Annotated in this window: 91 protein-coding genes and 1 pseudogene (2 of these 92 cut by a window edge); 37 read left to right on the top strand and 55 right to left on the bottom strand. The window is 56.8% G+C overall.

Annotated features, from left to right (window positions below; all coding sequences use genetic code 11):
• The 4 genes from ACRC4F_RS19910 to ACRC4F_RS19925 form a co-directional block, all read right to left on the bottom strand.
• On the bottom strand, positions 1–22 hold the start of the coding sequence (locus ACRC4F_RS19910) for a TetR/AcrR family transcriptional regulator (RefSeq protein WP_438660871.1). It extends 644 nt beyond the left edge of the window; only the first 22 of its 666 coding nucleotides appear in the window; the start codon lies at positions 20–22; the stop codon falls past the left edge of the window.
• A gap of 85 nt (positions 23–107) precedes the next feature.
• The gene (locus ACRC4F_RS19915) at positions 108–1,649 is read right to left on the bottom strand and encodes a DHA2 family efflux MFS transporter permease subunit (protein WP_438660872.1); all 1,542 of its coding nucleotides are present in this window, start codon (positions 1,647–1,649) and stop codon (positions 108–110) included.
• Entirely contained in the window at positions 1,642–2,826 is a 1,185-nt protein-coding gene (locus ACRC4F_RS19920) for an HlyD family secretion protein (protein WP_438660873.1), read from the bottom strand. Before ACRC4F_RS19920 ends, ACRC4F_RS19915 begins: the two co-directional genes overlap by 8 nt.
• Complete coding sequence (locus tag ACRC4F_RS19925; RefSeq protein ID WP_438660874.1) at positions 2,816–3,316, bottom strand: MarR family winged helix-turn-helix transcriptional regulator; 501 nt, start codon at positions 3,314–3,316, stop codon at positions 2,816–2,818. The genes ACRC4F_RS19920 and ACRC4F_RS19925 overlap by 11 nt, the downstream gene beginning before the upstream one ends.
• 1,294 nt (positions 3,317–4,610) lie before the next feature.
• Between ACRC4F_RS19925 and ACRC4F_RS19930 the strand changes: the two are divergent.
• Positions 4,611–4,736: pseudogene (locus tag ACRC4F_RS19930) on the top strand (HAMP domain-containing protein); the annotation flags it as partial.
• Positions 4,737–4,883: 147 nt separating this feature from the next.
• The gene (locus ACRC4F_RS19935) at positions 4,884–5,597 is read left to right on the top strand and encodes a methyl-accepting chemotaxis protein (RefSeq protein ID WP_438660983.1); all 714 of its coding nucleotides are present in this window, start codon (positions 4,884–4,886) and stop codon (positions 5,595–5,597) included.
• A gap of 51 nt (positions 5,598–5,648) precedes the next feature.
• On the opposite strand, the gene ACRC4F_RS19940 is transcribed toward ACRC4F_RS19935, so the two are convergent.
• Positions 5,649–6,683, bottom strand: coding sequence for a helix-turn-helix domain-containing protein (locus tag ACRC4F_RS19940; protein WP_438660875.1), 1,035 nt, complete (start codon positions 6,681–6,683; stop codon positions 5,649–5,651).
• Positions 6,684–6,793: 110 nt separating this feature from the next.
• Here ACRC4F_RS19940 and ACRC4F_RS19945 point away from each other — a divergent pair, with 110 nt between their 5' ends.
• Entirely contained in the window at positions 6,794–7,963 is a 1,170-nt protein-coding gene (locus tag ACRC4F_RS19945; RefSeq protein ID WP_438660876.1) for an acyl-CoA dehydrogenase family protein, read from the top strand.
• Positions 7,964–7,972: 9 nt separating this feature from the next.
• Complete coding sequence (locus tag ACRC4F_RS19950; RefSeq protein ID WP_438660877.1) at positions 7,973–9,085, top strand: acyl-CoA dehydrogenase family protein; 1,113 nt, start codon at positions 7,973–7,975, stop codon at positions 9,083–9,085.
• Between the two features lie 164 nt (positions 9,086–9,249).
• Here ACRC4F_RS19950 and ACRC4F_RS19955 read toward each other — a convergent pair whose 3' ends face one another.
• The 8 genes from ACRC4F_RS19955 to ACRC4F_RS19990 form a co-directional block, all read right to left on the bottom strand.
• Entirely contained in the window at positions 9,250–11,631 is a 2,382-nt protein-coding gene (locus ACRC4F_RS19955; protein WP_438660878.1) for an enoyl-CoA hydratase-related protein, read from the bottom strand.
• A 26-nt stretch (positions 11,632–11,657) separates the two neighbouring features.
• Positions 11,658–14,111, bottom strand: coding sequence for a CaiB/BaiF CoA transferase family protein (locus ACRC4F_RS19960; RefSeq protein WP_438660879.1), 2,454 nt, complete (start codon positions 14,109–14,111; stop codon positions 11,658–11,660).
• Between the two features lie 109 nt (positions 14,112–14,220).
• A complete protein-coding gene (locus tag ACRC4F_RS19965) occupies positions 14,221–15,357 on the bottom strand; it encodes an amidohydrolase family protein (protein WP_438660880.1) in 1,137 nt (378 codons plus the stop codon).
• Positions 15,358–15,404: 47 nt separating this feature from the next.
• The gene (locus ACRC4F_RS19970) at positions 15,405–16,481 is read right to left on the bottom strand and encodes an acyl-CoA dehydrogenase family protein (protein ID WP_438660881.1); all 1,077 of its coding nucleotides are present in this window, start codon (positions 16,479–16,481) and stop codon (positions 15,405–15,407) included.
• Positions 16,482–16,495: 14 nt separating this feature from the next.
• Positions 16,496–17,680 (bottom strand): acyl-CoA dehydrogenase family protein, encoded by a 1,185-nt coding sequence (locus tag ACRC4F_RS19975; RefSeq protein WP_438660882.1) that lies wholly within the window; start codon positions 17,678–17,680, stop codon positions 16,496–16,498.
• Positions 17,677–18,963: an FAS1-like dehydratase domain-containing protein gene (locus ACRC4F_RS19980; protein WP_438660883.1), complete on the bottom strand. Its 1,287-nt coding sequence runs from the start codon at positions 18,961–18,963 to the stop codon at positions 17,677–17,679. The genes ACRC4F_RS19975 and ACRC4F_RS19980 overlap by 4 nt, the downstream gene beginning before the upstream one ends.
• Positions 18,964–18,999: 36 nt before the next feature.
• A complete protein-coding gene (locus ACRC4F_RS19985; RefSeq protein WP_438660884.1) occupies positions 19,000–19,830 on the bottom strand; it encodes an enoyl-CoA hydratase in 831 nt (276 codons plus the stop codon).
• 23 nt (positions 19,831–19,853) lie between these two features.
• A complete protein-coding gene (locus tag ACRC4F_RS19990) occupies positions 19,854–21,392 on the bottom strand; it encodes a class I adenylate-forming enzyme family protein (RefSeq protein ID WP_438660885.1) in 1,539 nt (512 codons plus the stop codon).
• A 400-nt stretch (positions 21,393–21,792) separates the two neighbouring features.
• Here ACRC4F_RS19990 and ACRC4F_RS19995 point away from each other — a divergent pair, with 400 nt between their 5' ends.
• The 6 genes from ACRC4F_RS19995 to ACRC4F_RS20020 all read left to right on the top strand — a co-directional run bounded on the left by ACRC4F_RS19995 (position 21,793) and on the right by ACRC4F_RS20020 (position 29,837).
• Positions 21,793–22,878, top strand: a complete 1,086-nt coding sequence (locus ACRC4F_RS19995; RefSeq protein WP_438660886.1) for an amidohydrolase family protein — start codon at positions 21,793–21,795, stop codon at positions 22,876–22,878.
• Positions 22,879–22,926: 48 nt separating this feature from the next.
• Complete coding sequence (locus ACRC4F_RS20000) at positions 22,927–24,240, top strand: phenylacetate--CoA ligase family protein (RefSeq protein ID WP_438660887.1); 1,314 nt, start codon at positions 22,927–22,929, stop codon at positions 24,238–24,240.
• Complete coding sequence (locus ACRC4F_RS20005; protein ID WP_438660888.1) at positions 24,237–24,926, top strand: hypothetical protein; 690 nt, start codon at positions 24,237–24,239, stop codon at positions 24,924–24,926. The genes ACRC4F_RS20000 and ACRC4F_RS20005 overlap by 4 nt, the downstream gene beginning before the upstream one ends.
• A 15-nt stretch (positions 24,927–24,941) precedes the next feature.
• Positions 24,942–26,498: an AMP-binding protein gene (locus tag ACRC4F_RS20010; protein ID WP_438660889.1), complete on the top strand. Its 1,557-nt coding sequence runs from the start codon at positions 24,942–24,944 to the stop codon at positions 26,496–26,498.
• A 306-nt stretch (positions 26,499–26,804) separates the two neighbouring features.
• Positions 26,805–28,508, top strand: a complete 1,704-nt coding sequence (locus ACRC4F_RS20015) for a DUF1302 domain-containing protein (protein ID WP_438660890.1) — start codon at positions 26,805–26,807, stop codon at positions 28,506–28,508.
• Positions 28,509–29,018: 510 nt separating this feature from the next.
• A complete protein-coding gene (locus tag ACRC4F_RS20020) occupies positions 29,019–29,837 on the top strand; it encodes a DUF2889 domain-containing protein (RefSeq protein ID WP_438660891.1) in 819 nt (272 codons plus the stop codon).
• Positions 29,838–29,900: 63 nt separating this feature from the next.
• On the opposite strand, the gene ACRC4F_RS20025 is transcribed toward ACRC4F_RS20020, so the two are convergent.
• From ACRC4F_RS20025 to ACRC4F_RS20035, 3 genes are all read right to left on the bottom strand, one after another.
• The gene (locus ACRC4F_RS20025; RefSeq protein ID WP_438660892.1) at positions 29,901–31,193 is read right to left on the bottom strand and encodes an MFS transporter; all 1,293 of its coding nucleotides are present in this window, start codon (positions 31,191–31,193) and stop codon (positions 29,901–29,903) included.
• A 53-nt stretch (positions 31,194–31,246) separates the two neighbouring features.
• Positions 31,247–32,425 (bottom strand): M20 aminoacylase family protein, encoded by a 1,179-nt coding sequence (locus ACRC4F_RS20030; RefSeq protein WP_438660893.1) that lies wholly within the window; start codon positions 32,423–32,425, stop codon positions 31,247–31,249.
• A gap of 113 nt (positions 32,426–32,538) precedes the next feature.
• Complete coding sequence (locus ACRC4F_RS20035) at positions 32,539–33,444, bottom strand: LysR family transcriptional regulator (protein WP_438660894.1); 906 nt, start codon at positions 33,442–33,444, stop codon at positions 32,539–32,541.
• 285 nt (positions 33,445–33,729) lie between these two features.
• On the opposite strand from ACRC4F_RS20035, the gene ACRC4F_RS20040 reads away from it, so the two are divergent.
• Together ACRC4F_RS20040 and ACRC4F_RS20045 are read left to right on the top strand one after the other, a co-directional pair.
• A complete protein-coding gene (locus tag ACRC4F_RS20040) occupies positions 33,730–34,701 on the top strand; it encodes an NAD(P)H-dependent flavin oxidoreductase (protein ID WP_438660895.1) in 972 nt (323 codons plus the stop codon).
• Positions 34,698–35,471: an enoyl-CoA hydratase/isomerase family protein gene (locus ACRC4F_RS20045; RefSeq protein WP_438660896.1), complete on the top strand. Its 774-nt coding sequence runs from the start codon at positions 34,698–34,700 to the stop codon at positions 35,469–35,471. The genes ACRC4F_RS20040 and ACRC4F_RS20045 overlap by 4 nt, the downstream gene beginning before the upstream one ends.
• Positions 35,472–35,589: 118 nt before the next feature.
• Here ACRC4F_RS20045 and ACRC4F_RS20050 read toward each other — a convergent pair whose 3' ends face one another.
• The 4 genes from ACRC4F_RS20050 to ACRC4F_RS20065 are packed head-to-tail and all read right to left on the bottom strand — an operon-like array spanning position 35,590 to position 38,434.
• Entirely contained in the window at positions 35,590–35,937 is a 348-nt protein-coding gene (locus ACRC4F_RS20050; protein ID WP_438660897.1) for a 2Fe-2S iron-sulfur cluster-binding protein, read from the bottom strand.
• 13 nt (positions 35,938–35,950) lie between these two features.
• Positions 35,951–36,706, bottom strand: a complete 756-nt coding sequence (locus ACRC4F_RS20055) for a TetR/AcrR family transcriptional regulator (RefSeq protein ID WP_438660898.1) — start codon at positions 36,704–36,706, stop codon at positions 35,951–35,953.
• Positions 36,707–36,712: 6 nt separating this feature from the next.
• Positions 36,713–37,135, bottom strand: coding sequence for a DUF3237 domain-containing protein (locus ACRC4F_RS20060; RefSeq protein ID WP_157711475.1), 423 nt, complete (start codon positions 37,133–37,135; stop codon positions 36,713–36,715).
• A gap of 24 nt (positions 37,136–37,159) precedes the next feature.
• Positions 37,160–38,434 carry a cytochrome P450 gene (locus ACRC4F_RS20065; RefSeq protein WP_438660899.1) on the bottom strand — a complete coding sequence of 425 codons (1,275 nt, stop codon included), beginning with the start codon at positions 38,432–38,434 and terminating at the stop codon, positions 37,160–37,162.
• A gap of 202 nt (positions 38,435–38,636) precedes the next feature.
• Here ACRC4F_RS20065 and ACRC4F_RS20070 point away from each other — a divergent pair, with 202 nt between their 5' ends.
• Positions 38,637–39,887 carry an NAD(P)/FAD-dependent oxidoreductase gene (locus ACRC4F_RS20070; RefSeq protein WP_438660900.1) on the top strand — a complete coding sequence of 417 codons (1,251 nt, stop codon included), beginning with the start codon at positions 38,637–38,639 and terminating at the stop codon, positions 39,885–39,887.
• A 57-nt stretch (positions 39,888–39,944) separates the two neighbouring features.
• Here the strand turns inward: ACRC4F_RS20070 and ACRC4F_RS20075 are convergent, their stop codons facing one another.
• Together ACRC4F_RS20075 and ACRC4F_RS20080 are read right to left on the bottom strand one after the other, a co-directional pair.
• Positions 39,945–41,294, bottom strand: a complete 1,350-nt coding sequence (locus ACRC4F_RS20075) for an aldehyde dehydrogenase family protein (RefSeq protein ID WP_438660901.1) — start codon at positions 41,292–41,294, stop codon at positions 39,945–39,947.
• 13 nt (positions 41,295–41,307) lie between these two features.
• Positions 41,308–42,414 (bottom strand): NAD(P)-dependent alcohol dehydrogenase, encoded by a 1,107-nt coding sequence (locus ACRC4F_RS20080; RefSeq protein ID WP_438660902.1) that lies wholly within the window; start codon positions 42,412–42,414, stop codon positions 41,308–41,310.
• 268 nt (positions 42,415–42,682) lie between these two features.
• Here ACRC4F_RS20080 and ACRC4F_RS20085 point away from each other — a divergent pair, with 268 nt between their 5' ends.
• The 4 genes from ACRC4F_RS20085 to ACRC4F_RS20100 all read left to right on the top strand — a co-directional run bounded on the left by ACRC4F_RS20085 (position 42,683) and on the right by ACRC4F_RS20100 (position 49,503).
• Positions 42,683–44,116 (top strand): DUF1329 domain-containing protein, encoded by a 1,434-nt coding sequence (locus ACRC4F_RS20085; RefSeq protein ID WP_157711480.1) that lies wholly within the window; start codon positions 42,683–42,685, stop codon positions 44,114–44,116.
• 206 nt (positions 44,117–44,322) lie between these two features.
• Positions 44,323–45,486 carry a YCF48-related protein gene (locus ACRC4F_RS20090; protein ID WP_438660903.1) on the top strand — a complete coding sequence of 388 codons (1,164 nt, stop codon included), beginning with the start codon at positions 44,323–44,325 and terminating at the stop codon, positions 45,484–45,486.
• A 30-nt stretch (positions 45,487–45,516) separates the two neighbouring features.
• Positions 45,517–48,021: an efflux RND transporter permease subunit gene (locus ACRC4F_RS20095; protein ID WP_438660904.1), complete on the top strand. Its 2,505-nt coding sequence runs from the start codon at positions 45,517–45,519 to the stop codon at positions 48,019–48,021.
• Between the two features lie 39 nt (positions 48,022–48,060).
• Positions 48,061–49,503 (top strand): MFS transporter, encoded by a 1,443-nt coding sequence (locus tag ACRC4F_RS20100; RefSeq protein WP_438660905.1) that lies wholly within the window; start codon positions 48,061–48,063, stop codon positions 49,501–49,503.
• Between the two features lie 68 nt (positions 49,504–49,571).
• Here ACRC4F_RS20100 and ACRC4F_RS20105 read toward each other — a convergent pair whose 3' ends face one another.
• A complete protein-coding gene (locus tag ACRC4F_RS20105; protein ID WP_438660906.1) occupies positions 49,572–50,693 on the bottom strand; it encodes a nitronate monooxygenase in 1,122 nt (373 codons plus the stop codon).
• A 143-nt stretch (positions 50,694–50,836) separates the two neighbouring features.
• Here ACRC4F_RS20105 and ACRC4F_RS20110 point away from each other — a divergent pair, with 143 nt between their 5' ends.
• Positions 50,837–51,784 (top strand): flavin reductase, encoded by a 948-nt coding sequence (locus tag ACRC4F_RS20110; RefSeq protein ID WP_438660907.1) that lies wholly within the window; start codon positions 50,837–50,839, stop codon positions 51,782–51,784.
• A gap of 48 nt (positions 51,785–51,832) precedes the next feature.
• On the opposite strand, the gene ACRC4F_RS20115 is transcribed toward ACRC4F_RS20110, so the two are convergent.
• Positions 51,833–52,711, bottom strand: coding sequence for an acyl-CoA thioesterase (locus ACRC4F_RS20115; protein WP_438660908.1), 879 nt, complete (start codon positions 52,709–52,711; stop codon positions 51,833–51,835).
• 186 nt (positions 52,712–52,897) lie between these two features.
• On the opposite strand from ACRC4F_RS20115, the gene ACRC4F_RS20120 reads away from it, so the two are divergent.
• From ACRC4F_RS20120 to ACRC4F_RS20130, 3 genes are read left to right on the top strand one after another with little or no spacing between them, the layout of a single operon-like run.
• Complete coding sequence (locus ACRC4F_RS20120) at positions 52,898–53,671, top strand: SDR family NAD(P)-dependent oxidoreductase (protein ID WP_438660909.1); 774 nt, start codon at positions 52,898–52,900, stop codon at positions 53,669–53,671.
• Positions 53,672–53,681: 10 nt separating this feature from the next.
• Positions 53,682–54,698 carry a phosphotransferase family protein gene (locus ACRC4F_RS20125; RefSeq protein ID WP_438660910.1) on the top strand — a complete coding sequence of 339 codons (1,017 nt, stop codon included), beginning with the start codon at positions 53,682–53,684 and terminating at the stop codon, positions 54,696–54,698.
• Positions 54,698–55,063, top strand: coding sequence for a DUF6285 domain-containing protein (locus tag ACRC4F_RS20130; RefSeq protein ID WP_438660911.1), 366 nt, complete (start codon positions 54,698–54,700; stop codon positions 55,061–55,063). The genes ACRC4F_RS20125 and ACRC4F_RS20130 overlap by 1 nt, the downstream gene beginning before the upstream one ends.
• 37 nt (positions 55,064–55,100) lie before the next feature.
• Here the strand turns inward: ACRC4F_RS20130 and ACRC4F_RS20135 are convergent, their stop codons facing one another.
• From ACRC4F_RS20135 to ACRC4F_RS20160, 6 genes are all read right to left on the bottom strand, one after another.
• Positions 55,101–55,895, bottom strand: coding sequence for an enoyl-CoA hydratase/isomerase family protein (locus ACRC4F_RS20135; RefSeq protein ID WP_157711489.1), 795 nt, complete (start codon positions 55,893–55,895; stop codon positions 55,101–55,103).
• 38 nt (positions 55,896–55,933) lie between these two features.
• Positions 55,934–56,725, bottom strand: a complete 792-nt coding sequence (locus ACRC4F_RS20140) for an enoyl-CoA hydratase-related protein (protein ID WP_438660912.1) — start codon at positions 56,723–56,725, stop codon at positions 55,934–55,936.
• A gap of 60 nt (positions 56,726–56,785) precedes the next feature.
• Complete coding sequence (locus ACRC4F_RS20145; protein WP_438660913.1) at positions 56,786–57,217, bottom strand: Zn-ribbon domain-containing OB-fold protein; 432 nt, start codon at positions 57,215–57,217, stop codon at positions 56,786–56,788.
• Positions 57,214–58,407, bottom strand: coding sequence for a thiolase C-terminal domain-containing protein (locus tag ACRC4F_RS20150; RefSeq protein ID WP_157711492.1), 1,194 nt, complete (start codon positions 58,405–58,407; stop codon positions 57,214–57,216). The genes ACRC4F_RS20145 and ACRC4F_RS20150 overlap by 4 nt, the downstream gene beginning before the upstream one ends.
• A 116-nt stretch (positions 58,408–58,523) precedes the next feature.
• On the bottom strand, positions 58,524–59,369 hold the full coding sequence (locus tag ACRC4F_RS20155; protein ID WP_438660914.1) for an alpha/beta fold hydrolase: 846 nt from the start codon (positions 59,367–59,369) through the stop codon (positions 58,524–58,526).
• Positions 59,370–59,409: 40 nt separating this feature from the next.
• On the bottom strand, positions 59,410–60,048 hold the full coding sequence (locus ACRC4F_RS20160) for a TetR/AcrR family transcriptional regulator (protein WP_438660915.1): 639 nt from the start codon (positions 60,046–60,048) through the stop codon (positions 59,410–59,412).
• A 130-nt stretch (positions 60,049–60,178) separates the two neighbouring features.
• Here ACRC4F_RS20160 and ACRC4F_RS20165 point away from each other — a divergent pair, with 130 nt between their 5' ends.
• Complete coding sequence (locus tag ACRC4F_RS20165; RefSeq protein WP_438660916.1) at positions 60,179–61,186, top strand: NADPH:quinone oxidoreductase family protein; 1,008 nt, start codon at positions 60,179–60,181, stop codon at positions 61,184–61,186.
• A 200-nt stretch (positions 61,187–61,386) separates the two neighbouring features.
• A complete protein-coding gene (locus ACRC4F_RS20170; RefSeq protein ID WP_438660917.1) occupies positions 61,387–62,193 on the top strand; it encodes a FadR/GntR family transcriptional regulator in 807 nt (268 codons plus the stop codon).
• 14 nt (positions 62,194–62,207) lie between these two features.
• Here the strand turns inward: ACRC4F_RS20170 and ACRC4F_RS20175 are convergent, their stop codons facing one another.
• From ACRC4F_RS20175 to ACRC4F_RS20190, 4 genes are all read right to left on the bottom strand, one after another.
• The gene (locus ACRC4F_RS20175) at positions 62,208–63,167 is read right to left on the bottom strand and encodes a cache domain-containing protein (protein WP_438660918.1); all 960 of its coding nucleotides are present in this window, start codon (positions 63,165–63,167) and stop codon (positions 62,208–62,210) included.
• Positions 63,168–63,387: 220 nt separating this feature from the next.
• The gene (locus ACRC4F_RS20180) at positions 63,388–64,140 is read right to left on the bottom strand and encodes an enoyl-CoA hydratase-related protein (RefSeq protein WP_438660919.1); all 753 of its coding nucleotides are present in this window, start codon (positions 64,138–64,140) and stop codon (positions 63,388–63,390) included.
• Between the two features lie 19 nt (positions 64,141–64,159).
• Positions 64,160–65,356, bottom strand: coding sequence for an acyl-CoA dehydrogenase family protein (locus tag ACRC4F_RS20185; RefSeq protein ID WP_438660920.1), 1,197 nt, complete (start codon positions 65,354–65,356; stop codon positions 64,160–64,162).
• A gap of 10 nt (positions 65,357–65,366) precedes the next feature.
• A complete protein-coding gene (locus ACRC4F_RS20190) occupies positions 65,367–66,479 on the bottom strand; it encodes an acyl-CoA dehydrogenase family protein (protein ID WP_438660921.1) in 1,113 nt (370 codons plus the stop codon).
• Positions 66,480–66,724: 245 nt separating this feature from the next.
• On the opposite strand from ACRC4F_RS20190, the gene ACRC4F_RS20195 reads away from it, so the two are divergent.
• The gene (locus tag ACRC4F_RS20195) at positions 66,725–67,537 is read left to right on the top strand and encodes a FadR/GntR family transcriptional regulator (protein WP_438660922.1); all 813 of its coding nucleotides are present in this window, start codon (positions 66,725–66,727) and stop codon (positions 67,535–67,537) included.
• Between the two features lie 39 nt (positions 67,538–67,576).
• Here the strand turns inward: ACRC4F_RS20195 and ACRC4F_RS20200 are convergent, their stop codons facing one another.
• Both ACRC4F_RS20200 and ACRC4F_RS20205 read right to left on the bottom strand, forming a co-directional pair.
• Positions 67,577–68,356: a DUF2889 domain-containing protein gene (locus tag ACRC4F_RS20200; RefSeq protein ID WP_438660923.1), complete on the bottom strand. Its 780-nt coding sequence runs from the start codon at positions 68,354–68,356 to the stop codon at positions 67,577–67,579.
• A gap of 18 nt (positions 68,357–68,374) precedes the next feature.
• On the bottom strand, positions 68,375–69,100 hold the full coding sequence (locus tag ACRC4F_RS20205; RefSeq protein WP_438660924.1) for a 2-phosphosulfolactate phosphatase: 726 nt from the start codon (positions 69,098–69,100) through the stop codon (positions 68,375–68,377).
• 260 nt (positions 69,101–69,360) lie between these two features.
• Here ACRC4F_RS20205 and ACRC4F_RS20210 point away from each other — a divergent pair, with 260 nt between their 5' ends.
• From ACRC4F_RS20210 to ACRC4F_RS20225, 4 genes are read left to right on the top strand one after another with little or no spacing between them, the layout of a single operon-like run.
• Positions 69,361–70,569, top strand: coding sequence for an acetyl-CoA C-acetyltransferase (locus ACRC4F_RS20210; protein WP_438660925.1), 1,209 nt, complete (start codon positions 69,361–69,363; stop codon positions 70,567–70,569).
• A 39-nt stretch (positions 70,570–70,608) separates the two neighbouring features.
• Positions 70,609–72,759, top strand: a complete 2,151-nt coding sequence (locus ACRC4F_RS20215; protein ID WP_438660926.1) for a 3-hydroxyacyl-CoA dehydrogenase NAD-binding domain-containing protein — start codon at positions 70,609–70,611, stop codon at positions 72,757–72,759.
• 35 nt (positions 72,760–72,794) lie between these two features.
• Entirely contained in the window at positions 72,795–73,907 is a 1,113-nt protein-coding gene (locus tag ACRC4F_RS20220) for an acyl-CoA dehydrogenase family protein (RefSeq protein ID WP_438660927.1), read from the top strand.
• A gap of 21 nt (positions 73,908–73,928) precedes the next feature.
• Positions 73,929–75,101 (top strand): acyl-CoA dehydrogenase family protein, encoded by a 1,173-nt coding sequence (locus tag ACRC4F_RS20225; protein ID WP_438660928.1) that lies wholly within the window; start codon positions 73,929–73,931, stop codon positions 75,099–75,101.
• Between the two features lie 282 nt (positions 75,102–75,383).
• Here ACRC4F_RS20225 and ACRC4F_RS20230 read toward each other — a convergent pair whose 3' ends face one another.
• From ACRC4F_RS20230 to ACRC4F_RS20275, 10 genes are all read right to left on the bottom strand, one after another.
• Complete coding sequence (locus ACRC4F_RS20230) at positions 75,384–75,569, bottom strand: hypothetical protein (protein ID WP_438660929.1); 186 nt, start codon at positions 75,567–75,569, stop codon at positions 75,384–75,386.
• A 106-nt stretch (positions 75,570–75,675) separates the two neighbouring features.
• Positions 75,676–76,581, bottom strand: coding sequence for an acyl-CoA thioesterase (locus ACRC4F_RS20235; RefSeq protein ID WP_438660930.1), 906 nt, complete (start codon positions 76,579–76,581; stop codon positions 75,676–75,678).
• Positions 76,571–77,338, bottom strand: coding sequence for an enoyl-CoA hydratase/isomerase family protein (locus ACRC4F_RS20240; RefSeq protein ID WP_438660931.1), 768 nt, complete (start codon positions 77,336–77,338; stop codon positions 76,571–76,573). The genes ACRC4F_RS20235 and ACRC4F_RS20240 overlap by 11 nt, the downstream gene beginning before the upstream one ends.
• 25 nt (positions 77,339–77,363) lie before the next feature.
• Positions 77,364–78,512 (bottom strand): acetyl-CoA C-acetyltransferase, encoded by a 1,149-nt coding sequence (locus ACRC4F_RS20245; protein WP_438660932.1) that lies wholly within the window; start codon positions 78,510–78,512, stop codon positions 77,364–77,366.
• 29 nt (positions 78,513–78,541) lie between these two features.
• On the bottom strand, positions 78,542–79,714 hold the full coding sequence (locus ACRC4F_RS20250; protein ID WP_438660933.1) for an acyl-CoA dehydrogenase family protein: 1,173 nt from the start codon (positions 79,712–79,714) through the stop codon (positions 78,542–78,544).
• A 54-nt stretch (positions 79,715–79,768) separates the two neighbouring features.
• Complete coding sequence (gene fadB, locus ACRC4F_RS20255; RefSeq protein WP_438660934.1) at positions 79,769–81,901, bottom strand: fatty acid oxidation complex subunit alpha FadB; 2,133 nt, start codon at positions 81,899–81,901, stop codon at positions 79,769–79,771.
• Positions 81,902–81,944: 43 nt separating this feature from the next.
• On the bottom strand, positions 81,945–82,919 hold the full coding sequence (locus ACRC4F_RS20260; RefSeq protein WP_157711510.1) for an NAD(P)H-dependent flavin oxidoreductase: 975 nt from the start codon (positions 82,917–82,919) through the stop codon (positions 81,945–81,947).
• Positions 82,920–82,933: 14 nt separating this feature from the next.
• Positions 82,934–84,091 (bottom strand): acyl-CoA dehydrogenase family protein, encoded by a 1,158-nt coding sequence (locus ACRC4F_RS20265; RefSeq protein ID WP_438660935.1) that lies wholly within the window; start codon positions 84,089–84,091, stop codon positions 82,934–82,936.
• Positions 84,092–84,102: 11 nt separating this feature from the next.
• The gene (locus ACRC4F_RS20270; RefSeq protein WP_438660936.1) at positions 84,103–86,259 is read right to left on the bottom strand and encodes a 3-hydroxyacyl-CoA dehydrogenase NAD-binding domain-containing protein; all 2,157 of its coding nucleotides are present in this window, start codon (positions 86,257–86,259) and stop codon (positions 84,103–84,105) included.
• Positions 86,260–86,276: 17 nt separating this feature from the next.
• Positions 86,277–87,485 (bottom strand): acetyl-CoA C-acetyltransferase, encoded by a 1,209-nt coding sequence (locus ACRC4F_RS20275; protein WP_438660937.1) that lies wholly within the window; start codon positions 87,483–87,485, stop codon positions 86,277–86,279.
• 169 nt (positions 87,486–87,654) lie between these two features.
• On the opposite strand from ACRC4F_RS20275, the gene ACRC4F_RS20280 reads away from it, so the two are divergent.
• The 3 genes from ACRC4F_RS20280 to ACRC4F_RS20290 are packed head-to-tail and all read left to right on the top strand — an operon-like array spanning position 87,655 to position 90,803.
• Positions 87,655–88,737 (top strand): phosphotransferase family protein, encoded by a 1,083-nt coding sequence (locus ACRC4F_RS20280; RefSeq protein ID WP_438660938.1) that lies wholly within the window; start codon positions 87,655–87,657, stop codon positions 88,735–88,737.
• 23 nt (positions 88,738–88,760) lie between these two features.
• Positions 88,761–90,047, top strand: coding sequence for an acyl-CoA dehydrogenase family protein (locus tag ACRC4F_RS20285; RefSeq protein ID WP_438660939.1), 1,287 nt, complete (start codon positions 88,761–88,763; stop codon positions 90,045–90,047).
• 6 nt (positions 90,048–90,053) lie between these two features.
• Positions 90,054–90,803 (top strand): SDR family NAD(P)-dependent oxidoreductase, encoded by a 750-nt coding sequence (locus ACRC4F_RS20290; protein ID WP_438660940.1) that lies wholly within the window; start codon positions 90,054–90,056, stop codon positions 90,801–90,803.
• A 1,126-nt stretch (positions 90,804–91,929) separates the two neighbouring features.
• On the opposite strand, the gene ACRC4F_RS20295 is transcribed toward ACRC4F_RS20290, so the two are convergent.
• The 4 genes from ACRC4F_RS20295 to ACRC4F_RS20310 all read right to left on the bottom strand — a co-directional run bounded on the left by ACRC4F_RS20295 (position 91,930) and on the right by ACRC4F_RS20310 (position 98,359).
• The gene (locus tag ACRC4F_RS20295; RefSeq protein ID WP_438660941.1) at positions 91,930–93,216 is read right to left on the bottom strand and encodes a tyrosine-type recombinase/integrase; all 1,287 of its coding nucleotides are present in this window, start codon (positions 93,214–93,216) and stop codon (positions 91,930–91,932) included.
• 151 nt (positions 93,217–93,367) lie between these two features.
• A complete protein-coding gene (locus ACRC4F_RS20300; protein WP_438660942.1) occupies positions 93,368–93,982 on the bottom strand; it encodes a hypothetical protein in 615 nt (204 codons plus the stop codon).
• A gap of 8 nt (positions 93,983–93,990) precedes the next feature.
• Positions 93,991–96,069 (bottom strand): integrase, encoded by a 2,079-nt coding sequence (locus tag ACRC4F_RS20305; RefSeq protein WP_438660943.1) that lies wholly within the window; start codon positions 96,067–96,069, stop codon positions 93,991–93,993.
• Positions 96,035–98,359, bottom strand: coding sequence for a hypothetical protein (locus ACRC4F_RS20310; RefSeq protein ID WP_438660944.1), 2,325 nt, complete (start codon positions 98,357–98,359; stop codon positions 96,035–96,037). Before ACRC4F_RS20310 ends, ACRC4F_RS20305 begins: the two co-directional genes overlap by 35 nt.
• 74 nt (positions 98,360–98,433) lie before the next feature.
• Here ACRC4F_RS20310 and ACRC4F_RS20315 point away from each other — a divergent pair, with 74 nt between their 5' ends.
• Positions 98,434–98,736: a 50S ribosome-binding protein YggL gene (locus ACRC4F_RS20315; protein ID WP_438660984.1), complete on the top strand. Its 303-nt coding sequence runs from the start codon at positions 98,434–98,436 to the stop codon at positions 98,734–98,736.
• Between the two features lie 111 nt (positions 98,737–98,847).
• Here ACRC4F_RS20315 and ACRC4F_RS20320 read toward each other — a convergent pair whose 3' ends face one another.
• On the bottom strand, positions 98,848–100,038 hold the full coding sequence (locus ACRC4F_RS20320; RefSeq protein WP_438660945.1) for a benzoate/H(+) symporter BenE family transporter: 1,191 nt from the start codon (positions 100,036–100,038) through the stop codon (positions 98,848–98,850).
• 289 nt (positions 100,039–100,327) lie between these two features.
• On the opposite strand from ACRC4F_RS20320, the gene ACRC4F_RS20325 reads away from it, so the two are divergent.
• Positions 100,328–101,092 (top strand): GntR family transcriptional regulator, encoded by a 765-nt coding sequence (locus ACRC4F_RS20325; RefSeq protein WP_123403281.1) that lies wholly within the window; start codon positions 100,328–100,330, stop codon positions 101,090–101,092.
• Positions 101,093–101,270: 178 nt separating this feature from the next.
• Here ACRC4F_RS20325 and guaD read toward each other — a convergent pair whose 3' ends face one another.
• From guaD to xdhA, 4 genes are all read right to left on the bottom strand, one after another.
• The gene (guaD, locus tag ACRC4F_RS20330; RefSeq protein ID WP_438660946.1) at positions 101,271–102,575 is read right to left on the bottom strand and encodes a guanine deaminase; all 1,305 of its coding nucleotides are present in this window, start codon (positions 102,573–102,575) and stop codon (positions 101,271–101,273) included.
• A gap of 8 nt (positions 102,576–102,583) precedes the next feature.
• The gene (gene xdhC / locus ACRC4F_RS20335; RefSeq protein ID WP_438660947.1) at positions 102,584–103,429 is read right to left on the bottom strand and encodes a xanthine dehydrogenase accessory protein XdhC; all 846 of its coding nucleotides are present in this window, start codon (positions 103,427–103,429) and stop codon (positions 102,584–102,586) included.
• Positions 103,430–103,547: 118 nt separating this feature from the next.
• Positions 103,548–105,947: a xanthine dehydrogenase molybdopterin binding subunit gene (xdhB, locus tag ACRC4F_RS20340; RefSeq protein ID WP_438660948.1), complete on the bottom strand. Its 2,400-nt coding sequence runs from the start codon at positions 105,945–105,947 to the stop codon at positions 103,548–103,550.
• Positions 105,940–107,394 carry a xanthine dehydrogenase small subunit gene (gene xdhA, locus ACRC4F_RS20345; protein WP_438660949.1) on the bottom strand — a complete coding sequence of 485 codons (1,455 nt, stop codon included), beginning with the start codon at positions 107,392–107,394 and terminating at the stop codon, positions 105,940–105,942. Before xdhA ends, xdhB begins: the two co-directional genes overlap by 8 nt.
• A 266-nt stretch (positions 107,395–107,660) precedes the next feature.
• Between xdhA and ACRC4F_RS20350 the strand changes: the two genes are divergently transcribed.
• The 4 genes from ACRC4F_RS20350 to ligA form a co-directional block, all read left to right on the top strand.
• The gene (locus ACRC4F_RS20350; protein WP_438660950.1) at positions 107,661–108,320 is read left to right on the top strand and encodes a GntR family transcriptional regulator; all 660 of its coding nucleotides are present in this window, start codon (positions 107,661–107,663) and stop codon (positions 108,318–108,320) included.
• 2 nt (positions 108,321–108,322) lie between these two features.
• Positions 108,323–111,811: a chromosome segregation protein SMC gene (smc, locus tag ACRC4F_RS20355; RefSeq protein ID WP_438660951.1), complete on the top strand. Its 3,489-nt coding sequence runs from the start codon at positions 108,323–108,325 to the stop codon at positions 111,809–111,811.
• A 258-nt stretch (positions 111,812–112,069) separates the two neighbouring features.
• Positions 112,070–112,924, top strand: a complete 855-nt coding sequence (zipA, locus tag ACRC4F_RS20360; protein WP_438660952.1) for a cell division protein ZipA — start codon at positions 112,070–112,072, stop codon at positions 112,922–112,924.
• Between the two features lie 125 nt (positions 112,925–113,049).
• Positions 113,050–115,343 carry the 5' portion of an NAD-dependent DNA ligase LigA gene (gene ligA / locus ACRC4F_RS20365; RefSeq protein WP_438660953.1) on the top strand. Its footprint extends 64 nt past the window's final position, so 2,294 of the gene's 2,358 nt are visible here — the first part of the coding sequence; the start codon lies at positions 113,050–113,052; the stop codon falls past the right edge of the window.

Consider the following 115,343-nt stretch of genomic DNA (forward strand, 5'->3'; position numbering starts at 1 on the left):
CTTGGGTAGAGGCTCGGTGCATGATGGCGATCCAGAATTTGTGAGCCTTGCGGACTCGATCCTTGGGCGATTTCAGATTTTTACATATATATCATATGTATGATTAGTTATTCCAGCACCGGTCCGTGATCATCGCGCGCGATCACTTCAGGTGGCTTGATCACCAACAACAGCGGCATGACCGCCAGAGAAAGCAGCATCAGCAGCTTGAAATCGTCCAGATAGGCAATCCAGACAGCTTGAGTGCTGATCATGCCGTCGAGCATGGCGCGGCCGCTGACCGTTACCGGGTCGAGGACATTGTTGAGTGGCCAGGCGTGGAGCAGGCGATTGAACCCTGTGATATGTGCGCCGATCAGCTCGTGGTTGATCTGGGTGTTTTGCACCAACAGCACGGTGACGATGGAAATCCCTACACTGGAACCGACGTTGCGCGACAGGCTGTAGAGCCCGGTGCCGTCGGCTCGGAGCGAAGCGGGCAATGTGGCGAAGGCAATGGTGGACAAGGGTACGAATAACAGGCCCAGGCTCGCTCCCTGGATGAAGCCGACATAGATGATGGTTTGCATCGACACCTGCGGTGTCCAGCCTGTCATCAGCCACATGGAACCTGCGGACAATGCCAGTCCGCAGAACAGCAGCCAACGGGTGTCGACCTTACCGATCAACCGCCCCGTGATGTACATCGTTGCCATCGTGCCCAAACCACGCGGACCCATTGCCATGCCGGCCTTGAGCACCGGATAACCCATCAGGTTTTGCAGGTAGGGCGTCATCAGCGCCAGCGACGCAAGGTAGGTAATGCCAATAATGAAAATGAACACCACGCTGAGGCTGAAGTTTCGATCCTTGAACAGAGCGAGGCTTATAAAAGGGTCTTTGGCGGTGAAGGTGTGCACCAGAAAAATATACAGGGCCGACAGGGCTATCACGGCTTCGAGCACGATCTCCGTGGAAGCAAACCAGCCCAGTTGCTCGCCTCGATCGAGGAATAACTGGGTGGCCATGATCGTGACGCTGAGCGAGCCAAAACCCAGCCAGTCCAGGCGAGACCCCTTGTCCGCCGGGGTCTCGACGACATAGCGCAAGATCCCCGCCAAAGCCAGGAGGCCGATAGGCAGATTGATGAAAAACACCCAGCGCCAGCTAAGATTTTCGGTCAGCCATCCGCCCAACATCGGCCCCAATACCGGACCGACCATGACTGAGACGCCAAACAGCGCCATGGCTGAGCCGCGTTCTTTAAGCGAATAGATATCCAACAAGATACCCTGGGACAGAGGCACCAATGCGGCACCCGCAAGCCCTTGCAACAGCCTAAAGGCAATGATTTCCCCCAGCGACTGGGCGATACCGCAGAGTATCGACGCCAGGACGAAACCGATAATAGCCCATAGCAGCACGGTCTTGCGCCCGAAGCGCCGGGCGAGGAAGGCCGAGGGGGGTGTCATGATTGCAGCGGCGACGATATAGGAGGTCAGCACCCAATTGATTTGATCGGCACTGGCCGAGACGCTGCCTTGCATATAGGGCAACGCGACATTGGCGATGGTGGTGTCCAGCGCCTGCATGATGACCGCCAGGACCACGCAGACGGTAATCATTGTCCGTTGCGTGGAGGGCGCCATGGCCGTACCACTGTCATTCATGAGGCGTTCTCTTGGTGGCCAGTGCGTTGGCCATGAATTCCGGCAGGCCGCGGGAACGACCGGTATCGATATCGGCCTCGACGCTCATGCCATGACGCAAAAGTGGTTTGCCGGCCGTGTCTTCGATACGAATACGTACGGGAATGCGCTGGACCACTTTCACCCAGTTACCCGTGGTGTTCTGTGCAGGCAAGAGGGCAAAGCTCGAGCCTGAAGCGGGGCTAATGCTTTCGACTCGGCCATGCCAAATGACACCCGGGTAGCTGTCCACCGTGATGGTCACCGGTTGGCCTTCCTGCATGTGGGTCAGCTCAGTTTCTTTGGGCGATGCCGCGACCCACAGGCGATCGCTCGCGACCAGGCTGAAACCCGATTGCGGTGGTTGCAGGTATGCTCCTGGAGACAGCGAATCGACATTAGTGACAATGCCGTCGAACGGAGCGGTCACTGTCGCGCTCTTCTGGTTGCGCGCGGCCTCATCGATCCGCGCCTGGGCTTGGAGGTAGGCGGGTTGCTGCTCTAGCGGCGAATCAATGCGTCCACCGAGTTGGGCCAGAATGGTCTGTGCCTGAGCCTTGGCTACCGCAACTTTCTGCTGCGTGGTTTCCAGATTGTGATGGGCATCGTCGTAGAGGGTCTTTGAAACGGCGGAGACACTGACCAATTGTTCCAGGCGTGCCAGGTTTTTCTGGTAATAGGGGATTTCCGCCTGGGCCTGAGCGATCTCTGCCTGTGCTTGGGCGTAGCTGGCTTTGAGATTCATGATCTGGTTACGCACATCGGCCAATTGTGCCTTGGCACTTTGCAAAGCAATTTCGAAGGGTTCAGGGCGTAAGCGGAACAACACCTGACCTTTGGTTACGCTTTGATTGTCAGTGACCTCAACCGACTCGACGATGCCGGCGACGTCGGTGGAAACACCCACGCGATCCGCCTGGATATAAGCATTATCGGTGCTAATGACTTGGCCCCCGGTGACATACAGCCAGGCGGAGCCGGCAAGCACCGCTGGCAACAATAGAAACAGTCCGAGGCGCACTCTTTGGCGTGAGGGTGGCAAAGCGCTGTCCTGAACTGGCTGAGCAAAGGCTTGCGGCTGTGACTGCTGGGAGCCGGACGGTGTGGAAGGTGACCTTTCAGCCTCGACGGGCTGCAATCGAGTGGCATTACTGGTCATTTACGGGCTCCTCATCTTCAACCGGCCTTGCGCAGGCTTCGATCAAGTTCTCACGCATGCGAGCTAGAAACTGCTGCAGCAGTTGGTGCTCCTGTTCGGAAAAATCAGACATCGTTTCATGGCGCGTTTTTTCGCCAAGCTGACGCATCAACTGCAGTAGTGGATGTGCCGCTTCAGTCAGAAACAGCAAGCTCATGCGCCGATCGGTTGGGTGAGGCCGACGCTCGATCAAACCGCGTTCCTGCATTTTGTCGAGCAATCGCACCAAGGTGATGGACTCGATTTCCAGCAAATCGGCCAGACCTTTCTGGTGAATGCCTTCGTTATGCGAAAGCTTGGACAGCACCTGCCACTGAGATCGCGTGAGTCCTGCCTGTCGGGCACGCTGTTCGAATCGCTTGCGCATCAACCGCGCCACATCGTGCAAGACAAAACCGATCGTCTGTTGAGTCGTCATCAAAATCACCGAAAAATACATAAGCATGCTCATGATAGTTTGCCTTATCAGATGCACGCTATCTATTTTTCAGTGGTGATTTTTCAGGGGGCATACCCATTGAATGAAAATGGAAATGTTGGAAAAAGCTACTGGGTATCAAGCCTAATCATATGTATGATACTGATGATTTTTATCGAGTGGACCGAGTGGCGTTATCAACCGTCAGCACCGCGCGTACTCAACACAAAATCAACAGCAAGCCACGGCCTACGGCAACAACCATAATAATTAGAGGCGTTCCGTGAAAACTCTCCTGTATCCCGCTATTTCGCTTATGAATCGCCTGAGTTTCGGCCTGAAATTCAGCCTGATCAGCATCTTGTTTTTTTTGCCCATGTTGGCGACTAACGCCTATCTGATTCGAGATGCCTACGCCCAATTCGTTGGTACCAGGACGGAATTAACTGGATTGGAGCTCCTTAAGGACACACTGCAAATTCGTTACGACATGCAAAGCCTGGAGAACCTCATTCGACTCCAGAACCAGGTCGGCTTGGCCAACCAAAGTGAAGAGTTGAACAATCGCATTGGCCACCAGATGTCGAAACTGATTGAGGCCCTGCAAAAGCTCAAAGCCATAGCGCTGACTGGCAGCCAAGTTGAAGATATCAATGCCAAGCGTGATACTTTGGTGGACTGGTTGCGCGCTGCACAGGCAGATACCACGCAAGCCAAGCAGCAGCACGAGATCAAGCAGCAGCTGGCGAATGTCCAAATCCTGGTGATGTCGGTGGTTTCCGGTACCGGGATATCCCTGGATCCCAACCCGAGCGAACGCAAACTGTTCAACCTGATTGTGGACAGCTCCGACGACGTCACGCTTGGATTGGGGGATGTCCGTGCGCTGGGTGCGTATTTGTTGGCCAGCGGTTCCAGGAGCTCGGGCACCCTCACCAAGGTGGAGGCTGCGTTACAGCAGTTGGAGAAGCTGCAGGCTGAATATGGACAACATATCGAGGGTGCGCTGGTTGGGAATACCAAGGCCCAAACTGCCTTGCAGGCGAAGGCCGCTATCAGTCGCGACTCATTGACAGTCGGTGGCGGCTTGTTGGACGGCGAATCGTTAAAGGAGTCTGCCGAAAACGTGGCATGGCCGACATTTTATGACTCATTGAGCGCTGAAATTGAGAAAACCAGCCAGTTCACTGATGCGGTGCTGTCCTACCTGGATGGGGAGCTTCAGCGGCGACTGGCCGATGATCAACAACGAATGGTCCTGTTAGTCAGCGCGCTGCTGCTGGTATTTCTTCTCATTGGTTATCTTTATGGCGGCTTTTACGTGTCGATGTGCAGCACGTTAAAAAGTTTCAGTCTTGTCATGGACGACGTGGCGGCTGGCAACATGACGGCCAATGTAAAGATCCAGAGTCAGGATGAGCTGGGAGAGTTGGGGAAGGTTATCAATGGGACCATTGGCAAGATCAATCAATTGATTCAGCGAGTGGGACAGACGGTCGTCAAAGTGAAGGGGCAGGCAGATCGTGTCGAGCTGGTTTCCAATGAAAGCAGTCAGGCTGTCTCCGACCAGCGTCAGCAGATCGAGCAGATTGCAACGGCAATGAATGAGTTGTCCGCCACTGCTCAAGAGGTGGCACGCAATGCGACTGCGGCAGTGGTCAGCGCGCAGGGGGTCAATAAAGAGGTTGTTTCTGGCCGTACTCTGGTCGAGTCCCAGGTCGAAAGTATTCAACAACTGGCCGGCGAAATTGACCAGTCCGTGGTGGTAATCAATCAACTGGCCAGTGATAGTAGTAGCATCAGCCAGGTTCTTGATGTGATCAAAGCAATTGCAGAGCAAACTAATTTGCTGGCGCTCAACGCCGCCATTGAGGCGGCCCGGGCCGGGGAGCAGGGGCGCGGTTTTGCCGTTGTTGCCGATGAGGTGCGCAATCTGGCCAAGCGCACACAAGTGTCCACCGAAGAAATCGAACAAACGATCAGCAAATTGCAGAGTGGTGTCAGTGCCGCGGTCAAAGTGATGAATGCCAGTCACAGGATGGCCAGCAGCACGGCCAATCAATCCACGCTGGTGCAGCAGGCTTTGGAGAACATCTTTAACGCGGTAGGTACGATCGTTGACCAGAACCAGCAGATCGCCGCAGCCGCGTCAGAACAAACGGCAGTCACTCAAGACATTGATCGCAATATCGTGCAAATCAACCAGGCCGGTGATCGCACGGCTGGCGGTGCTTGCCAGACAGAGCAGGCGAGCCGCGAGCTTTCCCTGCTGGTGGGTCAACTCAAGGAGCTGATCGGTGCCTTCCGGGTTTGACGGAGACTGATGCGCGGGTTGAACCGGTCAGTGCGTTACATGCTTACAAGTTCAATTGTTGCCTTCGCGGCGTAGCACCGAAGGATTGATTCCCGTCCATTGCTTGAACGCACGGCTGAAAGACCGGGTTTCTGAAAAACCAAGCTGCTCGGCGGCATCAGCGAGGCTTAGATGCTGATTTGCTAGCAGCTCGATGGCCTGATCGCGGCGTAGATCGTCGAGGATCCGTTGAAAACTCGTGCCTTCCTGCTGCAGGTTCCGGTGCAAGGTTTGTGTACTCAGGCACAGTTGGCTGGCAATGGCTTGAAGGCGAGGCAGGCCCATCCGCAATTTGAGTGCATCAGCCAGCAGCGCGCGAACCTGGTTTGAACAGTTTTCCTTGGCATCGGGCCAGCCGAGAATGCCTTGTCCCATCAGCCGGTCAACGTTGGCGTGCCATTCGGCGCGCGTACGACTGATTGGCGTTGTCCAGTACCTGGTGTTGAGTGTCATTGTGTTGGTCGCCTGACGAGGGAGCCAGTCTCTGCGTATGTAGTGCAGCAGACGACTGGCGTCGGGAGCGTCAGGACGGGTAGAGGACAATTGCCGAACGGGCAGCAGCGCACCGATGCTCCAACTGAAAAAACGATGCAGGTACAACATGTAGTAGTCGCAGAGAAAACCCATCGGGTCCAACTCAGGCTCCGTCACCATGACGCTCAGTTCGATCTGTTCGTCCGAGAGAGTGCAACGTACTTCGATGTCATCCGTCACGATTCGGAAGAAGTTTGCGACTTGCTCCATGGCCGCGCCCATGGTGCTGCAACCCAACGCCAGATCGACCATCATCGCGCAGGTTCCGCGCTTGGCGCGGTGCCGCGTGAGGCCGTACAACTCGTCGTCGAGTACTTCGGTGGTCGCCCTCAGCAGCCTGGCAAACTGATGCGCTTTGAGCGGGGCTTTACTGGAGGCAAACTCCTGCAATCCAGCGGCTTCCCAGATGTGCTCCAAGGGCATCTGGTGACGGCGTGCCCCCATTAGCAACTGGTTGGTGGCGTAGCGATAGTTACCGCGCAGCGACCATGATTCATTCAAGTTTTCGGCCATGGGGTTCGCATTCAAATATCGGTGATGCAAAAAGTCGTTTTTTGTCCTTCATACCAAGCCTCGCATTATCGATAGTGTCGTATCAATGTCCATAACAAGAGAACAATAGGATGATTACGGATCTTAGCGATCAGCACCTGCGCTTTCGCGACCGTGTGCGGACCTACATGGTCGAGCAGATGATGACGGCCGATTTCGAAGCCGAACTCAAAGACCCCCTCTGGAGTCATGGAGGTGGCCCGATCTACTGGCAAAAGCTTGAGCAACTGGGGCGCGACGGCTGGATCAAGATGTCCTGGCCGAAGGAACTGGGCGGCGAGGGCGCTGATCCGATCGAGCAGTACATTCTGGTCGAAGAGTCCAAGCGGGTGGGCTTCCCCTGGCCGGCACTCTCGGCAAACTCCATCGGCCCCATGGTTGCCCGCTACGCCCAAGGCGAAGTTCGCGAAAAGGTCGTGGGTGAAATCCTGTCGGGTTCCGCCTATCTAGCCATTGGCTATTCTGAGCCTGGTGCAGGCAGCGATCTGGCCAATCTGCGTACTCGCGCGGTGCGTGATGGCGATGATTGGGTCATCAATGGGCAGAAAATATGGACCAGTTGCGCCCCTTTCAGCCAGTACATCTGGTTGGCGGCACGGACCGACCCTGATCCAGCCAAGCGTCACAAAGGTATTACGATCTTTCTGGTACCGACCAATACTCCGGGCTATTCCTGCACAACAATCCATACGATGGGTGTTGATACCGCGGCGACCTACTATCAGGACGTACGTGTTCCCGACAGCTATCGTGTCGGTGAGCTCAATGGCGGTTGGTCGCTGATCACCGCACAGCTCAATCTCGAGCGTCTGGCGCTGGTCAACTACGGTTACGTGGCCATGCTCTACGACCACACCTTAAACCTGCTCAAGACCCATGAAGATTTTAAGCACCTGCTGCAACTGCCTTGGGTACAGCGCAATCTGGCGCTAGCCAAGGTCAAGCTCGAAGGTCTGAAAATGATGTGCCTGAAAGCGCTGTGGGTGATGAACAACGGCGGCAGCGGGATGGTTGAGGCTTCCTCAACCAAGGTTTACGGCTCGCAGGTGTATGTCGAGTTGGGCCGACTGATGGGCGAAATCATCGGTTCGCAAGGTTTGCTACGCGAAGGCTCGGACGTGATTGTCAGCGGTCTGATGGAGAAGCTGTATCGCAAGGGCAGCGTGCTCACTTTTGGCGGTGGCGCCAATGAAATTCAACGGAACATTATCGCGCAGGCCGGCCTGAAACTGCCTCGTTAGGAGATTTGTATGGATTTTTCCCTGAGCGCCACCCAGCAACAGCTGACAGAGTTGGCGACGCGATTGTTTACAGACCAGGCGACTCAGCCACGCCTGCGAGCGGTGGACGCCACCGGATACCATGACACTGAACTCTGGGCTCAATTGGCCGAGACGGGTTTGCTAGGCATACAACTCACCGAAGCCCAAGGGGGCGTTGGCGAGGATTTTGAAACCCTCTGCGTTTTTCTTGAACGAGCGGCGCAGGCGGTGGCACCGGTGCCTATGTTGGAGGTTTTGGTTGGCGGTGCTTTGCCGTTGCTGGTACTGGGCAACGCGTCTGTACTCGATGTGTTGTGGCCGAAGCTGGCGGCGGGTGAGGTTGTATTCACCAGCGCTACAGCGGAAACCCGGCAAAGTGAGTTGCTGGACGTCAACACCCAGGCGCAATTGGTAGACGGTCAATGGCAGCTCTCAGGTTGCAAGCATCGTGTGGCGGTGGCCGACCGACCTGGCGTGTGCTGGACTCTGGCTCGCTATCCCGATGGCGTTGGTGTGTTTCTGTTTGACTTGCAATCGGCGGGTATCGAGCGTCAACAGCAGACCACGACTACCGGCGAGCATGTCTTCACTCTTACGCTGCAAAACGTGTCGGCCAACCTTTTGGTGAGCGCTGCGGCGACGCCGGCATTTGTCGATAATGCGCAATTGCATCTGTACGCTGCAGCCACCGCGATGGCAGTGGGTGTTTGCAGTGCGATGACTCGCATGGGGGCTGAGTACACGTCCGAGCGCGAGCAGTTCGGCCGTCCTATTGCCACGTTCCAGGCAGTGGCTCATGCACTTGCTGATTGCCATATCGATACCGAATGTCTGCGAGGATTGATGGAGCAAGCGGTCAGCCGTTTGAGCCGTCCAGGTGACGTCGCATTGGCAACCGAAGCGGTGCTGGCGGCAAGTGCCTACGCTTGTGAAGCCTTGCACCGTGTCAGCCATGCAGTGCAACAAGTGCACGGTGGTACGGGCGTGGATCGGGACTATCCGTTGTTTCGTTACTGCCTGCTCGCCAAGAAGCTCGAATTGGTGCTGGGCGGACAATCGGCGCTGCTGGCCCGGCTGGGTGGTCTCATCGCTAATGGATGACGTATAGCCGGAAAGAGACATGGCTTGACCGCGAGTAGCACTGCTTCGCTGTCAAGCCATGTGCTGGTAGTTGAGCAAAGATGTAGTGATTTATGTTTTCGCTAAACAAGAAGGGGGCACGGATGTAGATCCGCGCCCCCTTCTTGTTATCTGAATGTGTTACCTCAGCGGTTTTTCCACAGCGGTTTGCGTTTTTGTGCGAAGGCCATGGTTCCTTCGATGCGGTCTTCGCTGTTTACGACCCGATCAATTGCTTTATAGGTAGTACGCACAGCGTCGTTCTCGCTGGCAAACTGCGCTTGCTCGTTGAGCAATTGCTTACTCAGGCGAATCGAGTTGGGTGACGCTTCCAGCAGCACTTCGGCCAGCTCTCGGGCCGCTTGCAGTGCTTGCCCGGCTGGAGCAATACGGTTAATGAAACCCAGGCTTCGCGCTTCCTCGGCACCCACCCGGCGTCCGGTCAGGATCATGTCCATCGCCTGCTTGTAAGGAATCTGGCGGGTCAGGCGTTGCAGTCCACCCGCACCGGCCAGTAAGCCGACTCGCACTTCAGTCAGGGCAAATTGCGCTTCACTGTCGGCCACCACCAGGTCACACGCCAGCGCAATTTCAAAACCACCGCCCATGGCGTAGCCATTCACCGCACAGATCACCGGTTTTTCCCGGTTCTGCCGCGCCGTCAAACCGGCAAAACCGTTGCGTGGCATCCACATGCGTCGGCCAGTCGAGGCCGCCTTCAGATCATTACCGGTGCAAAAGGCTTTTTGTCCCGCACCGGTGATAATCGCAACCCACAAGCTGTCGTCAGCTTCATAAGCGTTGAAGATCTGATCGAGTTCGTCGTTGGCTTCCGGGATCAACGCGTTGTTGACGTCCGGGCGATTGATGGTGATTTCCAGCACCTGCCCGCGACGTTCAACCAGTACATGTTCATAGCTGGCCTGCAGTTTGTTTGACGGGACCGGAACGCCTGCATCCAGTGCTTGCTGACTGAGGGCGAAACGGTTGGTGCCCTGATGCAGGCGCATGCAGACCCGCTGGTTCAAACCATCATGCTCGACAAAAGCGAGCAGGGTCTCGGTGTCGCCTTTGACGCTGTTGGCAACAAAGCGCTCACCGGTGCTTTCCAGATGGCCAATGACGATGACCTCCTGCGGGCCGGTTTTATCGTGCAGGACCGTGTAGCTTTCCACCCGGCCCCAGCCCTTGGGGTCGAGGGTGAACGCGGGAGCAGGCAGGGCGTTGATTTGAGCCTGGCGCAGGCTGCTGTCACAGCTGTGCCATTCACGCGGGGTGGTCGAGTAAACCCCCACTGCATGGGTCGAAAGAAAGCCTCCATTAGCACCGACCATGCCCAGTGAGCCCGGATCGGCGCGCAAGCGCTGTACCAGCTCCACCAATGCATGGCTGGAGTAATTATTGCCGGGGCCACCAAAATACGGGAGTCCGCCGGTCAGGGTCAGGCCACGTGGATCATCGGAGGCCAGTCCCAAGGCATCCAGTGCGGCGAACACGGCAATGGGGAAGCAGCTGTAGATATCCAGATAACGTATCTGGTCCAACGTTACTTCTGCTTCCTGCAAAGCTTGTTCATACGCTTGCGCCATGGCCTGGGAGGCACCGAGGTCTTGGCGCTCAAGCACATGACGTTCGTCCAGTGCACTGTAACCATGTAGATAGACCCATTTGTCCTCGCTGATGCCCAATGCACGCGCTGTACCAACGGTGGTCAGCAGTAGTGCCGAGCCCAAGTTGACCTGATCGCGCGCCACCACCGAAATTGGATGAGGGTCGGCGATCATGCGATTGTCCGGGCCGACACTGGCGATGGCTTCTGCACTCCACGGCTTTTTGCTGGAAGCGTGGGGATTGCTTTGCGCAACTCGCGAGAATGGCGCCATCAGCTCGCCCATCTTCGCTGCATAAGCCTCTCGCGAAAGACCCAGGCGCTTGCGGCGTGCTTGCTCCAGCAGTGGATAGACCGTGGTGGGCATGATCAGGTTCTGATCGCTCATGTGCTTGGTCCGCATGCCGCCGACATTCCAGTGGCGATCATCCAGCGGCTGCCCGTGTTCTTCAGCCCAGCTCAGCTTTTGCTGACTGGCCTGTGCAGCACGTTGGGTCGAGGCAGCTTCACCGCCGCAGAGCAGCGCCAAACGAAACTCACCCGCATACAGCCGCTCACAGATCTCCCCCACCATTTTCTGCGGTTCATCGCCACAGGCGGGTGAATAGACCGCTACGCTCGGCTGCGCACCCAGTCGTTCAGCTACCGCTGCAGGTACGTTGTTCGGGCTGCCGAAGGGCGCGCGTTGGGGACGAAGCGGGGCGGGGGTGGAATCGGCCACGGTACGAATGGCATAAATCGCATCGATCTTGCCAGCCAGTTGTTCAACACTCAGCGCGTCAGCACAGGCGACCTTCGCCGCTTGAGCTGCCAGATCGGTGGGCGACCACTGGTGATAGTCGGCATCGTCCAGACGTTCCGACACCTGGCCCACGCCAATCAAAATGGGAGTCTGGTCGCTGACAGAATTAAGGCTCATCGAATAGTCCTTTTTATTAATTGAGTTCAGGCCTTGAGGGCTGATTCAGCCAAGGGCGTCATGTCTTCCAGATGGCCGTCTGCAATCAGCGTCTCGATGTCCGCGCGACGCAAGCCGAGCAAGCGGGTCGCGAGTTCGCGTGTGTGCTCGGCCTGGTAGGGCGCCGGACGAATCGTGGGCGCAGGCATATGGAGTGACTGCACCACGCGGTTCTCAGTAGGCAGGGGTATCGGCAAGCCAGGGTGTTGCAAATTGGCGATAAACTCGCGCGCAGCGAAATGCGGATCTTCACGGTAGTCGCTCAAGCGCTGCATGAAGCCTGCACTGAGTCCTGCCGATTGAAGCCGTTCGGTGACTTCACGAGGCGTAAGTCTCGAAGTCCAGTCAGTCACCAGCGCATTGAGTGTTACCAGGTTGGCTAACCGACCGTCGCGTGTCGCGAGGGTTTTATCCTCGAGCAGATCCCGGCGCTGGATAACGGCGAGAAACTGCAGCCATTCGGTGTCGCTGGTGATGGATATCGCGCACCACTGGTCTTCACCGAGGCACGGGAAAATGCCTTCTGGCGCATTGTGCCGCGAGGTATTGCCTTGGGCCACGAACGATCCGGGTTGCAGCGACTCCTCGAGGAATTGCTCGGAATTGGCATTAAGGAAAATTTCCGCCTGCGACAGGCTGACATTGCCGCCCAGTCCCGTGCGCTCGCGACGGATCAGCAAGGCGAGGACACCGGTTACACCTACACGTGCCGCCAGGTGATCCGGATAAGTAGTGACGCCATCGGCGAAATAGTCCGGTAGTTCCGGGTCACGCCACAGGGAGGCGAGGCCAGTGCTGGCTCGCACCAGAGGGCCATAACCAAGCGTGCGGCTTTGTGGGCCAGTGTTGCCCATGGCGCTGCTTTCAAGCATGACCAGGCGAGGGTTGACCTCTTTCAGAACGTCATAACCCAGGCTGAGGGACTCAAGTGTGCCCGGTTTGAAATTTGAGAGCAGTACGTCGGACTTCTCCACCAACTGTTTAAACAGTAGGCGACCAGCCTCGCTGCGCAGGTTGACGCCCATGCTGAGCTTGTTGCGATGACCCTGGGCAATGGATGGCGTGATAGGTTCGCCGGTCATTGATTGGCGGCCGCCATCAGGAAACGCACGGTTTTCCACCTTGATGACTTCCGCACCCTGGTCGGCCATCAGCCGTCCAGCCTCGGCACCCGCGATAATCACACCCAGATCGAGGACTCGAATCCCTTCCAGTGGGCGACGCTTGAAGGTTGAGGCGAACGAGCGTACGGGATCACCGCAGGTATGGCCTGCCAGTGCTTTCCAGACGCTATCGTGATGCTCTCCCAAGCCGGGTGCCGGTTTGCGGATACCCGCGCGCTGGCCGTCGAATTCCAGATAACCCGACGGCACACGCCCGGTTCGTCCCGGTGCTACCTGGAGGTCATCGAAGGCGCCACGGACTGCGAAATGCTCATCCTCCAGCACTTGGGCTGGCGTGGCGACGATGGCCAGTGGAACACCTCGGCGCTGGCCTTCAGCCAGCAACTCGACTGCCGTTGATTGGCTGAACAGCTTGCCAATCAGTGCATTGATCTCTTGAGCCACGGCCATACGCTTGGCGATGTTGGCATACATCGGGTCGCGGAAGGGGTGGTCATCGCCCAACCAGTCGCACATACCTTGCCATTGGCGGGGATTGAGCACGCAAAGGCGCATGTATCCATCCCGACAGGCGACAATCGGATAAAGCGGCACGGCGGGTGGTCGACCATGGGGAGTGGAGTCCAGGGCCGACTTCCCGGCAGCGGCACTACCGGTCACACCCATCCCCGGGTCCATCAGCTGTGCAATGGCCTCATGAATTGAAAAATCCAGATGGTCGCCAACACCGGCCTGCAAACGTTGCCAGTGGCCCAACAAGGCAACCCAACTTGCCTGAATGGCCGCGGACTCCCAGCACAGTTTGCCCGGCGGCAACAACGGCGAGTGACCGGGCTTACCCGAACGGCAGAGAACGCCGCCCATGGCGGTGTGCACGGCGTGTGAGGCTTTGAAATCGCGGTAAGGGCCAGTGAGGCCGAAATCGCTGATCGACAGTTGCAGCAAGTCAGGTTTGTGCTCGCGCAATGCTTCGAAGCCCAAACCCAGAGCCTCCATTACTCCCGGTCCCTTGCCGTCGATCAGCAGATCGGCATGTTCGAGCAGGCGCTTGAAGGCTTCACGCCCTGCATTGTCCTGTAGGTCAATGACCACACTTTGCTTGTTGGCGTGGTGGGTGACGAAGTAAAGGCTGACATCATCGAGCAGTGGTTCGCAGACGCGAGAGGCGTCACCTTGGGGCGGTTCGACCAGAATCACCTGGGCACCGAAGTCGGCGAGCACACGCGCAGCCATATCGGTTTTGCCATTGGCCAGTTCGATAACTCGCATGCCGTCCAGGGGCAGCGCTGAAAGGGCGATTGTCTCGTCTTGGCGCATGGGTTCGATCCTCTTGGGTTAAACCGTTATTATTGTGGTAGAGCGGTAATCATATATATCATTGCAATAGCTGTGCGGCAATGCTGTGTTAGCCATTGCCGCGCAAGTATCAGGCGCTCAAAACCCGTCGGGTTTCTTCGGCCACTTGTTGGGGAGTGATGCCGAACATCCGGGCGGCGTTCAATCCGAGCAGGGCTGCCTTGTCTTCCTCACTTAACTCGGGCACTTGCTCGAACATTCCGGCCACCAGTTCGCGCGAGTAAGGGAAGGTCCCCTCGCTGTGCGGATAGTCGGTGGCGAACAGGAAGTTGCTTATACCCAGGCCTTTGATGGTGAGCAGGCACCCCAGGTCGTTCTGGAATGAGCAGTGCACTTGGTCGCGGACAATCTGGCTAGGTTTGCGGCTCAGCTTGGGATGAATTGACGGCGCATGGCCTTCATAGACCTCGTCCATCCGCTCCGCTAGCCCCAGCAGCCAGCCGGCACCGGCTTCGACGAACAGAATGTGCGCGTCAGGGTTACGGTCCAGAATACCGCCGCCGATCAGTGCGGCAATCACGTCGACTGCATCGTTCATCTGCCGGGCATAGTTGAACAGGGCAGCGCCCGGGCCGCGGATGGCGCGCAGATTGACGTTACCAGTGCCGGTATGGAACACCATCGGCACTTTGGCTTCAGCGCATAGCGCAACGAATGTATCCCAGGCCGGATCGTTGTAACGGGGGGCGGAGTCCAGCCCGGCAGGGGGCATCATGACTGCACGGAAACCTTTGGCGATCACCCGTTTGAGCTCTTCGATACCGTCTTCGATGTTCACCAGCGGGATAATCGCTGCAGGTATGAGCTTGGAGCGAATACCTTCGAGGTAATCCCAGGCCCAGTCGTTGTAGAGACGGCAGGCTTCTCGTGAGGCATCACGGTCAGGAATGCGTGAGACCAGCAACCCCAGGCTTGGGAAAACGAGCTCTGCATCGACACCATCGCGCTCCATGTCGGCAAAACGCAGCTTGAGATCACGTGCGCCGAGGCGACGTACATCCAGATCGTCAGAGTCGCCGACCTTATGGGTGTGGAAGTCCACCGGGATCTTGAAAACAACGTTGTTGCCGAGCTTGTTCAAACGCATGCGTTTGTCGTCGATTTCGACGTTGGGAGCCCAGTGCTGGAGGTTGGCTGGCAGGCCCTTGGTGAACAGATCGGGCGGCTCAACGATATGGGCATCGCAGCTAAAAACAAAAGGACGCATCTTTAAATTCCTCGTGAAAGTTTAAAAGGCTTTCGTTATTTGCACGATCAGGCCAATTCGCGTCTTAGTTGTGCGGCACTGCCTAACCAGGCGGAGCCGAACATCGCGCGTTTGAGGTAAAGGTGAAGGTCGGCTTCCCAGGTGTAACCAAAGCCACCATGCAATTCGATGGTGCGTCTGGCGGTGCGCAGATAAGCGTCGCTCAGATGTGCCTTGGCCAATGCGGCATGACGGCTGAAGCCAGGGTCCTGGTTGGCTGTCGTTTGTGCGGCATGCCAGCACAATGGTCGATTGGGTTCGCCTTCGAGGGCGATGTCGGCAATCTGATGTTTGACCGCCTGGAACTGGCCTATCTGAACGCCAAACTGCTCGCGAACTTGCGCGTATTCAACCGCCAACTCGACACAGCGAATGGTCCCGCCGCACGCATCTGCAGCCACAAGCGCGCGGCCAGCGGCCAGCAGGTCGGCGGCGTGTTCGATACCACCGGGTAACGGCTCGACCTGCGCTTGATCAATGTCAATTTCCGCCAAAAAAGCGGTGGGATCGATACAGGAGGAGTCTCGGCGGAGCATGCCGTCGGCGTCCGGTGCAATAAGACCGAGCCCACCACCCGCGGTGCCGACCACAATCAGTGTCGGGGCGTTATGTCCGGGAACAGGTACAAAGCGCAGGGTGTGTTGCCCAGCGGTCTGAGGATCTACTTGCCAGCCAGTCGGTTGCCAGGCTGGCGTTTCCGCGTGCAGGGCCACGGTGCCAATCAACGAACCATCAGCCAGGCCGGATAACCATTTCGCTTTTTGTTCAGGGCTGCCGGCGCGGGCAATAGCCAAACAAGCCAGTTGATGGCCGATGAAGGGCAGGGGGGCTGCAGCAGCACCCAAGGTTTCCCCAATCAGTGCCGCATCGAACAGGTCCAGACCGATGCCACCGTACTCTTCGGGCACCAGCAAACCGGCAAAGCCCAACTCGGCAAAACCCTGCCAGAGGTTCGCAAGAGACTCCTGCCATCCATCGCTACGATCAGCGATGCGGTGCAACAAAGCAGAGTCCGCCTGGGTGGCGAGAAATTTCTGTGCGGTTTCTTGAAAAGCGAGTTGATCTTCGTTGAGCAGATAATTCATGGCGAGGGCTGCCTTCAAGAAGTCGCGACGTTGTCTCGGGGTAACCCCAGACCGCGTTCGGCAATGACGTTGCGCTGAATGTTGGAGGTGCCACCAGCGATGGCCATACCCAGTGAGCCCAGGTATTGGTTGAGCCACTTTTCCGGGCCTGCTTCGGCTTCGCGGCCAAAGGGCGACAGCATGAAATCGTTGCCGAGTATGTCTCGGGCGATATCCGCCACCTCGGCAGCAATGCGCGTGACGATTAGCTTGTTCATCAGGGCCACGTTGCCGGGCTCTTTCTTGGCCAGACGTAACGCGAACTGACGCTGCATGTTGTGAAAGTGCGCGCTCACCATCCCCTCCAGTTGAATCAAACGATCGCGTACTCGCGGATCATCAATGGCCGGGCGCCCATCAAGCTGACAACGCTGGGCAAGTTCGACGAGTTTGCGATGCAGGGTGACGGAAGTCTCGGCAGCACCCATGAATCCCGAACGTTCGGCCGACAGAGTGGTCTTGGAAACCTTCCAGCCTTCCCCGCGGGCACCTACAATCCAGGTAGCGGGCGTGCGTGCGCCGTCGAAAAAGACTTCGCTGAACTCTTCACTACCATTGATCTGTCGCAGCGGACGGATTGTGATCCCCGGCTGGCGCAAGTCCACCAGCAGATAGGAAATACCGGCGTGCTTGGATGCTTGAGGCTCGGTGCGAACCAGCATGAACATGAAGTGCGCCTTGTCCGCACCCGAGCTCCAGATCTTTTGCCCGTCGATGATCCATTCGTCACCTTCCAGGCGCGCCCGGGTTCGGATGGACGCCAGATCCGAGCCTGAGTTGGGTTCGCTGTAGCCTTGAGCCCAGCGAATTTCACCGCTCAGGGTCGGCGCAATGAACCGCTCTTTCTGCCAGGGTTCGGCGCAACCGAGTAAGGTTGGCACCAGCATGCCGTAGCCGACACCAGGCACTTCCATGGGGGCCCGAACACGATTGAACTCTTCCTGGATAATCTGTGCCCGAGCCAGATCCGGCGCTTGCTCCGATCCGCCATAGGCCTTGGGCACGTTGCGGTACAGGTAGCCACGTTCAACAGCTGCTTGTCGAAACAGTCCTTTGTCGGATGTTTTAGGCTGCCAGTTTGCGCCGAGGAAGTCGGCGACTTCCTGGCGAAAGGCACTCAGGGCCTCGACATTCGCGAAGTGCTCGCTGGCGCTGCTCATTTGTTCTGTTTCCCGGCAGACAACTCCCAATGCCGCGCCATCATCCGTGCTGCACGAACTTTAAGGTCGGTAGGTGGCTCAGGCAGCACAAGCGCGCCCTGGGTACGAGAAGGCAGGGCCACCACGGCGTCACAAAGCACAGTGTCCTCACCGCGCTGGTTCACCATTTTCAGCTTGACGTCCACCAGGAAAAGACCGTTTTCCTCGCGCTTGCCAACGACTTCGCCCGAGATGAACTGGGTATCGCCCATGTAGTTGAACTTGCGGATCTCATCGTATTGCTTGTAGACCCAGCCGCCGTCACCCACCCAGTCGGTCAGATAGCGGAACAGGTAATTTTCACGCATGACGCCATAGTCGTACGCCATCGGGTTGCCAATGGCTTTGGCCCAGTCGCTGTCCCAATGCAGGCGCTGAGCGACATCCGGAATACCCTGGGCATTTTTCACGTAGAACGGTGCGATACGCTTGCGGTTTTGATTCCACATACGACCGGTACGCAGCCCGTAAGGCACCCAACCGTAGCCGCCGCCATGGAAGTTTACGACGTCGGTCACAGTCAAAGGACCGCTTGCGCCGCCGGGCAGTGCATCACCGACATTCAGGTCATCAAAGTACAACGGCGTGGCACCGCGGGATGTTTCGGCGCTATAGATCTCGTCGATACGCGCCAGATCTTCGTCGCTGTACTGCGCCGGACTGATGTCTTTGTATTTGCCGGTCTCGCGCGCTTTTTTACGTTCGGTAAGGATTGCCCGATAGCGATACACCGAGACCACTTCACCGCGCTGGTTAACCTTGATCTGGCTGTTGAATCGAGTCACCGAACGCCCGGCGAACTCTGATTGCTTGACCTCAAGACCGTCTTCACCACCAAAGCTATAGAGGGTGTCACCCGGGAAAATAGGTCGGTAGAACGTCCATTCGCCACCGGAAATAAACATGTGAATGCCACGGAACAGGCTTTTGGTGTTGGCCTTCAACTCGGCATTCATCGGGTCACCCAGCATTGGGCGGTTGATAACGCCGGCCATCATCGACGGCGCAATGACCGAGCCCCAACGGGTGCCCGCGGCATATTCAGGGTTGCAGAACAGCGGGTTGTCGCTGCCGCAGGCGTAGGCGAAAGAGCGAATATTGTCGACTGTGGCGGTGCCAATCTGTTCCTGATCACGGCTGGCCATGTCTACGTCGAGCAACAGGTGGGCGCGTTCGATGTCGTGGTCGGTCAGCTCGTAGGCAGTGGCTTTCTTGAAATCTTCAGTCAGGGCTTGATCGGTCATGATGTCTCCGTGACAAACGAATAATGAGTTAAGGGCTTAGCTGCCGGTGAACTGCGGGTCGCGACGTTCCATGAACGCCTTGACCGCCTCTTTGTGGTCGTTGGTTTGCGCCGAAAGCACGTTCAGCGTGGCTTCCAGATCGAGTGAAGCCGGCAAGGGCATTTCCAGCGCGGCGTTCAGGTTTTGTTTCATGTAGCGTTGAATGATCGGCGAGCCGCTCGCCAGGCGTGCAGCGAGGTCTGCGGTGGCTGCTTCCAGGTGATCGTCGGCGACCACCTGGCTCGCCAGGCCTATGCGCAACGCCTCTTCGGCCTTCAGTCGGTCACCAAGAAACATCAGCTCGCGGGTCTTGGCAGTCCCCAACAAGCGAGTGAGGAAATAACTGACGCCGTAGTCACCCGACAGACCCGCCTTGGCAAACCCCGTCATGAAGCTGGCGTTATCCGAGACCACGCGGAAGTCGCAGGCGGCAGCAATAGCCATTCCCACCGAAACGGTTGCACCACGAATCATGGCGATGGTTGGCTTGGGCATTTCGAACAACAAACGGGTGGCGTCCATGTTGCGCCGCAACCAGTCAATACGCGTAGCCAGACTGTCTGGGGCGCGCGGGCGTGCCGGCGCTACGGCCGCTTCCGGGCTTTTCTCTGCCGACTTGCCGCCAGCCAGGTCTCCACCCGCACAGAACCCTCGGCCCGCTCCGGTGATCACGACAACGCGTGCTTCGGGATTGGCCGCAGCGTCCTTGATGGCATCAGCGAATGCTCGCATCAACGCTGGATTGAAAGCATTCAAGCGCTCGGGACGATTGAACGTCAGCGTTAGAACGCCGTTGTCCAGATGGCTCAGTAACACTGATTCAGACATGCGAGGCTCCTGTTCCAGACTGTTCATTGCGCCACCGAGGTGGAAGGAGTTTCGGCTTGCGCATCGAACAGCTGTCGAACTTCGTACTGGCTGATTTTCAGTGACGGAGTGCGAGGCAGCCTGTCGACGGCCTGCCATTTGACGGGCACCTGATAGGCCACCAACTTGTTGCGTGCGAAAGCAACGAGATCTTTTTCGTCCAGGGTGGCACCTGGCTCCAATTCAAAGGCAGCAACGGGTACGGCGCCGAGGCGTTGGTCGGGCATACCAACGATGCATATTTCCTTGATTGCCGGATGCTCGCGCAGGATCTGCTCGACATCGCGGGGCAGTACTTTGAAACCGCCACGAATAATGGCGGAATCCACCCTGCCGCGAATAAAGAGAAAACCGTCGTCGTCTATCTCGGCGAGGTCTGTGGTGCGAACCCACTGTCCCGTCCCTACCTGTGCGGAGCGCACTTCCAGCAGGCCGACGATGTTATTTCCCAACGGCGTACTGGTCTCAGGATCGATGACTCGCAGCTCGCAACCTGGCTGTGGTCGGCCAACCGATCCACGTTTATCAGCGGAATAGCGTTGATGGTCGCGCAAGCTCCAGCCGGCTACGGCACCCGCAAACTCGGTAGCTCCATAGGCATCGAGCAAGGGAATGTCATAGATGGCTTCAAAGGCTTGCTGCAACTCGGGATCAAGCGGTGCGCTTCCGGTGCGTATGGCCAGCAGACTATCGATTGATTCCTTGGGGACTTGTGCATCAAGAATCATGCGAATGGCAGTCGGTGGTAGCGACACCAGTTTAGGGCGATATTTCGATACAGCTCGCGTCCACTCTATGACCGAGAACTTCTCAAGAATGACGATTGAGCGACCGGCGATGATGGCTGCAACGGCTGCATACATGCCGCCAATGTGCACCAGGGGAATGCAAAGCATCGCGGGCGATGTCTTCAGCTCTGCTTTTCCGGATGCGTTTTTCTTATTTTCATAATGGGCAGCATCAAGCAATGAATGCTCGAAATTGGAATAAGGCAGTGCGATGCGCTTGGCAGGACCTGTGGTGCCGCTGGACAACATCATGATGGCGATCCCTGTCTGAGAGGGGGCGCTGATCCGTTCAGGGGCAACAACAATCTCCGGCAAGGCCTGCACCGTCAGTTCGGCTCGGGAGCTAATGCTCAAGGCCAGGCAGCCCTTGTCCGCCACCGCTTGGCGAATCGCAGACGACTCCCAGTCCTGTTCGTCGGCGATGACGGCATCTACCTGCACCGCCGCCAGATCGCTGGCAATTTTATCGGCCGACTGGAAAGGGTTGAGGGTTACTACGCATCGGTGGGTAGCCAATACCTGCAACAGCATGGCCACTGCAGCCGGCTGGTTGCGCAACAAGATACCGACCGAAGCCCCTTCACCGAGACCGGCAGTGGCCAGCAGGGTTTCGCCCCGCTGCATGATCGAAGCCACGTCGCCCCAGCTGTACCACCGCTCCTGATACTCCAGGGCAGATTGGTCAGGGGCTAGCGCGAGGACACTGCGAATGCTTGATGCGAGGTCTAACGTCATGGTGGGCTCTCGTCACTGATTTCCATTGCTTGCCGGATTGAGGGCAAGATGTCGCGATGAAATTATCGTATCAATGAGCTGTATGATTAAGCAAATTATTTCTTTTTGATACAGAGTGCATGATTTGCGCCTGGCTCGGATAAGCCAAGGCCGGCAACGGTTTGGTGGCAGGGAGGGAGCCTTTGGCTGGAGGTTTTGTGAGGGCGGGGTTGGCAAAATCAGAGCGGTGATGGGCGTGACCATATAGACAGCCAAAAAAACGCATGCAATGATAATCAGCATAATGATTTATAGTTTTATTCGTTCAATCCTGTTGAGCGGGCGCTGTGAGACGGCGTGGTAAATCGTCGTTATATAAGGTGCTCGATCCGTACTGCTATAAGCGATGGAGGTTTCACCCATGCCAGGCCATTTCATCTTCAGTGCGGACTCGCACGTACGTGAACCTAACGATCTCTTTCGCGATGGTTTGCCAGCATCTCTGCGTCAGCACGCTATTCATGCTGTGCGTGAAGGCGAATCCCTTATCACCCGCACCGATGAGGAAGTGATCTTCAAAATGCGACTTAACGTAGTGGACCTGGAGGGGGTCAAACGCGTCGGGTTGCACGATCTCAATGGCCGTATCCTGGATATGGAAAAAGACGGAATCGACGCTGAAATCTGTTTCCCGAGCCTGGGTTTATGGGCTTATGCCATCAAGAATATTGACGCTGAATATGCGACGGCGCAGGTGTACAACGACTGGAACAATGGGTTCTTCGCCGGCCATCTGGATCGTTTCGTACGGTGTGCGATTCTGCCGATTCGTGATCTGCGCCACACCGTTGAAGAGCTCAAGCGCGTTGCGCGTCTGGGCTTTACCGCCGCCATGCTGCCTTCTGTTACGCCGACGGGCGTTCCTCGCTACAACGACCCTGCATGGGATCCTGTATTCCGTGAAGCCGGTGCCTTGGGCGTGGTTATTGTGATGCACACGGGGACCGGGCTTGAGACGGTGATCCATGAGCGCGGCCCTGGCGCTGCCGTGGTGAACTACACCCGACAAATGAACGACGGTATTGATGCCGTGACCTACCTGGTTTCGGGTGGGGTGCTGGATCGCAACCCTCAGTGTCAGGTCGCGATCATCGAGTGCGGTGCCAGTTGGTTGGGGGCTCTGGCCGAGCGTATGGACGAGGTTTATCACGCACACGCTGCTTTTGTTCAACCGAAGTTGTCGGTCAAGCCGAGCGAAGTCATTCGTCGGCAGATCAAGGCTTCCTTCCAGCATGACCGCGCCTGTATCGCCGCGCGTGCCGTCACCGGGCATGAAGCTTTGATGTGGGCCTCGGACTACCCGCATGCCGAAGGCACTTTCCCGCATTCGCGTGAGATCGTCGCCAGCCTGTTCGACGGGATAGAGATCAGTGAAAAGGAAAAAGCCGATATTCTGGGCGGCAACGCAGCCCGACTGTTCCGCTTGCCGCGCCCGGAGTTTCAGTAACGCTTCCGAGCGTCGTTGATAGCAGCACAACAATAATAAGGACTTGCCATGAGCAGACTAGATGACGACAGGTTCTTCGACCCGGTGATCGAAACGATGCCGCGCGAAGAAATCGAGCAACTGCAGGAGGCCCGCATCCTGCAATTGTTACCTTACGCCTATAGCCAGTCGGCGCTGGTGCGCGAGGTGTGGGATGCGGCCGGCGTCAAGCCCGAAGACATCCGCTCCCTGGCCGACTTTCGAGAGAAAGTGCCCTTTATCGACAAGGACACCATCCGCAGTTTTCGTGACCGTCACGGCGACCCCTACGGTGGATTGGCCTGTGTAGGTCCACCCCATCTGCGTGGAGTCGGTTTCACTTCCGGGACAACCGGCGACCCAACGCCATTGCCGCGCTCGGATTACCACGTTGCGCTTGCAGGTCTCAAGCGAGAACTCTGGCACATGGGTGTGCGTCCAACGGATTATTTCACCTATGCCCTGTTCACTTTCCGCGAAGGCCTGAACACTGATAAGTGGCTGGACTCGGGCATGCGCCCGATTGCAATCCAACACTTGCCGGACCAGATGCCACATTTGGTTCAGGTTTCCCGGCAGTTCCGGCCCAAGGCACTCTTCATGCTTTCAACGCCCTTGATCATGGCGCTGGAGCAGTATCAAAAGAACACCGGTGATGATCTGAGTGAAGCTTTTTCTTCGTACGGTGGTGCCGTGTTCGGCGGTGAACCGATGAGCCCGCATTTCCGTCAGGTTGTCGAGTCGTGGGGGCTTGAGATCTTCGAACTAAGTTCGCTGGGCGACATCACCACCACCATGGACTGCAAGGCCCATGACGGCATGCATACCTGGGAAGACCTCGCGATGATCGAGCATCTGGATCCGTCCGGCTCGGCCCCGGTCGCTGACGGCGAACGGGGAGAGCTGGTGGTCACCGCATTGCTGGACGATGTGGCTCCGCTGATCCGTTATCGCACTGATGACCTGGTGCAGTTCACTCGAAAACCTTGTACCTGCGGACGCACTCACGGACGTTTGAAGCCGATTGGACGCAAGGGCGACGAGATGCTGATCCAGGGGCGCTCGATTCTGCCGATGGATATTTTCCCGCTGATGGAACAGTTTCCAGAAACCTGTACGGGCTTGTTCCAGATGGTGCGACCGCAGCGCGAGATGGACGTCCTGACGTTGCGTGTTGGGTATGACGAAAATGCATTGACCGATGGTGTCGAGGCGTTGGGCGCGAGAGTTGCCGACACGTTGTCGTCAACCCTGCAGGTGCAGGTCAATGTCGAGCTGGTCAGCAACGATTCGCTGCTGAAAAACGGTCCGCCAAACAAGATCCCTCGGGTGGTGAAATCATGAACAGTGAACAACCGTCGTTTACCGTAGCTCCGATGGCGGTCGGTCGTTACCGGGATGCGGCTGGCGTACGCCAGGCATTGGCTTATTCGGCACTTGAAACCGAGCGTTCGACTCGCGCCATGAGCAGGATTCTCGGTACGTTCCACTTCCGTACCGGTGAGAATCTGATGGTGACCGCCTTGATTGACGAGTCAGTTCAGGCGCTCGGCATGGAACGGTCGATCATGCAGTACAACATGGTTGCGGTGTCCGCTGACTCATCGCTTTACGATGCCAAGCGAGTGGAATCGATTATCCGTCGTTTCAAACTGGTGGGTGCGTTTGGTATTACTCAGGCAACTCTGACCGGACTGCAAGGACTTGGCCATGACCCGGAACAACTCTTCCAGGGCATGGTGATCTGGGCTTGGCCTGGGGCTTATGAAGCCCTGGTTGGCAAGCCTGGCCTCAATGTTTATCGCTGTCTGGAGCTAGGGCCGGCAGTCGCCGTTGAGTGCAATGTTGGTGCCGGGGCGCATGTTGACCGCTTCGAATGGCAAGTCGAGGAGCAGGACGGTGAAGTGACCCTGAGTAGCCGACTGGAGCGCTGTGAGGTGTTCCAGCACTACCGAACGGGCATCAAAGGAAAGGTTGTTCATAGCGTATGCCGTTGTGGGAATCCTGACCCACGTATCGTTCCGGTTTGAAGGAGGGTCGATTTCATGTCACAGCAGTTAACGTCACTGGCCTCTTTCACGCAGATTCGTCAGCACGGTCTCGCCGATGTACTGAGTGAACATCGCCGCTCTCGGCCACAGCTAGACGCCGTCGTGGATGGCGATCTGCGCTTGACCTGGCCGCAGCTCGATGCCCGGGTCAATCGCTTGGCCAATGCACTGGAGGCGTCAGGGCTGGGGCAGGGCAGTCGGTTGCTGTGGCTCGGGCAGAACTCGTTCAGGGTGCTTGAGTGCCTGCTGGCCGCCGCGCGTATCGGGGCTATTTTTTGTCCGGCCAACTGGCGCCAGAGCGAGCATGAACTGGCGTTCGTGATCGATGATTTCACCCCGGGAGTTGTCTTCTGGCAGGACGCGGAAGTTGGAGAAACGGTGAAGGGGGCCCGAAGACTTTGCCAGCATGATTGTAAGTGGGTGCAATCTGATCTGGGAGGTTTCGACGGTTATGAGGACTGGCTGGCGGGGTTCCCCGAGCACCGTGAAGCGTCGCGAATTGATGAGCAGCTTCCGGTGCTCGCGATTTACACGGCCGCTTTCGCAGGCAATCCAAACGCCGCATTACTCAGTCACGCCACTATCCTCTATCAAGGCCTGATGGTGGCTTACGCTGAAAGCGTCAGCGAGTCTTCTGTGTTCCTAAATTCGGGGCCACTGTTTCATTTGGGCACACTGGTCACCACGCTCTCCACCTTTATGTTCGGTGGCAAGAATGTGTTCATTCCTCGAGTCGACGCCGAACAAATGTTGGCGTTGATCGAGAGCGAAGGGGTTACTCATGCCTTCGTCGCCCAGCCGACGATTGAACAGATACGCAAGATCAACGCCGAAGGTCAGTACGACACATCCAGTCTGTGGAGCTCACCATTGGCGCCGGAGTGGACCAACCCTCTAGTCATGCCAATGTCGGCGCCCCTCAATCGCAAGCCAGTGCTGTACGGCCAGACTGAGATCATGGGGTTTGCAGTCATGGGCTGGTTGGGCGGGGAGGGCGCGGGGCGACCGTCACCACTGGTGCAGGTTCGCATCGTCGACGACGAGGGTCATGAGGTGCCTGCCGGGGAAGCTGGCGAAATTGAAGTGCGCGGCTTGCAAGTCATGAACGGGTACTTCAATCGACTTGAGGAGAATGATCAGCGTACTTGGGATGGTTGGTATCGCACCCGCGATTTGGGCAAGCGATTGCCAGACGGTTCTGTGGCGTTCGTCGGCCCGAAAACCACGATGATCAAGTCGGGGGTAGAGAATATCTATCCAGCGGAAATCGAAGGTTGTCTGCGGCTATTGCCACAGGTTCAGGAAGCCTGCGTGATTGGTGTCCCGGATCCAACCTGGTCGCAAAACGTCAAGGCGATTGTGGTACTGCGACCTGGACAAACCCTCGCCGAGGCTGCGTTGGTCGATCACTGCCGGCAGCGTCTGGCCTCTTATAAAAAACCCAAGCAGGTGGAGTTTGTTGAAGCCTTACCCAAAGGCCGAGACGGGCAGATCGATAGAGGGGCGGTAGATCGCATGTACGGTGGTGGAGGCTATCCGTCCATGGGTTAAAGATTTTTACACGCGCATTTTGACGCGCACGCATCGTTGGTTGCACAAACGGTGGGTGCGCGTTTTTTTTTTGCCCTCAACCAGGTAGCGCATTCCGTCCCGCGACTGTTTCAAGCTTGAAAAGCGACTGCAAATCCTCGCATCTATTCCGGCAATCAAAAAACCTAACGGTATTTTCAGGTTAATCATATTGACGATTAATCACATACAGGATTAGTATGATTGCTATGTTAATTGAGTGGCGAACTGATACTGAAAATCGCCCCTCAGTGGTGCATGAGGCTGGGGATAGCCTGGAAGATATCGATGCTCGACATGAAGAAAAACACTCCGCATAACAAATTCAAAAAAGGTTTGGAGGTTCAAATGTTTGAAGGCAGGTTTTTGCGTAGAAGTCGTTGCAGCCGCGTTTCGATGCATGCAATTGGAGTCTGTCTCGCGGCGGGTGTCGTACTGCCGGCGGGGGCCATGGAAATCGATACTGGCATCGAAGGTTTTACTGGCCGTTTCGATAACACCCTGCGTTACAACCTTGGAACGCGCATCGATGGTCGTGATAAGCGAATTGGTAATAACGCTAACTCGGACGAGGGCGATTACAAGTTCGACAAGGGGGATATAGTCACCAATCGCATCGACCTGCTTTCCGAGTTGGAGCTGGACTGGCAAGAAAAGGTTGGTATGAGGTTGTCTGGTTCGGCGTGGTATGACCAGGCCTATGACGATGACGACGTCAAGAAAAACCCCGCTATTGCCGGGCCGACCAGTTACGATAACAACAAATACTCCAACTATACAAAACGCTACTACAACGGCCTTTCCGGCGAGATTCTCGATGCGTTTGCCTACACGAACTTTACCGTTGCGGAACGTCCGGTAAACGTGAAGGCGGGCCGTCACGTTGTGTACTGGGGTACCTCCATTTTCTCCCAGGCAGGCATTTCCTATAGCCAGCACCCGATTGACGGTCAGAAGAGTGCGGCTTCACCGGGTATCGAAACCCGCGAAACATTCATGCCGCTCACTCAGATCTCCATGCAAAGTCAGGTGACTGATACGCTCTCGCTGGCGGCTCAGTATTACCTTGATTGGGATCATATTCGCGTTCCACAAGGTGGCACCTTCCTTGGTTCCACCGACTTCCTGATGGAAGGTCCGGATCGCTTTGGCGGGAATACCCCGCTGGCAAATTTCCGTGCTGATGACCCGCTGGGACCCAACCACAAATCGGGTAACTGGGGGGTGGCGGCGAAACTGACTGTTCCGCAACTCAATGCCACGACCTTCGGTCTCTACTACCGGGAGTTCGATGAGAAAAACGGTTTCTGGGTGTTCCGCGAGCCGGAGAACCCTAGAGAATTTCGTGCCGTGTTCCCACGCGATACCAAGCTGATCGGCGTGAGCATGGACACCAGCATTGGCCCGTATGCTGTTGGTGCGGAACTGATGACGCGGCGTAATGCGGGTTTGAGTTCGCTTGGTTTGAGCACGGCTAATGAAGGTGCTCGAGGCAATACCTGGCACGCGCTGGTCAACACCATTTTCTCCCTGCCGAATACGCCTCTGTATGACACGGCCACGATGGTTGCGGAAGTGTCGTATGACTACCTTGAAAAGGTTACTGAAAACGAATCGCTGTTCAATGGCGAAGACACGGTAGGCTGTCCTCTGGGCAAAGAGTCTGGCTGCGCGACGCGCAACGCAGTGGGTTTCAACATGTCGCTCACGCCGCAATACCTGCAGGTATTCCCTGGTGTAGATCTCTCGGTGCCAATGACGCTGGGTGGCGGTATCAGTGGTAACACGGCTGACTTTGGCGGTACCAGTGAAGGTCTTTATACCTATTCGGCTGGCTTGCAAGCGGACTTCCGCAAGCAAATGACGGCGTCTTTGATTTTCGCCGATTCCTCTGCCGAAATCCGACGCAACGGGTCGACCTACTATGGTGCCGGCACATGGCAAACCACTGACCGTGGCCGGGTAACATTGACCCTCAAAACCACGTTCTAACAGTAGTTTCACTCGGCAAAGTGATGCCCCGGCGTATCAAGTTCTATTCGATCAACGAAGCCTTTGCGTGGCTTCGTAGTGAGCTTGGACGTTGGGGCATTTCCTTGACCAGAAAAGACCTTTTGCCTGCGCAGTGTTGCCTTTGATGGCGATAACGTCAGTCTCGATTGCATTCCATTGCTGACGACCGGATTCCTATACGAAGCATCGGTCTCATTCGTTCGTGCAATTGCACCACTCAACCCCCCAATTCTCACGCCTACGATTTACCGTTCGCCCGAACGCCCTTTCAGCGAGGAGAGTGAAATGGTTGAAACCGCAAAGGCAATGTTTCTCGCCCGTACACTTGGTCCGTCCGGCCATGCCCCCTTACGTCGATCGGCCTCTGTCAGGCGCACGTCATCTATTGACGTACTTTGGCCAGGTGGTTACGGCAGCGCCGGGCATTTCTGTGGGATTGCCCGAGACATCTATAGTGACAGGCCAGATAGCGCACCGCGGACCCTGACCTTGCAGCGCTTCGAGGCAGTGGTGAGTCGGGAGCGCGAGATCACCCGACTGAGTACAGTGCCAGCCCGGCCGTCGAGCACTTCACTGGTTGGGCTCAATGCCGGCAGCCAATTGCGCAAGGCCCTCGAAAGTGCACTGGCGGAGGATCTGGCCAACAGTGCCCCACTATACCTGCTGCTCGACGACCTGGCGGGCGCAAGTCTGGTGGCCAATTGGGCATGGTCGCGTTGGGAAGATGGCTGGCTGAGCCAATTCATACCGAGTTTCGATGCTTTGGCGCTGGAGCAGCGCCGTAGTCGCATGACCGGTGTTTGCACCGGTTTTGCCGAGGGTTCCTCGGCCATTTCGGATATTCGTGGTGAGTTGCATGATGCCAGGCCGGTCTCCGCGCTTGCGCACCCGGATGACCCGGCGGGCTGGCATAAGCTGCCGGCGAGCAACGGCGTGAACATGCGCCGTGCGCGTCGTATCGATGTGTGGTGTGAAGATGACCGTCTACAGATCGAGGCCATGTTTCAGGACAGTGCCAGTAGCCCCAGCGGTGAGCGTATGGCGGTGCACGAATATGGCCTGCAAGCCACTGCCGATGCCCACAGCGGAGAGATTCTGAGCCTGGTGGCGCAGCCAAGAGTCCTGCCATACCAGGAATGCCCAGCGGCGGCTGGCAATGTCGCACGCCTGATCGGCCTGCCGCTGGCCGGGTTGCGCCAGCAAGTGCTGGTGACGCTGCGACGGGAACTGGGGTGTACCCATCTCAATGATGCCTTGCGAGCACTGGCTGAGGTTCCTGCGCTGGCCGCGTACATCCAGTCTCGATGACGGGTAGCCAGTAGGGTTAATCATTCTTCAGCGTTAGCGTGACTACGCTCGTCACCCACTCAATCAATGCGCACGAATCCAGCGCAAGTGAGGTTCCACGACCATCGCCTGGAGCTCAATCCGGGTCGACTCCGGAGTCACGATCCGAAATCCAATCAATGCGCAGATTAAAGTCGCCATCCCGAAGCCGCAAACTGCGCATTCAAACCCCTGTGCAATTTCATTTCCTTTCCAGGCGATCAACTGTCCGACAATAGAGGGAACGAGCATACCGGCAGAAGTCTGCAGCGCATTGTGGATTGCCAGCATTGAACCTCGTTGCTGCACGGGAGTGAAATGCGAGGTGATGGTCATACTGAAGCTGGGCAACACATTGACCAAGGCTGTTCCAAGTCCCATCAATGCCGTGATCAGCACGGGTTGATCAGTTGAAATGCCGATCAGTGCAAAAAGTAGTCCGCCCAAGGCGCTGCATATCAATGGAGGGGCAACCATTGTCCAAAAAAGGCTTGCCCCGCGTTTTAACGCTTTCTGCGCAAGGCTGGAAACCGTCAGTCCAGTTATCATGGCCAGAACGGTTACCGTCAGCATGTAATAGCCGGCCTGCAGGGTACTCAGGTTCAGTCCTTTTTTGAGGTAAACAACGGTCCAGCTGACACCTAGGGCGCTGGGTACGTAGCAGAAGAAGGCTAGCAAGGTAATACAGACAAATGTGCGGTTGAGCAGCAGCGCCTTATAGGGGATTTTGGTTTCGGCACCTTTCTCGGCATGGTCGCCGTGAAGTTGCTGACTGCCTTCTCGACCAAAGGCCAGCCACAAACAGAGCCAGATCAAACCAGCCACTGCCAGGCAAAAATAGGCCAGGCGCCAGCCCAAGTGCTCAATAGCGTATGGAAGGATGGCTGCGCCAATTAATCCACCGAGCATGATCGAACTGTAAATGAGCGACGAAGGCAACATGCGTTCTTCAGGATTGAACCATTTGAAGCAGGCATGTTGGGTGACCGCCGTTGCAGGCCCTGTGCCGATGCCCAGCAATAGCCGACTGGCGACCAGTGCTGAAATGCCGCTGCTGAACGTCACCAGCAATTGCGCCGCCATCCACACGAGCGACATGCCCGCGAGTATCCAGCGCGTCGGCAAACGGTTGGCCATGAAGCCGACCAGCACGCCTGACAATGAGTAGCAAAAGAAGAATGAGCTACCGACTATCCCGAACTGTTCGGGGGTTAGCGCCAATTCATCAATGATCTGCACGCCCGCGAATGCGAAGATGGTCTTATCCAGTGCACTGATGATCATCACGACCAACAGCAAGGCGATAACAACCTTTCTCCTCTTGATATTTTCCGACATGTTCTTCTCTCTCTCAAACGAGATACTCGACGGCACAGGGGATGGTGTTCGGGTTAGACGAGATAGGCTTGAACCAGCCTGGCCCAGTAGCTTGCGCCGTAAGGAATGGCCAAATCGTTGAAGTCATACCCAGGGTTGTGTACAGAGCAACCGGTAGGACCGCTGTTGCCATTGCCGAGCGCCACATAACAACCGGGGACGCGCTCAAGCATCCATGCAAAGTCTTCGCTGCCTAACCCGCCTTTGCTTGCACCTTTGATGTTGTTCGGACCGACCAGGTCGCTGATCACCTGTCTGGCGAGGGCGGTTTCTGCTGCACTGTTGAAGAGCGTGGATACCTTGGGGCGGTAGTCGACCTCAACTTGCATGTCGTGAGTCATCGCAACGCCCCGGACAACTTCACCAATACGTTTCTGCAGGAGCGCACGCACTTCAGGCGTTGTCGCGCGCACGCTCAATTGCAAGGTTGCATGAGCAGGAATGACATTAGGCGCTTCCCCGGCATTCACCATGCCCACAGTAATGACCGCAGTTTCAGCGGCGGGTACATTACGAGCCACGATGGTTTGCAAGGCTAAAATGGCTTCGGCAGCCGCGACTACGGGGTCCTTGGCCAGATGCGGCATGGCACCATGACCGCCTTGGCCCAGCAGGCGGATGGTCACCTCATCGGAGGACGCCAGCATCGTGCCGGGCTGGACAACAAAGTACCCGACAGGCAATCCGGGGGCGTTGTGCAAGGCGTAAACCGCGTCGCACGGGAATCGCTCGAACAAACCGTCATTGATCATGCTCAATGCGCCACCCAGAGTCTCTTCCGCCGGCTGGAAAATGAGATTCAGAGTGCCATTAAAACATTTGCTTTCTGCCAGATACCTGGCCGCGCACAGGAGAATCGCGGTATGCCCATCGTGGCCGCAAGCGTGCATCTTTCCCGCATGCCTGCTCTGATGCGCCAGGTTGTTGTCTTCCTTGATAGGAAGTGCATCCATGTCCGCGCGTATGCCAATGGCGCGCTTTCCATCACCCAGTTCCAGCACGCCGACAACACCGGTGCCACCGATGCCCTCATGGACTTCGTAGCCCCACTGACGCAGATACCCCGCTACGAGTTTGCTGGTTTCAACTTCTTCAAAGCCAAGTTCTGGATGTTGATGGATGTGTTGGCGGATCTGCATGAACTCTGCTTGAAGCGCTTCGATTTCCGGCACAAGACTGGGTAGTGAATGCATGGGTTTCTCGCGAGGGTTTGTCCGATGAAGTCGAGCATGCCAGAGCGTTTTTCCCAATGAGTAATCGTCTTTGCGTATGCCTATAGCTTTTCTGGTGACCCGCTGACTTTGCGCTAAAGCGGATTGGCGCAAGGGTTACCCTGGAATTCGTAAACGATGTCCTCTGCCAGAATGCTGGCCGCTTGAGTGAGCAGTTCCGCTTCGCGGCTGATGAGCGAAAAAACGAATCCAGGCACTTGTTCGCAAACCTCCAGCACATCGAGTCTTTCGCTGAGATTGCTCAAGGTCATATGGCGCATCGACCAGAAGCTGACCGAATCTGTGCGTAACGCCAGCTCCAGATACATGACGAGAGAGGAGCAGACCATGACGTTTTCGGGCGGGGCGAGTCCGCAGTCACTGAATAGCTTACTGACAGGTGAGTCCTCGAACGTGTCGGGAAGGATCCACATCAACTCGCGCAGTTCGGCAAGGGAGTTCAAATTCCGTTGAGGATGGCCTTTGCGCACTGCCAGCACACCGGGTTGCAAATACAGCTCTACCGCTCGAAATCCTTCCAGTTGACGCACTCCACCATGGGAAGTCAGGACCAGGTCCAGGCGTCCTTCGCGTAATCCTTCGATGAGCTTGTTAGGCCTCAACTCTTCAATCTGTATCGAAACCTTTGGGTGGCGAGCACTGAATCGGGCCAGGCAATTGACGAACTGAGAACTCGGGGTGACGGGCGATACCCCAATGGTGATGTGGCCGCTCGTTCGGCCTTTGAGTGTTTCGATTTCATCCTTGGCTCGTCTGACCTCTTCAAGAATCAGGCGAGCACGGCTCAGTAGATGTTCTCCATAAACCGTCAGGGTGATTCCTCGATTGGAACGCACCAGGAGATGCACGCCTAGCTCTGACTCGAGGTCCTTGATGCTCCGGGATAAGGAAGGTTGGGAGATATGCAGGATTCTCGACGCTTCCTGGATGCTGCCGCTTTCGCAGATCGCAAGCAAGGCGCGCAGTTGGTGAAGTTTCATTGCGGCTCCAATGCAGTGGTCACAGGCGCCTGCACAAGGCGTTGTCTGAACGGCGAGCAGGTTAACAACAATGTCCGCCGCTCGGTAACGTGGTTGCGGTCATGGTGAGGGCTGCCTGGCCACGAGTTGCGGGTAAATTTGTCATAGGCAGTGCATCGGAGCCGAGAAAGTCCGGCTCCGAAAAGTCGCTTGTTTGTACGGTCGTGAATAATTAGTTGGCGACGTTTTTGTTAGTCATTATTATCATATAGATTATTATCCTAATTAGAGTAACGGGTGCCTATTATGACGATGCCTTCCGCCCTCCACGGCCGCCTGCGTTTGCCAGTCATTGGCGCCCCGATGTTTCTGGTCTCCAATCCGAAGCTTGTCGCTGCCCAGTGTCGTGCCGGTATCGTGGGTTCCATGCCGGCCCTGAATGCACGTACCAGCGAGCAACTCGACGACTGGCTCGCGGAGCTGACGCATCAGCTTGCCCAGCCGCGCATCGATGATTGGGTGGGTGGTCCAGCACCGTTCGCCATCAACCAGATCGTGGCGCGCAACAATACCCGTCAGGCAGCCGATCTGGCCCTGCTGGTAAAGCATAAGGTGCCAATAGTGATCACCAGCGTCGGATCGCCCGGCGAGGTAGTGGAGGCTGTGCATGGCTACGGCGGGCTGGTGTTTCACGACGTGGTCAGTGTGCGCCATGCGCAAAAGGCTGCCGAAGTCGGTGTCGATGGCATTGTTGCCGTTTGCGCCGGTGCGGGCGGGCATGGTGGCACCATGAACCCCTTTGCATTGATCAACGACATTCGCAGCTTCTTCTCCGGCACTTTGCTGCTGTCAGGGAGCCTTGGCTCTGGCAAGGACATCCTTGCCGCACAGGTGATGGGGGCAGACCTGGCTTACATGGGAACCCGGTTTCTCGGCACCGCCGAATGTGAGATCGACGACCTGTACAAGCAGATGATCCTCGCTTCCAATTCCGACGATATTGTTTACACCGATCTGTTCAGTGGCCTGAGTGGTAATTACCTGAAGAAGAGTATCGCTCGTACCGGACTCGATCCGAATGCACTGCCGCCCTTACCAGAGAGTGGGATAGGCACCGGTGGCCATGGCGAATTCAAACTGTGGAAGGACATTTGGGCCGCAGGGCAGGGCGTCGGTGCAATCACTGACCTGCCTCCAGTTGATGTCCTGATAGCTCGACTGGAAGACGAATACCGTAGCGCATTGAGTCGCTGCCAGGCACTGGGGGTTCGCCCATGACGACGATGCAGCAGGTGGTTACGCGGGAGGATCACGGCGCCTGTGTCGTGCTGACACTGAACCGCCCTGAGGCGTTGAACACTGTCACCGATGGGCTGCTGGAGTCGCTCGAGCAACACCTCGATGTTATCGAAAAGGATGCCTCGCGAGCATTGGTCATTACCGGACAGGGCCGTGCGTTTTGCGCCGGCTCCGATCTCAATGAACGCGATGGCGATCCAGCAGTGCGTATGGCCCGAGTGCATCGATTGGTCGAGCGACTGGCCACTTTTCCCAAGATCAGTGTGGCCGCACTCAATGGTTTCGCGCTAGGTGGCGGCTTGGAGATTGCCATGGCGTGCACATTCCGGGTGGCTGTAGCGACGGCGAAGCTCGGTCTGCCGGAAATCAAGCTGGGCCTGATTCCGGTCTACGGGGGTACCCAGTTGTTGCCCCGCCTTATCGGTCAGAGTGGAGCGTTGCAGATGATGCTCAGCGGCGAGCCGGTAAGTGCAGAGCATGGTGAGCGCATAGGCCTGGTCGATCGATTGGTCAGCGACGGCGACGATGTACTGCAGCAAGCGTGTGCCATGGCGCTCGCGCACGGCCAATACAGCCTGCCTGCGCAACAAGCGATTCGCCGAGCCGTTCGCGAGGGTGCGGATCTTCTGCTCAGCGATGCGCTGCGGCTCGAGCGTGAGCTGGGGCAGGTCGTTTCTTCCAGCGAGGATGCCCATGAAGGCCTCCTGGCGTTCGTGGAAAAGCGCAAACCGGTATTCAAGGGTCGCTGACGTGGGATCACGTCGATCGCTTTTGCCCTGATCGTCTGAATGAAACCGACAACCCGGGTTACGCCTACCCAAAAAAACGCCGGCGATTGCGCCGACTTTTTTATCTGACTCCACAAGCTCAATACTGACGTTGCGGTAAATGCACGACGATGCCATCTAACGTCGAATCGAGTTTGATCTGACAGCACAATCGGCTGTTCTCGCGTACGTCCAATGCCCCTTCGAGCACACCCAGTTCGTCGTCAGTTGCAGCGTCGATCCTGGCAACCCAGGCGCTGTCGACATAAGTGTGGCAGGTGGCACAACTGCAGGTCCCACCGCAGTCGCCAAGGATGCCGGGCACCAGGTTTTGAGTGGCGACTTCCATGATGGATTGGCCTTCTCGGCCTTCCACTTCGTGCGCGGTTCCGTTGTATTCGATGTAGGTGATCTTGAGCATGTTGAGTACCGTGAATGGCAATGTCATTGAATGACGATGGCTAGCAGGTGCGGATGCTCTGTACCTGTATGTCTTGACGAACCTGGCCTAGCAACTGATGGACTTCGACCAGGCGCTGCTCCAGATTGATAAGGCGTTTGTGCATGTCTTCCATGCTCGGCGCGACGTCGCTCGTGGCAGCTGGCATGTCCGGAGCGGCGACCAACACGGGTTTGATGAAGTGGTGAATGTGCTTGCGCAGATCGGCTTCTTGCCAGGGTGCTGCCATTTTGATCATCAGCAATTCACGGATGATCCAGTCAACCAGGAACTCAGGGTCGAGATCTTCGCGCAATTCGCCATTGGTCTTTGCCGCATCGACCACTGGAAGCAGGATGGTACTGACCTTTTTGCGAAAAACCTGGTTGAAGATCTGCACGCCCGCCTGTGTTGTTTCATTGCCGAGCAGCCGTTTGAGCAGGACGTTCTCCGGCGTTTCAATCACCGCCCAGACCAGCAGGCGCTCGACTCGCTCGCACAGATTGCCAGGACCGTTCAGGATTGCGGTTGCCTCGCTCTCGAATGGGCGAGACTGCCTTTGCAATGCAGCACCAAATATTGCTTCCTTGCTGCCAAAACGACGGTACAGGGTTGCCCGCGATATTTCAGCTTCGCGGGCGATGTCATCCACTGTGGTCTTGTCCAGGCCCAGCTTGTCCAGACAGCGTTCGGCAGCTTCTATGACCCGCTGGGTCAACTGAGCATCACGATCTTCGGGCGCACCGGGCATTGTCTGTTCTCTGAGCTTGGTGGTCATGGATGCTTACTGCGCCTCGTAGATTTCATAGATCAGGCGGCCCTGCTCATCGCGGGAGCCTTTGCCAATGGCTTGAACGGTGTTCAGCCACTTGTAACGCTCGTCACCGGTCTCAAAGCGAGGCGTGGCAATCAGCGGTGTAGCGCCGGTCTGGGTCATCTGCGCACGCCCCTCGTAGGAGACGAAGATTATAGCGCCATCGTCGGTCTCCAAGGTCAGGCGTACATCGATGGACAGGGTGCCATCTGCACCGATCAGTGCCCAGTCGGCTGCGGCGCGGCCCTTGAGTTTTGCGTTCAGGCGCTCGCCTTCCCAGCGAGATGCCAGTACGTCGACAATCACGCGGGTCCCGCGTGGGGTGTTCGGGATATAGACCGGTGTTTCCAATTCCAGAGTGGCAGTGGCCAACGGGATCAGAGTGATGGACATGTTGAATTCCTCTTCTTGTCGTTGTCAGGCGTGGGAGTAGGATTTGTCGGCATTGGCGGCATAGAAGGAAATCTTCTGCGCACGGTTGGCCTTGCCGGGGGTAAAGCGCACAGGCATATGGTTGATGCCATTGGTGAAGTTGGAATGCAGTCGCTCTATGTCTCCGTCCAGCCGGATATCCGGCAGGCGGGTGACGACCTCTTTGATAAAAGCCATCAGTTCGGAGCGTGCCAGCATGGCACCGAGGCAGCGATGGATACCCGTCTTGGAACCGAAAGCCATGTGATCTCGGGCGTTTTTGCGATGGATATCGAACTCGTCGGGATTGGAGAAAATTTCTTCATCCCGGCTGCCTGAGCAATACCACATCACGACCTGATCACCTGCCTTGATGGTTTGTCCACCCAACTGATAATCCTGGGTAGCCTTGCGCGCAAAGGCCAGGGCCGGGGAGGTGAGACGCAGCATTTCCTCGACGGCATTGGGCAGCAGTGACAATTCGCTGCGCAGCATTTGCATAGCTTCGGGGTTTTCGATGAGTAACTTGGTGCCATGCAGAATCTGCGTACGCGTGGTTTCATTGCCCGCGGTGGCGAGAATCAGAAAGAAGCAGCCCAGATCGAATTCGGACAGATGTTCCCCTTCCATTTCAGCCATGGCGATCTGGCTGAATACATCATCACCAGGTTGTACGCGACGTTGATGGGCCAGTTTCATGGCGTACCCAAACATCTCCCGTCGTGCTCGCTCCATGCCGGCGTTGCTGGAAACTCGCGTATCACCGGCGCCGAACATGGCATTGGCCCAGTTGAAAAGATTCTGCCGATCTTCGGCGGGCACGCCCAACAGATCGGCCACCACTTCAATGGGCATATGGGCGCCCACATCATGGAAATCGCAGACGCCGTCTTCGATCACAGCATCAATGGAATCCACCGCCAGTTGGCGGATGTGCTCCTCGATTCTGGAAATGGCCTTGGGGGTGAAGCCACTCATGATCAGCTTGCGCAGGGCGCCGTGTCGGGGTGGGTCGCTGAGGATGATCATACGGTCGACGGTGGCGGCAAGCGTTTCCTCGGGTACTTCGGCCGGGGTGACATTGGTCCGGCTGGAGAAGACTTCGGGATTGGCCTCCACTTCCGTAATGTCCTTGTAGCGCGTTACCGACCAAAAGCCGGTACCGTTTGGACGCGCTGTCCAACTGACAGGATGTTCGCTGCGCAGGAAGGCAAAGTAGTCATAGGGGACACCCTGTTCGAACACGTGCACATCAGATAAGTCGATATCACCAAGCTTCATGGTCTTGCGCCTCTATTGGTCTTGTTTGAGACGATCAAAACATAAAGTATCTTCTGGTGATACGCAAACATTGATTTGTCTCATCGGTCCGTTTAGCTTGTATCCCACAACAACAATGCCGCTGTGTGCAGCTCTGAGACGATGTGAGTTGAACGTCTCAACAGCAAACCTGGCGGATGAGGGCAAGCGAGGAGGTGGTGTCATGCGAGATGGGGAACAGGTAGAGGTGTTGATAGTCGGGGCAGGTCAGGCCGCAGGTGAACTCGCGGTGGTTCTGCGTCAGGAAGGCCATGCGGGGCGGATACTGATCGTTGGAGAGGAGAGTTGCTTGCCGTATCAGCGTCCCCCTCTCTCCAAGGCATACCTTGCCGGCATGATCGACCTGCAAGGTTTGTTGATTCGACCGCAGACAGCTTACGAGCGCGCCGCTATCGACTTCCTGCTCGATACTCGGGTCGAGTCCATTGACCGCACGACCAAGCAAGTTCGTCTGGCCGATGGTCGATGCATCCGTTATGAGCGCCTGGCATTGGCCACGGGGGGCCATGCCCGGCGACTGAGTCTGCCTGGCAGCGATTTGCGAGGGATTCACTATCTGCGCAATCTCGCAGATGTTGACGACATTCGCCCCCAGTTCCGCCCCGGACGTAAGTTAGTGGTAATAGGCGGCGGCTATGTCGGACTGGAAGTGGCCGCTGTTGCTGTTCGTGCTGGTCTGCAGGTGACCGTTCTGGAGACCGCCTCCAGAGTATTGGCACGTGTCACGGCACCTCAGCTTTCAGCTTTTTACGAGTCTTTGCACCGCGAGAATGGCGTGCGGATATTGACAGGTATAGAGGTGCAAGGCTTTGCCCCTGGTGAATGTCCAGTGGGTGTCGGTGAAGTGTTGTGCAAGAGTGGAGAGCGGATCCAGGCGGATTTTGTCATCGTCGGGATCGGTCTCGTACCCAACGTTGAGCTGGCCCAGGCGGCAGGTTTGCTGGTCGACAATGGCATCGTTACCGATGTGACCGGACTTACTCAGGACCCGAATATTGTCGCAATAGGCGATTGTGCCAATCAACCGAGTCTCTTCTATGGAAGACGTTTGCGTCTGGAGTCAGTGCCCAGTGCAGTAGAGCAGGCGCGATGCGCGGCCGCGACGCTCTGCGGCAAACCGAGGCGTAACGAGTCGCTACCCTGGTTTTGGTCGGATCAGTATGACCTCAAGTTGCAGATGGCTGGCTTGTCTCAAGGTTATGAGCGTGTCGTGATACGTGGTTCGTTCGAGCTGCGTTCGTTCGCCGTCTTCTATTTGCAAGGAGCCAGGATCATTGCTGCGGATGTGGTAGGTCGTCCAGCAGACTTCATGGCAGCCAAGCGCCTGATCGCGGAACGACTGGTAGTGGAGGACGAGAGGCTGGCCGACGATTCTCAGCCACTCAAAGTGCTATTTGCCAATTCGGTTAATTGAGGTGAGCCACCAGGCTCAATGTTTGAGCCTGGTGGTGAGACTTGCCAGCAACCGCACTTATGCCGATGGCTTGCCTTGCGTCAATACAGAGCGAGCATTGGACAGCTCGAGGAACCCGGCATGGCCGTGGTACCGACCCATGCCACTGCCATTGACGCCGCCGAACGGCAGGTTTTTCTCGACGTAGTGCATCATGACGTGATTGATCGTGACGCCGCCTGATGAGCTGCCGTGCAATGTCCGCTCAACGAAGTTCTCGTCGTCGCTGAACACGTACATGGCCAGGGGTTTGCCGTTGCCATCGATATGTTCGAGCACTTCGTCCAGTTCGTCATAGGCAAGAATGGGCAGCACGGGGCCGAAAATTTCCTCCTGCATGATTCGCGCATCCCTGGGGACGTCCACCAACACCGTCGGATGGATCGTAAGGGTTTCGCGATCCGACTGACCGCCACACAGAATGCGTGCGCCGCGTTCAAGCGCATCGTTGATGTAGCCCAGTATCCGATCGAAGTTTCGTTCATTGACGATGCGTGGCTGTTTTTCCAGCTGCAACTGCCCGTTTTCATAAAATTGATGGGCGACCATTGCCTTGACCTTCTCGCCGAATGCTTCTGCGTCGTTGCGCGGAATCCAGGCATGGTCGACGGAAAGGCAGAGCTGGCCGGAATTGTTGAAGCGTCCGCCAACTACTTTAGCGGCAGCTTGCAGCAACTCGACATCCGGTCCAATGATGGCTGGGCATTTACCGCCCAGCTCAAGCGTTACACTGCTCAGGTGCCGTGCAGCGGCTGCCATCACTCGTTTACCGACCGCCGGGCTGCCGGTGAAAAACACGTGATCAAAGGGCAGTTCCTGCAAGCGTTCTGCAACCTCGATGCCGCCTTCGAACACGGCAACATCATTGGGATTGAAGGCTTCAGCAATCAGTTTTGCAACCACTCGGCTGGTAGCAGGCGTTAGCTCGTTGGGTTTGATAATCGCGCTATTGCCGGCCGCGATGATCGGCACGAGAGGTGCCATGACCAGGGCGAACGGGAAATTCCATGCACCCAACAACAGGACGTTGCCGCGAGGCTCATACAAAATGTGTGCGGCGGTATTCGGCAGGTAAGGTGAAGAAGGCACAGGTTTGACGGCCATCCAGTCGGCCAGCTGGGCCACTGCTGTGTCGATATCCCCTAATACCGAGGCGATTTCACCTGACTTGCCACCCGTAGGTGTCTTGCGCAGGTCTTCGAAAAGCGCCTGTTCGATATCGTCGATGTGCGCCACGATCACTTCGCGAAGTCGCAACAGGCGCGCTTTACGCAGGTCGACTGTTTCATCGCGACGTGCTCGTCGAGTCTGGCGCTGACTGGTGAAGGTATTTTCGATAGAGGCGTTGAAAGCGGTTTCCAGAGTCATGAATTAAAGCTCCTCAAGGCATGCGGATCACGGGCTTGATGGCAGAACCATCATGGGCGTCGTGGATGGCCTGGTTGATGTCTTTGAAGTCATAGAAACGCAGTAGCTTTTCAACCGGCAGCAGGCCAGCTTTCCAGTACTCGATGAGTTGAGGGATGAACAATGACGGTACCCCACCTTCGCCCGCCATGATGCTGCCTTTGATTCGGGTATTTCTCGACTGCACTTCCATTGGGTTGAAGGTGACGCTGGCTTGCGCACCGGCCATGCCCACAAGAACAGCCGTACCGCCGTGTCCCAGCGCCTGAATAGCCTGTTCCATTACCTTTGGAATACCTGTGGCCTCAACGACACCATCAACCCCGCCACCGCTGAGTTCACGTATAGCCTGGACGGCGTCCTGATCACCGGCATTGATGACATGAGTGGCGCCCAGTTCGAGGGCAAGCTCCAGTCGGCTTGCGACCCGGTCGACCACAATGCGTTGGGTGCAACCGGCGATTTTTGCCGCCATCAATGCCGACAAGCCCACACCGCCAGCGCCAAACAGGGCAAAGCTGGTACCTGCGCGTGGGCGCAAGGTATTGAGCACGGCTCCGGCACCGGTCTGAATACCGCAGCCTAAAGGGGCGAGGATATCCAGAGGCAATTGGGTGTCGATTTTGATCACGCTACGCTCGCTGGCCAGACAGTGGCTGGCAAACGAAGACTGGCCCAGAAAACGTGCAAACACCGGCTTACCGGCCAGTTGATGGGTGCAGCTACCGTCGCTGCAGCGGCCACCCGACATATTCAGTTCGCGAAAAGAGAGGCAGTAAGACGGCTGGCCGGAAATGCACTGAGGGCATTTGCCGCATGAAGTGGTGGTCATGATCACATGATCCCCGGGCACAACACGAGTCACTCCCGTACCGACTTTCTCGACAACGCCGGCACCTTCATGTCCGAGCAGCGCCGGCCACGGCATCTGTGGATTGGCCAATACCGTCAGGTCGGTATGGCACAGTCCTGTGGCAACAATTCTCACCAGCACATCGCCCGGTCCAGGCTCAACCAGGTCAATTTGCTCCATTTGCAGTGGGGCATTGGTATCGAAAGCCAGCGCGGCTTGAATCTTCATTGAACGTTCCCTTTAGTTGTTTTTCGGCGTTTTTGGCGCAGCAGGAGCTCAAGAGTGGCAGGCAGTGATCATGAAAATCATCTGCATGATTGTATCTATATGGCTAAAACAAATCTTTTGCGATGGCCTGAGCAGAATGCGTGCCTCAGTCCATTGACACCAATGATACACATGATTATTGTGATTACACAATTTCTTGGGAGGACCTTTCCTCTCAAACATTGGGCTTCTACCCGCCGATAAAACAAACAATAAGCTGGAGACTGCGATGAAGACAGGCAAACCAATCGTCGAAACCGAAGGTGCAGTACGCCTCTTGTCAAAAGCAGGGGGTGTGCTGGCAGTAGGGTTCACTCTGCTGTTTCATCAAGGGGTTTATGCCACTCCTGGGGTGACGCCTGAAGAGCTGAAACAGCTGGGAACGACACTCACTCCCTGGGGTTCGGAAATCGCAGGAAATAAGGACGGCACCATCCCTGCCTACACAGGGGGCGTGAAACCGCCAGCGGGTGCGAGCGCCTCCGACAAGCATCCGCTTGATCCTTTTGCCAATGACAAGCCGGTCGTGACAATCACTCCGGCTAACATGGCGCAATACGCCGATAAGCTGACGCCGGGTACCCAGGCCTTGCTGAAGCGCTGGCCGGATTACAAACTCAATATCTATCCGACTCGCCGCGGCTTTCCACAGATGGCACCGGATCGAGCTGAAGGCTCAATCAAAAACGCAGCGAATCCAGAGTGCAAAACCACGGATGATGGCGTTGGATTGCGGGGCTGCTGGTTTGGCACGCCGTTCCCGATTCCCAAGAATGGCTATCAGGCCATGTGGAACGCCCTGACGCACGAGCAGACCGAATACGAACTGCGGATGCAAAGCTGGATCGTCGACTCGTCGGGCCATCCGACGATGACCAACGATTCCATACAGCAGGCTGACTTCCCATTCTGGGATTCGACAGCTGCGCCTTATTCGGGAGTGGCTGAAAACTATTACCGCTTCCTTAACAAGACGATTGCGCCTTCACGCGATGCCGGGCAGAAATCCATCGTCTGGTACCCAGCGGAGTTCGATCACAAGGATCAGCGAATCTGGTCTTACACCACTGGCCAGCGCCGTACCCGTCTCGCGCCGGAACTGACCTACGATACGCCGAGCGCTTCATTGTCCGGGGCGTTGAATTATGACGAACTGGGTCTTTTCGCTGGTCGCATGGATCGCTTCGATTTCAAACTGGTTGGGCGTAAGGAGATGTATGTACCTGCCAATCAGTACCGCATGCTGGCAGCGTCGCCAGAGCAAGTGCTCGGTAAGCAGTTTATCAACCCGGATGTGTCGCGTTGGGAGTTGCGTCGCGTATGGGTAGTAGAAGCAACCCGTAAGGAAGGTAAGCGCCATATTGCCGCCAAGCGCAGGTTCTTCATCGACGAGGACTCCTGGTCGATTTTGACCGCTGAGTCGGAGGATGATGCCGGTAAGCTGTTCCGGGTGCAGCAATCCAATGGATGGCCGCAATACAATCGCAACGAGTTCGGTGCTGCCGGGAATATGGATTATTCCACTGTCGCCTACGACCTGAGCAAAGGTCAGTACCTGCTCAGCAGCTTCATCGATCCGGCAAGTGGTTGGGTGAAGCAGGTCAAGCGCTTCCCAGACTTTACTTTCCGCTCGGAATCCATGGCCGGTACCGGCGTTCGCTAAGCAAACCCCTTCGCCGCGGCACGATTTTTTCGTGCCGCGGTTTTTTTTCGCCTGCGATTTGTCGAGTCAATGTTCGGTTGACGATAAACATGTATAGGATTAGTATGATTATGCGAATTGCTTGGCGCGATTGCTTTGAACGGCTGCCAGGAAATTCGCTTACATCACTCCGCACAACAAGTTTAATAAGAAGTCTGGAGGTTGAAATGAGCCATTTTGGCTTACCTTTATATGCCCGCTGTTTTCGAACAGCCCTGCACATGCAAGGTGCGTCAGCTGCCAATCTCAGATGGATCGGCGGCTGCTTCATCGGCGCCGCTTTGCTGTTAGGTGCCAATGCGAGCGAGGGCACACGCCCTGCTATCGATCCCTTGTTCACTCCGGTGGTGCAAAGCAATCTGGCGCCTTCCACTCAGTTGGTCGGTCTGGCCCGTGCCGGGCAACGCCTGGTTGCGGTTGGGTGGCGAGGGCACATCGTTTACTCCGACGATCAAGGTCGCAGCTGGCAGCAGGCCGACGTGCCGGTCAGTGCCGACCTTACCGCGGTCAACTTTCCTACTGCTGAGTCAGGTTGGGCCGTCGGTCACGGGGGCGTGATTCTGCGTACCCGCGACGGTGGCAAAACCTGGGTCAAGCAACAGGATGGTTTTGCTACCGGCAAGCTGATGACCAGCTACTACCAGCAGCGCCTTGATCAGGCCAGCGAAGCCGAGCAGGCGCAATACGCAGGCTTGATGGATCAGGTGCGTCTTAATTACGAGACGGGACCCGAGCAGCCTTGGCTGGATGTGTGGTTCGAAAATGATCAGCACGGGTACGTGGTCGGTAGCTTCAATCTGATCATGGAAACCCGTGATGGCGGTGAACACTGGACGCCCATGCTCGACCGGATGGATAACCCTGAAGGCCTGCATTTATCGGCGATCAATGCCGTTGGTGACGAAGTGTATATCGCCTCGGAGCGAGGGACAGTGTTCCGTCTGGATAAAGCCAGTCAGCGCTTCATCGCATTTAATTCCGGCTATATCGGAAGCTTCTTCGGCGTGACGGGGGATGCCCGTGCGGTGGTTGCTTACGGCTTGCGCGGTAATGCCTGGCGCAGTCTGGATAAAGGTGTGACCTGGGAAAAAATCGACACGGGCACGGAGACCACTCTAACGGGAGCCGCCATGCTCGACCACGGACGCGTGGCGGTAGTCAGCCAAGGCGGTACGTTGCTCCTCGGTGACGCCGCTACCGGTGCTTTGCAGCCAACACAGCTGCTTCGTAGCGTGCCCTTCGCCAATATCGAACCCGCGGCTGCAGACAGTGTGGTCATCGTCGGCACCCAAGGTGCCCAGCTCGAGCCTTTGCCGGCTTCCGGCAGCTGAGGCTGGTGGTATGGAAAATCTGGAGAAATCATGGCTGTAGATACCGAATCACTTCGCCTGCCCGTGATACGGGACATCAAAGACTTCGACAAAAAATCGGGTGACTGGCTGGAGCGACTGATCTTCAATCATCGCGCCTGGGTGGTGATGCTGGTTGTGGTCATTACCGTTTTTTTAGGATTGCATGCTTCGCGTCTGACGGTGCAGGCCAGCTTCGATGACATGATTCCTCATTCCCACCCCTATATCCGTAACTACCTGGACAACAAGAGCGAACTGAAGGGCTTGGGCAACTCAGTGCGCATCGTGGTCGAAAATACTCAGGGTGATATTTTCGACAAGGACTACCTGGCTGTGGTGCGTGATATCAATGACAAGATATTCCTCACGCCAGGCGTAGATCGTGCCTTCATGCGTTCGGTCTGGACGCCAATCGTTCGCTGGACCGAAGTGACAGAAGAAGGCTTTCGCGGTGGTCCGGTCATGCCGTTCGACTACGACGCCAAGGAAAAATCAATAGCCCAGTTCCGCACCAATACGCTGCGCGCCGGTTTGCCTGGAACGTTAGTGGGCAAGGACCTTAAGTCGAGCATGATTTTTGTACCCCTGCTCGATGTCATTCCCGAGACCGGTAAGCCACTGGATTACAGTGAGCTCTCGACTTTTCTGGAAAAAGAAATCCGTGACAAGTATCAGGGCGCAAGCGATGGCCACTATCGTGTGCATATCATTGGCTTTGCCAAGCTGGTAGGCGACCTGATCGACGGGTTGATTCAGGTCATGATGTTTTTCGCCGTTTCGGCCCTGATCGCTTCATTGATCATCTACCTCTATACCCGCGATCTGCGAAGTACTTTGTTGTTGGTGGTGACAGCGACTATCGGCGTGGTCTGGCTGCTGGGGCTGTTGGAGTTGCTTGGCTACGACCTTAATCCCTATTCGATCCTTGTCCCTTTCCTGATTTTCGCCATCGGTTTATCCCATGGCGCCCAGAAGATGAACGGGATCATGCAAGACATCGGGCGGGGGACGCATAAGTATGTGGCTGCCCGTTATACCTTTCGCCGGTTGTTCATGGCCGGGCTGACGGCGTTGATTACCAACGTGGTTGGTTTTGCCGTGCTGATGATCATTGACATACCCGTGATTCGCGACCTGGCGATGACCACCAGTCTGGGTGTGTTGGTGCTGATCTTCACCAAGCTGTTCTTCATTCCGGTAGCACTTTCCTATATTGGCGTCAGTCAATCAGCCGCCAAGCGCAGCCTGCGGGAGAATGAGGCCGGACAGGGCATCACCGGCTTTTTGCAACGGTGCACCGAGCGTCGTCTGGCCTTGCCACTCGCTTTGCTGGCCATTCTGGTCGGCGGGGGGGCCATGGCAATCAGCCTGACCAGCCTGAAGATGGGAGACCTGGATGCAGGGGCGCCAGAGCTGCGTCCTGATTCGCGCTTCAATCTGGATGTCGGATACATCAATGAGCATTACGGTATGTCGAGCGATCAATTCGCCGTCATCCTCAAAACCAAAAACGAAGGCATGCGCGACTATGAATCGTTGGTGGCGCAGGACATTCTGGCCTGGCGTCTGCAACAGCTGCCGTCAGTGCTGGCAACCGCCTCGCTGGCGGGCGGGATTCGGCGAGTCGCGTCGGGTTCGTTCGAAGGTAATCCGAAGTGGATGACGTTACCGCGCAATACCCAAACGCTCGGTAACGTCACGCAAACCCTGCTGGTGGGCAGCCCTGAGCTGATGAACCCCAACGCCAGTGTTGCTCCGGTCATTGCCTACCTTAAAGACCATCGCGCTGACACATTGAGTGAAGTGGTCAAGGTGACCGAAAAATTTGCCGCGGAGTACAACACGCCTGACCGACAGTTTTTGTTGGCAGCAGGTCCGGCCGGTATCGAGGCGGCCACCAACATTGTGGTGAAGCAGGCCAACTATCGCATCCTGGGCTTGCTTTATGCCGCTGTCGCGGTCCTGTGTTTCATCACCTTTCGCAGTTGGCGAGCGGTGGTGGTGGCCATGGTGCCGCTGGTGATTACTTCGTTCCTTTGCGAGGCCTTGATGGTGATGCTGGGTATCGGCGTCAAAGTCGCTACCTTGCCGGTCATTGCCCTGGGTGTGGGCGTGGGTGTTGATTATGCCCTGTATCTGTTGTGCGTTCAGTTGGGCGCGCAGCGTCGCGGGATTTCCCTCGCGCAATCCTATGGGCTCGCACTGAATTTCACAGGCAAGGTTGTGGCTTTGATTGGTGTGACCATGGCGGCGGGGGTGGTGACCTGGGTCTGGTCGCCGATCAAATTCCAGGCCGACATGGGCATCCTGCTGACGTTCATGTTCCTCTGGAACATGCTCGGTGCCCTGACGCTGATACCGGCATTGTCGTATTTCCTGTTGCGTGATGTCGGTCGCGACGTCAATGCGCAATCCACCACGGTCCCGCTTCCCCTGGCAGGGCTCGATCCTGTAGCCGACAGTGGTCTGGAGCAGGAAACAGAGCTTCAAAAACGCATGGCCAGCAGAGCTTGAAGCCTGCGCCATTCTTTGATGAGCAAGGAGGAGACTCGCATGGCCTTGAGTGATAAAGACACACGCTGGAAAACCATCATGTTGGCGTTGGTGGCTGCCGAGGTGGCTTCGGCTTTTGAGGTCAGCATGGCGTTCGCGGCGTTGCCGACGTTCTACAGATTGTTCCAGGATCCGGCATTGGTGGGGTGGGTCATTACCGCCTATCTATTAGTGGCAGCTGCCGCTTCTGCGATCTGTGGTCGGATCGGTGATTTGTATGGGCGCAGTCGGGTGTTGATCGGCATGTTGATCCTGGCAGCGCTTGGCTCATTGATCAGTGCCTTGTCCTCCTCCCTGGAAGGGATTGTCTTCGGACGGGCCGTGCAAGGGGTGGCGGCAGCCGTGCTGCCTCTGTGTTTCGGCCTGGTGCGGGAAAATATCAGCCAGGCGCGTATACCACTCTGTATTGGTATCGTCGCAGGAACCGCTTCAACGGCGGCAGGTATCGGTTTCGTATTGGGTGGGGTGTGCATTGACTACTTGAGCTGGCACTGGATTTTTTACATCAGTACTGCAGTCGCCGTGCTGGGTTTGCTGTTGGTGATTGCGTTCCTGCCGTCGTCGGCAGGCAAGGCCAGCGAAGAGACGGTCGATATTCTCGGCGGTGTGATGTTTGCGCCGGCAGTGGCGGGGGTTCTGTTCGCCTTGACCAAAGGCAGTGCCTGGGGTTGGTACGATCAGCGCACTCTGTGGCTAGGAGGTGGCAGCCTTGCTTTGCTGGCGTTCTGGGCCTGGTATGAGGCACGGCATAGCAATCCGCTGATCGACGTCCGACTGTTCGCCAACCGCCAGTTAGCCATGTCCAATCTCTGTTACGCCTTGATCGCCTTGGGAGCAATGCAGTTTGCCCAAGTGCTGTTTGTTTTGTTGCAGCAACCCACCTGGACTGGTGTCGGGCTCGGCATGGCTGCAACGGCTGCAGCGGCATTGAAATTGCCTTCGTCGCTGGTGGCTATCGTCGCGGCACCTTGGGGCGGAGTGGTTGCGGGACGTCACGGCGGCAGACGTGCGTTGCTGTATGGTTTGTTCTTCCTCGTGACGGGATGGGCGGCATTGACCCTACACCACAGCACTATCTGGTTTGTCGGGTTTGCGGTGATCCTCAACGGCATTGGTACGGCCATTGCGTTCAGTGCCGTACCCAATCTTATCGTCGAGGCGGTACCGGCGAATCGGGTCAGTGAGGTGACGGGTTTGAGCCAGGTGATTCGCACCACCTTCATGGCTATCGGGGCGCAGATGATCGCCTTTATATTCGCTACTCAAACGATCAGCGACCCGGCTCAAGGTCCCGGTACGTACCCGGCGGGACCGGCGTTCCAACTGGCATTTTTGACCATCACCCTGTTGTGCGTGCTCAGCGTCTTCGCTGCTTTGGCCTTGCCCAAGCGCCGGCCTGATGCATCGCGCGAGGCCGTGGCGCAACCTGCCAGTCATTCGTAGCTGCAACGCACTAAAGGCCGTCGTCCGAGTGATATCGGGCGACGGCCTTCTCCTTTTTCAAGTCAAGATTATTCCAATGACGCTACCAGTGTTGCCAAGCGATCGGCACTGTCGAGGAAGTCGCTGAGCAGGTCATAAAAAATCTCTTTGACTGTCGTTTCCCCATGCATGTCGCCAACGATCTGGCCTACTGGATGCGTCAGAAAATCGCTGGCCCGGGCCCGCTCGATACGTGCGCGGGCTTCGAACACCGACAGCGTCTGTAGCGGCATGGCCAATGGCTTGGGGGCGCCCGGTTGTTCGAAGGCATCAGTGAACTTGCTGCGTAACATCCGGCATGGCTTGCCCGTCATGGCGCGCGACTGAATGGCCTCTTCAGAGCGCGCGGCAAATAAGCGGGCTTTCATTTCCGGAGTGAGCTCGCTTTTGTCGGTGCCCAGCCAGATAGAACCGCACCAGATACCGTCGGCACCCATTGCCAGGGCCGCGGCCATTTGCCGGCCACGACCAATGCCGCCGGCTGCAAGCACGGGTATCGGCGCCACCGCATCGACCACCTGCGGCCATAGCACCATCGAGGTGATTGTGCCGGTGTGGCCGCCTGCTTCGCTGCCTTGTGCCACCAATAGATCTACGCCAGCCTCGACCTGGGCCTTGGCATGATCCAGTCGGCCAACCAGGGAGCCGACCTTGATGCCGCGTGCTTGCAGTTCGCGCACCTTTTCCTTGGGTGGCGTGCCCAGAGCGTTGACCACTAGCTTGATCAGAGGGTGACGCAACGCCACTTCAATCAGCTCTTCAGCGGATTCGGGCGTCATGTGCAGGCGATCCATGTATTCACTGACCATGCGCTCGACTTCGGTTTCGGGAAGCGGCGCCATGCCAGCGTCATCGCATAGTTTCTTGAGGAAAAGCTGATTCTCGGCGGGAAGTTCAGGGTGACGCTTCTCTGTCGGGTTGTCACTCGCGGCATATTTGTTCGGGATCAGTATGTCCACCGCGTAGGGTTTGCCATCGGTGTGCTCGTCGATCCAGGTCAGTTCTTGCTCCAGTTGCTCGGGAGTAAAACCACTGACACCCAAAACTCCCATGCCGCCGGCCCGTGACACCTCAGCGACAACATCTCGACAATGCGAGAAGGCAAAAATGGGGAGGTCGATGGACAACATCTCGCAGACTTTTGTTTTCATTGTTAGCGCTCTGACTGTCGTGGAATTCGCAATGACCGGAGCTATGACCGGTTGCCTATTATATTAATGATATATACTATTTATTCAAATGGTCCGCTGTGATCTCTGGCAGCAAGCGGTTCGAACAGAACGAGGAGAAGTCCGTGAGCAATCCCAATCTGGTAATCGACAGTAAGCAGTTTCGTAATGCATTGGGGGCTTTCGCGACCGGGGTCACGATTGTTACCACGCGCGACGCCGAGGGTACCGATGTCGGCCTCACCGCCAGTAGCTTCAACTCGGTGTCGCTCGAGCCGCCGATGATTCTATGGAGCCTGGCAAAAACCTCCGGCAGCCTCTCGGCGTTCATGACCGGCGACTACTTTGCGGTGCATGTGCTTGCCGCCGAACAGCAATCACTGTCGGATCGGTTTTCCAAGCGCGGTATCGATAAATTCGCTGGTTTGGAGCTGGAACGTGGCCCTGGACAGGTACCTTTGCTCGGCGATTGCGCGGCCCGGTTCAAGTGCAAAACCAGCTTTCGTTATGAGGGCGGTGACCACATCATTTTTGTCGGCGAAGTCATCGAGTTTGACCACTCCGCTCATCCACCACTCGCCTTTCATGGCGGCAAATACGCCAAGGTTCACCCGCGCGCACTGGAAAATCCGGTGGATGTCGAAGATGTGAACAGCAGTTTCAATAAGGACTATCTGGGCTTTTTGCTTGGCGTGGCGTCCATGCAACTGTACCAGCCGGTGCGCAAGGATTGGCAGCAGTTGGGTCTTACCGAGTGCGGCTATTTCGTGCTCAGTGTGCTGGCTGCCGGCAAGCACAAAACCCAGGGTCAGATCGAAGAACTGCTTAAACCCAGTGGTCACCGTCTCGGTGACGAAGAGCTGGGCAAGTTACTGCAAGCCGAGTTGGTAACAGTGCAGGGCGATGGCCTGGCCCGTCAGTTCGATCTTACTCCACGGGGTCATGAATACGCGGTCAAGTTGTTCGTGCAGGCTAAATCGTCGGAGCAGAAAGCGATCACCGGATTGGATTGGGACGATCTGGCGTTGCTCAAAAATCTGCTGAAAAAGGTCATCCGCAATACGCGTAACTGATGGCGTACGCAATATGAAAAGCCCCGGTGCAGACCGGGGCGTAGCGCATTAGCCGAGGCGTCGAAACAGTGCATGCTGTGTGGCATTTGCGATCAGTCTGCCTTCGAGGTCGTAGATAGCTGCGTTGACCAGCCCAGTGGCACCTTGCAATGAAGGGCTGTGCACATCAAACAGCAGCCACTCATCGGCACGAAACGAGCGATGGAACCAGAGGTCGTGAGTCAACGTTGGCGCAAAAAAGTCACGGCTCATGCGCGTTGCCACATGTGGAAGCAGCATTGCACTGTTGATCCAGGCGTCGGACATATAAACCAGCGCTGCTTCATGCAGCCTCGGGTCATCGCTCAGGCGATCACGACTGCGAATCCAGTAGCGCATGCTCGGTCGGCGATCACCGCAAAAAAGGAAGGCCTCGCCCTGCAGTGGGCGCAGCTCGTGCAGATGCCTGGCCTTGAGCATTCTTCGATTACCGTCGCTGAGGCGATCCTGGTGCAGGTCGGCCAGTTGTGCGAGATCCAGCAGTGAGTCAGGGGGCGCAACTTCGGGCGCCGAGTCCTGATGACTCGGCCCGTCTTCCTCGGTTTGAAAACACAGGCTGGCGCGGAACGCGACCTGCTGCCCGATCATTGATTGCACCTCCAGGTTGCTGAAGCTGCGGCCTTGCAGTGTGCTCTGAACCTGGTAGCGCAATTGAGGATCGAGTGGCAGCGGTTTGAGAAACGTAGCGTGCAGCGAGCGCAGCCGTCTTTGCGAATCGAGGCCGTGAGCGGCAGCAGTCACGGCTTGAGCCATCAATTGCCCGCCGAAAGCGTTGCCTGTCAGATTCGCTTCACCGTATTGACTGATGAACTCATCCCCGTCGAATTCCAGTTGCAACAAGGCGGCGAAATCGCCCGGGCGTGGAATACGGCTTGAAGGTGCTTGCATGCTGATAGTCCTGTTCGAATGAAGGGCGGGCGGTCGCCTGAACCTTGGCCAAAATGGAAGAAATTTTTGGTGAAACCTGAGGCGTGTGAAATTTGTCAGGTTGATTAAACATATAACTCATTGATATGATTTTTCCAAGCCGACGGGTCTTCACCCGTCATCGGAAATTGATCACGGGAGAGGACCATGGCGAGTTTGGACTTGAATGCGCTGTTTGGTCTGGAAGGCAAATTGGCGCTGGTGACCGGGGCGTCCAGTGGCTTGGGCTTGCACTTTTGTCGGGTGTTGGCCGCAGCCGGTGCGCATGTGGTGATGACTGCGCGGCGTGTCGAGTTGCTGGAGGAGCTGGCTGCGCAAACTCCAGGCCAGGTTTCCACGGTTCGAATGGAAGTTAGCGATGGTGCCGGCGTTCAGCGCGCCTTTGATGAAGTGGTTGAGCGCTTTGGCGTGCCGGATATCGTGCTCAACAATGCTGGAGTTACGGTCACCAAGCCTGCGCTTGCGCAAACAGAGGCAGATTTCGATGCGGTGATTGGCACTAACCTCAAAGGCGGGTGGCTCGTGGCCACGGAAGCGGCCCGGCGCATGGTTGCCGCCGGTAAGGGCGGGGTCATCGTCAATACGGCCTCGATACTGGGTGAGAGAGTCAGTGGAGCGGTGGCGCCTTATGCAATATCGAAGGCCGGTGTCATTCAGGCGACGAAGGCCTTGGCTTTGGAACTGGCACGCCACGGCATTCGGGTAAATGCCTTGCTCCCCGGTTACGTGGTCACTGATCTGAATCGTGAGTTCCTCTCCAGCGAACCTGGCGAACGCTTGCGTCAGCGCATCCCGAGTCGGCGCTTCGGCGAATTATCGGATCTCGACGCGCCGCTTTTGCTGCTGGTGGGCGAGGGTGGGCGACATATCACCGGCGCCACGCTCGCTGTCGATGGCGGGCATCTGGTCAGCGGTCTTTAGGAGAACACAGGTGGACGCTCAATCACGCAGTGCAATCGAGCAGTACCTGAGCTACGTAGGTCAGGCTTCTCGTGTCGAGTTGAAGTTGGCTGATTTGCTTTCAGGCGGCGCTATTCAGGAAAACTGGCGCATCGACGCCCAATTCCACGATGGACCTTATCGCGGCTTGCAAAGCCTGGTGATTCGCACGGATGCACCTTCCGGGGTGTCGGTCAGCCACGGTCGTGCCCAGGAATACGCTTTGCTGATTGCAGCTTTCGAAGCCGGGGTCACAGTCCCTCAGCCCTTATGGCTATGCGAAGACCGTTCCGTGCTGGGTCGGCCATTTTTTGTGATGCGTCGAGTTGAAGGCACTGCCAGTGCCCATCTCATTGCTCGCGCAGATTCCAGGTATGGCGGTGACCGACGCGAGCTCGCCGAACGCTTGGGCCGGGAGATGGCCCGTATCCACTCGATCCGGCCGCCACGTCAGGATCTCGATTTTTTGCCGCTCTATGACGAAGCTCCAGCCCATTACTTGATCGCGCACTTCCGCAACTTTCTCGACAACTACCGCACGCCGTATCCGACGTTGGAGTGGGGCCTACGTTGGCTTGAACGGCATGCCCCTGCGCGTGGTGAATTTGTGTTGACCCATCGTGATTTTCGCACCGGAAACTACATGGTGGACGAGGCTGGTTTGACGGCCATCATCGATTGGGAGTTTTCCGCCTGGAGTGACCCGCTTGAGGATATTGGCTGGTTTTGCGCTCGCTGTTGGCGATTCGGCCAGCCGTCACTGGAGGCGGGTGGTATCGGCGAGCGCGAGGACTTCTATCGCGGTTACGAGGCAGAGAGTGGACGACGTATTGATCGCGAACAGGTTCGGTATTGGGAGGTGATGGCGCATGTGCACTGGGCGATCATTGCCATCCAGCAGGCCGAGCGACATGTCTCGGGGGAAGAGCAATCGTTGTTGCTGGCTTTGACGGGGCACATCGTCCCCAAGCTGGAATGGGAAATTCTCAACATGACGGAGAATGATTGATGCGTACGCGACCTGAAGGTGCCGATTTGCTGGAAGCTGCGCAGGGTTTGCTGCGCGAACGCCTGCTGGGAGATTTGCCACCGCAACGTAAACATGAAGCGTTGATGATCTGCAATGCGATGAACATTGCTGCGCGTCAGTTGCGCAGTGGAGAGTTGCCGCAACGCGAGGAACTGCAATCATTGCAGGCACTATTGCAACTGGGGCAGATAGATCTGTTGGCCGGTAATCGCTTGTTGGCTTTGCGCCTTCGTGAAGGGTCTGGTGACCCGGGAGAATCGCAGCGTGAACAGCTCATCGCTCATTTGCGCCGCAGTGTTGGCCAGGCGGTAGCTGAAAGCAGTCCTGAGTACCTTAAACAGTAATGTGTGGGGGCAGGGCTTTCGGCCCTGCCGTCCAGTTTTAGCGTACTTCGAACGAACGCGCTTGTTTGCGTGCAGCTTCTACGTCCATTTGAGCCTGGGCTACCGGGTTTCCAATCATCGTGTACTTCAAGGACTGGGTCAGCGCCGTAGTGCGTGGCACATCCAGAGACTCCCAGATTGCCCGCACGGTGCCTTGCACGGCCGCCGGTGGCTTTGCCGCGATCTTTGCCGCCAGCTCATGGGCTCGATCCCACAATGATTCATTTGACGTGATCTCCGTCACCAACCCGATGCGCAATGCGGTTTCGGCACCAATCCTTTCGTCATTTCCCAGTAAGGACATGCGCAGCACTTCGCCCAAAGGCAGGCGGTAGGACATGCCGATAGGTTCAACGGCACAAACAAGCCCGTAGGAAACATGGGGATCAAAGAACTGCGCATCTTGAGAGCAAATGATCACGTCACTTTCGTTGAGCCAGTAGAAGGCCCCGGCGCAGCACAAACCATGAACGGCAGTTACGACTGGCTTCCAGACTTTGTTCGAGCGCGCACCCAGGCTTTCGCCAGGGTCACGGGCATTCCACAGGTTGTTGGCATGGCCCACGGGCTCGGTGGCATGGGATTTTACGTCGGCACCCGTGGAGAACGCCCGGCCTGCGGAACCGCGCAGAACCACCGCTCGTACATCATCATTGTCACGGATGTGCGCCCACAGGTGATCGAACTCGTGCAGCATCGTCAGGGTAAACGAGTTCATGGCCTCGGGGCGGTTGAGGGTGATGGTGCCGACGCCATCGTCGGACAGATCAAACAACAGGGTAGTGTATTCCATGGTCGCACTCCTTGAAAATATTGTTGGTTTTGTCGGGCTCAACGGCCGGTCCATTGTGCGGGGCGTCGTTCGAGAAAGGCTTTGGGGCCGATGCGCGCATCTTCACTGGTAAGTACCCGGTGAGCGGCCTCTCTATTCAGGGCCCAGAGTGCTTCCAGACTACAGTCCGTGCTTCTGTGCGCCAATTGCAGGCTTTCACGCACAGCCAGAGGGCCTGCGCTGGCAATTTTGCGGGCAAGATTGAGCGCCGTTTCGAACACCTGCTCCTGCGGCACCAGATAATTGGCCATACCCAGTTCATAGGCGCGACGCGCACTGAGCGGCTCACCGCTGACGATCATTTCCAAAGCAACGGCCCGTGGCAGCACGCGGGGTAATCTGAACATGCCGCCACCGGCAGCTACCAGGCCACGCTTGACCTCTGGTAGTGCCAGTTCAGCCTGTTCGGCGCATACCAGCATGTCACAGGCCAATGCCATTTCAAGACCGCCGCCGACCGCTGTAGCGTTGATTGCGGCGATCCACGGTTTGCTCAGGGGAGCCTGGACGAAGCCGGCAAAACCACCGCGTTTGGTTGCCAGATTACGTGCATTGCCTGAGGCGATTTCTTTTAGGTCGGCGCCTGCACAAAACATCTTTTCACCTTTAGCGGCAAGAATGCACACACGAATCTGCGGGTCGTCTTCTATGCGGATCAGACAGGACTCGATCAGCCCTGTCATTTCGCTGCTGATGGCATTGCGAGCTTCGGGGCGGTTGAGCGTCAGAACGGCAATGTGTTGCTCAATGATTTCAAGCAACACCGGGCTTGGAGCGATTGCATGACTCATGGGGCAATCTCGCTGGCAGCGGGGTGGATATGCCCGGCATCCTGCGACGCCGGGCTTCGATCAGCAGGCGCGAAAAATCGGCTGGCGCCAATCATCATTGATCGGGTTCCACTCCACCGAAACAGCCATGCCAATCTTTACTTGCTTCGGATCGATACCGACCAGGTTCGACACCAGGCGAATGCCCGGGGCGTCATCAAGCTCGACAACGATCGGGATGTAGATGAAGTCTTCTACACCCGGAAACGGTGAGCGATTACACACTGCGTAGCTGTAGACCGTGCCAGTGCCAGCCAGCGTCGGCCATTGCGTGTTTTGGCTCTGACAGTGCGGGCAGTAAGGCGTGGGCGGCATGCGAAAGTGTGCGCAATCGCCGCATTGCGCGGCCACCAGTCGACCCTCGCGAGCAGCCACCCAAAAAGGTTCGGTCCAGGGGTCGGTGGTGATATGGACATGTTCGCCCGGAAGGGCACGCGACAGATGCTGGCTCATGCGGATCTCCTGAGAATAAGGCCGGATACCGGAATCGAGGCCGGACCGCCGGTCACCAGTGCCAGTTCGGCATCGGCTACCTGGTTGATGGCTGTACCGCGCAGTTGCTCGACACCTTCGAGAATGTGGGTCATGCCGATGATGTAAGCCTCGGACAACTGGCCGCCATGGGGGTTGACCGGGATAGAACCGGACATGCGGATCGCGCCGCTTTCGACGAAGGCACCGCCTTCACCCTTGCCGCAAAAGCCGTAGTCCTCCAGTTGCATCACTACCATCGGCGTGAAGTGGTCGTAGAGCAGGGCTACGTCGATATCGCTCGGCTTGACACCGGCCTTGGCGTAAAGGCGATTGGCGACATCCTTATGACCGGATGAGGCGAAGTATTCATCGCTCATACCCATCCAGGCAAAGGCGCGGCCCCATTCGGCGCGGCCGCCATGCGTGGCGGCGCTGACCAGAACCGGCTTTTGTTTGAGGTCTCGCGCACGTTCGGTCGAGGTCGTGATAACTGCCACTGCGCCATCGGTTTCCAGGCAGAAATCCAGGCGGCAAAGTGGGTCGGCAAGCATGGGGGAGGCGAAATATTCTTCCAGGGTCAGTGGCGTACGGCGGATGGCCTTGGGACGATTCATGGCGTTCAGGCGGCTGTTGATAGCCACCTCAGCAAAAGCCTCGCGACGGGTACCGTACAAGTGCATGTGACGGCGTGCCAGCACCGACATCAAATGCCCCGGCCCTACCAGGCCGGAAGGCTGAAGGAAGGAGTTTTCCGGATCCGGCTTTAGTGCACCGAACACGGTTCCAAGACGCTGGGCCCGCTGCTGCAGGGACATCACGGTGACTACATATTTGGCGTCGCCTGCGATAATGGCGGCCGACGCGAGACCGATGGCACCGGCCGAACCTCCGCCACCACCAGTCAGTGTGGCGGTGAAAGTGACCTCCGGAATACCGAGCATCTCCATGATGCTGGCCGTGTCCATGGTATCGATGTACCCAGCCTTGGCGCCGCCGTAGTAAGCGAAACCATCGATATCGCGAACAGACAACCCGGCATCGGCACAGGCGCCGAGAATGGCTTCGCCGATCATCTCGTTGATGGTCCGGGGCCAGGATTGCCCGCGGACGTAGTACGGCGTGGCACCGACACCGACGATGGCGGTCTTGTCGCAATGTTCCCAGGTCATTCGCACTCTCCCTCTCGACATTCATCGACTAGGTGGATGAATGTCATGGATGAATAAACATATAGATTATTATTGTGATATTGATGATTGGTCAAGGGCTCGTGACGAGGGGTTAATCACTTCAATCTTTGGAGAAATGAGACGATGGCTTCATTGAATACATCATTGCGATCACCAGCGACCATGTGTCCGGCGCCTTCGATATCGACATATTCGGCATGAGGCATCAGATCCAGCAGGAGGCGAGCGCCTTCTTCGCTGACAACGTCGCTCTGCCGGCCTCTGATCAACAACGTCGGTGCTCGGACTTCGGCGGCAGCGTTTTCCATGCGCAGGTGCAGATCGGCCAGACGCTCACGGGCGCTTCTGGCCTGGAAGGCTGGATCCCAATGCCAGTAATAGCGGCCGTCTTCCTTGAGTCGCAGGTTTTTCATCAAGCCCTCATTAGTGGGTGGCTTGGGGCGGTTGGGGATGTAGCGCGACACAGCTGCTGCCGCTTCTTCCAGATTGGCAAAGCCTTCGGGGCTGCCCATCATGAAGTCACGAATATGCCGCACGCCTTCAGGCGACATGCGTGGCACTACGTCCACCAGGACCAGCGCTCTTGCACGTGCTGTTTGCGATTCGCCCATTGCCAATAGGGCAGTAGCGCCTCCCAAGGAGGCGCCAATCAGCACTGGCGGTTGCTCAAGCGTGTCGATGACTGCGTTCAGGTCACCAATAAAGGCATCTGTTGAATAGTTACCATCGGCTGCCCAGGCGCTTTCGCCATGTCCGCGTAGATCCACTGCGAGCGTATGGAACCCGGCCTGTGCCAGCTGCCTGGCGGCTTTACCCCAGGAATGGCGGGTTTGGCCACCCCCGTGCAGCAGGATTACCGGTGGCGCATCGGTGCGACCACCGACATCGGCGCACAGCGCCAGATTCTGAAAGCCGGTGAAGGTTTGGCGCTGCAGTGGCATAGCTAATTCCTTGTACTTGTTTGAATGGAATTTTTTTAGCTCAGGTTTTTCGGGTGGGCGTCGGCAAGTCCGGATCCAGTTCGGGATCGATGACGCCATGGCAGAACAATTGATATACCGCCTCGCCAAATCGATCGGCCAATTCCTTGCGTTGTTTGACCGTCTTTCCTTGGGAAATGGCCATCAAACCTGCGAAATCCAGGGCCGATGCGATGAAGGCGAGGGCATCCGGATCGATTGGATCGCCCTTGGCCGGCTGTCGCATGCGCTGTTTTGAGGCTGCGCTGCGAAAGCGCCTCAAGTAGGCGATCGTGGTTGGGTCAGCCAGTGGACCTTGCTCAAGAATCCTGTAAACCCGAGAACGAATGATTGATTCATCCTCGGCGGCCAATCGCGACACCAGTGAATAAGGGTTGCTGAAGGGGCGGGAAGCATCGGTGAGTTTGAGCAATTGTTGCTCGAGGTTGGCGTGCATCTGTTCGATCAGCGCAGCGCGGCTCTTGAAGTGGTAGTAGGCCGTGCCTCGTGTCACACCAGCGCGCTGTGCGGTGGCCTTGAGGTTGACTGCGGCCTCTCCACCTTCGGCCATCAGTTCCACGGCGGCGGTAATCAACTGCTCGCGAGTGATGCGTCCATTTGCGCGTTCAGTGCCGGCGGCAGGTGTCGGGGGCGAGCTCAAGCGATTCTCCAGATGACAGTGCTCTGGACTTAATTGTACATGCGTGAATAAATAGTTGTAGGGCAAAAAGCGGCGTCGCTATGATGCGGGCAGGTGTGGATTCGATACTCACAAGTAAAAAGGATTGCCCATGGCCTTGCCCCCTTCGCCTATGCAGATGTACGCCGTTGTAGGTCAGGAATTGAAGCTGGAAAGTTACCAGCTGCGACGCGTTGACGTCCCCGAGCCTGGAGTAGGGGAAGTCCGCATTGCGATCAAGTGTACTGGGGTAGGGTTCGCCGATGGATTGTTGAGCACTGGGCAATACCAACTCAAACCACCACTGCCCTTCATTCCCGGTTGTGAGTTCAGTGGAGTAATCGATGCTCTAGGCCCGCAAGTCATAAATGTGGACGTTGGACAACCGGTGTCTGCGATTGCCATGGGCGGCGGTTTCGCCGAGTACGCAGTGGTACCGCAAGCGTCGTTGACACGACTGCCCATTGGGATGGGATTTGCCGAGGCAGCAGTTTGCTGGGTTGACTACACAACAGCCTTGCACGCGTTGCGTGATCGTGGCCGGGTGCTACCTGACGAGACGGTGCTGGTGTTGGGCGCGGCGGGTGGTCTCGGTCAGGCAGCGATTCAGATTGCTCGTCTGCTGGGGGCCAGGGTCATTGCGGCAGCTTCCAGTTTGGCAAAGCGCGAAACAGCATTGAGTCTGGGGGCTTGGCAAGTGCTTGACTACACCGACTCCAGATGGACTGAACAACTCAAGGCACTGACTGAAGGGCGAGGAGTGGATGTCATTTTCGATCCAGTTGGTGGTACGGGGCTGGAAACGGCTTTCCGCCGCTTGGCGTGGGGAGGTCGACACTTGGTCCTGGGGTTTGCCGGCGGCTCGATCCCTGCATTGCCCACCAACCTGCCATTGCTCAAGGGGGGATCGCTGATTGGTGTGGATGTGCGTCAGTTTGAACTTTATCAGCCACTTGAGGCAGCTGAGGCACGTGCTGAACTGGCTCATTTGATTGCTGCCAGGCGTTTACAGCCTGCGATCGGACGGCGTTACACCATGGCGAATTTTGCCGAGGCGCTCGCCGCATCCCTTGATCGGCAGCGTATCGGCAAGACAGTGCTTGAGATCAGCTCCTCATAAATGGGTAGAGGCCATGGCGACGGATATGGATTATTTACGGCGCGCCTAAGAAGTTGCAGAAAGTATCTATGCTACTGGACGAATTCTCACCTTTATCGAGCGTCGAAAGCTGATTTTTTCTGATTGTTAATCCTATGGTGTATTTAAATGATCCAATCAGTAGAATGAATGGGACGCTACATAGCTATCAGGATTGAACAATGAACAATATTGGCGAAACGCCTTCCATCTTCGGCTCAGCTGCTGTCAAGAAGCAGCCGCTGCATATTCCAAAGGCACCGCAGATCGTTGCATCGCGCTTGAAGAAGATGATTGTTGGCGGTGAGCTCAAGGAAGGGGATCTGCTGCCGGCAGAGAGCAAGCTGATGGAAGAGTTCGGCGTGTCCCGGCCGACCATTCGCGAAGCCTATCGAATTCTTGAGTCTGAGCGTTTGGTGACCGTCTCGCGTGGTGCTCGCGGTGGTGCAGTCATTCACTCGCCGGATCCGGACCTGATTTCCAACTATGCATTGATGGTTCTACAGTGCGAAGGGACCAAAGTGGCGGAGGTCTATCAGGCACGCATGGCGTTTGAGCCATCAGTTGTGCGATTGGTAATCAAGAATGCGCGCAAGACTGCGCCGGATGCTCTGCGCCTGGCAGTGGCCAAGGAGCGTGAAGCGCTCGATGACGCTTCTGCCTTTGCCCAGTCCATTGCCAATTTTCACCGTGTGTTGGTGGAGTTGTCTGGCAATCGACCTTTGATCCATTTGTGGTCGGCAATTCACCAGGTGGTCGAGCGTCATCAGGCGCTGGTAGTGTCGGTATATCGACGCAATCAAGCCACCGACGACATTATCGCCAACGCCTCGGTTGGGTTACGTTCGCAGGAAAAATTGATCAAGTTGATCGAAGCCGGCGATGAAGACGAGGCTGAAAACCACTGGCGCAAACATATGCAGGCTGCCTATAAGACTTGGGTCAGCGGTTACGAAGAAATGTCACTTTCTCAGTTGCTTCAGGACTGATGCTCAACGCCAGGCTAACGCTTGGCGTTTTCGTCAGGATTTGCATAGTATCCGACCGCTACTATGTAATGTCCGCTGCGTTCCAGCAGGGTTTCTTTCGGTTCTGGCTTCTGCGTAACAGGGTTGCGCCAAAGATAGTGGGTGAGGGCTTTATCTCGCCCCTTTATGGCGGTCAGCATCTGTTGGCCAACGGGTTGTCCATCGACGGACATCAGTTGGCGAAAATCGGTACCGATCAGGCGCCGGTTGTACCCATGGGCGACCATTTTCATGTTGTCGGTATCGATGACAAAGACGTACAAGTCGTCGCGCGTCAGTTTAGGGTCCAGTTGGTTGATACGTGCAATCGTATCGTCGGGCTTATTCTTCAAGTCCTTTAATGCATCGTCGAGTAAAGCTTGCGCAGCGATCGGGCTCGAGCGAGGCAAGTAAAAACCAACGGCAAAGACTTTGTCGTCGACACGCTGGTAATAGGCCAGCTTGCGCTCGACCTTGCCATCGTGCCAATTCATCCAGTGATATTCCTGACTATGAATAGCCTGACTTTCAGGTTGGTTCAACGCCTTGGTAAAGGCCGCACTCAGTGACGGATCGATTAGCGCGTTGATATTGCGACCAATGTAAAGCGCAGAAGGACCACCACTGGCCAGCATTACGCCGTGCGTATCGACTACGTAAACATATTGCTCACCCTGGATAAACGCACCTTGGCGGCTGAATTCGGCCAGCGCCTGGTCGCCTACTTGACGATATCGATCGATCGCTTTCGCCAGCAAGTGTTGGGCTTGGTCGGCCTGACTTTGATAGCTTGGCTCCACCGCGGCACCTTCGGCAGAGGCGTGATTGATCAAGCACGACCCAAGAAAAAGCGACAGAACAAATCCCGAAATTTTCAAACAGAACTCCAGCGATATGGCTGCAAACCGCTTCAGCGAAGGGCCGCAGGCCAGGAAGGGTCGTACTTGGGCGCGCACTTTACGCCATCGCAAAACGAGGTCAAGCCCAATGGCTCGGCTTGTTCATGGTGGAGTTCCTGACATCCGCCCAGCGAGGAAAGACCAAAAAACAGTAGCGCACACATGATCGTTTTCATCTTCATCCCCGATTATTGTTATGTGAGGGTTTTAGATAGCGATCATTGTAATCGTATGCATGTATATTTCAAGGCGGCCTGGATGCCCGTATATCAGCCCATCATCGACGTTTGTAGACGAAGTCCTCTAAAGCCTGGCGGCACTCTCGAGTTTGCAAACGTGCGATGAAGTTCAGATTTTCCTCGCGAATGATGTTGAGCACGCTTTCTTGCTGGGATGCTTTCATCAAATGCTTGGCGGCTTGCAGTGCTTCAGGGGAGGCTGCAGCCAATCGTTCTGCGTAGTCTTTGGCAAAGTCCAGGCATTCCTGCCCTTGAGTAAAAAGATGTGTGCACAAACCCTGGGCGTGCGCTTGCTCCCCATCGATGCTTTCCCCTCCAAGCAGCAAGCGGGAGGCATATCCATGCCCCAATCGTTTGGGCAATAACAGGCTTGCGGCAAACTCCTGGCAGAGTCCGAGTTTTATGAAGGGTGTGGCAAAGCGACTCTTTCGAGTCGCCATTACGAAGTCGCAGTGCGGTAGCAACGTAGTGCCAATGCCAATGGCTGCGCCACAAACGGCAGCTATCAGAGGTTTGTCCAATGCCACTACTGCGGCCATGAAGCGGAAGGCAGGGGCGTCGAGGCTGTCTGGAGGCGTTTGCAGGAAGTCCGCAAGGTCATTTCCTGCGGTAAAGCATTCCGGGCCACCATGAATGATGACAACTCTGACGTTATCATCGGCTCCAGCAGACATGAGCATGCTGCTCAGGCTGTCGTACATGGCATTGGTCAAGGCATTGTGTTTGTCTGGACGATTTAGCGTGATCGTCAAGCAATGCCGATGACACTCGGCCCGGATATGTTCAGTCATGCTAAAAACTTCCTCAGCGTCAGCGACATTGGGAAAACGGAATGTTTTTGTCTACCCGAATTTCTCCTGGCATGCCCAGGACTCGCTCGGCGATCTGGTTTCGCAGGATTTCGTCAGTGCCACCAGCAATTCGCAGCGCTGCCGACCATTCATATCCGTGACTGAAACGTGTCGCTGGGGCCTCGGCCAGTTCGTTGGTCATGCCCTCCAGGCCCAGATTGTCCAAGGCCAGGGCCGATAGCTCCTGCAGAACATTGGCGTAAACCAACTTGCTCATGGCGGAAATTGGCCCCGGGGTTTCACCTTTGGACAGGGAAGTCAGCAGACGGAAGCGGAAATAGCGCAATCCGAGTTCCCGGGTCAGCAGGCTTGCAATCTTGAAGCGATCCTGCGTGACTGGGCTACCGCTCTTGGTGATTTGCTCCAGCAGCTCGACTACTGATGGAAGAGCTTGGCTTTCACCTCCCACGTTGACCCGTTCATTCATCAGGGTTGTCATTGCGCACTTCCAGCCGTCACCGACAGCTCCAACGCGGTAGCTGTCGGGAATACGCAGATCGGTGAAGAACACTTCGTTGAATTCCGACTCTCCCGAAATCTGCTCAATAGGTCGTACGTCGATGCCAGGTTGGCGCATATCGACCAGGAAGAAAGTCAAACCCTTGTGCTTGGTGGCTTCAGAATCGGTGCGGGCAAGGAGAATTCCCCAGTCCGCGACATGGGCCCAGGAGGTCCAGACTTTTTGTCCGTTGATCACCCAGTCATCGCCATCCTTGATTGCGCGGGTTCGCAGATTGGCAAGGTCGGATCCTGCCGATGGCTCGGAGAAAAGCTGACACCAGATCAGATCGCCATTGAGCGTTGGACGCGTAAAGCGCTCGATCTGTTCGGCAGTTCCATGGGTGCGCAACGTCGGGATGGCCAACTGCGTGCCAATGGTGACCAGGGGGCCGACCGGTACCGCATAGCGTGACTCTTCTTCCTGAAAGATCACTTCTTGCATTGGCGTGCCATCCAGTCCGCCCTCTACGCGTGGCCAACGGATGGCGGCATACCCGGCTTCTGCCTTTTTACGTTGCCACTGTCTTGCGTTTGCGGTGAATGCTTCGACGTCCTGATGCCCGTCGGCACCCAGCACGCTGGACACGTTGTCTTGCAGCCAGTCGCGAACCTGTTGACGGAATTCGGCTTCAGCCGGGGAATCGTTGAAATCCATGTTCGTCTCCTCAGTGGGCTTTAAGCAGGCTCAAGGATGTATCCGACAGCAGTCGGTCGACCCATGCCCCAGGCTCGCCCAGTGTCATGGCCAGCAAGCGAGAGCGCTTATAGAAGAAGTGGCAATCGGCTTCCCAGGTGTAACCGATGCCGCCATGCACATGCAGGCATTCACGTGCTGCGTATTCGAAGGCTTCGGTTGCGCTCAATCGGCAGGTGGCGGCGGCCAATGCGCGTTCGTCCGGACTGCCGGCATGCAGCGCCCAGGCGCCGTAATAGGCGTTGGAGCGGGCCAGTTCGATTTTCACTGCCATATCGGCCAGCTTGTGTTTGATGGCCTGATAACTACCAATAGGGCGACCGAACGTGTGTCGTTCAAGGGCATAGTCGCGTGCCAGTCCGCAGGCCGCTTCGGCTCCGCCGATCTGTTCAAAAGCGGTCAGAATGGCGGACTGGTCAACCACCTGTTGCATCGCGGCTGTGGCCTGTGCGCCCGTCAGCAGTCCAATGGCCTGCACGCCATCAGCTTGCAGGGCGGAAAACGGAATGATTTCGTCAGGACTGTTTAGGGGCATTACCTTCAGTCCCGAGTCACCTAGCTTGACCAGAACAACGACCGGTAGCCCGTCCTGCTGAGCCGGCAGCAATGCATATTGAGACTGGGCGGCATATGCCAGAGGTCGGCTACGGCCGTTCAGAGTCTTACCGTCGAACTGTAAAGGTTGCCCGTTCCAGGATTGCCCGGGCGCAACCAAGCCCGTCGCGACAATGGCCTCTTCACCGGCGATCGCTTGCAGCAGATCTTTTGCTTCAGGGGCTGCGCTGAGTTTTAGCAGTTCTGCAGCCAGAAAAACTGTGTTCTGGAACGGAATCGGCGCCAGTGTTCGGCCGAGTTCCTCAGCCAGGACACACAGCTCCAACATGCCCAGGCCCAGCCCGCCCTGATCCTCACCAATGGCGACTGCCGGCCAGCCTAGTTCGGCAACCTGTCTCCACAGATCCGAATTGAATGGCTGATGCGCTTGAAGCAACTGTCGCACCGTATGGAAGTCGCTGACTTCGCTCAGGAGGCGACGGGACTGGTCCCGAAGCATCCGCTGCTCATCTGAGAAATCAAAATTCATGGAAGCCCCTGCAGCGTTATTGTTTTTTAAACGTATTAATCATATACATAATAAAATCAGGTTGTCCAGTGATGCGCGTGGACCTGTGCGCAACACAGAAAAGATCTTGAAACGCCCCATTATTACGCGTTGCGTACTCGCGAAGAAGCGTTATGATTTCTATGTGTTATATTTAGATCATGTTTATCATATGGCTGATTATGCTGTTATGAAAACGACGATTCCACTGACTCAGGGTTGAAGTGATGAGCGATTTGAAAGAGTTTTCGTTTTCGAACGGGAGGGTTGCGGGCGAGCGTCGGCAAGTGCTCCATATACCCAAGGCGCCGCAGATCGTTGCTGGTCGAATCAAGAAGCAGATTGTGCGCGGTGAACTGAAGGAGGGAGATCTGCTTCAAGCCGAAGGCAAGCTGATGGAAGAGTATGGCGTGTCGCGTCCGACCATTCGCGAAGCTTTTCGTATCCTCGAGGCGGAGCATCTGATCACTGTTGCCCGAGGGGCTAAGGGGGGGGCCGTCATACATGCGCCGGATCCGGTGTTGATCGCCAATTACGCTTTGATGGTATTGCAGTTCGAAGGCACCACCGTAGCCGAGGTTTATCAGGCTCGGATGGCATTCGAGCCCTCGGCGGTTCGTTTTGTGGTCGAGAATTCTGCAGAGCGAGCACCGGCAATATTGCGCGAGGCGATAGAGCGCGAGCGTGCTTTTATCGAGGATCCGGCAGGCTTTGCCACTGAGGTGGCGCATTTTCACAAGGTGCTCGTGGAGCTATCCGGTAATAAGCCGCTGATCCATCTGTGGGGGGCCATGCACGAAGTGATTACCCGGCATCAAACAGCGGCCGTGGCGTTGCAGCGACGCAGCATTCCCGTAGAGACTTCTATTATGGCGGCAGTCGCTGGATTGAAGTCTCAAGAGAAGCTCATTGGCTTCATTGAGGCGCGCGACATCGATGGCGCTGAAGCACACTGGCGCAAGCATATGGTGCGTGCGAACAAAGTCTGGGTGACTGGGTTTGAGCATATGCGCATTACCGATCTGTTCCAGGTCGGTTGAGTCTCAAGAGCCACCGGATGGTGGCTCAAGATGTCTTCCCTAAGGTATCTCTCGTACATTAATTAGCATTTCAGCGGCGTTGGCCGCGTAGTCCCGGGTTGTTTCACGGCTGCGCAGGGCTTGGTGGCTGCGTTCGGGCTGAAAGCTGTAGCAAAGTGCAGGTTGGCCAAATTCAGCGGCGTTGTGGAAAAGGTCGTGATCGATCGTTCTTCCGCCAGCCACAAGGACAGCGCGTCGCAACAGATTGGCTTGTTCGGCGGCCTCTTCGTCGAGTGACTCTGTCCACTGGCGAAAACCACGCTCCAGCGTCTGGCCAGTGAAGGGGGCGGGGCCGGTGATACTTCCGTTATCCACCTGCCAACACATCACTTCTTCGCCATCGCGCAATACGCGCGCGCGGGTCGGACCCATGGTCGGGTGAATCCCGTTCCAGGCATAGACCTCGCGATCCTCAACGGTTATCTCATAGCGACGTTCGCAATCTCCGCGCTTGATATGCGCCAGAGTTAATCCCGTTAAATCGTGAGCATGTGTGCACTGTTGCCGCATGTCGATCAACGCGCCGATATCCGAAGCGCGGTTGATCAGAGGATTGCCGACGAGTGCCTGCAAAGGAACTTGAGCTCCGGAACAGGTCACCCAAGGTGTGCGCGGCGCCGCCATACGGACTGCCGTTATGTACACACCATCGTGCTCTATGGTCACGCCGAAGTGATGGAAGTCATCCTCCAGCCAGCCAACTACCTGCCCTGAGGTCACCTGGCGCAGAACTATCAGGCGGCGCAGACAACCACCCCTACGCGGGAAAGTATCGCTCATTGTCAGTTACTCGATGGGTCACAAGCAGGTGAGGTGGTTGCCCTGGAGGTGGGGCACGATATCGAGCAACCCAAGCCGGGCCGAATACTCGACTTCATCGAACATGTCTTCCTTGCACAGTCGAACACCTAATTGGCTTTGCATCAGGCAGTCGTGCGGCGAGTCGTAGTATTGGCCGTACACCGAGCGGGCGATGTGACAGGTGTCCGATGGGATCCAGTGGCCGGGGCAAGTGATTTCCAGTTGATCGACCAGGTATCCGGCCAAATACAGGTCTTCCAGATTCACTCGACCAGCCGATCCCGAACAGACCAGCACGATCGACCGGTCCTGGTGTTTCTGGAGTTGGCGGATTACGGCGGGCGCATTCAATAGGGCGGCGGCATATACATGCTTGGCGGTATCCGCCTTGCGCAGCGCGACAGTGCCGTTTGTCGTGGAAAATACGACATTGCGACCTGCCAAAGCCTCTCGCGACAAGGCAAGCGGGGAGTAGGTGACGAAGCCTGGAATTTTCTGCAGATGGTTCTCCCCGGCCAGTATGTAACTATCGGGTTCCAGGCCGTTTACTGTGTCGCAGGCCATTTGCCGGTTGGCTGCCGGATATACGGCTCTGGCGCCGTGGTGCAGGGCGGCGACAATAGTAGTGGTAGCGAACAATACGTCGATGACTACGGCAACTTTGTCGTAGAGGAAGTCTGGATCGAGGTCCTCCTTTCGCAGAACCACATTGATTTTTGGCATTAAATGACGCTCCGGCATGCGGGAATCGAAAAATCAGCTTTTTTGTCTAGAAACAGCTTAATCATACACATCATTGCACGCAAGGCTGAATCGTCTGGTTTCGCGGCCGCGTTGGCAGTTCTGTCACGATTATAAATGACGGCTTTGCGAGCAAGCCTGTTGTTTATCGTCTTAAACATACATATCATTATGCTCTATGTTGTCGAGTTAACAGGCGCAGGCTTGCTCGATGTTGGATGGTCAGGAAGGGGAGACAGACAGTGGCTCAAGCCTATATTTTCGATCATGTTCGCACGCCTCGTGGCCGCGGACGCTCCAATGGCGGTTTGCACGCAGTCAGCTCAACTGAGCTGGCGGCACAGGTGCTGCGTGCCTTGCGTGACCGCAATCAACTCGACAGCGCCGAAGTTGGTGAAGTCGCATTGGGCGTGGTTACGCCATTTGGCGAGCAGGGTTCCAACCTGACGCGTCCTGCGATTTTGATGGCCGGTTACGCTGAAAGCGTGCCGGGTCTGCAACTGGACCGGGCATGTTCTTCAGGGCTCGACGCGGTCAATATGATGGCTGCTCAAGTTATGGCGGGGCAGCTCGACCTGGCGATCGGCGGCGGTGTGGAGTCCATGTCGCGCGTGCCGATGGGCTCTCAGGGCAGTGCCTGGGCTCGGGATCCTGCCATTGCCTATGCCACCGCATTTGCGCCTCAGGGAATCGGCGCCGATCTGATCGCCACGCGCAGTGGTTTTAGCCGTGACGATGTCGATGCCTATGCACTGGCCAGCCAGCAGCGTGCGGGGCGTGCCTGGGATGAAGGTCGTTTCAAAAACTCCGTGATCCCTGTCGTCGACTCTCTTGGTTTTCCCTTGCTTGAGCGTGATGAGCACATGCGTCCGCAAACCCGTCCAGAAGACCTGGCCAGCCTACAACCAGCGTTCGCGCAGATGGGGACCTTGGGCGGCTATGACGCGATTGCCTTGCAAAAGTACCCGGATGTTTTCGAAATTGAGCATGTGCATACCGCCGGTAACTCTTCGGGCATCGTCGACGGTGCAGCTGGGGTGCTTGTTGGTTCGCTCGAGGCGGGAAAACGCCTGGGGCTAAAACCCCGCGCGCGTATCCGTAGTTTCGCGACCATCGGTACAGACCCGACCATCATGCTCACCGGCCCGGCTCCTGCTTCGCTGCGCGCTTTGCAGCGAGCAGGCATGAATGTCTCTGATATCGATCTGTTTGAACTCAACGAAGCGTTCGCATCCGTAGTGTTGGAATACATGCGTGTATTGGACATCGGCCATGAGCGGATCAACGTCAATGGCGGCGCCATCGCCCTGGGTCACCCTCTGGGTGCGACAGGCGCAATGCTGCTCGGGACAGTCCTCGATGAACTTGAGCGCACGGGTGGCAGTACAGCACTGGTCAGTCTGTGCGTCGGCATCGGCATGGGCGCGGCAACCATCATCGAACGCGTCTGAATTCGATCCTCACCCCATTCTGCAAGGACGGGTCATTGCATGTTTGAAACCATTGATTTTGCGTTGGGTAAAGATGGCGTTGCTGTCGTTACCATCGACATTCCGGGACAACCGGCCAACACCATCACCGAGCGATTTCGAGATGAGTTGGCAGAGATTGTCGAGCGAGTTGCCGCCGATGCCGATATTCGCGGTGTGGTCATTACCTCGGCGAAGAAGGATTTCGTCGCCGGCGGCGATCTGAAGGAAATCGTTCGCACGCTGTCTCGCGATCTGAGCGTGGCCGATGCCCGCGATATGGCCACGCAGATGAGTCCATTGTTGCGACGCCTTGAGAGCAGCGGCAAACCTTATGTGGCCGCGATCAATGGCTCCGCATTGGGCGGCGGTCTGGAGATCGCTCTGGCCTGCCATCACCGACTGGTTCTGGACAATCCACGCATTCTGCTGGGCCTGCCGGAAGCTACGCTGGGCCTGATGCCTGGGGCTGGTGGCACGCAGCGCCTGCCTCGGTTGATCGGGATTGCCAGCGCATTGCCGTTAATGATGAAAGGCACCTTGTTAGCGCCTGAAGCTGCATTGGCTAAAGGTATTGTCGATGGTGTGCTCAGCGTCGAGCAATTGCTGCCAGCCGCTCGCGCCTGGGTTCTTGAACACGCAGATGCCCAGCAACCCTGGGATAAAAAAGGTTATCAAGTTCCCGGCGGCGCGGGTTTTGCTGATGTTGAACTGGGTAACCTGTTTAACCTCACTGCCACTCAGATCGCTCGCGATACCGGGCGCAATCTACCGGCACCGATTGCCTTGCTCCGCGCGGTAGCCCACGGCACCTGCGTACCAATCGACGCCGGACTGCACATTGAATCCTGCGAGTTCGCCAAGCTGGTGCTTGATCCAACCGCCTGCAATATGGTCCGCACGATGTTTGTGAACAAGGGCGAGCTGGAAAAGCTGTCCCGTCGACCTAAATCCATCGAGCCGGCGTCGATCGCCAAAGTCGGGGTGGTCGGAGCTGGCCTGATGGGTGGCGGTATTGCCCATAGTGCCGCAGTGGCCGGGTTGCAAGTGGTGTTGCTCGATGCAACGGCGGAACAGGCCCTGGCCGGCCGCCAGCGACTGGCCGACGAGTTTGCCAAGCGAGTGGCGAAGGGACGTATGGCCCAGGAAGCTGCTGATGCGATCATGGCCCGTATTCAGGCTACCAGCGATTATGCCGAGTTTGCCGAGTGCGATCTGGTCATTGAGGCAGTATTCGAAGACTTGCAGGTCAAGACCGGAGTATTCGCCCAAGCGCAGGCGTTCATGAAGCCGGGTGCGATACTCGCTTCAAACACATCGACCTTGCCGATTACCGACATGGCCCGGGACTTGAACACCCCTGATGGATTTATCGGTCTGCATTTCTTTTCCCCAGTGGATCGCATGCCGTTGGTGGAAGTTGTGGTCGGTCAGCAAACCAGCGAAACCACTCTGGCGCATGCCCTCGATTTCATCCGTCTGTTGCGCAAGACGCCGATCGTGGTCAAGGACTCGCGAGGCTTTTTCACTTCGAGGGTGATCGCGGCGTATCTTCAAGAGTCGCTTGCGATGCTTGGCAGCGGCGTCAAACCGGCACTGATCGACAATGCTGCGCGCCTGGCCGGTTTCGCCATGGGACCATTGGCGCTGCTGGACGACATCGGCATGGAGAACGGCTACAAATCCTCACTGGCTGAACGTGCCGCGCTGGGTGATACCTGGAATGAACCCGCAGGCTTCAAGGTTCAGGAGATGTTCTGTGCAACCCTGAATCGGATCGGCCGTCGTTGTGGCAAGGGGTTTTACGATTATCCAGAGGGCAAGCGCGCTTTGTGGTCGGGGCTGGGCGAAGTCTACCCTGCCTTGTCCGTGCAACCCGATGTCGAAGAGATCAAGAAACGCATGCTCTACATCCAGGCGCTGGAAGCGGCGAAGTGTATGGAAGAGGGCGTGATCGGCAACTCCGCCGAAGGCGATGTCGGCTCGATTCTGGGGATTGGCTTTCCAACCTGGACTGGCGGTGTGTTCAGCTTGATCGATACCGTCGGCGGTACAGACTTTGTCGCTGCCTGCGATGAGCTGGCGAATCACTTCGGAGAACGATTCCGGCCTTCGTCCTGGTTACGTCAGCGTGCCGAACGTGGTGAGCGTTTCCATGTCCGCGAACAATAAGCTTTGGCCTTGTAAAGGTATGGAGATCGATCGCCATGAACTTTGATTTTTCTGCTGATCAGGAACAGTTGCGCGACCAGGCCAAGCGCTTATTCGCTGACGGCCTGGTTCGTGCCCGGGCACTGCTGGAAAACCCAGAGACCCATGATAAGTCCCTGTGGGTCCAGGTTCAGGAGTTGGGGTGGCCGGCTGCCGCTATCGCAGAGGCCGATGGTGGTCTGGGGCTTTCGGCATTGGAGCTGTGTGTTCTGGCTGAAGAGGTCGGGCGCACGCTGGCGCCGATTCCCTTCAGTTCTTCGGTATTGCATGCGAGCACCGCATTGCAACAACTGACGGACTGCCAGGTCGCATCCACGCTGCTGGGTGAGCTGGCGGCGGGTGAAAAAACAGCCAGCGTCGCGTTCACCGAGCGCGGCCAGGCGGCATGGACCGAACGGCCCGAAGCGCGAGTCAGTGCAGGAAAGCTGAGTGGTCGCAAGGCCATGGTCGCCGATGCGTCAGTGGCAGATGTGTTCATCGTTTCGGCGTGTGCCGATGACGATGGCCAGGATTGGAGCTGGTGGCTGGTCGACGCGCAAGCTCCGGGAGTAAGCCTGGAATCGGTCGAAGCAATCGACCGGATCCGCCGTCATGCCGACCTTCACTTCGACGATGTCAGTTGCCTGCGATTGGGCTCTGCCGGGCAGGGCAGTGGGCTCGCCGAACGAGCTCTGGACGCTGCTGCTGTACTCAGTGCTTTCGAACAACTGGGGAGCGCCGAAGCAGCGTTAGAGTCGACCCTGGAGTATGTCAAAACACGGCAAGCATTCAACCGTGTGGTGGGTGGCTATCAGGCAGTCAAACACTCGCTGGCCGATCTGTATGTGAAAAACCAGTTGGCGCGCAGCCATTGCTACTACGGTGCCTGGGCCCTGACCCAGGCACCTGCGCAATTACCTCGTGCCGCCGCGGGGGCGCGTCTGGCCGCCACTGAAGCCTTGTGCCAGGCCGCTGAAACTGCGGTCGAGTTGCACGGTGGCATCGGTTTCACTTGGGAAAGCGATATTCAACTTTTCTACCGTCGTGCGCGGCTGATGGCAACCCAACTGGGTGGCCGTGCCTTTTGGGCTCGCCGTCTCAAGGCAGCCCTGCTGCGCGAAACGGCTTGATCGGATACAGGAGCGGCATCGATGGATTTTCAAGATACGCCTCAAGAAGCAACCTATCGCACGCAAGTGCGCGCCTGGCTGAGCGCTAATGCGCGCGCTTACGAAGTCCGACCTGAGGACGGTATGGAGCATGAGCGCTTCATGACGCTGGCCCGTGGCTGGCAACGACTCAAGGCGGATGCCGGCTATGTCGGCATCATGTGGCCAAAGGACGTGGGCGGGCAGGGTGGAAGCCCGATCGAACACGTGATTTTTCACCAGGAAGAAGAGCATTACAGCCTTCCGGTCATCCCTTTCGCAGTCGGTATCGGCATGTGTTTGCCGACGTTGTTTACCCATGGTTCGGCCGAGGTGATGGACCGCTTCATGGCCAAAGGCATGCGCGGTGAGGAAATCTGGTGCCAGTTGTTTTCCGAGCCGGCCGCCGGGTCCGACCTGGCAGGCTTGAGAACCCGCGGTGTACGTGAAGGCGAGGATTGGGTGATCAACGGTCAGAAAGTCTGGACGTCCTATGCCCATGAGTCGGACTACGGCATCGTGCTGGTGCGCACAGACCCGTCTGCACCGAAGCATAAAGGCTTGACCATGTTTTATGTCGACATGCGCGCCCCAGGTGTGGAAGTACGACCGATCCGTACGCTGCTGGGCGATGCGGAGTTCAACGAAGTGTTTTTCACCGACGTGCGCATTCCTGATTCACAGCGCCTGGGGGAAGTCGGTGAAGGCTGGAAGGTTTCCCTGAGCACCCTGATGTTCGAGCGACTTGCCGTCGGTGGAAAACCTTCCGGTGCACCCGTTGCGAGTGAACTGGCAGGACTATTCGATGCTGACGCCTTGGCACGTTTTTACGTGGCTGATGAAGGCATTTCCTTGACCCGCATGCGTTCGATGACAGCGGTTTCGCGCGGTGGCGTACCCGGCCCCGAAGCCTCGATCAACAAACTGGTGATGGCCAAAAATCTTCAGGACATGAGTGCCTGTGCATTGGAAGCGCTGGGTGCTGATGGCCTGCGCGAGTTCGACGATCCCCAGGCGCGGCGATTCAACTATTGGTACATGTGGTCAGCCGGTTTGCGTATTGCCGGCGGCACCGATGAAATCCTGCGCAACATCATCGCTGAGCGGGTACTGGGTTTGCCGCCTGAGCCGCGTAGTGATCGGGATACGCCTTTTAACCAGTTGGGCAAGGGCTGATCGGTCAAGCACCTCCTGAGTAAACAGCGCGATTAAAACATTGGATTGCGCAAAGCTGCAGGTCGACAAGCACCTAGGCCCCGGTGTGAGCGCCCCATGCCACCCACAAACCGTTGCTTGTTTGGCACTGTGGAGGGTGGCTTGGGAGAGGCGTGATCCATTGCTCTACCTTTGCGGCGCTGCAAGGCATGCCAGGTAGCATGGATGCGCCTGTGCATCGATCGAGCTTTTCGGGCGTACCGAGGTGCATTTGCTGTCGAAGCGCTAAGTGTTTTTTTAGTTTCAATGGTGTTTTAGCGTTTCGTCTACGAGCCCAGCGCGCGGTAATAGCTTGCCGCGTCGTTCAGCATCGACGAGATAAACGTGAAAGAGAATGGGTGAAGAATCAGCTCTTCGATATGATGCCAGTGCCACGCCAGAAGGCTCGCCGCGGCTATTAAACAGCCGATGGCCAACACGTTCAGCCATCGGCGTGCTCCTTCAAGATTAGTGTGGAAGGCGGGCAAGTACTTCGCTCAGTACACTGAGCAAGCCGCATTTTCTCGGCAGTCACGCCCGTTGTTATCTGCACGAATCAACGCAAACGATACAGGCCTTCCTGCCCCAACGTTGCCACCAGCCGTCCTTTCCGATCATGCACATGACCCAAGGTCAAACCCCGCCCCAGACTGGTCGAAGGACTGTGGGCAGAAACCAGCAACCATTCATCCGCCTGTACATCTTGCTGGTGGAACCAGATCGTGTGGTTGAGGCTGGAAACAAACAGGTCTTCCCCCAGTTTGTGCTCGCGGTGAGGCATCAGTGCGGTGATGCCGAACCAGAAGTCACTCAGGTAAGCGAGCACGGCGGGTTGCAGGCGCGTGGGCAGGTTGGGGGAATGAGTGGTGCGCATCCAGTAACGAATCCTGGCTTGATCGTCACGGCCGAGCACGAACTGTTCCGGGTCCGCCGGGCGTATATCCACTGAACGGGTTTTGCCGATAAATACCCGTTCGATGGGATTGAGTCGTTGATGGAAGGCTTCGCGAACTTGTGCCAGCCCCATCAAACTTTCCGGATCGGGCACGGAGTCACAATTGTGCTGATGTTCCATGCCGTTTTCACCGGCATGGAAGGACAGCGTGGCGATGGCAATGGAACGGCCATGTTGCACCAACCGAACCAGGCGTGCGGCAAAGCGCCGGGTTTGCTGGATGCGCTCCACTTCAATTGACAGCGGAGCGTTGACATCGCCGGCAGCGAGGAAACTAACTTGAAGCACATGGGGATGCAGATGCGCTTCAACGGTTGCGATGGCAGCAGCAACGGCCAGACCGAGGGTTTGCCCACCGTAGATCGCAGCATTTTGATTGGAGTGGAAGCAGTTACAGGTGAAGCGGTCCGGGCCTACTTCCAGCACGTCCAGTAGCGGCGTGATATCCACGCCATCCCAGGTAGTGGAGGTGGTGGCCAGATGTTGCACGGCGGTTTCAGAGCCCACGGAAAACTCCTGCACGCTTCTGGAAAAATGCGTCACGGCCCTCGGTAAAATCTTCGGAGCCGATCAGCAGCGCTTGAGTGTCGGCTTCCCAGTCAAGCAGGGTTTCCAGGCTCAAAGGGTGGCGCCCCAGCAACGACTTGGTCGCTGAAAGCGGTCCAGGTGCGCTGCTGGCCAACTCTTGGGCGCGCTGGAGTGCGGTCTCCAAAACCTGGCCAGGCTCGGCCAGAAAGTCGACCAGGCCCAGCCTCGCTGCTTCTTCGCCGCCGAGAATCTGCTGGAACATGACCAGTTGACGAGTACGAGGCAGGCCAATGCGTTGTGGAAGGGTCCAGAGGGAACCCCAGTCCGGCATGACGCCCACTTTGCCGAACACGGCTCCAAAGCGGCTGTCGGCATCGGCCACGACGAAGTCGCAGGCCGCCGCCAATGACAAACCCGCACCGAACGCAGCGCCTTGCACGGCAGCGATTACCGGTATCCGACCATTGACGATGGCGCGGATTACCCGATGTCCGCAACGCATGTCTTTGCGCATGACCATTGGCCGGGTATCCAGGCCATCCAGTGGCCCCCCCGCGCAGAAGTGCTGACCACCGCTGAGTACGATTACCCGGACCTGCTCATTGTCTTGCAGGTTCTCGAGCTCGTCGGCCAAGCGGCGATAGAGCTCGGGAACCAGGCTGTTGCGTTTCTCGGGCAGATTCAGGCTGACCAGGGCGACGGTATCGTGGTGGCTGACGGTGACGGCTGTGTTCATCGTGTAACTCCTTGGGTCGATGGGCTCAAAGCCGCTCGATGATGGTTACGTTGGCCAGGCCACCGCCTTCGCACATGGTCTGCAAGCCATAACGACCTCCGCTGCGTTCCAGTTCATGGAGCAGGGTGGTCATCAGTTTGGTGCCGGTTGCGCCGATAGGATGGCCCAGGGCAATGGCGCCGCCGTTGACGTTGGTTCGTTCACTCGGATAATCCATTTCTTGCAGCCAGGCCATGGCGACGCTGGCGAACGCTTCGTTGATTTCCACCAGATCGATATCGGCCATGCGCAGGCCAGCCTTTTGCAGCGCCCGGCGAGTAGCGGCGATTGGCGCAGTGAGCATCCACACCGGGTCATCACCCAGTACGCTCATATGGACAATGCGTGCACGTGGTTTCAGGCCATAACGATTGACCGCGTCTTCGGAGCAGACCAATACGGCACTGGCGGCGTCGGACATCTGGCTGCTGGTGGCAGCGGTCAACTGGCCGTCTGGCAGGAGTGTCTGCAGCGTGGCCATTTTTTCCAGGCTGCTACGGCGGGCCGTTTCGTCCATACGCAGATCGCCATAGGGCACGATTTCGTGGTCGAAACGCCCTTGCTCGATGGCCGCCAGAGCACGCTCGTGAGAGCGCAGGGCATAGGCTTCCATGTCCTGGCGAGTGAAGCCCCAGTGGCGGGCAATGCGTTCGGCCGCTTCGAACTGCGAGAGCTGTTGCGTGCCATAGCGGGCGCGGTAGGTTTGCGCCGAGGTCCAGGGATCGGCAAAGCCAAAGTCCTTGGCAATGTACAGCGCGGTATTGATCGGGACCTGACTCATGTTTTGCACGCCGCCGGCAATCACCACATCCTGAGTGCCACTCATGACCGCCTGGGCAGCAAAGTGCACGGCTTGCTGGGACGAGCCACACTGGCGGTCGATGGTGACGCCGGGAACGCTATCGGGTAGCCCGGCGCCCAGCCAGCAAAAGCGCGCCAGGTTGCCGGCATTGGGGCCAATGGCATCAATGGTGCCAAAGATGACGTCGTCATAATCCTCGGCGGGAATCGCGTTGTGTTCCACCAGTGACTTGATGACATGCGCGCCCATGTCCATGGGATGTGCCTGGGACAGGCTGCCGGCTCGTTTGCCGGTCGGCGTACGTAGCGCATCAACGATGTAGGCTTGCTTCACGGAAAACTCCTTGATCGAGTGGGGCGCGCTCAGCGAGCCTGAGTGTGGGGACGCAGAATGTTCTTGGCGATGCTCCAGCGGTGTACTTCCGATGGGCCGTCATAGATGCGGAAGGCCCGAACATCGGCGAAGATCCGCGCGACGATCGTTTCATGCGTGACACCCTGTCCACCGAGAATCTGCACGCTGCGGTCGACCACGCGCCAAATCGCTTCGGACGAAATGACCTTGGCGATGCTCGAGGCATGTCGCCCGAGATTGTCCTGGTCCAAAAACCAGGCGCAGTGCCAGACCGCAAGGCGGGTGATGTGCAGGTCCATTTCGTTGTCCGCCAGCTTGAAGCCGACGCCTTCGTGCTCACCCAGTGACTTGCCGAAAGCCTGGCGTTGAGCCGCGTAACGGGTCGCCACGTCATGGGCACGACGGGCTGCGCCGAGCCAGCGCATGCAGTGGGTCAAGCGGGCAGGGGACAGGCGCACCTGAGCATATTTGAGCCCCTCGCCGGGTTCACCCAATACGTCGCTGGCAGGCACCCGAAGCTTGTCGAAGCGCACCACCGCATGGCCGCCGGGGAAGCACGAATCCAGTGCGTCCATCGCGCGTACGATCTGAATGCCCGGACGGTCCATGTCAGCGAGGAACATGGTCGCTCGGCCATCTTCGAGCTTGGCCATGATGATGGCGAAACTTGCCCCCTCAGCCCCGGTGATGAACCATTTCTCACCAGTGATCAGGTAGTCGTCGCCGTCACGTACGGCGGTGGTGGCGAGCATGCCTGGGTCCGATCCCGAACCTGGCGACGGTTCGGTCATGCAGAAGCACGAACGAATTTCACCCAGGGCCAGGGGCTTGAGCCAACGCTCCTTCTGTGCAGCGGTCGCGATGACTTCCATCATGTGCATATTGCCCTCGTCGGGCGCAGCAATGTTCAGTGCTACGGGGCCCAGTGGCGAGTAGCCGGCCTCCTCGAAAAGAATCGCCTTGGCCCGATGGTTCAGACCCAGACCGCCCAACTCGCGGGGCATGTGCGAGGACAACAGACCGGCCTTGCGCGCCAGCGAGATCATCTCTTTGCGCAGGTCTTCAGTCGGGCCATGGGCTGTGCAGCGGGGATCTTTTTCGAGCGGGATAATGTGCTCAGCGATAAAGGCTCGTGTCCGTTGTTGCAAGTCGAGCAGTTCGGGTGACAGGGTGAAGTCCATGGTTATTTCCGCTTCAAAGGGCTGATGAAGATGGTCGAAGGTTCAAACCCGAATTCATGAATAGAACTTCAGGTTGTTCGAAGCCATCTCTCGCATTTGGGGAGTGACCTGATAAAGCCCACCAAGAGCGGCGTAGTGGTCGCAACGCGCAACCAGTGCCGGTAAGCCGAGCCAATCGGCATACTTGAGGGCACCACCCACTGGCCTTGGGAAGCCAACACCCAGGATAAGTGCCATGTCGATTTCAATGGCGCTTTCACAGATGCCTTCTTCGAGCGCCCGGGCAGCTTCTATCAGCGTCGGCAGCATGATGCGCTCGACGATTTCTTCGGAACTGAACTCACGACGCCCTTGTGGCTGCACGCGGGTCAACAGAGCCTGGGTGTCAGGATCAACCGACTTCACCAGTCGGCCCTTGATATCCCGATCGTAACGATAGAAGCCCAATCCGTTCTTCTGGCCCAGGCGCTGTTCGGCGACCATGAGCTCAACCGCATGGGTGAAGCCAGGCAACATGCGATCGCCATAGCCCTGACTGATGCAGTCGATCACATGGCGCGACGTGTCCATGCCAATAACGTCCTGCAAATACGCTGGGCCCATTGGCCAGCCAAAGGCTTCCATGGCCTGGTCGACGGCCTGGTAGTCTGCGCCATCATGAATCAGGCGCAGAAAGGCCAGCACGTTGGCGGTCAGGATGCGATTGACCAGAAAGCCAGGGCAATCCTTGACTACGATCGGCGTTTTACCCAGTGTTGCTGCATAGCTGGCAACCGTTGCGGCCGATTGCTCGCTGGTGTGTGGACCACAGATGACTTCAACCAGCGGCATGACTGGTACCGGGTTGAAGAAGTGCATGCCCACGAAGTTTTCCGGGCGTTGCAGCGCACTGGCTATTTCAGTAATGGACAACGATGAGGTGTTGGACGCCAGTACCGTGGAATCAGCCACCTGGGTTTCGACTGCCGCCAACACGGTTTTTTTCACGGCGAGGTTTTCCACCACCGCCTCCACCAGCACGTCGACTTTATCCATGCCTTGATAGGTCAGGGTCGGCGTAATCGACTCCAGCACTCGTTCTGCCTGGAACTGGGTCATACGGTTGTTGCTGACCTGTTTGTCCAGAAGTTTGCCGGCTTCGGCCATTCCCAGATCCAGCGCAGCCTGAGAAATGTCTTTCATGATCGTCAGTACGCCATTGGCAGCACTTGTATAGGCGATGCCGCCACCCATAATGCCAGCGCCCAATACGGCGGCGCGGGACAGCTTGCGCGACGCCTTGGCGTAATCCCGGGTTTTCTTGCGCAGGTACTGATCATTGATGAACAGTTGGACCAGTGCCTGAGCGGCCTGGGTCTGGGCGACTTGCGCGAAGGTACGGTTCTCTTCGATCAACGCCTCAGCCAGGGATAGTCCGGCACTGCGCTCGAGCAGCTCAATGGCCAACAGTGGAGCGGGCACCAACGGATTGCGGGCAATCACGGCAGCCTTGGCATTGGCGCTCTGTTCCGTGTCCAGTGCAAAGCTCAGGCTGCGCTGGCGCCGCAACGCTTGCCAGTCACGCTGACCGCTCACAGCTTCGGCCAACACGGCTAGCGCACATTGGTGCACGGCTTGGTCATCGACTACTTCGTCGACGGCACCGAGTTGTTTGGCCGCCGCAGAAGTTTGAGGTTTCCCGGAGGTAATCCAGTCAATACTGGCCGCTGACCCAATCAGGCGTGGCAACCTGGCAGTCCCCCCTAACCCGGGAATAATGCCCAGGCCGACTTCTGGCAAACCGACCTTTGCGGCGTTACCCAATACTCGGAAGTCGGTGGCCAAGGTGACTTCGAAACCACCCCCCAACGCCAGGCCATTGATAGCGCAAACCGTTGGAAGCGGGAGCTGCGCGAGTTCGTTAAACACCTGGTTCTGGGCCAGGTTGTAGGCCGCCAGTTCGCTTTCAGGCCGTGCAAACAATTGGGTGAACTCGAAGATGTCCGCACCCACGATGAAGCTGTCCTTGGCGCTGGTCAAAACCAGGCCAAGGACGTCACCGCTATCTCGAATGGTTTTGCAGGCGATGCGCAGCTCTTCGACTGTCAGGGCATCGAATTTGTTGACGGCCTCGCCCTTGCGGTCGAAGCACAGTTCGACCAGTTGATTGTCGAGGCGGGTCAGGTGCAGCGTTTGACCTTGATACATGCGAAAACCTGCTTTTTGTCGGTTTTATTTAGGCTGGGCTGGATCAGGCGCTGGCCAGGCGCGTGGCAAACGCCAGGCGCTCGCGGCATTCGCGAACCATGCGCTCAAGCAGTTCGTCACAGGTTGGCAAGTCATCGATCAAGCCAATGACCATGCCCGCCGTGATGATCCCTTCGTTGATCTCGCCAGCCTCCAGCGCAGCACGGCCGCGAGCACCCGCCACCAAAGGGCGAATGTCTTCAAAGGCACAACCGCCAGGACGACGCTCGGTGGCGACGACTTCATCGGAAATGGCGTTCTTGAATACCCGGGCACTGTTCTTCATGGTGCGGAAGATCAGGTTGGTATCGCGTTCGGTGCCCTTGAGCAGGGCAGCTTTTATGTTTTCGTGAATCGGCGCTTCCTGGGTCAGGCAGAAGCGGGTGCCCATGTTGATCCCTTCGGCACCCAGGGCCAGAGCGGCGGCCATGCCGCGGCCATCGCCAATGCCACCCGAGGCAATCACAGGAATGGTCAACGCCTTGGCTGCGGCGGGGATTAGCACCAGCCCTGGAATATCTTCTTCGCCTGGGTGACCGGCACACTCGAAGCCATCGATGCTGATGGCGTCGACGCCGAGTTTTTCAGCGCTCAGGGCGTGCCTGACGGCAACGCATTTATGGATGATGCGAATACCGGCCGCTTTCATCTTCGGCATGTATTCAATCGCTTTGTTGCCGGCGGTTTCGACGATGGTCACCCCGTTGGCAATGATTGCATCGATGTACTCGTCGTAAGGCGGCGGACTGATGGTCGGGAAAATGGTCATGTTGACGCCGAACGGGCTGTCGGTCATTTCCCGGCAGCGGCGGATTTCCTTGGCCAAGGCTTCCGGCGTTGGTTGTGTCAGGCCGGTCAGCATGCCCAGACCACCTGCGTTGGATACCGCTGATGCAAGCTCGGCGCGGCCTACCCACTGCATACCGCCTTGAATGATCGGATAACGGATGCCAAGCATTTCGGTAATACGTGTCTTCATGGTGACTTCCTCGTTCACTTGACTTTGCGTTCATCCAGGCCGAGGGCCCGGCCAATGATTTCTTTCATGATTTCGCTGGTGCCGGCGAAGATTCGCGACACCCTCGCATCGCGGTACATGCGGGAGATTCGGTACTCCTCCATGTAACCGGCACTGCCATGGAGCTGCACGCAGTCATCCATGACCCGGCCTTCGAGTTCCGAGGTCAGCAATTTGGCGGATGCAGCGGCTTCGGCACTTAACCGGCCGGCGTTGTGTTGCAGTACCAACTGGTCGACCCAGGTCTGCTGGCAATCGAGCAGGGCGCGCATCTCAGCCAGCTTGAATCGACTGTTTTGGAAGGTGCCGACCGGCCGGCCGAAGGCTCGACGATCCTTGACATAGGCCAGGGTCAGGTCGAAAGCGACCTGAGCGTGAGCCATTGACTGGATGGCTGAAAGCAAACGCTCTTCGGCCAGACCTTCAGCGAGGTACGTAAAGCCTTTTTGCGGATCGCCCAGACCGTTGCTCTTCGGGATGCGTACGTTGTCGAAGAAAACAATCACCGTGTCCTGGGCATCGAGGCCCATCTTCGCCAGCGGCGTACGACTCACCCCCGGCCAATCCGCTTCCACCAGAAACAGACCGATTGAATAGCGTTCACTGCCGGTGCGAGCTGCGACGACCATCAAGTCGGCATTGAGCCCGTTGGAGATGTACATTTTGGAACCATTGAGTATCCAATGATCGCCACAGTCCTCAACGCGCGCTTTCATGCCGGCCAGATCCGAACCAGCATCCGGTTCGGTCATGGCGACGGCGAGGATGGTCTCGCCACTGACGCAGCCTGGCAGATAGCGCTGGCGCTGCTCTTCGGTGCCGAAGCGTTGCAGATAGGGCCCGACGATGCGTGAATGCAGGGTAAAAAACACCCCTATGTCGCCGTGACGAATCACTTCTTCGTAGACGATCTGCTCGTAGCGCAGATCGTCTACGCCGGAACCGCCGTAAGCTTCATCAGCCCACATCAGCAGCAAACCCTGGGCGCCGGCCTTGCGGAAAATTTCCCGATCACAGCGTCCGGCTTCACGCCAATGGTCGATGTGGGGGGCTATTTCCTTCTGCACGAATTTGCGAACCTGATCGCGGAACAATTCATGGTCGCTATCAAAGATCAGTCGATTCTGGAGCATGTGTTGTCCTCTCAGGCCGCGTCGTTACGTGGATGAAAGCGCTCACCCCGCTCGGCACGGGCACGCAGCCAGACCGAAGGGCGGAAACGCTCGCCGAACGCATCGGCCAGCTCATCGCAACGGGTGACGAAAGCTTGGGCACCCAAGGTATCGATCAGGGAGAGCGTGCCACCGGTCCAGGAGGGGAACCCCAGGCCGAGGATGCTGCCCAGATCGGCGTCGGCAGCGTCGTTGAGAACGCCTTCCTCGACACAGCGTGCGGTCTCCAGCGCCTGGATATAGAGCAGGCGGTCCTTGACGGTCTCGACATCCAGTTGTTGCGCGGCACGAGGGAAGTGCTCCGCAAGCCCCTGCCAAAGATGTTTCTTGCCACCCTGTGGAAACTCGTAAAAACCACCGCTACTCTTGCGGCCCAGGCGGCCCAAGAAATTCATTAATTCGACGACTGGCCTTGCATGTAGGCGCAGGAATTTCTCCTCCAGGCCATCTTTGTGAGCTTGATCGATGACGCTTTTCTGCAGATCCAGCGAAACTTCATCGGTCACAGCCAGCGGGCTGGTGGCTGCACTGGCCAGGCGTGCGGCGTTTTCGATCAGGGCCGGGTTGACGCCTTCGGCCAGCATCGCCATGCCTTCATCGGTGTAAGTACTGAAGATGCGGCTGGTGTAGAAGCCCGGACTGTCATTGACCAGGATCGGGGTTTTGCGCAGTTGACCGACGAAGTCCAGGGCGCGGGCAATGGTTTGCTCACTGGTCTTCTTGCCAACGATCACTTCCACCAGCGGCATGCGCTCGACCGGTGAAAAGAAGTGCAGGCCGATGAAATGGTCCGGGCGCTCGGAGCACTCGGCCAGGCCAGTGATTGGTAGGGTTGAGGTATTACTCGCAAATACCGCATCGGGTGCGAGCACTGCTTCGGTTTTGCCGATGACGGATGCTTTGACTTCACGGTTCTCGAAAACAGCTTCAATGACCAGATCACAGCCGTCGAAGGCAGCATAGTCAGAGCAAGGTTCGATCAGTGCGAGGATCGCATCGGCCTTGTCTCGGGTCTGGGTGCCGCGTTCGATGGCTTTGTCCAGGATCCGTCGCGAGTAGTCCTTGCCCCGCGCTGCAGCGTCGGCGTTGGTATCAAGGAGCATGACCTGGACCCCTGCAGCAGCGCTGACGTAAGCGATGCCAGCGCCCATCATTCCTGCACCCACTACACCCAGCTTGCGCACTGTGCTTTTTGCTGGCCCGACCGGACGCCGGACGAGTTTGTCGGCGGCGCCCTTGTTGATGAACATCGTACGCATCAGGTTGCGTGCCACTGGGTTGGTCAGCAACGTGCCGAAGTATTTGGCTTCGACTGCCAGTGCCTTGTCCATGGGCAGTTGAGTGCCTTCGAACACCGCCGAAAGAATGGCCAGCCGTGCCGGGTAGTTCTGTGCGCCGGCGGCTTTGGCCAGCGTGGTACCAAATTGGAAGGAGCGGGTTGCGTGCGCAGCCAGGCAACCGGCGTCACCTGGAATCCGATAGCCTTTCACGTCCCACGCTTGACTTGCCTGCGGGTTGTCCAGCACCCAGCGACGCGCTTGCTCCAGCAAGCCGGTAACGTCGACCAGTTCATCGACGATCCCCAACTGCAAGGCTTGCGCAGGCTTCAAGGTGTTGCCTTCAATCAACAGAGGCAAGGCCTTTTCTATACCGATCAAACGCGGCAGGCGTTGGGTGCCGCCTCCGGCAGGTAGCAAGCCGACAGTGACTTCGGGCAGACCGACAATGGCTTTTGGGTCATTGACCAACAGCCGTCGATGGCACGCCAACGCCAGCTCCAGACCACCGCCCAGCGCCAGACCATTGAGCGCGGCGACGAAGGGCTTGCCGCCGGTTTCGATGCGACGCATCACCGCGTTTTCTCGATCGAAGCGGTGCGAAGCTTGCACTGCATCGATACCTTGGTCGAAGGCGTCAACCAGATCCTTGAGATCGGCACCCGCGATAAAGCCGGATTTTCCTGAGGTCAAGACCGCACCGCGAATGGCAACGTTGGTCAGCACTTCTTCGACTGCTGCCTGCAGATCGTTGACGAATGCAGGCGTAAATACATTCACCGGGCGGTCAGGCAGGTTGATGGTAATGATGGCTACGCCGTCGGCGCCCAGGTCTAATTTCAAGGTATTCATAGCGTTCGATTCCATGCTCAGATCCGCTCGATCAAGGTGGCGGTGGCCATGCCCGCAGCGGCACACAAAGTGACGAGTGCAGTGTTCAGATCCCGGCGCTCCAGTTCATCGAGCACGATGCCAACGAGCATCGCGCCGGTGGCGCCCAGTGGGTGGCCCATGGCGATCGAGCCGCCATTGACGTTGACGCGTTCGGGATCGAGGTTGAAATGGCGCATGTATCGCATCACCACCGAAGCGAAGGCTTCGTTGACTTCGAACAAGTCGATATCGGCGATGGTCATCCCGGTTCGGGCCAGCAGTTTTTCGGTGCAGGCCGCAGGGCCCGTGAGCATGATGGCGGGCTCTGAACCGATTGAGGTGTAGCTGCGAATACGGGCACGAGGACGCAGCCCTGTCGTGCGACCGAACTCGGCATTGCCGAGCAAAATGGCCGCCGCACCGTCAACGATCGTGCTGGAGTTACCGGCAGTGTGGACGTGACGGATGGCTTCGATATCCGGATAGCGCTGCAGCATCACAGCGTCAAAGCCATTCTGGCTGCCAGTGGCCTCGAAAGCGGGTTTGAGTCGAGCCAGATCCTCCAGGCTCGCCCCATGGCGGATGGCTTCATCTCGCTTCAGCAGTGGCTGGCCGAGCAGATCCTTGACAACGAATTGCGATTGCTGGAATCGACCTTCGGCTTCTGCAACGGCCGCTCGTTGCTGGCTGCGCAGGGCAAAGGCATCGACGTCTGCTCGACTGTAGCCATCTTGCTCTGCAATCAGGTCAGCACCGATGCCCTGGGGGATGTACCAGGTTTTCCAGATCACTTGAGGGTCGGTGTAGACGGCACCGCCATCGGAACCGATAGGCACCCTCGACATGCTCTCCACACCACCGGCAACGATGGCCCGTGCTTCGCCCGCGCGCAGTGTCGAAGCCGCAAGGTTGACTGCTTCAAGGCCAGAGGCGCAGTAGCGATTGAGCTGCAGGCCCGGCACGCTCTGGTCGTAATCGGCAGCCAGGGCGGCGATCCGGGCAATGTTGCCGCCTTGTTCACCAGCGGCCATGACGCAACCCAGCAGTACATCATCGACCAGGCTGGTATCGAGCTGGTTGCGATCGCGCAGGGCGCTCAAGGTCTGGGCTGCCAGCGCGGTAGCACTCACTTCATGCAGTGCGCCATCCGGGCGGCCCTTGCCGCGTGGGCTGCGTACGTGGTCGTAGATAATGGCGTCATTCACGTCAAGGATCCCTCAATGTCTGCGCGGCGGCGAACTGCCGCATGAGGCTTAAAGATTATAATCATACATATAATAGAGCAAGAGGCAGGAGCATCGGATTCGTATGAAAACCGGTTGTTTGGAGAATCGCTCACGCAGATTGACAGCTGATTAAATCATATACATCATTATGACTAGTGATATTGTTTTGTCTGCTAAATCATTGCCGCAAATAAAGGAGTTCCGAATGACTCTCGAAACAACACCTTTGCCGGACCTGGCCCGTTTACGCGCATGGCTGGAAACTGAAGTGGGCACCGTGCAGTCCTTGAGCGTGAGCGCAGTTCAGGGCGGTGCGAGCAACCTGATCTATAAAGTCAATGCCAATGACCTTCAGTTCGCGCTGCGTCGACCGCCCCTGGTGGCTAACGACGCAAGCTCCAACAACATTCTGCGCGAGATGAAATTGCTGCGCGCCATAGCCGAGACGCAGATACCGCATACCCGGTTGGTCGCGGGTTGCGAAGATCCCGAGGTCATTGGAGCGCCGTTCGCTTTGCTCGAATGGCATGCTGGTTTTGCCGGTAAATCACCTTTGCCGCCGGGCATAGAGGGGAACCCCGAAGCCTCGCGACAAATGGCTTTCGAGCTGGTCGATGCCCTTGCCGAATTGGCCATTACAAATTGGCAAGCAATCGGTTTGGAGGGCTTCGGCAAGCCTGAGCAGTTTCTCGAACGCCAGGTATCGCGCTGGAGTGCGCAGCTCGAGCGATACAAGGTTCGCGATATCCCCGGACTTGATGAGCTGGGGCAGTGGCTTGTCGCGAACACCCCGGCAATGCAGCGATCGGCCCTGATCCATGGTGATTACCAGTTCATCAATGTCATGTATGACGCCTGTGAGCCGGTCAAGCTCAGTGCCATTGTCGACTGGGAGATGGCGACCATCGGTGATCCGCTTCTGGATCTTGGCTGGATGCTGGCCGGTTGGCAGGAGGTCGGTGAGGAAGCGACCTATGCGAATTACATCGACTGGCAGTGGATGCCTACCCGGCAGGAACTGGCCCGGCGTTACGCCGATAAAACCGGTCTGGATATTTCCCGGTTGAACTACTACATGGCGCTGTCGATGTTCAAACTGGCGATCATCATGGAGGGCGCGTATGCCCGCTATGTAGCCGGCAAGTCCACCCACGAGGTCCATGCCCGGATGGAACACGACGTCCCGGTCATGGTTCAGCGCGGCTTGCGTTTCACCACTCTTATTTCCTGATCATCCAGAAAAGGTCGAAAACCATGTGGGATTTCAGTACTGAACCGGCGTTTCAAGAAAAACTCGATTGGATGAGTCGCTTCGTTAAAGAAGAGATCGAGCCGCTGGATACGCTCTGGCCAGACATGAGTGCACCGTACGATACCAATAACCATGTCGCGCGTTCGATCATCAAGCCGCTGAGTGATGAGGTACGTAAACAAGAACTGTGGGCCTGTCACTTGGGTTCGGAGTTGGGCGGGCAGGGATATGGTCAGATCAAGCTCGCGCTGATGAATGAAATTCTTGGACGATCGAGTTGGGCCCCAACCGTGTTCGGGACGGCAGCGCCCGATACCGGCAATGCCGAGATTCTGGCCATGTTCGGTACTGCACAGCAGAAGGCTACGTATCTTCAGCCGCTGCTGGATGGAGACATCGTTTCTTGCTATTCGATGACCGAACCACAAGGTGGTGCTGACCCATCAGTGTTTACGACGACAGCCGTGCGTAATGGTGACGAATGGGTGATCAATGGGGAGAAATGGTTCTCCTCAAATGCTCGTTACGCAGCCTTTTTGATTGTGATGTGTGTCACCGACCCGGACGCACCTATTTATGCAGGTACCTCCATGCTGTTGGTACCAACAGACACCCCTGGGGTCAACATCCTGCGTAATCCAGGTGTCTATGGCGAAAACCCGGGGGAGGGAGCCCACGCTTATATCAGGTACGAAAACGTGCGGGTACCTGCCGATGCCTTGCTGGGTGAAGTCGGAAAAGGTTTTGCAGTTGCGCAGGCGCGCCTTGGTGGTGGTCGGGTGCACCATGCCATGCGCACGGTGGGTCAATGCCAGAAAGCTATCGACATGATGGCCGAGCGGGCACTTTCGCGTGTCACCAAAGGTGAGCCGCTGGCCAGCAAGCAGATGGTCCAGCAGTACTTGGCAGATTCATTTATCGAGCTTCAGCAATACCGCTTACTTGTTTTGGAAACGGCATGGCGGATCGATAACGGCCATGACTACAAAGCCAACCAGATGTTCATCGCCGCGATCAAAGCGGCCGCACCGAAGATTTATCACGACATCGTCCAGCGCACGATGCAAGTCCATGGGTCGCTCGGCGTATCGGACGAAATGGTGCTTGGCCAAATGTGGACCTATGCCGCTTGCATGGGATTGGTCGATGGTCCGACTGAAGTGCATAAAGTGACGGTCGCCAAGAACCTCCTCAAGCGCTACCAACCGGCACAGGGGCTATTTCCAACTGAGCATCTGGTATCGCGTCGCGCTGCGGCAATGGAGAAATTCAAGGACTACCTGGAGTAAGCGGCGATGGACACGATCGATTATTTCAACCTCACCGGAAAGGTCGCGCTCGTGACGGGTGGCAGCCGGGGCCTGGGGAGGGAGATTGCTCTGGCCTACGCCCGTCAGGGTGCGGACGTGATCATTGCCAGCCGCAAGCTTGAAGCCTGCCAGGAGGTCGTAGGCGAGATCACCGCAATGGGCCGGAGAGCATTGCCCTTTTCTTGTCACATGGGGAAGTGGGCCGAAATTGAAACGTTGGTCGAGACCGTATATGCCGAGTTCGGTCGTATCGATATCTTGGTGAACAATGCTGGAATGTCTCCCCTAGCGCCAGCCTCTCATGAAACAGGCGAGGCCTTGTTCGACAAGGTGCTGGAGGTCAATTTCAAGGGGCCATTCCGTTTGAGCTCACTGGTGGCGTCTCGTATGGCCAGGGGAGATGGCGGTGTCGTTATTAACGTCAGCAGCACTGGGGCACTGCGGCCGCTGCCGGCGGTAGTGCCTTATTGCGGAGCCAAGGCGGCGCTGAATGCAATGACTGAGTCTATGGCCAAAGAATATGGACCAAAGGTTAGGTTCAACACGTTGTCGGCAGGACCGTTCTTGACGGATGTGGCGAAGGCTTGGCCTGTCGAGGCACGTGAGAAATTCGACAATGCCTTGGGGAGACCCGGCCAACCTAATGAGGTTGTTACGGCTGCGCTTTATTTAGCGAGTCCGTTCAGTAGTTTTGTCACTGGCAGTCTTGTGAGGGTTGATGGTGGTATCAGCTGATTCAGAGCCCCTGCAGCTGTATGTCTAAGAGCGTGCGCGCAGTGCCAAGGCCGGCAGCTTCGCCGACGCCGTGCGTCGGTTGGTGACATTGGCTGCAGGGGCAAGAGCGTCTCCGAACTGGAAGTTTGCGCCTTGGTGTGCGTTCTAGCATCGGCTCGATATCACGGCATACAGAGTTTCACACACGTGCCCTAACTAAACTTGAGCGTTTCCATCGCGCGACTGGTTATGGCTGGCTGATTCCGTCCGTAATGAAAAGAATTCCAATCGAAGTGAAAAAAAATGGTCAGTTTGCGTTCCTGGCAGAGCACATGCCGACGCTTGCCAAGGGGCGCTGCGCAGTTTGATCAATAGTTTGTCAGTTTCGATTATGAATGCTACGGCACACCTTTTATCCATTTGGATGACTTTCGGGAAGATCTCCTTGGCTTATCTCTGATCGCTAGCTGTAGATCTACTCTGATCGTAGTCCTAATACTATGCAGTCCTTCATTGCCTTCATCCATTTATCTCTACCGGCTTGACCTAACCTAGGTTCGGTCAGTCAAGCCACCTCCTAATTCGTCAGTGCCAAGATAGTAAACTATTTCGACATAGGGGAGCGCAGCATTTCGCGTAACCACTCTGGGGCAGTTTCCATTTTAAGATCTATTGACTTCATTTTATTTTCTAATGACCACTGAAGGTATGTGGGCAGCAATTTCAATAGGCTGTGTAAACCCAAAGTTTCTAGTGACTATTATAGAAACCTTTAGGTGTATCGAATGCTTCGTGCGACGCGCCGCGGGTGGCAGTTTCGCCCAGGCCACTCGTTGCATAAGTGATACCAGATGTGGGGTTAAAAATGTTGCCAAGCAGGAGGTGTCGGTGTCGTACCGCGGAAATTTCTCTCACAATGGCACGGAACTTCATGCGAAGATTCGCAAACCGACCGCTTCTAAGCCGAGACTTGTCAAGAGACGCTGCGCGTCAATAATTTGTCAGTTTCGTTCATTCAATGCCAGCGCTACGTGTCTTAGCCACGCCGACGATATCAACCGGTTTTGAGCGGTAAAAATTGTTAGACCGACAACTGTGAAATGCACACCAGTTGACCACCCGTTTGCATTCGACCTGACCCCATATTTCACATTCCAGATTTTTTGCGATTTAAATGGTAGGATTGATCGGAGTTTTCTAATGCACGCTGCATTGCTTTGGACAGAAATTCCTCCCGTTCAATATATTTAGCCTTAGATATTCTATCTTTTTTCAGAGCTTCTAGTAGCCGTTTTCTGCGTTTCTCATAGCCTTCATACGTTCGAGCAAATTGAACATTATGAATGATCTGCTCGTATTTAGATTTGATCTTAAACGCGTTGTCAACATACTGCAAGAAACTCTCTAAAACGGCATGCCCACTCATGGATAAAGCACGTTCTGCCAGCATCTTGTTGGTTAATAGTGTTTGTCTGAAAGATTCGGGGTTTAGCGCTTGGGTTTCAGCAATGAGTTGTGCTGCTATATTGGTACAAAACGCATGCCTGAATAGGTGCGCGCAGGCCTGCTCTTCGATTCCAGCCGCACGTCGAATGATTGAAAACTCTGTCGTAATTGTGTCAATTCCCAAAGGGCGTCCCCCACGCTCAGTGACAAAGAGGAAGCCGTGATCTGGAATATCTTTGAAACGCTTCATCACCACGCGGCGTTCACCCCGAATGTAGTTTATAAGCTCGTCAACAAGCGCGGGGCTTAATTCAATAGCTCGTGTGACACCGGTCCTGCCTTGTTTTAGTGTGTTAACAGTGATCATGGGTTTTTCGACTTTGGCGGCGGAAATCACAGTGGCGATAGTGATAGCCTGAACTTCTGCTCTCCTGGCACCTAGTTCTTCAAAGAGTGAAATCATTATGTGTCGTCGAGTGCACAGAAATTCTGATGTGGAGATTTCATCGATAGCCCTGCGCAATTCTGCAATGGTCTTTTCTTGGATAGGTCTGCGTGTTCTAAGGGCGTTTGCTGTTCGAAAGGACCTGTGATGAACACTAGAGCATTTGAACGCCTTGCCATTTCGATATAGAACAGCATCTACCATCTCTATAGGGATGGTGCCGCCAATGCCAACAAAATTAGGAATGCCGCTTAGATTGCCGACAAATGCAAGAAAGCTTAAACACCGTCTGCCGATTCCTGTAATGGTTCGCTCGGTTCTTTTAAGCTGGTTAGGTTTGTCAGGTTTTTTTTCTTTTCTTAATCCATCTATAAAGCAACAAAAGTCATCGTCAGAAATTGACGTTAAACCTAAATTATTATAATAGCAAAACCTTATTAAGTGGCTGATTTGACTGGCATATTGTCCAAATGTCCCTCCTTTTGTGCCGCTTCTTGAGGGGCCATGACCACCTCGGCCGGACTGAGTCCGCAATTTGATCATATAGCTATTTGCAGGTAGACAAGGGGATCCATCGGGCCAAGTCATGAAAGGTATATTATTTCCATCGATCGTTTGTATCTTGCACTGCGATACATAATCGTAGAGTCGGAGCTTAAGGATGGGAGTGAATAGTTGAGACGTTCCCGGAAAATCAACGATTCGCTTCATAATCGGACGCCAACTTCAGTGGGCTTGTGGGGGAGACGGTTTTCAGTTTAGAAAAAGGTGGTGGATTCAGACCTAGAATACTTATCATCCGGCTGAGAGCATCATCAATGCGCTTTTGCCTCAAACTTGCATTAGCAGTACTGGAAATGGTGAGCAAGTCTCTTCGGTTAACTTCTAACACTTGAAGCAATACCATATTTACAGCCTGTAATGACGATATTGAAGATTTCAGGTTTGCAATTTGGTCAAGTAATGCGGCTAAAGACCTTTTTGGAGGTCTGGATTCTTCTTTCCCATATCTTGAAAGTGTGCTCTGTGCGTGGTTTCGTAACTGGTTAAGACATTCAAAATTATTAGGGGGCGCGCTTGCCGTAAGCCTCTTCTTCAGCGTATTTAAGCTAATGGGGTTGATCGTCAAGCGCTCATTATCTATTGTAAATTCGAGCGCCAAGGAGCAGAGGCGGCCCTGGCTCCTAAGCGCAATGATGACCTGTTGATCTTCAGCATACGAGCCAGGGTGATTTATAATATCAGTGAGTAACCTGAAAATATTACAGATGGATCTATCAATCAGCTCGCGCTTGGTTTCAGTTGTCATCATATTTCTCAGCTAATAATGAAAAGGACTTTTAGGGATTTTCCATTCTCGTCATTAAAGAAATGTGGTTCAATCCGGGCCTTGCCCTCCTCAACAAGAGCGGAGAGATAATCTTCGATTTGATGCTCATCAACCAGTTTGAATGTTGTAGTGCCGAATCTCTCAGCTAGCAGTTGCTGCAGATTTTTATAATTTTCAAGTCGATCTTTCTTTGCCAGTTCTGCAAAGTAACGGACACCCGCACCGCGGATTTCCTTTGCATCTAGAGATTCAGTCAAGTAGTGCCAGACATGTTCAACATCTCGATGGCCGAGCATCCAACGCAAGGTGTCCAATTCGCCGAAACTATTGGTGTAAAAAAACATGATTGCGAAGAAGCGTCGTAGCTGGTGCTGACGTACGTAATAGCGCTCGCCATGTTCGTTCAGATCGCTTTCGAAGTAGTCGCAGGCAAAGTCTAGGTGGCGATTATAGTTATAAAGTGAGCAGCCCTGGAAAAAAATGGTACCCAAGACTGACGGGCTGGAAAATAGATCAGATAGATCGTCAATGACTTTGAGTCTTTTTAGTAGTTTTTGAAAACGTTGAAGCTCAGTAATCATTTCAACTGCAATGGCATCAATTGGTCGCGACTCACGTTGTCGCATCCCGAAAGCCTTTCTTGTGGATTTGGCGAGACCGAAAATTAGCCATGATTTGCTGGCGTCTAAACAGGTTGATGCATTCAAACTGACTAATTCGTCGACACGACGCGCCATGATCATACCGATCACGAGTTGCGCGCTGCCAAAGTAAACACAGATTAGTTCTAACAAGCCATGATTAGCCCGAAGATTGTTGTAATAGTCTTTTCTACTTCCTTTTCGCGATTTTCCACTTTTGACTCGCCGATTGCTAGCTATGCCTAGCTTCTTAATTCCAAGGTTAGCCAGTTCAGGTCCGATGATCTCAATAAAGGCCGCACTTGATAATTGAGTCATAAGGATTCTTTGAGCCTTGCAGAATGAAGCTACCCCGATAAAGCCATTCAGTAGTTTTCTACCATGTTGTAGGTGAAATTCAATACTGCGGCGGAATAGTCTAAGCAGATTGGTAGATGGTACGCTTTTAAATCGCGATGGTGTTTTAAGTTCAGGTACATAATCGGCTATCGAGTCTAATTCGATAGGGGTTGGAAGGCCTAACGTGCTTAGCGCTGAAGTGCTGAGTAATGCATATCTGTAATAGAAAAATCGCGACTTTTGTAATGCTGTTAAATTGGTGGTTGTAACACTAACTGGATCGAATTCTTTTTTGTAAGTTGGTGCGTTAGGGTAAAAATTAAGGATCTGTAAAGGTGATTTTGATGATTGACCACCCCATAACGTGTCCGGATAGAGCATGTCCGAGAGCGCTCGAGTGTTGAGGAAGTAGCCTTGATGATTGCCACCGTAGTATAGTCCTGCTTTCATCAGTGCTGCCCGAGCTCTTGGGATGTCGGACGTGCCAAAGCTTAACGTAAACTTCTCAGGTGCATCATCACTAACCTCCAACATGCTAGGATATCTCGCGTGTATTTCTTGGACGTCTAGGTCGCTGATTCTATTCATTTCTTGAATGCAAAAAGTAGAAACGCGGGCGCGCCATGCGTAAACGGTTTCTTCTGCAAAAGGTGACGATGCCAGTTTGTTCAATATAGCTTTTAGATCATCGCCGTTTATTCCTGCAAGACCATATTGAATTAAGTCGTAACTATCAGCATTTATCAAAATATAATCTATTATTTTTTTTGAGTGCGCTAATCGCACTTGCATACTGCGGAGTCCTAGTGTTGTGAACTCTCCGTTAATGCCAGTTGTACTGATGATCAATAAATGCTTCAGGGAACGCAGCAATTGGCAGTGTTGCGTATCTGTTAATAAGCTTCCATCCGCTATCCGAACACTCCAATCGAGTGTATAAGGAGTTTGCTGTATCGTTTTAACCAACCATTGGTTTTCACAAAAATTATTTAACAGCCAAGGGGCGAGGGTATACGGTAATACTTCGGAAATGCCGAAGTCATCAAGGAATTCATACCCGGGCGTCAGACCAGTGAGCAGGGACATAGATTAGAGTCTCCATTTTTTTTGCGTCAACTAGCTTCAGTGCTGATTGTAAATGTCTTTTTAATGATCGGTTATACCCGCTAGAAATTTCTGATTTTATCTTCTCTGCCAGCGACGACCAATATTCGGCGATACCACAAACTCTAGTTCTATCCGTGGAGTTAATCACCGCGGCTTCGACTGAGAGGAGTGAAGCTAGAAACGGGACGCTAATTGAAAAAACGGCCTCCGATGTTTCGACTTCGTTTAGCTCCGCTTTGCGTTCGGGGTCTGATGCCTGCGAGGGAATTTCTTTAATTCGATGGTTTTCAAGGAAGCTGTGTAGCTCCGCGATACTATTAAATTGTGTAGCTCGAAAAAGATATGGGCTGTCTTTCATTGCTTCGCATACGAGCGCCTTTTGAAAAATTCGGATCCACCGTGCCTTGATGAATGCGAGCAGCGGATCCGGGAGGTAGTGGCTAAGTAAGTCTGGATAATAGTGCTCATGACCAAGAGCCTTTGACATGGCTTCCGTACTTCTGCTTTGAATGAATATTTCAATAGCTCTAGATGCCCTAATTTTAGTTAAGCGTACTCGCTTTATAAATTCCAAAAGCTCATCCTCAGGAAGATCACTATGAGGTTTGAACTCCTCAAGTAGCTCATCGCGCAAATTTTTATAAACACGAAATTTCCCACCGTTCCACGTGGTGGCAGTTGCCTTTTTAAAAGGCATAAGCGCTTTTCCTGAGGTGATAAATAGAAAGCGGTGGTCGTCGTTATTTGCAGCTTTAAGACTCCTTCGAGCTAAATCAGTAATCTCAATAATATCCTTTACTACGCTATATGATTTGTCGCTTAATTCTACAATCTGCTCCCGAACATTAGGCTGCTTACGATTTTTATAGCCAATGAGAAGGCGTTTTTCCTCATCGAAGCCGATAAGTTGCCCGTGGTGATCGTACAGCTCGAGACTAATCAGAAAATCCGTTGTAATTTCTGGGTGCTCTAGTACAAGTAGGCATTGGAGGGGGAAAAGGCTCCTTGCTACAGGGAACCCAAAAATATTTGCGAGGTGTAAGGCGTCACAAATTTCACCCGTGTTATGTTCGAAAACTTTACAAAGGAATGATGGAGGTACCCTATATGTGGCCTCCGTGTTCTCCAAGGTGGCGCAAATGTCGGCCAGGCTATACATTTTTGAACGACCCGAGCCGCCCTCATATTTGGGTATCGGAGTGCCTTGCTGAGCAAGTAGAACTCGATTCGAGTAGCGAGATTTTAAGTTTTCTAGTTGAGCTGTTGCCCAACCGCGAACAGTCGATATATCTTTTTTAATGTGGAAAAAAATAACATCGATTGCTTCAGAGTCTGTGCAATGGAGTGGGATGCTGGTTAGCGTTTTTTCTTGCACGAGAAGTCCATCGGCCCGCTGTTTCACCTGAGTCTCTGAACCATGTTTGGTTGACGGAGGGGGTCTTTTGAACGGTGATGAAATACTTGACCATATTTCTGGTTTACAAAGGCAATGTTGGATTGCATTAAGAAATTTATTCCAGCTTTTTATCCTTGCTTTCGCATCTCTGTTTTCTTCTTTTGCACTGGTGAAGTGTGCAATTGTGAAGTCGTTCATGAAACGCTTCAGACCTGCTTCATTTTTGAACTCTCGCAGAGGCCATAAGACATGGTTAGCACCAATGTAATCAAACATTAGATTGATTTCGGGTGGACAAGTGTTTGTGCGGTTACGGAAAAATTGCTCAAGAGAAGCGTGGATTAGCCCAACAAGCTTTTGTCCGTAAGGCTCCACTAGCTGGCTCAGCCGAAGGTAGATAGTAGGTTGGCGTGGCGAGCTCATGGGCCACCCTGCCCAATACCACCTCTTGAATTCGGTTGCAGATGACACCTTTTCGCACACGTTCTCGTCGGGCTTGAAAAAGATTGGCTGCCAATTGACGGCGTGGAGGGTCGGATCCAAAATTTTCGCAAAATTAAACGCCTTATAGATGTCTCGGCAGTATCGGCTCGCGATCGGCTTCGAAAGGTCTACTAGCTCCTTTCCTGCCATGGCGGCCGTAAAACCTTGAAGAATTTTTTCGATCGTCGGACGCCTGACTGTCGTCATCGAAATCCGATGGGCGGACACGTCGCAGTAAGCTTCCAAAAATTTAAAAGCCATCAGGATGTTGGATCTCGCACCTGACCCACCACGTGCAAATTCTGTTTGGGCTATCAGGTCACCTACGTCCTCATCGATTGCGGAGAACGCGTGGAAGCGGATGGCGAGCGAGTCTTTGACAATTGTCATTTTTTTTCTCCGCGGGTTAGCTTATCCTTCGTCAAGGTTTACTGCTTCTTAGGGTTATTTGACGATAGACGCTAATTAGTAAAACGAAAGAGCTGGGTTTCGAACTGAACCTGGATTTCAAAGAAGATTTGGCTGATGAAGCCATTGATGCTTTCCTCGACGCGTTCCTGAAAGAAGCCATGGAAGCCAACGGTCTGGGCTATGTTGGCGGCGACGACTTCGGTCTGGTTTGCCTGCAGAAGCGTGGCTCGGTATCCGAAGAGCAGCGTGCTGCTGTTGAAGCCTGGCTCAAAGGCCGCAGCGAACTGACCGAAGCAACCGTCAGCCCGCTGCTCGACGTCTGGTACCCGGAAAAGCCGATCAATCCGGTAGCTTGATGTTCTGAAAAAACGGCGACCTGAGGGTCGCCGTTTTTTTATGTCCGGAAAAGCAAACGCAGCCTCGTTTCACTCTGTAGCAGCTGTCGAGTGAAACGAGGCTGCGTTTTTTCAATCTTTACGCCAATTCAAAATCACCAGCGTCAACACCCCCGCCACAATCCCCCAGAATGCCGAACCGATGGAAAACAGCGTCAGCCCCGACGCCGTGACCATAAAGGTAATCAACGCCGCCTCCCGCTCCTTCACTTCGGTCATGGCAATGCTCAGGCCATTGATAATCGAGCCGAACAACGCCAGCGCCGCAATCGACAGCACCAGCTCTTTAGGCAGCGCCGCAAACAACGCCGCCAATGTTGCGCCGAACACCCCGGCAATCCCGTAGAAAATCCCGCACCAGACCGCCGCCGTGTAACGCTTGTTGCGATCTTCATGGGCATGCGGCCCGGTGCAGATCGCCGCGCTGATGGCCGCCAGGTTGATCCCGTGGGAGCCGAATGGCGCCAGCAACAGCGAGGCGATGCCGGTGGTGGTGATCAGCGGCGAGGCGGGCACGGTGTAGCCGTCAGCACGCAATACCGCGATGCCGGGCATGTTTTGCGAAGTCATCGCCACCACAAACAACGGAATGCCGATGCTGATGGTCGCGGCCAGGGAGAAGTGCGGCGTGGTCCAGACCGGTGTCGCCACTTCAAGATGGAAACCGCTGAAGTCCAGCAGCCCCATGAACCCCGACAGCGCCGTGCCGATCAACAGCGCCGCAAGCACCGCGTAGCGCGGCGACAGGCGCTTGACCAGCAGATAAGTGAAGAACATTCCCAATACGAGGCCGGTGCGATGCTGGGCGGCGACGAAGATTTCGCTGCCGATCTTGAACAGGATCCCCGCCAGCAACGCTGCGGCCAATGATGCCGGAATCTTTTTCACCAGCCGTTCGAAGCTGCCGGTCAGGCCACAAATCGTCACCAGCACCGCGCAGGTGATATAGGCGCCGATGGCCTCGCCGTAGGACACGTCGCCCAGGCTGGTGATCAGCAACGCTGCGCCGGGGGTCGACCAGGCGATGGTGATCGGCGTGCGATAACGCAGGGACAGGCCGATCGAGCACACCGCCATGCCAATCGAGATCGCCCAGATCCACGACGAAATCTGCCCGCTGGTCAGGCCCGCCGCTTGTCCGGCCTGAAACATCAGGACCAGGGAGCTGGTGTAGCCGGTCATCATCGCAATGAAACCGGCGACGATCGCCGACGGCGACGTATCGGCCAAGGGGCGGAGCTGCGTGTGCGTGGCGTCGTTCATGACAGCGGTGTTCCTTATGGCTAACGGTGACTTCAGCATGGCTTTTGTGGCGAGGGAGCAAGCTCCCTCGCCACAGAGTTTGTACGGACCTCAAATCCATGGATTCAAGCCTAAACTCAAAAGTAACCAACCGTTGCGATACAGCAGAAGCGACAAACAGCCGTACAGTCGTGTTGCCACCATCCATTGTGTACAATCGCGGTGTTTTTTACGCGATACTTGCCAGCGACCCACTGTGCCGTATTACAGTCACGGTCAATTCGCCGCAGTTCTCCCGACTCGAGTGCCCATGAACGAACAGTTGCAGCCCCTAAAGAAACAACCGCGAGCAGGCAAAGCCGGCCGTAGCGGTACCCAGGACGATATTGTCTACGCGCATATCTTCGAGGCCATCCTCGAACAGCGTCTGGCGCCCGGCACCAAGTTGAGCGAAGAAGCGCTGGGGGAAATTTTCGGGGTCAGCCGCACCATCATTCGCCGCGCACTGTCGCGCCTGGCCCATGAAGGCGTCGTGCTGCTGCGTCCGAATCGCGGCGCCGTCGTTGCCAGCCCGAGTGTCGAAGAAGCTCGTCAGGTGTTCCTGGCACGGCGTCTGGTTGAGCGCGCGATCACTGAACTGGCGGTTCAGCACGCCACTGCCGAGCAAATTGCCGAGTTGCGGCAGATGGTCAACGACGAACGCGACAGCTTCTCCCGTGGCGATCGCGGCGCCGGCATCCGTTTGTCGGGCGAATTCCATCTGAAACTGGCCGAGGCAGCGAAAAATGCGCCGCTGATCAGTTTCCAGCGCAGCCTGGTGTCCCAGACTTCGTTGATCATCGCCCAGTACGAAAGCGGCAACCGTTCGCACTGTTCGTACGATGAACACACCCAACTGATCGACGCCATCGAAGCGCGCAACGGTGAGTTGGCGGTGGACCTGATGATGCATCACATGGATCACATCGACAGCAAGCTCAACCTCGACGAAGAGAGTGCGTCGGATGATTTGCATGCGGTGTTTTCGCATTTGTTGCAGACCAAGAAGCCTGGGCGTTCGTCAGCGAAAATCTGATGGACCGAGGTGCCTCAATCGCTGGCAGGCCAGCTCCCACATTGATTTGTGGTGTCCACACTATCTGCTGTATTTCCCCCAAACTGTGGGAGCTGGCCTGCCAGCGATAGCGATCTGACCGGCAACAAAAATCCCCCGGGCTGCAAAGCAACGGGGGATTTTTTATGCCCGAAAAACCTTAGCGCTGATGCACCTGATTCCCCGCCGCATACGTCTGCAGAACAGTCCGGTCATCCCCCAGTGTCATCAACACAAACAACGTCTCGGCAATGTTATTCGCCTGCTTCAGGCGATAGCTCAGCAGCGGCGTGGCGTTGTAATCGAGCACCAGGAAGTCCGCGTCCGTGCCTGGCTGCAGGGTGCCGATCTTGTCTTCCAGACGCAACGCGCGCGCACCGCCGAGGGTCGCCAGGTACAGCGATTTGAACGGGCTCAGGCGCGCACCTTGCAATTGCATGACCTTGTAGGCTTCGTTCAACGTTTGCAGGAGCGAGAAACTGGTACCGCCGCCCACGTCGGTGCCCAGGCCGACATTGAGTTTGTGCTTCTCGGCCATCGGCAGGTTGAACAAGCCGCTGCCGAGGAAGAAGTTCGAGGTCGGGCAGAACGCAATCGCCGAGCCGGTTTCCGCCAGTCGCGCGCACTCGTCGTCACACAGGTGCACGCCGTGGGCGAACACCGAGCGCTCGCCCAGCAACTGGTAGTGATCGTAGACGTCGAGGTAGCCCTTGCGCTCCGGGAACAGCGCCTTGACCCACTCGACTTCCTTCAGGTTTTCGCTGATGTGGGTCTGCATGTACAGATCCGGATATTCACTGAGCAACTGGCCGGCGAGGGTCAGTTGTTCCGGGGTGCTGGTCGGGGCGAAGCGCGGGGTGACCGCGTAATGCAGGCGGCCTTTGCCGTGCCAGCGCTCGATCAGCGCCTTGCTTTCCACGTAGCTGGATTCGGCGGTGTCGGTCAGGTAGTCCGGCGCGTTGCGGTCCATCATCACCTTGCCGGCGATCATCCGCAGGTCCAGCTGCTCGGCGGCTTCGAAGAAGGAATTCACCGATTGCGGGTGCACGCTGCCGAATACCAGCGCGGTGGTGGTGCCGTTGCGCAACAGTTCCTTGATGAAAATGTCCGCGACTTCATCGGCGTGAGCCTTGTCGGCGAACTGGCTTTCGCAAGGGAAGGTGTAGGTGTTGAGCCAGTCCAGCAACTGCTCGCCGTAGGCACCGACCATGCCGGTTTGCGGCAAGTGAATGTGGGTGTCGATGAAACCGGGGGTGATCAGCGCATCCTGATAATGAGTGATCTCGATGTCGGCCGGCAGGCTCGGCAGCAATTCGCTGGCGTGGCCGAGGGCGCTGATCTGGCCGTTATCGACCACCAGCAGGCCGTCTTCGAAATACTCGTACGAGGCTTCGATACCTACTTCGGCAGGGTCGGCGATGCTGTGCAGGATGGCGGCGCGGTAGGCTTTGCGAGTCAAAGGCATGGGGTTTCTCAACTGGTGGCTTGGCTGCGGCGTGAAGCAGGCAGCAGTTTGGCGATCGATGATCCGGCGCTGGCAGTTTGCTGGCCGAAACTGGCGTTATAAGTGGCGATGATTTCGCCGGCGATGGAGATGGCGATTTCCACAGGCAACTTGCCTTTGACTTCGCCGATGCCCATCGGGCAGCGCATGCGTTGCAGCACGGCGCTGTCGAAACCACGGTCACGCAAGCGGTGTTCGAACTTCACCCGTTTGGTCTTCGAACCGATCAGGCCGAAGTAGGCGAAGTCGTTGCGCTTGAGGATCGCGGCGGTGAGTTCGAGGTCGAGCTGGTGGTTGTGGGTCATGACGATGCAGTAGCTGCCGGCGGGCAGGTTGTCGATTTCATCCACCGGTTCTTCGGCGACGATTTTGCGCACGCCGTGGGGGATCTGTTCGGGGAATTCGGCTTCCCGCGAGTCGATCCAGCGCACCCGGCAGGGCAGGCTGGCGAGCAGCGGCACCAGCGCCCGGCCGACATGGCCGGCACCGAACACGGCAATCTGCGCCTGGACCTGGCCCATCGGTTCGAACAGCAACACCGTCACGCCGCCGCAGCACTGACCGAGACTGGCGCCGAGGCTGAAGCGCTCAAGGTGCGTGTCCTGCTTACCGCTGGCCAGCATCTCGCGGCCGATCTGCATGGCCTTGTATTCAAGGTGCCCGCCACCGATGGTATCGAAGGTCTGGTTGGCGCTGATGACCATTTTCGAACCGGCGTTGCGCGGCGTAGAGCCGAGCTCTTCGATGATGGTCACCAACACGCAGGGTTCACCCCGGGATTGCAGGTCGGCGAGGGCGTCGATCCAGTTGTACATGTTTCACCTCAACATCTCTGTTGTCTGTTCGGGCCTCATCGCTAGCAGGCTAGCTCCCACAATTGGAATGCATTCCCCTGTGGGAGCTAGCCTGCTAGCGATTGGCCGCGCCTCGGTATCAGAGCGAAGCCAACTCCGGCTCAGCCTCAACGGCCTTCGCCGCCTTCAACTGCCGCATCTGCTCACACCCCCACAACACCCGCTCCGGGGTCGCCGGTGCGTCGATCTTCGGTTGATGCTTGTAGTCACCGAGGCTCGCCACGGCATCCTTGATCGCACACCACGACGCGATGCCCAGCATGAACGGCGGTTCACCCACGGCCTTGGAATGGAACACCGTGTCTTCCGGGTTCTTGCGGTTTTCCACCAGCTTCACCCGCAGGTCCAGCGGCATGTCGGCCACGGCCGGGATCTTGTAGCTGGCCGGGCCGTTGGTCATCAGTTTGCCCTTGTTGTTCCACACCAGTTCTTCCATGGTCAACCAGCCCATGCCCTGGATGAAACCGCCCTCGACCTGGCCGATGTCGATGGCCGGGTTCAGCGAGTCACCGACATCGTGGAGGATGTCAGTGCGCAGCATTTTGTACTCGCCGGTCAGGGTGTCGATGATCACCTCGCAACAGGCGGCACCGAAGGCGTAGTAATAGAACGGCCGACCACGGGCCTGACTGCGGTCGTAAAAGATTTTCGGGGTCTTGTAGAAACCGGTGCTCGACAGCGACACCTGGGCGAAATACGCCTGCTGGATCAGCGCTTCGAACGTCAGGATGTGATCGCGAACCCGTACGTGGCCGTTGTGGAACTCCACGTCTTCTTCGCTGACCTTGTACTGGCGGGCGGCGAATTCGACGAGACGTTTCTTGATGATTTCCGCTGCGTTCTGCGCTGCTTTACCGTTCAGGTCGGCGCCGCTGGAGGCAGCAGTCGGCGAGGTGTTCGGCACCTTGTCGGTGTTGGTCGCGGTGATCTGCACGCGGTCCATTTCAACCTGGAACACTTCGGCCACCACCTGCGCAACCTTGGTGTTCAAACCCTGGCCCATTTCGGTGCCGCCATGGTTCAGGTGGATGCTGCCGTCGGTGTAGACGTGGACCAGCGCACCGGCCTGGTTGAGGAAGCTGGCGGTGAAGGAAATACCGAATTTCACCGGAGTCAGCGCCAGGCCTTTTTTCAGGATCGGGCTGTTGGCGTTGTAGCGACGGATCGCTTCGCGGCGCTCGGCGTACTGGCTGCTTTCTTCCAGTTCGGCGGTCATTTCCTCGAGCATATTGTGCTCGACGGTCTGGTAGTAATGGGTGACGTTGCGCTCGGTCTTGCCGTAGTAGTTGGCCTTGCGCACTGCCAGCGGATCGAGGCCCAGATGGCGGGCAATCGCGTCCATCACTTCTTCAATGGCGACCATGCCTTGCGGGCCACCGAAACCACGGTAAGCGGTGTTCGATGCGGTGTTGGTCTTGCATCTATGACCGTTGATGGTCGCATCGCCCAGGTAGTACGAGTTGTCGGCGTGGAACATTGCACGGTCGACAATCGAGTTCGACAGGTCCGGCGAGCAGCCGCAGTTACCCGCCAGTTCCAACTGAATGCCGTGCAGGCGCCCGCTGTCGTCGAAGCCCACGTCGTACTCGACGTAGAACGGGTGACGCTTGCCGGTCATTAGCATGTCTTCAACACGCGGAAGGCGCATTTTGGTCGGCTGGCCGGTCAGGCGCGCAATCACCGCGCACAGGCAGGCCGGGCTGGCCGCCTGGGTTTCCTTGCCACCAAAACCACCGCCCATGCGGCGCATGTCGACGACGATTTTGTTCATCGACACGTCCAGCACTTCGGCCACCAGTTTCTGTACTTCTGTGGGGTTCTGCGTGGAGCAGTAGACGATCATCCCGCCATCTTCAGTCGGCATCACCGAAGAGATCTGGGTTTCGAGGTAGAAGTGCTCCTGGCCGCCGATGTGCAGCGTGCCCTGGATACGATTTTTTGCTGTCGTCAACGCGCCCGCCGAATCACCGCGCTCATGGGTGTGGCTGTCCAGCACGAAATGCTTTTTGCGAAAGGCCTCGACTACGTCCAGCACCGGTTCCAGGTCTTCGTATTCGATCACCGCGGCCATGGCGGCTTTGCGTGCGGTCTCCAGGTCTCGGGCGGCGACGGCCATTACCACCTGACCGACGAACTGCACGGTGTCGATGGCCAACAACGGGTCACCGGGCATCAGCGGGCCGATGTCTTTCAGGCCCGGCACATCTTCGTGAGTGATAGCGATGCGCACACCGTCGAAGGCGTAGCACGGCTTGGTGTCGATGCTGATGATTTTTGCGTGGGCACGGTCCGAGAGCCGTGCGTAAACGTGCAGCTGATTGGGGAACTCCAGCCGGTCGTCGATGTACTGCGCTTCGCCGGACACATGCTTGGCGGCGCTGTCGTGCTTGACGCTGCGGCCGACACCGGTGGTCAGGTCCTTGGCGAACAGTTCAGCCAGTTCGGCCTGGGTCTTCTCTACGGCGTGATGGTTAGACATAAGCGGTCACCCGAGTCTCGATGTGCGGCGTTTGCAGTTCGATGAAGTATTTGCGCAGCAGGTTCTGCGCGCTGAGCAGGCGATATTCCTTGCTGGCGCGGAAGTCCGAGAGCGGCGTGAAATCTTCGGCCAGTGCGGCGCAGGCGCGTTCGACGGTGGCGTGGTTGAACGGCGCGCCGAGCAACACGGTTTCGCAGTTATTGGCGCGTTTCGGAATCGCGGCCATGCCGCCGAACGCCACGCGGGCATCCGCGATGACACCGTTGTCGATGCGCAGGTTGAACGCCGCGCAGACAGCGGAAATGTCATCGTCCAGACGCTTGGAAACCTTATAGGCACGGAACAGTTGTTCGGCGCTGGCTCGCGGCACGATGATCTTCTCGATGAACTCGCTTTCCTGGCGCGCGGTGACGCGGTAATCGATGAAGTAATCTTCCAGCGCCATTGTGCGGCGGGTTTCGCCTTTGCACAAAACGATCTGCGCGCCCAAGGCGATCAGCAGCGGTGGCGAGTCACCGATCGGCGAGGCATTGCCGATGTTGCCGCCGAGGGTGCCCTGGTTGCGGATTTGCAATGAAGCGAAGCGTTGCAGCAATTCGCCGAAGTCCGGGTACTCGGCTTTCAACGCTTCGTAGCAGTCGGAGAGGGCGGTCGCGGCGCCGATTTCCAGGCGATCGTCGAAGCGTTCGATGCGCTTCATCTCGGCGACGTTGCCGACGTAAATCATCACCGGCAGCGTGCGATGAAACTGGGTGACCTCCAGCGCCAGATCCGTACCGCCGGCCAGCAAGCGGGCCTGTGGATAAGCATCGTAGAGGTCGGCCAGATCGGCCACGGTCAGCGGCACCAGGCAGCGCTTGTCGCCACTGTTGAGTTCGCCGATATCGGTAGGCGCGATGGCTTTCAGGCGAGCGATGGTGTCGGCTTCGCGAGCATCGAACTGATCCGTTTGCTTGCCGCAGCAGGTCTGTTCGGCGGCGGCCAGGATCGGCCGATAGCCGGTGCAGCGGCAGAGGTTGCCGGCCAGCGCTTCGTGCGCTTTATGCGAGTCCGGTTGATCGCTGTTCTTTTGCAGCGCGAACAGCGACATGACGAAGCCTGGGGTGCAAAAACCGCATTGCGAGCCGTGGCACTCGACCATGGCTTTCTGCACGCTGTGCAGTTCGCCTTGATGCTTGAGGTCTTCGACACTGATCAGTTGTTTGCCGTGCAATGACGAAACGAATGTCAGGCACGAGTTGAGGCTGCGATAGCGAATGTGTTCGCGGCCATCGTCATCCGTTTGCAGCTCGCCGACCACCACGGTGCAGGCGCCACAGTCACCGCTGGCGCAGCCTTCTTTGGTGCCGGGTTTGCCCACATGGTCGCGCAGATAATTGAGCACGGTCAGGTTTGGGTCCAGGGCGTGCTCACTACGGAGTTCCTGGTTAAGTAAAAACTGGATCACGGAAGGCCTCGCAGACTCATTATTGTTGTTAACCGACTTGGACCGAATTTATCAGGTCTGACTTTGCGGTCAATGATTTTCTGACTTAAAGGTCAGGAAACAGCATTTTGTCGATCAACGACTCGTTCCTTCATTATTGACCCTCGCGGGTTAGCCTGCTTTTTGCTTGATTCGTGCCAAAAACCGCTGAGTGGGCACTCCGCCATGACCCTTCATGTGCGCTACACTGCGCCGCTTGTGCAGATCGAAGAGTTTGAAGGACAACCATGACGTTCAAGGCGCCGGACAGCCTCGCCGAGCAAATCGCTCACCACCTCGCCGAACGCATCATTCGTGGCGAAATGAAGCCCGGGGAGCGCATCCAGGAACAGAAGGTCACGCTGGCCCTCAATGTCAGCCGCGGTTCGGTCCGTGAAGCCTTGCTGATCCTCGAGCGCCGCCACCTGATCGCGATCCTGCCTCGACGCGGTGCCCACGTCACCGAGCTCACCGCCCACAAGGTGCAGAGCCTGTGCACGCTGATGGGCGAGATGTACATCCTGCTCGCCAATGCCGTGGCTAAAGGCTGGCAGGTCCAGGCCGACATGGCGCCGTTCGTGCAGATCCAGCAACGCCTGGCCGCCAGCTACGAGCGCCAGGACATCCGCACCTTCGTCGATGACAGCTTCAACGTGATGCGCGCTGCGTATCCGTTCGCCAACAATCCGTACTTGCAGGAAACCGTCGAGAACCTGCAGCCGGCCATGAGTCGTGCGTATTTCCTCGCCCTGGACCAGCGCAAGGCGTCGATGAGCGAGTTCCTCGAACTGTTCGAACGCTTGCTCGCCGCCGTACTGGCCCGTGACTTTCCGCAGATCCGCGAAGTGCTGACGGCCTATGCCCAGCGCAGTTGCGATCTGGTGGTTTCTGCCCTGACGGACGCTTAAGCGTGCGGCTCAAGTGCATAAAACTGGCCGGGTTCAAATCCTTCGTCGACCCGACCACGGTGAACTTCCCCAGCAACATGGCGGCGGTGGTCGGGCCCAATGGATGCGGCAAGTCGAACATCATCGACGCCGTTCGCTGGGTGATGGGCGAAAGTTCGGCGAAAAACCTCCGCGGCGAGTCGATGACCGACGTCATCTTCAACGGTTCTACCAGCCGTAAACCGGTGAGCCAGGCCAGCATCGAGCTGGTGTTCGATAACTCCGACGGCACCTTGCTCGGTGAATACGCCGCCTACGCGGAAATTTCCATTCGCCGCAAAGTGACTCGCGACAGCCAGACCACTTACTACCTCAACGGCACCAAATGCCGTCGTCGCGACATCACCGACATCTTTCTCGGCACCGGCCTGGGCCCGCGCAGCTATTCGATCATCGAGCAGGGCATGATCTCCAAGCTGATCGAGTCCAAGCCCGAAGACTTGCGCAACTTCATCGAAGAAGCCGCCGGCATTTCCAAGTACAAGGAGCGTCGGCGCGAGACCGAAAACCGCATCCGCCGCACCCACGAAAACCTGGCTCGCCTGACCGACCTGCGCGAAGAACTCGAGCGTCAGCTGGAGCGATTGCACCGTCAGGCCGAGGCGGCCAAGAAGTATCAGGAATACAAAGGCGAGGAGCGTCAGCTCAAGGCCCAGCTGTCGGCCCTGCGCTGGCAGGCATTGAACGAACAGGTCGGGCAGCGCGAAGCGGTCATCGGTAACCAGGAAGTCACCTTCGAAGCCTTGGTCGCTGAACAGCGCAACGCCGATGCCAGCATCGAACGCTTCCGTGACGGGCACCATGACCTGTCCGAACGCTTCAATCTGGTGCAGGGGCGCTTCTATTCGGTCGGCGGCGACATCGCCCGGGTCGAGCAGAGCATCCAGCACGGTCAGCAGCGCTTGCGCCAATTGCAGGACGATCTGAAAGAAGCCGAGCGCGCACGTCTGGAAACCGAATCGCACTTGGGTCACGACCGCACCTTGTTGCTGACCCTCGGCGAAGAGCTGGACATGCTCACGCCGGAGCAGGAAGTTACCAGCGCCGCCGCCGAGGAAGCCGCCGCCGCGCTGGAAGACTCCGAAACCACCATGCATGCCTGGCAGGAGCAGTGGGATACCTTCAATCTCACGGCCGCCGAGCCGCGCCGCCAATCCGAAGTTCAGCAGTCGCGGATTCAGCAACTCGAAACCAGCATGGAGCGTCTGGCCGATCGCCAGAAGCGCCTTGGCGAAGAGCGCGCGTTGCTCTCGGCGGACCCGGAAGACGCGGCGATCATGGAGCTCAGCGAGCAACTGGCCGCGAGCGAAGCGACCCTCGAAGATTTGCAGGCCAGCGAAGAAGCCCAGGTCGAACGCCTTGAGCAACTGCGTCAGGAACTGCAGTTGGCCCTGCAAAATCAACAGCAAGCCCAAGGCGATTTGCAGCGCCTCAATGGTCGCCTCGCGTCCCTCGAAGCCTTGCAGCAAGCCGCGCTCGATCCCGGCACCGGCACTGCCGAATGGCTGCGCGAACAACATTTGGCAGACCGTCCGCGTCTGGCCGAAGGACTGAAAGTTGAAGCGGGTTGGGAGCTGGCGGTGGAAACCGTGCTCGGCGCCGACCTGCAAGCGGTGCTCGTGGATGATTTCGGCGATTTCGATTTGGCCGGTTTCTCCCAGGGCGATTTACGTTTGCTCAGCCCGGCGAGCGATGGCGTGCGCGTGCCGGGCAGTCTGCTCGATAAAGTCGAGGCGCAGATTGACCTGTCGCCGTGGCTGGGACAGGTCAAACCGGTCGAAAGTCTCGAACAGGCCTTGGCCCTGCGCAGTCAGCTGGCCGCCAGCCAGAGTTTGATCAGTCGCGACGGTTACTGGGTTGGTCGGCACTTTTTACGCGTACGTCGGGCCAGTGAAGCGGAAAGCGGTGTGCTCGCTCGCGGTCAGGAAATCCAGCGGTTGAGCATCGAGCGCGAAGAGCGCGAAGCCACGGTCGAAACCCTGGAAACCCAACTTCAGAACCTCAGGGCGCAGCAGCGTCAACAGGAAAACGGTCGTGAACATTTGCGCCGTCTGCTGCAAGACGAAGCGCGTCAGCAAGGCGAATTGAAAGCCCAGTTGTCTGCCGGTAAAGCCAAGGTCGAGCAGCTGACGTTGCGCCGCACCCGCCTCGATGAAGAACTCACCGAGCTGGCCGAGCAACGTGCGCTGGAGCATGAAAATATCGGCGAAGCGCGCCTGCAATTGCAGGAAGCCCTCGACGCCATGGCGCTGGACACCGAGCAGCGTGAGTTGCTGCTGGCCCAGCGCGACAGCCTGCGCGAGCGACTTGATCGGGTGCGCCAGGAAGCCCGGCAACACAAGGATCACGCCCATCAGTTGGCGGTACGCCTCGGCTCGCTCAAGGCGCAACATGACTCGACGCGTCAGGCCCTAGAACGCCTGGAAATGCAGTCCGAGCGCCTGACCGAAAAACGCGAACAGCTGAGCCTCAATCTGGAGGAGGGCGAAGCGCCGCTGGAAGAATTGCGCCTCAAGCTCGAAGAGTTGCTCGACAAGCGCATGACCGTCGATGAAGAACTCAAGACCGCGCAGATCGCTTTGGAAGACGCTGACCGTGAATTGCGTGACGCGGAAAAACGTCGCAACCAGGCCGAGCAGCAATCGCAGTTGATTCGCGGACAGATGGAAACCCAGCGCATGGAATGGCAAGCCCTGACCGTGCGCCGCAAGACCCTTGAAGATCAGTTGCTGGAAGACGGCTACGACCTGCACGGCGTGCTCGGCACGCTGACAGCCGAAGCCAGCGAGAAGGACGCCGAGGAAGAACTCGAACGCATTGCCGCACGCATTCAGCGCCTGGGTGCGATCAACCTGGCGGCCATCGACGAATACACGCAACAATCCGAGCGTAAACGTTATCTGGATGCGCAGAACGACGATCTGGTGGAAGCGCTGGACACGCTTGAAAACGTGATTCGCAAGATCGACAAGGAAACCCGAAACCGTTTCAAAGATACCTTTGATCAGATCAATGGCGGTTTACAGGCGCTTTTCCCAAAAGTTTTCGGTGGAGGACGCGCGTATTTGGAACTGACGGGCGAAGATCTACTCGATACAGGGGTGACGATCATGGCGCAGCCGCCCGGAAAGAAGAACAGCACCATCCATTTGCTCTCCGGTGGCGAAAAAGCCCTGACTGCACTGGCCTTGGTATTTGCCATCTTCAAGTTGAATCCGGCGCCGTTCTGCATGCTCGATGAAGTGGATGCGCCATTGGATGACGCTAACGTTGGACGCTACGCGCGGCTGGTCAAGGAGATGTCGCAGACGGTGCAATTCATCTATATCACCCACAACAAAATCGCCATGGAAATGGCCGAGCAATTGATGGGTGTGACGATGCACGAACCGGGTTGTTCGCGTCTGGTGGCAGTGGATGTCGAGGAGGCGATGGCGATGGTGGAGGCCTGAGTCGGCGCTTGTGGGGCAAGTATTTTTAGTCTGTAGGACTTTTTTACCTGTCTTGACTTGCTGGCCAATCGACATATTCGCGCAAGCCATTGTGACAGACGGTGTAAAGTTGCCTTTGGTCGTGCTAGTTTAATGTCAATTTTTCGTATACGTGGGCAAAACGCCTGTCAGAACATAGAGTTGGCGCCACGTTTTAAAGCGGTTTGCGAGTTGTAAACCCCTTATTTTTCAGCATTTTTTATAGAGGCACGGGATTACATGGAAATCGGTCTGCGCGAGTGGCTGATCGTCATCGGCATTATTGTCATTGCCGGTATTCTTTTCGATGGCTGGCGCCGTATGCGCGGCGGCAAGGGAAAACTGAAATTCCGTCTTGACCGAAGTTTGTCCAATCTGCCGGACGAGGACACCAGCGCCGAGCTGTTGGGCCCGCCCCGCGTGCTGGATACTCATAAGGAACCGCAACTGGACGAGCACGATCTGCCGTCGGTGAGCATGCCTGCCCGTGAACCGCGTGAATCGGGTTCCAAGCGCGGCAAGCGTAGCCATGGCGAACCTTCACAGGGTGACATGAACCTCAGCCTTGACCTTGATGGCGGCCCGAGCTTCAGCAGCCGTGACGACGATTTCCCGGATGACACCAAGGCTTCGCCTTCGGTCAGCGACAAGGAACAACCGCAAGCCGAAGAAGTGCTGGTGATCAGCGTGATCTGCCGCGACGCTGCCGGCTTCAAAGGCCCGGCGCTGTTGCAGAACATTCTGGAAAGCGGTCTGCGTTTTGGCGAGATGGATATTTTCCACCGCCACGAAAGCATGGCCGGCAACGGTGAAGTCCTGTTCTCCATGGCCAATGCGGTCAAGCCGGGCATCTTCGATCTGGACGACATCGACCACTTCAGCACGCCGGCGGTGAGCTTCTTCCTCGGTCTGCCGGGTCCGCGTCATCCGAAGCAAGCCTTCGACGTGATGGTGGCCGCGGCGCGCAAGCTGTCCCAGGAGCTGAACGGCGAACTGAAAGACGACCAGCGCAGCGTGCTGACCGCCCAGACGATTGAACACTACCGTCAGCGCATCGTTGAATTCGAACGTCGCGCCCTGACCCAGAAGCGCTGATCTGTAGGAGCCAGGCTTGCCGGCGAAGGCGATCTCAAGTACGCCTTCGCCGGCAAGCCTGGCTCCTACAAAAATCTACAGATTGAGCAGCCTCGGCTGCTCTTTTGCTTTATGAGAGAACACCCATGACCGCCGCCAAAACCCGCATTCTAGAGCTGCGCGCTGAGCTGGATCAGCACAACTATCGCTACCACGTGCTGGACGAGCCGAGCATTCCGGACGTCGAGTACGACCGGTTGTTCCACGAGCTCAAGGCCCTCGAAGCGGCCAATCCGGACCTGATCACCAGCGACTCGCCGACCCAGCGTGTCGGCAGCGCGGCGCTGTCGGCGTTCACCCAGGTGCGCCACGAAGTGCCGATGCTCAGCCTCGGCAACGCCTTCGAAGAAACCGACATGCGCGAGTTCGATCGCCGGGTGACTGAAGGCCTCGACCTGCCGGCCGGCGACTTGTTTGGTGGCGGCGCGGCGGTTGAATACAGCTGCGAACCGAAGCTCGATGGCCTGGCGGTCAGCCTGCTGTATCAGGACGGCGTATTGGTACGCGGCGCGACGCGCGGCGACGGCACCACTGGCGAAGACATCAGCGTCAACGTGCGCACCGTGCGCAATATCCCGCTCAAGCTGCAAGGCACAGGCTGGCCGGCGACCCTGGAAGTGCGCGGCGAAGTGTTCATGTCCAAGGCCGGTTTCGAACGCCTGAACGCCACGCAACTGGAAGTCGGCGGCAAGACCTTCGCCAACCCGCGCAACGCCGCGGCGGGCAGCTTGCGCCAGCTCGATTCGAAGATCACCGCCAACCGTCCGCTGGAGTTTTGCTGCTACGGTATCGGCCAGATTTCGGCGGACATTGCCGACACGCACATTGGCAACCTGAAGCAGCTTCAAGGCTGGGGCATGCCGATCAGTCGTGAGCTGAAACTGGCGCGCGGCATCGATGAATGCCTGGATTACTACCGCGACATCGGTGAGCGCCGCAACGGGTTGGCCTATGAAATCGATGGCGTGGTGTTCAAGGTCAACAGCATCGCGTCCCAGCGAGAATTGGGGTTCCGTGCGCGCGAACCGCGCTGGGCGATTGCCCACAAATTCCCGGCCATGGAAGAGCTCACCGAACTGCTCGACGTGGAATTCCAGGTCGGCCGCACCGGCGCCGTGACGCCTGTGGCGCGCTTGAAACCGGTCAAGGTCGCGGGTGTCACCGTGGCCAATGCAACCTTGCACAACATGGACGAAGTGGCGCGTCTGGGCCTGATGATCGGCGACACGGTGATCATCCGTCGTGCGGGTGACGTGATTCCGCAAGTGGTGCAAGTGGTCCTGGAGCGACGTCCGGACGACGCGCGTGCGGTGCATATTCCCGAGAAGTGCCCGGTCTGCGGCTCGCATGTCGAGCGCACGCAACTGGTCAAGCGCAGCAAGGGGCGCGAGACCGTCAGCGAAGGTGCGGTGTATCGCTGCGTCGGTCGTCTGGCCTGCGGTGCGCAACTCAAGCAGGCGATCATTCACTTTGTGTCCCGTCGCGCCATGGACATTGAAGGCCTGGGCGACAAGAGCGTTGAGCAGTTGGTTGATGAAGGCCTGGTGAGTTCACCAGCCGACCTGTATGCCTTGAAGTTCGATGACATTGTCGATCTGGAAGGCTTTGCCGAGCTGTCGAGCAATAAGCTGCTCGCTGCGATCAAAGACAGCAAGACACCGAGCCTGGCGCGGTTCATCTACGCCCTCGGGATTCCCGACGTCGGCGAAGAGACGGCGAAGGTGCTGGCGCGTTCCCTCGGCTCGCTGGAGCGGGTCCAGCAGGCGTTGCCGCAAGTGCTCACGTACTTGCCGGATGTCGGCCTGGAAGTGGCTCACGAGATTCACAGTTTCTTTGAAGATGCGCATAACCAACAGGTGATTGCGGATCTGCTCAGGCACGGGATGCAGATTCAGGATCAGGGCGAGCTGGGGGCGGAGTTCGCCGCCAGCACCACGCTGGGCGGTTTCCTCGACAAGCTGCACATTCCCTCGGTCGGACCGGGCGGGGCGCAGAAGCTGGCGGACAGGTTCGGGTCGCTGGAAGCGGTGATGAATGCTGATTGGCTGGACATGCGTCAGGCACTGCCGGAGAAGCAGGCGAATTCGGTTCGTGAGTTTTTTGCAGTTGCAGATAATCGCCAGATTGCTGAGGCTGCCGAAAAGCAACTGCGCGATTTCGGCATGCATTGGCAGAGCGAGAAGAAAGTGGTCGAAGGCTTGCCGCTGGCTGGCCAGACCTGGGTGCTGACCGGTTCGCTGGAATTGATGAGCCGTGATGTCGCCAAGGACAAACTCGAAAGCCTCGGGGCCAAGGTGGCCGGTTCGGTGTCGGCCAAGACCCATTGCGTGGTCGCTGGGCCGGGGGCAGGTTCCAAATTGGCCAAGGCCAATGAACTGGG

The sequence above is a fragment of the Pseudomonas sp. genome (assembly GCF_051660785.1).
GTDB lineage: Bacteria > Pseudomonadota > Gammaproteobacteria > Pseudomonadales > Pseudomonadaceae > Aquipseudomonas.

Bases quoted from the DNA above. Each gene is read 5' to 3' on its own strand.
- ACRC4F_RS19915 (WP_438660872.1), bottom strand. From the start codon at position 1,649: ATGAATGACAGTGGTACGGCCATGGCGCCCTCCACGCAACGGACAATG.
- ACRC4F_RS19920 (WP_438660873.1), bottom strand. From the start codon at position 2,826: ATGACCAGTAATGCCACTCGATTGCAGCCCGTCGAGGCTGAAAGGTCA.
- ACRC4F_RS19925 (WP_438660874.1), bottom strand. From the start codon at position 3,316: ATGAGCATGCTTATGTATTTTTCGGTGATTTTGATGACGACTCAACAG.
- ACRC4F_RS19935 (WP_438660983.1), top strand. From the start codon at position 4,884: ATGAATGAGTTGTCCGCCACTGCTCAAGAGGTGGCACGCAATGCGACT.
- ACRC4F_RS19940 (WP_438660875.1), bottom strand. From the start codon at position 6,683: ATGGCCGAAAACTTGAATGAATCATGGTCGCTGCGCGGTAACTATCGC.
- ACRC4F_RS19945 (WP_438660876.1), top strand. From the start codon at position 6,794: ATGATTACGGATCTTAGCGATCAGCACCTGCGCTTTCGCGACCGTGTG.
- ACRC4F_RS19950 (WP_438660877.1), top strand. From the start codon at position 7,973: ATGGATTTTTCCCTGAGCGCCACCCAGCAACAGCTGACAGAGTTGGCG.
- ACRC4F_RS19955 (WP_438660878.1), bottom strand. From the start codon at position 11,631: ATGAGCCTTAATTCTGTCAGCGACCAGACTCCCATTTTGATTGGCGTG.
- ACRC4F_RS19960 (WP_438660879.1), bottom strand. From the start codon at position 14,111: ATGCGCCAAGACGAGACAATCGCCCTTTCAGCGCTGCCCCTGGACGGC.
- ACRC4F_RS19965 (WP_438660880.1), bottom strand. From the start codon at position 15,357: ATGCGTCCTTTTGTTTTTAGCTGCGATGCCCATATCGTTGAGCCGCCC.
- ACRC4F_RS19970 (WP_438660881.1), bottom strand. From the start codon at position 16,481: ATGAATTATCTGCTCAACGAAGATCAACTCGCTTTTCAAGAAACCGCA.
- ACRC4F_RS19975 (WP_438660882.1), bottom strand. From the start codon at position 17,680: ATGAGCAGCGCCAGCGAGCACTTCGCGAATGTCGAGGCCCTGAGTGCC.
- ACRC4F_RS19980 (WP_438660883.1), bottom strand. From the start codon at position 18,963: ATGACCGATCAAGCCCTGACTGAAGATTTCAAGAAAGCCACTGCCTAC.
- ACRC4F_RS19985 (WP_438660884.1), bottom strand. From the start codon at position 19,830: ATGTCTGAATCAGTGTTACTGAGCCATCTGGACAACGGCGTTCTAACG.
- ACRC4F_RS19990 (WP_438660885.1), bottom strand. From the start codon at position 21,392: ATGACGTTAGACCTCGCATCAAGCATTCGCAGTGTCCTCGCGCTAGCC.
- ACRC4F_RS19995 (WP_438660886.1), top strand. From the start codon at position 21,793: ATGCCAGGCCATTTCATCTTCAGTGCGGACTCGCACGTACGTGAACCT.
- ACRC4F_RS20000 (WP_438660887.1), top strand. From the start codon at position 22,927: ATGAGCAGACTAGATGACGACAGGTTCTTCGACCCGGTGATCGAAACG.
- ACRC4F_RS20005 (WP_438660888.1), top strand. From the start codon at position 24,237: ATGAACAGTGAACAACCGTCGTTTACCGTAGCTCCGATGGCGGTCGGT.
- ACRC4F_RS20010 (WP_438660889.1), top strand. From the start codon at position 24,942: ATGTCACAGCAGTTAACGTCACTGGCCTCTTTCACGCAGATTCGTCAG.
- ACRC4F_RS20015 (WP_438660890.1), top strand. From the start codon at position 26,805: ATGCTCGACATGAAGAAAAACACTCCGCATAACAAATTCAAAAAAGGT.
- ACRC4F_RS20025 (WP_438660892.1), bottom strand. From the start codon at position 31,193: ATGTCGGAAAATATCAAGAGGAGAAAGGTTGTTATCGCCTTGCTGTTG.
- ACRC4F_RS20030 (WP_438660893.1), bottom strand. From the start codon at position 32,425: ATGCATTCACTACCCAGTCTTGTGCCGGAAATCGAAGCGCTTCAAGCA.
- ACRC4F_RS20035 (WP_438660894.1), bottom strand. From the start codon at position 33,444: ATGAAACTTCACCAACTGCGCGCCTTGCTTGCGATCTGCGAAAGCGGC.
- ACRC4F_RS20040 (WP_438660895.1), top strand. From the start codon at position 33,730: ATGACGATGCCTTCCGCCCTCCACGGCCGCCTGCGTTTGCCAGTCATT.
- ACRC4F_RS20045 (WP_438660896.1), top strand. From the start codon at position 34,698: ATGACGACGATGCAGCAGGTGGTTACGCGGGAGGATCACGGCGCCTGT.
- ACRC4F_RS20050 (WP_438660897.1), bottom strand. From the start codon at position 35,937: ATGACATTGCCATTCACGGTACTCAACATGCTCAAGATCACCTACATC.
- ACRC4F_RS20055 (WP_438660898.1), bottom strand. From the start codon at position 36,706: ATGACCACCAAGCTCAGAGAACAGACAATGCCCGGTGCGCCCGAAGAT.
- ACRC4F_RS20060 (WP_157711475.1), bottom strand. From the start codon at position 37,135: ATGTCCATCACTCTGATCCCGTTGGCCACTGCCACTCTGGAATTGGAA.
- ACRC4F_RS20065 (WP_438660899.1), bottom strand. From the start codon at position 38,434: ATGAAGCTTGGTGATATCGACTTATCTGATGTGCACGTGTTCGAACAG.
- ACRC4F_RS20070 (WP_438660900.1), top strand. From the start codon at position 38,637: ATGCGAGATGGGGAACAGGTAGAGGTGTTGATAGTCGGGGCAGGTCAG.
- ACRC4F_RS20075 (WP_438660901.1), bottom strand. From the start codon at position 41,294: ATGACTCTGGAAACCGCTTTCAACGCCTCTATCGAAAATACCTTCACC.
- ACRC4F_RS20080 (WP_438660902.1), bottom strand. From the start codon at position 42,414: ATGAAGATTCAAGCCGCGCTGGCTTTCGATACCAATGCCCCACTGCAA.
- ACRC4F_RS20085 (WP_157711480.1), top strand. From the start codon at position 42,683: ATGAAGACAGGCAAACCAATCGTCGAAACCGAAGGTGCAGTACGCCTC.
- ACRC4F_RS20090 (WP_438660903.1), top strand. From the start codon at position 44,323: ATGAGCCATTTTGGCTTACCTTTATATGCCCGCTGTTTTCGAACAGCC.
- ACRC4F_RS20095 (WP_438660904.1), top strand. From the start codon at position 45,517: ATGGCTGTAGATACCGAATCACTTCGCCTGCCCGTGATACGGGACATC.
- ACRC4F_RS20100 (WP_438660905.1), top strand. From the start codon at position 48,061: ATGGCCTTGAGTGATAAAGACACACGCTGGAAAACCATCATGTTGGCG.
- ACRC4F_RS20105 (WP_438660906.1), bottom strand. From the start codon at position 50,693: ATGAAAACAAAAGTCTGCGAGATGTTGTCCATCGACCTCCCCATTTTT.
- ACRC4F_RS20115 (WP_438660908.1), bottom strand. From the start codon at position 52,711: ATGCAAGCACCTTCAAGCCGTATTCCACGCCCGGGCGATTTCGCCGCC.
- ACRC4F_RS20120 (WP_438660909.1), top strand. From the start codon at position 52,898: ATGGCGAGTTTGGACTTGAATGCGCTGTTTGGTCTGGAAGGCAAATTG.
- ACRC4F_RS20130 (WP_438660911.1), top strand. From the start codon at position 54,698: ATGCGTACGCGACCTGAAGGTGCCGATTTGCTGGAAGCTGCGCAGGGT.
- ACRC4F_RS20135 (WP_157711489.1), bottom strand. From the start codon at position 55,895: ATGGAATACACTACCCTGTTGTTTGATCTGTCCGACGATGGCGTCGGC.
- ACRC4F_RS20140 (WP_438660912.1), bottom strand. From the start codon at position 56,725: ATGAGTCATGCAATCGCTCCAAGCCCGGTGTTGCTTGAAATCATTGAG.
- ACRC4F_RS20145 (WP_438660913.1), bottom strand. From the start codon at position 57,217: ATGAGCCAGCATCTGTCGCGTGCCCTTCCGGGCGAACATGTCCATATC.
- ACRC4F_RS20150 (WP_157711492.1), bottom strand. From the start codon at position 58,407: ATGACCTGGGAACATTGCGACAAGACCGCCATCGTCGGTGTCGGTGCC.
- ACRC4F_RS20155 (WP_438660914.1), bottom strand. From the start codon at position 59,369: ATGCCACTGCAGCGCCAAACCTTCACCGGCTTTCAGAATCTGGCGCTG.
- ACRC4F_RS20165 (WP_438660916.1), top strand. From the start codon at position 60,179: ATGGCCTTGCCCCCTTCGCCTATGCAGATGTACGCCGTTGTAGGTCAG.
- ACRC4F_RS20170 (WP_438660917.1), top strand. From the start codon at position 61,387: ATGAACAATATTGGCGAAACGCCTTCCATCTTCGGCTCAGCTGCTGTC.
- ACRC4F_RS20180 (WP_438660919.1), bottom strand. From the start codon at position 64,140: ATGACTGAACATATCCGGGCCGAGTGTCATCGGCATTGCTTGACGATC.
- ACRC4F_RS20185 (WP_438660920.1), bottom strand. From the start codon at position 65,356: ATGGATTTCAACGATTCCCCGGCTGAAGCCGAATTCCGTCAACAGGTT.
- ACRC4F_RS20190 (WP_438660921.1), bottom strand. From the start codon at position 66,479: ATGAATTTTGATTTCTCAGATGAGCAGCGGATGCTTCGGGACCAGTCC.
- ACRC4F_RS20195 (WP_438660922.1), top strand. From the start codon at position 66,725: ATGAGCGATTTGAAAGAGTTTTCGTTTTCGAACGGGAGGGTTGCGGGC.
- ACRC4F_RS20200 (WP_438660923.1), bottom strand. From the start codon at position 68,356: ATGAGCGATACTTTCCCGCGTAGGGGTGGTTGTCTGCGCCGCCTGATA.
- ACRC4F_RS20205 (WP_438660924.1), bottom strand. From the start codon at position 69,100: ATGCCAAAAATCAATGTGGTTCTGCGAAAGGAGGACCTCGATCCAGAC.
- ACRC4F_RS20215 (WP_438660926.1), top strand. From the start codon at position 70,609: ATGTTTGAAACCATTGATTTTGCGTTGGGTAAAGATGGCGTTGCTGTC.
- ACRC4F_RS20220 (WP_438660927.1), top strand. From the start codon at position 72,795: ATGAACTTTGATTTTTCTGCTGATCAGGAACAGTTGCGCGACCAGGCC.
- ACRC4F_RS20225 (WP_438660928.1), top strand. From the start codon at position 73,929: ATGGATTTTCAAGATACGCCTCAAGAAGCAACCTATCGCACGCAAGTG.
- ACRC4F_RS20230 (WP_438660929.1), bottom strand. From the start codon at position 75,569: ATGGCTGAACGTGTTGGCCATCGGCTGTTTAATAGCCGCGGCGAGCCT.
- ACRC4F_RS20240 (WP_438660931.1), bottom strand. From the start codon at position 77,338: ATGAACACAGCCGTCACCGTCAGCCACCACGATACCGTCGCCCTGGTC.
- ACRC4F_RS20250 (WP_438660933.1), bottom strand. From the start codon at position 79,714: ATGGACTTCACCCTGTCACCCGAACTGCTCGACTTGCAACAACGGACA.
- fadB (WP_438660934.1), bottom strand. From the start codon at position 81,901: ATGTATCAAGGTCAAACGCTGCACCTGACCCGCCTCGACAATCAACTG.
- ACRC4F_RS20260 (WP_157711510.1), bottom strand. From the start codon at position 82,919: ATGAAGACACGTATTACCGAAATGCTTGGCATCCGTTATCCGATCATT.
- ACRC4F_RS20265 (WP_438660935.1), bottom strand. From the start codon at position 84,091: ATGCTCCAGAATCGACTGATCTTTGATAGCGACCATGAATTGTTCCGC.
- ACRC4F_RS20270 (WP_438660936.1), bottom strand. From the start codon at position 86,259: ATGAATACCTTGAAATTAGACCTGGGCGCCGACGGCGTAGCCATCATT.
- ACRC4F_RS20280 (WP_438660938.1), top strand. From the start codon at position 87,655: ATGACTAGTGATATTGTTTTGTCTGCTAAATCATTGCCGCAAATAAAG.
- ACRC4F_RS20285 (WP_438660939.1), top strand. From the start codon at position 88,761: ATGTGGGATTTCAGTACTGAACCGGCGTTTCAAGAAAAACTCGATTGG.
- ACRC4F_RS20290 (WP_438660940.1), top strand. From the start codon at position 90,054: ATGGACACGATCGATTATTTCAACCTCACCGGAAAGGTCGCGCTCGTG.
- ACRC4F_RS20295 (WP_438660941.1), bottom strand. From the start codon at position 93,216: ATGATCAAATTGCGGACTCAGTCCGGCCGAGGTGGTCATGGCCCCTCA.
- ACRC4F_RS20300 (WP_438660942.1), bottom strand. From the start codon at position 93,982: ATGACAACTGAAACCAAGCGCGAGCTGATTGATAGATCCATCTGTAAT.
- ACRC4F_RS20305 (WP_438660943.1), bottom strand. From the start codon at position 96,069: ATGTCCCTGCTCACTGGTCTGACGCCCGGGTATGAATTCCTTGATGAC.
- ACRC4F_RS20310 (WP_438660944.1), bottom strand. From the start codon at position 98,359: ATGACAATTGTCAAAGACTCGCTCGCCATCCGCTTCCACGCGTTCTCC.
- ACRC4F_RS20320 (WP_438660945.1), bottom strand. From the start codon at position 100,038: ATGAACGACGCCACGCACACGCAGCTCCGCCCCTTGGCCGATACGTCG.
- ACRC4F_RS20325 (WP_123403281.1), top strand. From the start codon at position 100,328: ATGAACGAACAGTTGCAGCCCCTAAAGAAACAACCGCGAGCAGGCAAA.
- guaD (WP_438660946.1), bottom strand. From the start codon at position 102,575: ATGCCTTTGACTCGCAAAGCCTACCGCGCCGCCATCCTGCACAGCATC.
- xdhC (WP_438660947.1), bottom strand. From the start codon at position 103,429: ATGTACAACTGGATCGACGCCCTCGCCGACCTGCAATCCCGGGGTGAA.
- xdhB (WP_438660948.1), bottom strand. From the start codon at position 105,947: ATGTCTAACCATCACGCCGTAGAGAAGACCCAGGCCGAACTGGCTGAA.
- ACRC4F_RS20350 (WP_438660950.1), top strand. From the start codon at position 107,661: ATGACGTTCAAGGCGCCGGACAGCCTCGCCGAGCAAATCGCTCACCAC.
- zipA (WP_438660952.1), top strand. From the start codon at position 112,070: ATGGAAATCGGTCTGCGCGAGTGGCTGATCGTCATCGGCATTATTGTC.